The sequence below is a fragment of the Rickettsiales bacterium genome (genome assembly GCA_035765535.1).
Lineage (GTDB): Bacteria > Pseudomonadota > Alphaproteobacteria > Rickettsiales > JABCZZ01 > JABCZZ01.
The window spans coordinates 173014-288356 of record DASTXE010000004.1; the positions used below are offsets into that span (position 1 = coordinate 173014).

The following is a 115343-nucleotide window of genomic DNA, read 5'->3' on the forward strand; positions in this document are numbered from 1 at the left end:
CAGGAACTTGCCGTAGCTCAGCACGACAGCAGGTTTGCCGTCGGAAGCTGCTTTCAGCGTCAGCGCGAAATTGGAAAAATCAATCCCACCGATCAGCAGCCCGAGCGGCGGCATGATGACATCCCCCACCAGCGAGGATACGATCTTACCGAATGCCGCGCCGATAATAACACCGACTGCCAGATCAAGCGCGTTGCCTTTGACCGCGAACTCGCGAAACTCTTTCATAATGCTCATACATCTCTCCTCTCATGGGGTTATCGCAGGGGAGTATAAAGTATCTCAAGGCGAATGCAATGCGGTGAGTATTGGCATTAATCTGTGATAAGACGAATAACTTTTGCCGGGTTGCCTGCAACCATGGTATTCGCGGGAACGTCTTTGGTTACCACTGACCCGGCTGCAACGACTGCGTTCTCACCGATTGTGACCCCACCGATGATAATCGCACCGGTAGCTATCCAGACATTTCTCTCGATCACGATGGGCTTTGCAATTACATGAGAACGCCGCTTGGAAGGCTCAAGCGCATGACCGGCTGTGACGATACTGACGTTAGGCCCGATCATCACATCATCACCGATATCGAGCCCGCCAAAGTCACATACATTACAATTCTGGTTAATGAAAACATTACGCCCGATGCGAGTCTCTGCTCCACCTGCCATATAGAATGGGGGAGCCAGCAGGAAACTGTCATCCACCTGCTTGCCGATAAGCTCACTGAACAGGGCGCGGACTTCATCCGCATCATTGAACGTTAAACGATTGAGCTTAGCAGTGATCGCCATGGCATGTTTAACATTCGCCACCATCGCCGCGGATTCAGGCGTTTTGTGCACAATGACAATGGTCTGGTTGTCATTCGGCATGAGAACTTAACGAGCCTTGGCTGGCGCAGCAGGCTTTGGCGGAGGCGCTATGACACCATCCGTCGCTTTGGGAACGGTCAGCATATCCGGCGGTGCCGGTGTCTGTTCATCCAGCGTTTTAAGATAAGCCGCACGCAGCAGCACAATGGTGGTGCGGCGGTTGCGCGGCGAGGTGGGATGCTTGGGGTCCAGCAGCTCCTGGTCGGCACGCCCTACAACCTTGGCCACCCTGCCCGGTTCCATATTGGTCGTCATCAGGAAACGCCGCGCGGCATTGGCGCGGTCCGCCGTCAGCTCCCAGTTCGTATAGGCGCCGTAATTTTCCATGTAGTTCGTCGCTTCCGTATGCCCGGTGATGGAAATCTGGTTCGGCATCTGCATGATGATCTTGGACATCTCGCGCAGGATCTTTTCACCCGCCTGCGTCAGCTGGGCACCGCCCGGTTCGAACATGGGAAGCTTATCGTCGTCGATCAGCTCAATCTTCAAACCTTCCGGCGACTGCTCCACGATAACATTATCCTTAAAGTCCCTGAAGTTCGGGTCTTCTTCCATGGCCTGCTTGATATTCTTTTCCGCCTTATCGAAAAGATAAGCATCCTTAGTGGATTCCACAGGCGCCTGCTTATCCATTTTCTGCGAGGTCGGCCCCTGCGGCATTTTGCCTACGATGATACCCGGAGGGCTGCGTTCCGCCACCTTGCGCCCTTCATCATAACTCGTCTTGCCGCCTTTGAATCCGATGCCCGCCGCATCGCGTATGCCGATGGTCGGCGTAAAATATTCGGCAATACCTTCCTTCTGCGACTGTGCGGTTGCCTGTAGTAACCACAGCAGAAGGAAAAACGCCATCATCGCTGTTACGAAATCCGCATAGGCCACTTTCCATGCGCCGCCATGATGACCGCCATGACCGCCCTTCTTGACCTTTTTGATGATAATGGATGCTTCTTTATTATCCGCCATTGCCTGCCTGCCTCACTCACTCAGGCCAGTCTATCATTGTTTCGTGTAAAACGCCACGCTGCCAGTCTATCCTGCAGCGGGTGCTGCACTACCGATATTATTGACCGCTTCATCGATTTCCTGGAATGTCGGTCTTTCATGACTGTCAATGCTTGCGCGCGCAAACTCGATCGAAACGACCGGCGCATTGCCGTGCAGATGTGCAAGCAGCGCTACTTTGATACATTGCAGGTATTTGACATCATCCTCGTAGTAAGCCCCAATGAATTTCCCCATGGGGCTCAGAAAACCGTAGGAGATCAGAATACCGGAAAACGTACCGACCAGCGCCGCGCCGATAAGGCTGCCAAGAACCGCCGGCGGCTCGGTGATACTGCCCATCGTCGTAATCACGCCGAGCACTGCCGCTACAATACCGAGCGCCGGCATGGCGTCGCCCGTATTGACGATAGCCGTGGAAATACGTTCATGCTCATGGTGATGCGACTCCAGGTCGCGCTCCATCAGCTCCTCAATCTGGTAATGGTCTTCCACGCCCATCGTCATCACGCGGATATTGTCGCACAGGAAGGCAACCGCATGATGGTTATGCAGAAACTTGGGGTAAGAGGAAAATAACGAGCTTTCATGCGGGTTCTCGATATGGCTTTCCATCTCGAGCATGCCCTTGGTCTTCATGGTTTTGAAGGTAACGTAAAGCAGCAGCAAAAGCTCCGTATAATCCGCTTTCTTATACGGCGACCCCTTCATGAGGAACTTCATGCTCTTCCCGGCATCCTTCACCACCTTGATAGGATTGGCGATCAGAAACTGGCCAAGGGCCGCGCCGCAGATAATGATAAATTCGTTCGGCTGCCACAGCACCGCGAGATTGCCGTGATGCATGACATACCCGCCGACAACCGAGCCGAGAACTACAACGAATCCAACAATAAACAGCATAGACCTTACGCGTTAAGTTGACACAGGAAACCATCCCCGCCGGTATGAACAGTGTATAGTTTAACGTTTATGAAGAAAGAAAAAAAGGAAAGAATCGTTTTTTTATCCGTAATTGCGGCTTTTCGGACATACCGCACTAACCTGATTTGACACGGGGGGCCCGCGGAGCGCGATCGCCTTCGGCGATACGCAACTCCACGGGCTCCCACTGGGTCAGTGCAGCGTGTTGTTGGCCAGGATGCAGACCACCCTGTTCAGCGGCCTCTCATCCTGCGACGAGCAGGTCTGGCTCGGCGTCGGAACGGCCACCGTCTGTGCCGCAGTCGGAACCGGACGCGACGTGGGGGTGTACTGCGCCGACGGAGTCGTTCCGCTGTTGGTCACCACCAGCAGAAAGGTGAAAACGGTCGCCGACACTGCAGCACCAGCCGCAATCAGCCAGTTACGCATATCTTCTCCCTACGGAGCTCAAGGACCGAAGTCCTGTATCTTTCAATCGGTTCGGGCATGGTCTCTGGCATTCTCCACACCGCAATCGGCAGGGAGAATGACCACAAAATCACGATCAGACCACGCCGATGAATCGCGGGGATCATAACACAAGCACGTGCTCACCGATAATGAAGGTTTTATGACAACGTCATCCGGTTGGATAATTTAGGCTTTTCCCCTCATCAGGCTGCGCATGGTCAACGCGACGGCAGCATACGCCGTAAACAACATGACAAGCCCCATACGCATAGTTTCTATGCTTGCAAGTACTGCAAGGCTGATAAGCAGCAGATTCAGCAGCGAAATCTGCTCCACCACCTGACGATGGCTTAAACCAGCCCGCACAGCCTGCTGGTATGCATGCTGCGAGTGCGCCTCCCAGACTTTTTCACCGCGTAAGCCCCGCTTCACCAACGTGAATGTCGCATCGCCCAGATAATAGGCAGGCAGGATAAGCGCAGAAATCCATGCCCCCTGCAACGCGAGGCTGATGAGCAGATAGCCCATCAGGAACCCAAGCGGTATACTGCCCACATCGCCCATAAACAGCTTGGCGGGTGAACGATTGAACCAGTAAAACCCGAGCACCGCAGCCGCGATAATGCCGCAGGAACCGGCAAGCCACAACGGAAGCAAAGGCTTGATCGCCACGCAAACGCTGATACCTACCGCCATCATGACGACCTGCATGGAGGTAATGCCATCAATCCCATCCATGAAGTTTGTGAGATTAATGAACCACAGCCAGCACAGCGCAAGCCCAATCCATTCGAGCGCCTGAGGCACGGCATCCGGCAGCAGACGCCCATGCAGCACCGGAATGGCAATCATCACTGCGATCGCCTGCGCTAGGAACCGCACACGCGCAGGCAGCCCGCGCATATCATCCACGAAGGAAATCCCTGCAAGCAACAGCGCCGCCGCCACGATCCGCCAATCCATACCGTAAAGCGCAAGCAGCGGCAGGCTCACCGCCATCATCGCAATCCCGCCGCCGCGCGGTGTCACGGCTTTGTGGTTGCTGCGCGCATTGGGCGTATCCATTACGCGGTATTTGCGCAAAAGCCTGAGCGCAAGCCCCGTTCCCACCAGCGAAAGCACCAAAGCAGCAAGCATGTAGGGAAGAAATTCCATTGCCATATTCACCGCCTGCCGAATAGTTTTTCAATATCGCTGAGCTTGAGCTCCACATAGGTCGGGCGGCCGTGATTACACTGGCCGGAATGCGGCGTCGCCTCCATCTGGCGCAGCAGCGCGTTCATCTCATCGATGCGCAACGCCCTCCCCGCGCGCACGCTGCCATGGCACGCCATTGTCCCACAGATATGCTCAAGCTTATCCCGCAACGCCAGCGCCTCTCCGAACTCCCGCAAATCGTCCGCAAGACTGATCACCAGCGCCCGTACATCCGTATCCCCAAGCAGCGTCGGCACTTCGCGCACCACGACGGAGCCTTCCCCGAACCCTTCCAGCACTAGCCCCAGCGCCGCGAATTCATCCGCGCGTTTGGCGAGGTTGGAAGCGTCCGGCTCGCCCAGCTCTACCACTTCCGGAATCAAAAGCTTCTGCCGCGCAATGCCCGTCTCCGCGATGGATTCCTTCATGCGCTCATACACCAGTCGCTCATGCGCCGCATGCTGGTCAACGATCACCAGCCCATCCGCCGTCTGGCTCACAATATACGTGTTATGCACCTGTCCGCGCGCAGCACCGAGACGATAATTCTCATAGCCCTGCACCGCAGGCGCTTCCGGGGCGCGTGCCAGCGGCGCCTGCTGTATGGCGCTTGCAAAGAATTGCAGCGGAGCAGCTTCCGCCACCTGTCCACGCGGCGTAAAGGCCATATTCGGAGTGTAATAATAGGGTTGCTGCGCATTGGCCGCGATGAGCGATTGCGCCATATCCGCCACTGTCGTGGAAGCACGTTGCGCCCCTCCGGCAATCGCCTGCTTGAGCGCACTGATGATCGTGCCGCGCACAAGCCCCGTCTCGCGAAAACGCACTTCCGCTTTGGCCGGATGGACGTTCACATCCACATTATCCGGCGGCAGGTCGATAAACAGCGCCACAACCGGATGGCGGTTACGTTCCAGAAAATCCTGATAGGCAGCTTTTACCACCCCCAGCAGCAATTTATCACGCACGGGGCGGCCATTGACGAACAGATACTGTTCGGTCGAAGTACCACGGTTATAAGTCGGCAAGCTCGCAAAACCGGAAATACGGATGCCTTCGCGCTGTGCGTCAATCGGCAGCGCATTGGCGCGGAACTCACGCCCCAGAATCTCGGAAAGCCGCTCAATACGCGCATCCAGCAATTCCCCCTGCGCTCCGTCATAACGCGCGAGGCTGCGCTCATCGCTGGTCAGGGAAAAGCTGACGGAAGGATTCGCCATCGCCAGCCGCATGAGAATGTCTTTCGCCTGCTCTACCTCGGTGCGATCCGCCCGCAAGAACTTCAAACGTGCGGGTGTCGCATAAAATAAATCGCGCACTTCCACGGTCGTGCCATGCTTATGCGCCGCCGGAACGGGCTCGAACGCCTCCCCACCTTCCACCACCACCTGCCACGCATCTTCCGCGCCTTGCTTGCGGCTTGTGATGCTCAGGCGGCTGACCGAGCCGATGGACGGTAGCGCCTCTCCACGAAACCCCAGATGCCGCACATGCAGCAGGTCATCGTCAGGCAGTTTTGAGGTCGCATGACGTTCAATGCATAAGGAAAGCTCGTCACGCGTCATGCCGGAGCCGTTATCGCTTACACGGATAAGCGCCTTCCCGGCCAGTTGCAGCGTCACGTCAATCCGCGTCGCCCCAGCGTCAATGGCGTTTTCCACAAGCTCCTTCACAGCAGACGCCGGACGCTCGATTACCTCGCCTGCGGCGATGCGGTTAACGGTAGTAGGGGGAAGTATACGAATCATAGGGGTTGGGGTCCAAGCTTGCTCGCCCCAATACATACCTCAAAACGCCGTCCAAGGTAAAGCTTTTGCATTGCCCAGCCAATCTCTCGTGGATACGCGGAGGAGTTCTATACGACGACCCCGCGAAGCGAGGGGGTAAGCGTAAGCGAAGGGGGAATCCTTATTCCCCCTTACAACAATTACTCCCTAAGCCGCATGCGGAGCATGCTGCTTAGGGTGGTGAGATCCACTATGCCCAAACAATCTCATCAGCGTGAAAGTCACGATCAGCGTCACGGCATAAACCATCACCTGCAGCACCGTGGGGCGCTCATTATAACCGACCAGCGTATGCAGCGCCTTGCCCATGAGGCTCGTGTCCGAAAGCAGCCAGGACGTGTTCCACGCCGTCTGCCCGAACGCATTGACGGCCTGCGCCTGCTCGAGGAACGCCACCGCCTGCGCCGCCATGCCTGCAGCCAGCAACGCGAGCAGCCAGCCCGTCACGCGGAAGAGATGGCGGTTCGGGATATGCAGCAGGCCAAGATACGTCACCGCCGCCACACTTACGCCCATCACAAGGCCGAGCAGCCCGCCCATGACCATCGAGAAAGCGGAATCCGTGCCGGAAATCGCAATACTATAGAGGAACAGAACGATCTCGGAACCTTCGCGCAGCACTGCAATGCCCACCACAATCGCGAGCGCCATCAGCGTGCGTTGCCCATGCGCCACGGCTTCACCGATCGCCTTCATCTCCATCGCCATCTCGCGCCCGTGCCGCGCCATCCAGACATTGTGCCAGGTTAACATCCCCACCGCGACGGTCAGAATGCCTACGTTGAAATATTCCTGCCCGAAGCCGGAAAGCGCTTCGCTGATCGTGCGCGCAAACAGCGCCACGATGCATGCGCCGAGCACGCCCGCGCCGATGCCGTAAGCCACCCACAGGCCGCGCCGCGGAACCGAGCGGGTTGCCGCAAGCACAATGCCCACCACAATCCCTGCCTCAATGATCTCACGAAATACGATAATCAGCGCAGCCAGCATGGCTTTACTCCCTTAGAAGAACATTTCATATTCCAGCTTCAGACGCATCGCGCTGCTGGCCGAAGCCGTGGAAATCCCCGCGAAATAACCGGCTTCATATTTCAGGCCGGGAATGATCTGGCCGTATGCAATCGGCCCCAGATATTGTTCCTGCTGGTTATACGATGCACGGTCGCCCAGCTTGCCGTAACCGCTCTGCAATTCAAGCCCCGGCTGGAAATAATCCTTCCAGCGGTAGCGCGCGTTGATCGCACTGCTGATATCGTTACCCGCTTCCGCATGCGAGCCGACTTCACGCTCCGCGCCGATATTGGCAATCGCCGTGATCGGGCCGATGTCTTTCTGCAGCAGCAGCTTCAGCTCTACGCTGTCGGCCGCATCCGCCTTCGCCGCGAAGTGATAGCTCGCGAGGATACCCGCATCCAGCCAGTATTTGCCCTGCGGCGTCAGCTGGAAAATATTCTCGAATTCATTCGCCGTATAGTCGATTGGCTGGCCGGGGCCGCGCTCGAACGTCGCAAAATACACTTCCGTCGCCCAGAAATCGGTCGGCGCATAACCCACAGAGAACTGATGTTCCTGAATGGCGTTCTTGGACTTGTCGGAATCGAACGTATCGGTCCCGGCATATTCAATCTCTGCCTCCCCTTTCACAACGTCCGGTGAGTATACTTTGCCGTCAATAGCGTGGGCGGCGGCGGGAAGCATGAAGAATCCGGCAATCAGGCCTGCGATTCGTTTGTGAGAGAGCATCGGTAGTCTATCCTGTTACTAAAGTTACTAATCAAATTACTGCGCGACGAGCGTGCCGGTCGTGCTGCGGTGGAAATCGTCGAAGAACGTATATTTCCCCGGCTCCAGCGGACCGACATACACAGTCGCCTTACTGCCGGGAGTGATGATCTTCTCGCGGTTCAGATCGCTGCTTTCAAATTCCGCCACGCCCGTGTTTTCGTTCTTCACGGTGAGCTTCACCTTCTCATGCGCCGGAATCGAAAGTTCTTTCGGGGAAAACGCCTGGTCTTTAAGCGTGAGGGTAAAAACCTTTTCGCCATCAGCATGCGCGGCAACACCCCATGTGAGAGCGGCGATCAGCGCGGCGCAGGCAAGCCTGTTTGTGCGGTTCATTGCGGTCAATTCCTTGAATTACTAATAAGCGAATAATAATTATTCTTACTATACACTATTCGCAATTAATAATCATTCTTAAGGAAAAGGCAAGGAGTTTTTTGCTCCTTACTTTAGAAACAATGAATAGCTCTGAATTTACTTCTTACATTATTAGATAAAAAGAATGCCGCATAAGCAATTAAAATATAACATTATTTTATGAGGCGCAAAAGCGATTTATTATCCTGCAACCCGTAAAGAACCTGCAGATCATTGCGCTCACTATTTAATAAGCGCTGGAATTCATCCATACCATATTCAAGATCTTTAATGTGCAAATCTATTATTTTTGGAAATAACTGAGGCTCTTCATAAGCAAAATCTGTCTCTTCAGGCTCTCGTGTTCTCCAACCAAGGCTTGAAATTTGCTTCCAAAGATACTGGCTTTGATTTTTACTCAAATATCCCTTCTCTCCTGCTTGATAGAGTAAAGATTGCATTGATACTTTCCATCGAGCTTTTAATCGTGCAAGCCGCTCGAGTGTGATTCGTCCGCCAATAAGATCATTTCTCAATTCCTTCTCAGGAACTAAAAGCTCCGCTGCAAAAATATTAGCTTCATCCTCAATATTATCAGTAGGCACACGATGCATAATTATGTGTCCTAGTTCATGAGCCAATGAGAATCTCATTCTATCAGCAGTAATAGCTCTATTTAGAAATATACAAGGTGGTAAATCACGCAAACGCATTGTTACACCATCGATAGCCGCATCAAAATTACACCACACGACGTAAATCCCTGCCTGCTCAACACATTCTGTAAGATTACTAATAGGTCCGGGAGGAAGTAACCACGCATTTCGAATCTTCCTTGCAATTTCCTTGGGACCACCGCCTTCATCAACATCAATCCAAGGCAATGGCAGTACAGCCTTTGTTTCTACTGCTGCCAACATTTTACGAATATGAATAAGTCGCAGATTAAGCTCAGCATGAATTCGTTTTAGAGCACCTTCTCTAACACTCTCTTTTTTGCGATGCATTGGATGAACACTGAGAGGCAAACCAGCCATGTTGTCGGACTGGTAAAAAAATGGTACGGGGAACGCCAGCACCTCAGCAATACGGCTGACATTCTCATAAGAAGGCCCGTCGGGAAGTAAGCCATTTTCTATTCTTGAATAATGCCCCTGATTCAAGCCCGCAGACTCTGCAACTTCTGCCTGACTCTTATCCCGATACTGCCTCGCTAAAAGTAATAATGTGTGATTGAATTTTTCTTGCATTATTCCCCTTCCTTCGCGTTGGGCGTATCATCTTTTTTCTTGATGGTCTTGTCTTTTTTAACAGTAGCAAGATCGGCGACAGAAACTTTGGGTTTGCCCTTGAACTCCAGAATTTCCCCCTGCGCAACTTCGGTTACCTCATCGAACGAAAAGTGCCACAGATGAGTCTTTTTTTCCCTTGCAACAATGCCAGCCCAGGAAATTTCTGTTTCCAACGGATTAAGAACGTAACATGCCTCTACACGTTGATGCCCTTCGAATCCAAACAGATCAGATTCGTGTTCGTGAAACATATCTGCAAGGGCCGTCCGAATATTCCTAGAGCGGAGGCTAATGTCTGCTTTTTTAAACCGCATGAAGACCGTGTCATCGAATACAAACGACACCGTGTCAAAATGATGAAAAACCTTAGCGCCTTTATCATCCGCAAAAAGTTCTATTGCTTTCTGAACGGTCGCCTCCCATATCACATGAGCGCGTGTTGACTTACGACGCCAAATACCACTATCAGGATGAAGATCACGGGCATTCCATCCATAGTTGATAGCTTCCAGTATTTTTTTGCTGCGATTATTCTTAGCGAGAATCAGTTTAATATGGCTTTTAATCGGCTTCGGCATTTTTCGTTCCTTATTAAGATTAAGACTTAAATAAGGATATCAGGATTTTTTCCAAATTCAATACCAAATTATGCGTCATTATATGCGTCGCCATTTTATACAGATAGCATTGCCCCCATTACCGTCCCGCACCCATCGGGTTAGGATTAGACGGCGCCGTCCCCGCCTCATTCCCACGCGGCTGGTTCATGTTATTGGGCATAGGGTAAGGAACCGCCGGAGCATAGTAATAATACACATCATGCTTTTTATCCCCGCAGCCTTCCTTGCGGTGCGCGTAAGGCACATGCCGCAAATCGCCGTTACCGGCATCGCGCAGCTTTGCAATGGAATTGTCTTTCGGCTGGCAGTCATCACTGTCCAGATCGTTCGCCAGCGCCCCGCCCGCCAACGCCAGGCACGCCATCACAACTGGAATAAACGCCTTCATAACGCCCTCCCTCAAGACAGATCATCATACTGGAATCCCTGACATTATAGACCTTACAGCGTGAATGCCTAGCCAAAACATGCCGGAAACGCTATGATAGGCTGACCCAAAGGAGCCGGAAAAGACCGTACATGGATGAACCCACAGAGCTGACCCCGTTGCGCGAACAGATCGAAGGCTTTCGCGATGCTTTCAAAACCCTGACAAATACCAAGCAGGAAGAGGAATCCGGCATCCATCCGGTCATCATCAACGGCCAGTGCCGCGGTGTACGGCTCGGCAAATACACACCCTGCACGGAAGACTCCATCTGCCTCATGGCAGGCACACATCATTATGAAATCGCAGGCTGGCAGGGCATCAAAAACGTGCTGGACGCATGGCGGGCCGAAGGGCCCTATGAAGGCCGCAACCCTCTCTCGGCACGCCGTTTCATGCCTGACGCCAAAGGTGATATCTACCTGATGTTCGGCGGCGAGGAAGAACAGATGGACGCGTATTTCAAGCGCCTGCTGGATGAAAGCAAACCCTCCATCACCCCGGATGAAGCCGCGAGCTACCGCAACACGATCGAAGGTGTGAACCGCAACCGCGTCCCGGCAACGGTGAAAGGCACCCTGAAAACACGCTCGCATGAAATACTTGCTCACGATTACAAAGAGCTGGAGCGCGAGGTGTACAGCAAATGCAAAACCGTGATCGACTTCCACGGCATGTCGCAGCACTCCAGCCCGGTCGCCCTGCCCTATGCGGGCAAGCTCGATGAAAGCAATGAAGCCGTGGAAGCAGAGATGAAAGAGATCGGCCCGCTGCTGCTTTCCATGGGGGCTTCCACCGTCATTCCCGGCTCACATGCGGGCGACGATATGCGCGATACACGCTTTCTGGTCGAGCGCCCAACGGCAGGGGACGAAGACAAAGTCCGCATGACGTATGAATGCGGCGGCCCCAATCTCGACCCGAAAGTCTGGGAACATGCAGGCAAGGCCGGGCTCGCGGCGCTCGAATATTGCCTGGGCATTCCCGCCAAAGGCCCGCAAAGCCTGTTCTTTGAAGGCAACGAGCGCCCCGTTTCGGGTATGCTGCAGGTCTTTTCCGATATTATTCACTTCTACACGCCCGGTTCGCCGAAGGCAGCAAACAATCCACCCGGATATGTGCCGGAAAACCTGCCGCCGGGGGAATGGGGAGAAAAAGTCCGCCTGCTCAACGGCCATGTGATGGATGCGACCACGCAGGCCAGAGTCGCCGCAAAACTGGAAGAAGAAGGCGGCCTGCAACTAGCAGATATTCTGCCGGGACAGCTCGCCAATGGTGCGTTTGTCCGGCAGGGAACGCCGATCGCCTATACGGAAAAAGGCGGGGAAATCGTGATCCTGCGCGCGCCCTGCGACGGCAATACGTTTATGGCCCCGCTCGATGGGCAATATCCCCAGAACGACCCGACCTATCTGCTCTTCATGACACAGCAGCAGCATCTTGTAAAACCCGTTCCCGGACGCAAAGATGAAGTGCACGTGGTCGACCCTGAGGAAAAAACATTTATTATAGAGCCTAAAGCAACAACGCCGGATCTTGCGGAGTTGGCAAAGCTCACGCGACGAGCGGCGGCTGACCAAAATCCCTATTCCCGTTAGGCGGATGCCAGAATATCCTGTGCAATCGCTTCGGCGATCCTGATGCCGTCCACGCCAGCGGAAAGAATGCCGCCCGCATAGCCCGCCCCTTCCCCGGCAGGAAAGAGCCCCTTCGTGTTCAGGCTCTGGAAGCTGTCGTCGCGCTTGATGCGGATGGGCGACGAGGTACGCGTCTCCACGCCCGTCATCACGGCATCTGCCATGTCATAGCCTTTGATCTGCTTGCCGAACGCAGGCAGCGCCTCGCGGATCGCCTCGATGGCAAAATCCGGCAGGCACTGGGAAAGGTCCGTCGGCGTGACGCCCGGCTTATAGGAAGGAATCACTTCGCCGAGTTTGGTGGAAGGGCGCTTCGCCAGAAAATCCCCCACCAACTGCGCCGGAGCTTTATAATTGCTGCCCCCGGCCACAAACGCGGCCGACTCCCATTTGCGCTGGAAATCGATGCCTGCAAGCGGCCCGCCGGGATAGTCCACTTCCGGCGTGATGCTCACCACAATCCCTGAATTGGCATTGCGCTCCGCGCGCGAATACTGGCTCATCCCGTTCGTCACGACACGGTTTTCTTCCGAGGTCGCCGCCACCACCGTGCCGCCCGGGCACATGCAGAAACTATAGACCGCACGGCCATTGCCCGCATGATGCACGAGCTTATAATCCGCCGCGCCCAGAATCGGGTTGCCCGCGCAGGCGCCGAACCGCGCCACATCAATAATCGACTGCGGATGCTCGATGCGCACACCGATGGAAAACGGCTTCGCCTCCACATAGACACCGCGATCCAGCAGCATCTGGAATGTATCGCGCGAACTATGGCCCACCGCCAGCGCCACATGATCGGCTTCAATATACTCACCGTTCGCAAGCGTCACCCCGCACACGCGCCGCTCGCCGTTCTTATCCGTCTGGATATCGATATCCGTCACGCGCGACTGGAAGCGGTATTCCCCGCCGAGCGATTCAATCGTCGCGCGGATATTCTCCACCATCTTCACCAGGCGGAACGTACCGATATGCGGATGCGCTTCGGTCAGAATCTCCTCCGGCGCTTCCGCCTTCACGAATTCCGTCAATACCTTGCGGCCCAGATGGCGCGGGTCCTTGATCTGGCTGTAGAGCTTGCCGTCGGAAAACGTACCCGCTCCGCCCTCGCCGAACTGCACGTTGGACTCCGTCGTGAGAATCGACTGTCGCCACAGCCGCCATGTATCTTTTGTACGCTCACGCACGACCTTGCCGCGCTCAAGGATAATAGGCCTGAACCCCATCTGCGCGAGGATCAGCGCCACAAACAGCCCGCACGGCCCCGCGCCGATCACAAGCGGGCGCTTCGCCAGATTCGCCGGAGCCCTGCCCACAAACTTATATTCCAGATCCGGCGTAGGGTTGACATCCTTATCTTTGGCAAAACGCTTGAGAATGGAAGCTTCGTCCTTCACTTCCACATCGAGCGAATAGACGAGCAGAATCGAGGATTTCCGGCGCGCATCATGCGCCCGACGGAACACCGTGCAGGAAAGCAACTCCTGCGGTTTCAGGCCGAGCTTGGCACTCGCAGCTAAAGCAATCGCTTCCGGCGGATGGTCGAGCGGCAATCGTATTTCAGTCAGACGGATCATGCGACAGGCTTATATCGTAGAAACGGGGGGACAGGCAAGGAGGATAAAACCCTGTAATAATTTATGGTATTAACAATATATTAACCATAACGGCATAGAATGTACTCAACCTAAAATAGAAAGATAGTAAGATGACGGAATTAGTACAAATCACTGGCTTGGAAGGCGCTTCCGATTTTCCGAACATAACGGAACAGCAGAAAGCCAGAATCCTGAACAGGGCACTCTACTGGATGTCCGGAAAAGGCCCGACAGATGATTGTTCATTCCTACAAGCCAGATGGAGTGAATATGCAGATAAAAATAAGCTTACAGCAGAACAGAAAGCGGAAGACTTGCCGATCATGTTACAGCAACTGATAAACAGCGCCTACCAGCAACGAGGCAGACCAATAATTTCCGTATATCGCAATATACGAAGCTCAGCACCCAATGAAACAATTGACGATCCTGACGAAGCAAGGAGATTACGCGAGACTTTAGCCCCACAGCTTCTGCCTTTACTGGAAAGAATGGAACGCGGTGAAGTAGATCCGCGTGACGTGCTGGCAACCGCAATGGCCATAGGCACGCTTTCAAATGATACGAATTTCCGCATGGGTTCCGGTGACATTCTGACTCCGGCAGGTCAAGGTTATGCCGGAGCGGCAATAGCAGACGCATATAGTGTCATCGACAGAGGCGCCGCCATACCGGAAAGATTCAATCGCGATAAAACTGTTGCAGATATTTTAAGAGAAAAGGCGCAACGGGGGACACACACCGCGCGCGCAGCACTACCCCCATCCGACGAAGGACATCGCCGCTAAGTCAGATCAATCCCGCCCAAAATACCCCATCCACGCCATATCGAACATCTGCGGAGTAATCCGGGGCTCCTGCACCGTATGGGCGCAAATGTCGCGAATACGCTCGATCAGGTCGCGCGGCTCGCAGGCACGCATTTCCCTGCCCGTGGAGCGGTAACGCGTCAGCACATGCTCGAGCACTTCCGGCGGCGTCTCCAGACTATACTGGGCGGCATAACGCGTAAAAATATCCTTGTACTGAGCTTCGCTCGGCGGCTGGATAAAGGTGCGGTAGCCGAGGCGGCGCAGGAAGGCTGGGTCGGTCACCCTGTCCGTATCGAGATTCGTGGCGATGATCAGCCGCAGCAGGAACGGCACCTGTATCTTCTGGCCGGTATTGAGCGTCAGGAAATCCATCTGGTGTTCCAGCGGAATGATCCAGCGGTTCAGCAAAATATCCGGCGAAACGAGCTGGCGGCCGAAATCGTCGATCAGGAACGTGCCGCCATTCGCCTTCACATGCAGCGGCGCTTCATAATATTTGAGCGAGGGAAGATAGGAAAGATCGAGCGATGCCAGCGTCATTTCACCGCCCGCCACGATAAAGGGCCGTTTGATCTTGATCCAGCGCCTGTCCACGGTACGCAGTCTTGGTGTGGTGTATTCCACCGGCTCATGGCAATAACTGTCGAAAATGCGGATGATGGTATTTTCCACCGCGATGCAATGCGGAATCCAGATATCCCCCGTCAGCGCATTATGAAGCTTGCGGCCGATGGTGGTCTTGCCATTGCCCGGCGGACCTGAAAGAAACAGGCTGCGGCCTGAAGAAACGGCAAGCCCGGTCGTGTGCACCACTTCCTCCGGCAGCACGAGCTCGGCAAGCGCGTTCTGCACATGCTCCCGCGTCACCTGCGGAGCCTGCTCGTTCTGCCAGTAAAGCATGGCCTTGTAGCTTTCAAATGCCACGGGTGCCGGGCCGATATACCCGTTCGTCTCCAGCAGCCGCGCCGCCGTCTCACGACCGCGTTTGGAAATCGTGTAACGCAGGCCGAAAGCGGCATCCTGCCCCTGCGTTTCCAGAAGCGCATCCGTGCGCAGCTTCTCCAGCAGCTCACTCGTCAGTGTGCGCGGAAGCATCATGATATCGGCGACCGAGTTCGTTGAGATGTGTGAATTCACATTCGCGATTTTAAGTGCCAGATCCAGCAGGACGGAAATATCCAAGCCGGTGGCGGCAAGATTGGCGGGGGCTTCCGGCAGTGTTCCCTGCTCGCTCTGCATCATCTGCGGCAGATAGGACGGATTATAGGTTTCCACTTCGTATCCTTCCAGTAAATGGATCAATCATAACATGTTAACAATAAGAAGACGGAATGCAACAATTCAGGCAACTTCACATATCGACAATTTCAACGCAAAAGGATATAAGAACACGCCCATACAGGCCAAGAAGAGGTTTCCCGCATGCAAAATGACATCGCCATTTCCGTCAAGGGCTTGAACAAAATATACGATAACGGATTCCGCGCGCTCGACAATATCGACCTCGAGATCAAGCGCGGCGAAATTTTTGCCCTGCTCGGCCCCAACGGCGCAGGCAAAACGACGCTGATCAACGCGATCTGCGGCATCGTGCGCGTAAGCGGCGGCACGGTTGCCGTGGCGGGTTTCGATAATGCAGCACAGTACCGCGCAGCGCGTCAGGCAATCGGCCTCGTACCGCAGGAACTCACGACGGACGCGTTTGAAACCGTCTGGAACACGGTCACCTTCAGCCGCGGCCTGTTCGGCAAACCGAAAAACCCTGCCTATATCGAAACCACCCTCAAAAGCCTGTCGCTGTGGGATAAGAAGGACGAGCAGATCCGTCGCCTGTCCGGCGGCATGAAACGCCGCGTGATGATCGCCAAGGCGCTCTCGCATGAACCTGAAATCCTGTTTCTCGACGAACCCACCGCGGGCGTGGACGTAGACCTTCGCAAGTCCATGTGGGCACAGGTGCGCGCACTGCGCGAAACCGGCGTGACCGTGATCCTGACCACGCATTATATCGAGGAAGCGCAGGAAATGGCCGACCGCATCGGCGTCATCAATAAAGGCAAACTCATCCTGACAGAATCCAAGGCAACGCTTCTGCACAAGATGGGCAAGCGCATGATGAGTTTCACATTGCAGGAGAAGCTCTCTGCCATTCCCGCTGAACTCGCTTCCTACCCGCTTTCCCTCAGCAAAGATGGCGAAACGCTCACATTGACCTATAATGCACAGGATCATAGCGATATCTCCGACTTTCTTGACCGGCTGCGCCATAGCAACATCCGACCGACCGATATCCAGAGCCGCCAGAGCAGCCTGGAAGAGATCTTCATCCAACTCGTGGAGGCAAAATGAATTTGAGCGGCATATCTGCAATCTATAAGTTCGAAATGTCGCGCACATTGCGCACCATCGGCCAGAGCATTGCTTCGCCTGTCATTTCGACGGTACTGTATTTCATCGTGTTCGGCTCAGCCATCGGCTCGCGCATCCAGGCAGTGGACGGGGTGGCATACGGCGCGTTCATCGTACCCGGCCTCATCATGCTGACCGTGCTCGGCCAGAGCGTTTCCAACGCATCCTTCGGCATTTACTTCCCGCGCTTCACCGGCACGATTTATGAGATTCTCTCCGCCCCGCTTTCCGTCTTCGAGATCGTGATTGGATATGTCGGCGCAGCCGCAAGCAAATCCGTCCTCATCGGCTCCATTGTGCTCGCCACGGCAGGGTTATTTGTGCCGCTGCACATCATGCACCCGTTCTGGGTTATCTTCTTCCTCGTCATGACGAGTGTCACTTTCAGCCTGCTCGGCTTCATCATCGGCATCTGGGCAGACGGATTCGAGAAACTGCAGCTTATCCCGCTGCTGGTCATCACACCGCTGACCTTCCTTGGCGGCAGTTTCTATTCCATTAACATGCTACCGCCCTTCTGGCACAGCATCTCGCTACTCAACCCCGTGGTCTACCTGATCAGCGGCTTCCGCTGGAGTTTCTACGAGCACAGCGATGTCAGTGTGACCGTCAGCATCGCCATGATTGCAACGTTTACTATTGCAGCATTGAGCGTAATCGCCTGGATCTTCAAGACAGGATATCGCCTAAGAAAATAGATATTACAACAGGATAGAGCCGATAAATATTCTTAGCATAGAATTAACCTTTAAAGGTTAATATGGAGTGTCATTATTTTGCACTCCACGGGGAATATCCTGAATGGATATTAATAAATTCGGAGAAAATGTTAACCAGGCCGCACAACGCCTGGCCGAAACGCTTGTTCCCGAATTATCCTATCCGTATGAGGAATATTTCAATTCAGACCATTTTGCGCAGACTATTAGTTCTTCTCCCCCTTATGCGCTTCGCATCATAGCACAATCCACAAACGCGCTTGCAGATTTTGAGCCGGAACCGGGGAAGGAACGACGCCAAACCCGTAAAGATATCCAGACGGCACTGAATTACGCACACTCTTATTACAGGAATTATGCCAGCATAGGACAGGCAGCAAGAATGCTGCTTTATGTTGACGGAACGCTGCAGAATGCGGTTATCCCTGAACTTCCTTCCTCGATGCATGATTTTCTGCTGGAAGTGGCGAATGGAGGAGGCAATCCACAACGAGGAGAAAATATTTCCGCTTTGATGGAACGCTATCACGAAGCCGCTGCGGCCGCGCAATTGATCGCAAGCCGGAATCTTGAAGAATTGAGTAAGATTGCAGGCATACATCATGAAACCACTAGCTCAAGCAGCATCACCGAAGCTTATCTGGCAGACCCGTCACAGTACCTGCTCGCCGAATATGTAGATACACGCAATATTGCCGGTTTCAGATTGGCAAGGCAGCGGCTGGCAGACAACGGCACGCTCGCTGCCGATGAAGAGCTGAATGCCGCCTTCAATACACTGAATCGGTTTATCGACGATATAATAACCCCTAACGTCAGCCTCTATCGCAATCAGACATTTGATGAAAGAATTAGCGACGAACAACGCAATATTGAAGAAGTTGAAGCTGCTGAAGCCCTGGAAACACTGAACATCGCAGGCTGCCAGGGACTGCGCGCGGCGGTCGTGAAATCCATAAAAGAAAGTAGCATGGCAGGCAATGTTACCCACCGCCAATTAGTGGACTATCTCATTGCATTAAGCGACTACCAGACAGAAGATCCGCAGACACAAAACCAGCTTAAAACCGTCAACACATGGATTGTCCGAAGTTTTATTCATGGCGACAAGTATTCGATAGGTTTCGGTGTTGTAGATATAGAAGACAGGCTTCAGGAGGGGTCGCTTAGCCCGAACGCCGAGGAATCATTAAAACAACTTATTCACGATCTCGGTGCACATAGCATTTACATTAATAGCCAGCACGAGACCGGGCGCAGCATCCCTGAACCAAGGCGCACCGTAATTTACTGCCGTGCATGCAAAGCTTTAGAATCATTGCAGACTGTGGTTGGCCTGCAGGGGCTGGACAGGATGATGGGAGAAATGGAGAGAGCACAGAATGAAGCTCCCCCAGCAATGCATAATGATTTTGAACGCTGGTATCTGGAGCCTCCACAGGGACGGGAAGCACTCTGGCGCGCAGGCCATTATAAAGCTGTATTGCAGCATATCGTCGATACGACGGACCCGCAAGCCGAAGCCGCACGCCGCGTCATCGATTATATCAACACCTATTTCGGCCAGAGCGCTTCTCCTGCTGAGAATACCGTTGCCTACCTGGATTATTATTTTGAAGCTGCAGATCTGAAGACCCAGCTTCAGGGGACAGCCCGCGCGCTCATGCCCCTGTGGCATGAGGTCATAGCCCGTGGCGTGCAGGAGGAATTCATGCTGGCGCAGGAAGATCCTAATGCCGCCGCCCAGCTGATGAAGCAGGGGGATGGAGAAATATGGGATTACCTCTATACCCTCTATGAAATCAGAAATATTCGTGAACCTGGCATTCTTGCTCAAATCAGCGCTGCCCTGGTGATGGACGAAGAACCCACCCCGCCTCACACTATTGCCAATATTATTGCCCGGGAAAACAACCCTGATATAAATTGCATTCCTGATATTATTGCCCGGATCGAAGAAGATCCTAAAACTGTATTGTGGGATACGGCGAAATGGCTGCATGATGCAAATCGCCAATTGCCCTATGCAAGAAACCTTACCAAACCTCGCCTGAAAAGCATCAAAGAATATACAGGAAGAATGTTCGCCTTATACCAGGGCGGCAATGTCTTTGGCCTGGAAAAGGAAATGGAAGAGGCACTCGGAGCCATGCGGGAATTCGATATGAACAACCGTCTGCTTGAGACACTCTGCGCGGATTTTCCCAGAACAAAAGTGATGGGAGCAGGAGATTCCAATTCCTCCGACCCTATCTGCCCTAACTATGCCTGGCTCGTGCTGCGGCTTGAACAGGAAATAGAGGATGGCGGACCGAAAGCAGAAGCGGCGCAAAAAGCGCTGCCGTTCCTCCAGAAAGCAATCGTGCACGGGGATATCGATCCGGTGGTGGACGAAGAGAAGGAAACACTCCACCACCTGATGCAAACAGCCGCCAGTATAGGCGATACAGGCAATCCGGAAATTTCCGACAGAGCGAAATTATTGCAGCATCTCAGTTCCGGATACGATGCCGCTTATCTCATGGCTATTGTTAACGATCACCTTGCTGAAGCGAAAGACGGCACAACCTCACTGGATGCAGGACAGGTTGATAGATTGAGAGTATTCAAACAAGAACTGGCCGCTATGGTAAGCGACCATGATTATCAGCAGGAATTCGATAAAAATAAATTACTAGCCGATGCGCGTGTCGCTTTTCAGCATATCCGGGCCGCCGAGGAAAATATACCCGAACTGCGCAATATCCAGACCAGGGATGGGGAATCCGCGCCGCTGAAAAACTTTTTCGATATGACGCATGGGAGCTTTGACACAACAGTGCCACATATTCAGGAGCAGTTTTTTATTGCGATAGAAGACGCACTCGCAAGCGGACGTGAAATGCCGCCTGGTATGCAACGCTCGCTGGAAGCCATGCGAGACTATATGCAAGCTGAGTTCGACAAAAATGATGCTTTCTTTGAAGAGCATAACTACGAAACTTCACATGCCGCCACCATCGAAGCGATTCGCGCCCAGCAAAGGGGGCCGGATGATGGCAGGCCCTCAGCAGGAAGATAAATCTCCTACAGCCAACCCTTCTTGCGGAAAAACAAATAAGGCAGGAACGCGGAAAGAATCATGAAAACGACCGCCATTGGGTAGCCGAATTCCCAGTGCAGTTCCGGCATGGCGGAAAAGTTCATGCCGTAAATGCTCGCCACTAACGTAGGCGGCAGGAACACGACGGACACGACGGAGAAAATCTTGATAATCGTGTTCTGCTGAATGTTAACCATGCCGAGTGTGGCATCGAGCAGGAAGCTCACCTTGTTGGAAAGAAACCCTGCATGGTCGCTAAGCGCCGGCACATCATGACGCAGCGTTTCCATCTTTGCATGTTCCAGCGAACCCACATCGTAATACGTGGAAGAAGCAATGAAGCTTGCCAGGCGGGATACGCTGATGAGGCTCTCACGCACTTTGGAAATCAGATCGCCGTTCATGCCGATCATGCGCAGGAGTTCGGCGAAATCCGGTTCACTGCCGGAGGTAGACATTTTCTGCGGATCAGGGCGGAAGACGCTGCTGCCTATAGCGTCAATCTGATGGCCTATGGACTCCAGCACATCCGCGATACGGTTGACGATTGCTTCCATCAATCCTGCAAATACCATGCTTCCACGGCACTGCGGATAGCCGCCCTTCTGTATCCTTTCCCCGAACGCCTTGAAGAAAGAGGGAGTGCTATAACGCACCGTCACCAGACACTGGTCAACCAGCACGAAGGTGACAGCGTGAATCTCCGGCATATTCGTATCGGCCCCGCTGATAATGCTTGCCGTGGCATAAAGCGCGCCGTTCTCATGATAGAAGCGGTTGGAAAGCTCGATCTCGTGCATTTCCGCGCGCGTGGGAATATCGATTTTCAGCAGCCCCTCCACCCACAATTCCTCCTCTTCCGAAGGATTGAGCAGATCGATCCACACCAGCGCCACCTCTTCCTTCAGCGCATCGCGGGGAATAATGCACAGCCTGTCTTGTTCAGCGCGGTAAAGTGTCAGCATAAGTCAAGAAGCCATCATGAAAAGAACGCTATTGCCATTCCTAACAGATCACCCGGCAATTGGCCAGTTAAAGGAAGGGAAAGAAACAAATGCCAATATGACAGATATTCCAACGCGACTACTGACATACTTCAGAAACAGGGCTTTGCAATAACAAAGAAATATTGTAAAAGCCTTCTAATAGCACCTATTAGTTGATGCGATGCCTTTATTTAAACATTTTGCACCAAGACTTGTTTCCATAGCAGTAATGCTAATCGGCGCTTATTCCCCAAAAGCAACCGCAGATAATATCTCATTAACCAGTATCGGCACACTAGGCGGTACAAATTCTTTAGCGTATGGCATTTCTGGTGATGGCAATACAATAGTGGGCTACAGCTATACAGCTGGCGCACATGAGCATGCTTTTTACTGGACCCAGCCAACTGGCATAATTGATTTGGGCACTTTAGGTGGATTAAATTCAGTTGCAGAAGCCGTTTCAGGTGATGGGAGTGTTATCATTGGGAGGGCAGAAACGGCAGGTATTTCTACGTTTGCCTTTCGCTGGACGCAGGCGACAGGCATGGTGAGCTTGGGCACACTCGGTGGAGACCATTCCTATGCACATGGGGTCTCAGAGGATGGCAGTGTTGTAGTTGGGGAAGCAGACCTTCCAAGTAATTCAGGAAGAGATGCTTTCCGCTGGACGCAAGGTACAGGCATGGTAGATCTTGGAACCTTAGGCGGAGCTACATCTGTTGCTTCCGGAGTCTCAGCTAATGGAAACATCATAGCAGGCACCAGCCTAATATCAGGTAATGGCGCATCTAATGCATTCCGATGGACACAGAGCACAGGTATGGTCAGCCTGGGAACACTTGGCGGGGCAGGTTCCTTTGCATCCGGCATATCCGCAGATGGCAGTACAATAGTCGGCACTAGTTATGTTTCTGGCAACTCTGTTGGACATGCTTTTCGCTGGACCCAAAGCACGGGAATGGAAGATATAGGATCCCTTAACATGCAAAGTTCTTCAGCTAACGCAGTGTCGGCTAACGGAACGGTTATCGTTGGACATTCTTATGTCGATAATGGTGCAACTCCTCCACATGCTGTTCGCTGGACACAGAGCACAGGTATGCAGGATATCAATACATTGCTTTCAAATGCCGGCATTACTCCCCCGACACTTCTGGAAAATGCGGTTGGAATCTCTGCAAACGGCAATTACATCGCAGTATCTGATGTTAATAATAATGCATATCTCATGGTTTATGCGTTGGGATCTACAGGGATAACCACCGCTGAAGCCCAACAACAAGCGACACAGCAGCTGTCAAAGACGATGGAGTCCGGGCAAATCGGCGGGCATAGTATCGCTAATAATTTGCTGGGCATGACACAGCCGATTAATAATACGCAATACGTTTACAATGGCGCCATGTTTGGCAGCGCGCTCGGCTATGCAGGCGGACAATGCAGCCATAATGACATAACTATTCTAGGGGGGATCGCTTATGGCTCTCAGGAATATCAGAACGTTTCACAAAATGCTGCAACAACGCTAGCGCTCGGAATTCGCAAAGCATTCGAGCTGCCAGAAAAACCTGCCGTGAAACCCTATGCAGAACTTGGAAGTTGGGTAACGCCAGATGCAGGAATATCCATAAATCGTGATTATATGAATGGCACTGACACCGCTACAGGCAATGGTGATACCACCGCCACACAATGGGCAGGGTATGGCAAACTCGGCATAGCATGGAATATAAACAACGCTGATCAGTTAAATAGCTGGGGCAAACTTAGCCGAGAATATGTGCGTTTTGATGGCTACGATGAATCCGCAGTAAGCAGCAATCCTTTCCCCGCTTCCGTAGCGGGCGGCACCAGCCGTATGGATGTCGCAGAAATCGGCTTGTCATGGACTCACCAGATGGACAAACGTTTCTCTGTAACGACCGCGGCAGCATTCGCGCATTCTTTTGACGTACAGCCGGATCTTAATGTGACAGTAGCCCCCTTTGGAAGCACGCGCGCTTCCGGACAAGATTATACATGGGGGGAGTTTGTGCTGCAGCTTGAAACGAAATTAACCGATGATGTCTCGTTGAATCTGGCTGCAATCGGTACAGGCGGCGGTGGTATCGAAACTGCCGTACACGGACTTGCAGGCTTTAGCTATCATTTCTAAGGATGTCATAGCCCAAAAATGCGATCAATGAGTCCCTGATTTACGCAAATGTCCTGAGCCTTCCTGCTCCATGAGATTATCAAAATAGCTGGAAAGCGTGGTGGTGCCCCGCTGGGGATCACGCGGAACGTCATACTGCTTCTCAAGCGTAATCTCGGTCATCTTTGCATATGACCGCGCAGCCTCAGCGGAAAACCCCAGCGTTTTATAAGCTTCTTGCCATTTGGCGCGCGGAATTACGTCAACCTCTACTTTCACCCCGAAATGCCGGGACGCTTCATCCGCAACATCCTGAACCGTGTAGGGTTGAGGGCCTGATAAATCATAAATGCGAAAATCATCGAATGAACTGCTTAATTGATCCGCATTAAATTTCCCAAGATCCACAGGCGCAACCATCTCAAGCTGAAAATCCTTAGGATAGAAAGACGGTATCTTGCGAGTCTTCTGCGCATTCAGGAACAGCGCATCCCAGTTGGACATATAATAGGCCGCACGGGTTATCCGGCATGGCCCACCCCGTTGACGTAGTCGCTCTTCCATTTCGTAAAGAACACCGAGATCGCCGATTCCAACGCCTTTCTGCGCGCCTTGCGCTGACTCAGCGACAACCTGCCTGACACCCGAACTTTTAAGCGCGGATGTGAGTGAATGAACCGTATCCAGTTCAAGTGCAACGGAGTCTTGGGCGACGTCACCCGGCGGATTCAACATAAAAACGGATTCGCCCAGACGGAATATTTCTGTCAAACGGGCCGTATGGGAAATATCGCATACCGCAACATCCGCTCCTAACGACTCCAGCAGGGATTTATGCTGAACGGAATGCGTAAGCGCAGTCACCTGCTCTCCTTTGGCAAGCAGCGCCTTTACAACGTTTAATCCTACATGCCCCGTTGCGCCTGTGATAATATGTCGCATATCAAGTCCTCCCGTGAATTCAGAATAACAGGAAAAGCCTAGATACTTTCAGATCAGGAAAATAGGGGGAAAATGGGAAAGCTTCTAAAGAGAGCGTAGAATTGCCGCACATTCCGTCCCGAAATCGGCAGTTGCCATCAGAGAGCATGCCATAATTAGGCATGCAGGATTACTCATCACTCGCGCCTCGTGTCCGGTCAGCTGAGTCTAAATCAGGACTGCCCGGTTTTATGGATTTAGGTTCCACCGCCGCGCTGGGTGGTTTAGGAATTGTTAGCAGCAGGTGTTTATTGTCTCTGATTGTTTCAACAGCATCCACATGAATACAGAAAGTGCTGCCAAACGTTTTGCATTGATCGGTGCGCAGCCTGATGCCCGCTACTTCAAAATATTCATTATCTCCGGCAACCTCCCAAGCCGCCTGCACAGCCTTATAAAAACGGTCAATTACGGGATCACTTGATCCAATCGTTCTTCTCATCTCATTTTTAATCAGCCAGTCTGATGTTCTTTTTTCTGGGGAAGGACTTTTGAACTTATCGGCAGCATCCTTATGGATACAGAACGAGATATTCTTACCATTATTGGATTGAAACACCCCTGCCTGATCGGTGCGCAACCTGATTCCCATCGCTTCAAATTCATTATCTCCAGCTTCTTTAGCCGCTTTCCATGCCGTTTCCATGGCGTCATAAACAGCAGCGACTATAGTATATTTTCCTTTGGTCGCCGCCCTCATTTCCGCTTTATTTAACCATTCATCCGTTTTTTCCGGAAAATTACTACGGAACAAAGACGCAGCGTCCTGATGAACGCAGAAAGCAGGTACGGGACCTAATTTAAAAACCCCTGCCTGATTGGTGCGCAACCGAATCCCCTCCGCTTCGAAATACTCATTGTCTCCGGCTTTTTCCCATGCTTTCCGCAAGGCTGCATAAAGGCCGGAGATAGTCTCTGTAGCCCTGTTGCTGGCTGCAGCCATTTCTTTAATATTCAGCATTTTGGCGCTTTTGGGAGGGAAATTATGGGCGAATAAAGATGCTGCCTCTCCATCCACATAGAAAGTGCTTTCTCCGGTGGCGGATCGGAAGAACCCCACCTGATTCGTGCGCAACGTAATTCCTCTCGCTTCAAAAGTTTCTGCATCACCCGCTTCTGCCCAAGCAGCCTCCAGAGCGTTATAAAGGCCCGAAATGGTGCTAACTTTTCTTCCGGTTGCGGCTGCCATATTCGTTCTATGCAACCATCCGGCGGGAGGATCCGGTAAAATTGCGCGCCGCCTGTTAGCGTCAGCAAGCACAGCTGACATTTCTTCATAACCAAGGTGCAGTGTCATACCTTGCGGAAGTTGGGGGCGCTCTACGGGTTCGCCGCCGCCTTCTGCTCTTGAAGCCTTCACCCTGTCTTTTCGGCTATGAAGCGAGGGACCTTCCAGTACCTGCGCATACAGATAGGGATTCGTGCCGGCCGCGCGCACATTTATCGCTAACCCCACCTTGCTTTGCAATGTTGACTGATTCCGAAGATATTTCTCAAAATAATCTTCTTTTTCCTTTCGCCCTACACGGCCTAACTGCTGTTCCGCGACATAGGGCACATTGAGCTGCATGGAATAACAAACCGTGGCATTGGGTGCATCAAATCCCATACCCAGCAGTTTATCATTCCAGATAGCCTGGATTTCACCGTTCCTGAATCGCTTTAATATCTCATCGCGATCCGTAATGGTTATTTCACGTTTTTCAGCATTGTCGTAATAAGTGAACTCACTCTTTTCACCGCTTACCCATGCTGCTTTTACATCCAGACCGAGCGCGCGTGCCTGGCGATTGAACTCTTTGGCTCCGTCTGCTGCCGCTTTAACACCCTGCGTATAGAATATGGTAGGCAGACGGCTGATTTTTCCTAATTCCTTATCCACATGGTTGAGGTGGAAATTGACAACCTTTTCTATGACTGCAGATGCGCTGGTAAACTTTTCAATATCTTGCTGGGCATAATTTCTGCCTCTTGGGGTTCTATTGAAACTGGCGACCAGTTCTTGATCCGTCGCGATATCAATAACCCCTGTGCGTATGCCATCGCATAATATACCACCGCGTCTGATTGCCCCCACAAGAGGCAGATTATATATTGGTTTTTGTCCATTGAAGAGGGTTTGTGAAGCCCCTGCATCGGTGGCAGTAAAACCTGCCATTATCACCTGATCTTGATAGGCATTAAGCTGCCCGCTCGTTTCCGGGCCTTGCGCTTCATGCACCTCATCCAGAATCCATAAGGGGCGGTAGTGAGGATCGCCGGGAGTTGCAAGACCAAGTTTACCGGCCAGTGAAGGTAGCCCCTGGTAGCTGGCAATCACAAATTTAGGAGGGTTCTCACTGTCTAATATGCTGCGGATGGTATTGATACCCTGCTTGCTGTCGTAGATGGCAACGTCACTTTCGCTGATACCGACTTCCTGGCAAAGTTCATGCAGTGTCTGTGCGTTGAGTACGTTGCGCGGCGTGAGAATAAGGGCTGGCACGTCCATCGCTTTGGCCATAGTGCCAAACATGCGTGTTTTACCTGAACCGGTCGCGGAGACGACCTCAAAGAAATCCCCTTCTTTGGTTCCCGTTACCGGAGGTTGTTCTGAGGCTCCTTCTTCCGGCGGCTCCCTGCCGCCCTGGATAAATTCCGCCCCGTCTTCTAATCGCAGGAAATCTTCAACCGATTGAAGTGCTTCAAACTGGTGGGGACGCAATGCTTTCTTATCGTCAGAAGTTCTGGACTCTTTGACAAGAAAATTATGCAGATTGCCCAGTATCTTATCTTTATCCTGCTGGCGCACCCAAAATCCCTTTTAAATCCCTTTTCTCCTTATTTATAACACAGTTAGTATTAAGAAATGGTGAAGATGGATGAAATGGGGGAAAACGGGAAAGCTTCTAAAGAAAGCGTAGAATTGCTGCGTATTCTGCCCCAAATCGGTCACCACCGCCATAAGCTTCCGGGATCGCACAAGAATAAGTAAAACTCTTATCAACTTTTTGATACAAGTTCATTTTTCTCATTTGAGCTATTTTCAAAATGTTTAATATTTTCCAGATGTTTTAATACGCGGGTAACGGACTTTCCTCCGGGAACATTTTTACTAATCCCCAAAGATAGCAATAGGAAAATTCAAATGGTTCCTGATCAAAGTTTAATGCTCCACTGTGTCGTAAGTCGCTACTAGAAACCAGAAGAATATAACGTTTAAAAAGATTGAGACTTCGAACTTCTTTTAAAAGCTTTTCGTCACGAACGATGTCAAAGTTATCAAGTATTAGCACTTGATCATGATCATTATTAGAAAACGCTTCAAACTCTGTAGCTAGCTTTTTTCTATAATTAGGTAATTTACGAGCGTCTCTCAGATGTGCAGTTTGTTCTTTCTGATTATCAAATTCCCAGACAAGGCGACGACAAAGTGTCGTACCACCATATTCAGAACGAGCTTCTATGATAAAAGAGGATGACGAAGAAATTATTTCATCGATTTTGATAGGTTTGGCCGCAGGTTCTGCTTCATCATTAAGCTCCTGAGGAACATCCATAATACTAGGTTCAACATATAAAATTTCACCGCCAGGAGTTGAAAACAAGTCGCGCTCAAAATCGGCACGTGCTGCAGAAGTTGATATCACAACTTGTTTTTTAACATTACCCGACATCGTTGCGGAAAGAGCTGCGTCACCTGCTAGCAAATCAATTGGTAAAGATTTTTTATTTTCTTTCAATCTTGGTATTACGATCTTACCTTTGAATTCCTGTTCATCAGGATAGCATCTAATGCGGCTTTAACTGACCTTCTTCCAATCCATAATTTGCCATGATCATCATCTGCAACACTGAAAAGTGCCGTATTGATAGGCAATATACCAATACGAAATCCCTCGATATCAACAATTTGCTGCTTGCCACACGAACTATCTATACAAAAGGGATTGTTAGGAAAATAGGCATTATACCAATCTACAAATGCTTTCTGTTTTACGGAAATATGAAGTTTATCATTCTCTGGCGCAAAATAGTTGTCTGCATCTCCACCATGCTGAAGTGAGCGAATTAAAGACATCCCCTTCACTCGATCAACATCATGATTACCCGGAACTATTATCAATCGCTCCTTATTTAATCCTGTTACATCCAGTAGATCATCAAAGAAACGCGTAGCAGCGTCGTATTCTTGGGTCTTGCCACTAAAAGCAATATCACCAGTGGCAAAAATTAAATCTATTTTAGTGTGATTATTTAAGGAACTTTTAATACTCTTTATTAGAGCATTAAGCACCACATCTTGATCATAGTTATTTGTATTAAAATGAAAATCGGAAATATGAAGCCATGTTGCCTTCGGGACAGTCATAATTAAGACCATTTCTGTATATGTTTATATTCGGGACAGTAAATGATCTTGTCAGAATAAGAAAGAAATTCTGTATATTTATATCTGCAATTTTTATTTTATTAATTCGGGAAAGAATAAAATTAGTTGTTTTAGGTATAGCAATCACAGATGCAGAACTTAACAGGCGCCACTGCAGAAGGTGGCACAAATAGAGTCTGAAAGAAATGATGGCTTGGTGTTCAAAATGAATTTGTGATGGGGCAGAAATACGCTACGGCAAGAATGGTGGAGGGAGAAGGATTTGAACCTTCGAACTCTTACGAGGGCAGATTTACAGTCTGCTGCCATTGACCGCTCGGCCATCCCTCCACAAATAAAAGTCGTTCTCGTATAAAGGATAATGTATAAAAAACAATATTTATCTTTACGAAAGCACCAACATGCAGGCCATTATACTGGAAAACGGGCAATATAAACTGCAGGAATGCGGTATCCCTCAGCCCGGAAAAGGCGAGGTTCTGGTCAAGATCGCTTACGCGGGCGCGAACCGGGCGGATTTGTTTCAGGCTCAGGGGAAATACCCGCTGCCGGAGGGAAATCCCGCCATTCCCGGGCTGGAAATCAGCGGCGAGATCGTGGCGTGCGGCGAAGGCGTTAACCCTTCGCGTATCGGCGAAAAAGTCTGCGCATTGCTGAGCGAAGGTGCGTTCGCGGAATATGCCGTCGTACCGGAAGCACTTGCTTTGCCCGTGCCGGAAAACATGTCCCTTGAGGAAGCCGCTGCCCTGCCGGAAGCCGCTTTCACCGCATGGATAAGCCTCGTGTGGCAGGCGGAGCTGAAAAAAGGTGAAACCGTGCTGATCCATGGCGGCGCCAGTGGCGTCGGCTCGCTCGCCATTCAGATTGCAAAAGCGCTCGGCGCCACTGTGTTCACCACTGCCGGAACGGACGAAAAATGCGCTGCTTGCCTGAAGGCGGGGGCCTCCCATGCCATCAATTACCACACACAGGATTTTGCCGAACAAATCAAGCAGCTTACGGGCGGCAAAGGCGTGGATGTGATTCTGGATATCGTGGGCGGGGAGGACTTCGCCCGCAACCTGCAATCACTTGCGCATGGGGGCAGGCTCTGCATCATCGCTTTCCTGAAAGGCGCGAAGATCACAGCCAATCTCTCGCCCATCCTGCTCAAGCATCTGAAAGTCATGGGCTCCACGCTACGCTCCCGCCCCCTGTCCGAAAAAACACAAATTGCTGTTGAATTACGGGACAATCTGTGGCATATCATCGCCCAAGGGCAGATTAAGCCGGTCATTGACAGAATATTCCCGCTCAAAGACGCACAAAAAGCTCTGGACCGTATGGAACAGCGCTTGAACATCGGGAAGATTCTCATTAAGATGCAATCCTGATCATTCAAATGAGTATTGCGTAGAGCCTGCATAATCTGGCCAGATCGTGCAGCTTGACCGCTAATTAGCGTATGCCCCGAAAGGTTATTCTTATCGTGGTCAGCAGCCGCGATAAGAATAACGTAAGATAATAAAATAGAAGGTGCTGTTATGGCTTTACCATTGATGCCGAAAGCAACCGCTGTATGGCTGGTTGAAAACACGAAGCTCACATTTGAGCAGATTGGCGATTTCTGCGGCATGCATCCGCTGGAAGTACAGGGTATTGCCGACGGCGAAGTGGCAGTGGGCATCCGCGGTCATAACCCGATCAGCTCCGGCCAGCTGGGCGAAGAAGATATCCGCCATTGCGAAAACAATCCGGAACTGAAGCTGAGCCTCTCGGAAGACACCGAAAAGTTCATCCTCAGCAAAAAGAAAATCAAGGGCGGTCGCTATACCCCCGTCGCACGCCGTCAGGACAAGCCGGACGCCGTGGCATGGTTCCTGAAGTTCCACCCCTCCGTTCCCGACGCGCAGATTATCAAGCTCATCGGCACGACGAAGAACACCATCAACTCCGTGCGCAACCGCAGCCACTGGAACAGCGCGAACATCAAGCCGAAAGATCCGGTACTGCTTGGCCTTTGCACGCAGACCCGTCTGGACGAAGTCGTAACGAAATTCTCCAAACACCCGGTGACAGAGGATGACCAGAACGCAAAAGCCGTCTAACGGCTTTCGGTCATACTTTACCGCGCCGCTGATCGCCATCCTGCTGCTGGGCTTTTCCAGCGGCCTGCCTCTGGCATTAAGCGGCGCAACACTTGCCGCCTGGCTCACCGAATCCAAAGTAAATATTCACACGGTCGGCCTGTTTGCCGCCGTCGCCACTCCCTATACGCTGAAATTCTTCTGGGCACCGCTGATCGATAATTGGCATCTGCCATTTCTCTCTGCGCGCTTCGGACGCAGGCGCGGCTGGCTGCTCGCGGTGCAATTCCTCCTCATGTGCGCTATCGCGTTGCTGGGCTTTGCCAACCCCGGCATAAACCCGACCGTGACAGCACTCGGCGCATTGCTGGTGTCATTCCTTTCCGCCAGTCAGGATATCGTGATCGATGCGTACCGCGTGGAAATACTGAAGCCCGAAGAACAGGGCGAAGGCGCTGCAATGATCCAGCTCGGTTACCGCATCGGCATGATCGCCTCCGGCGCTGGCGCTTTGTATCTGGCTTCTTATGTCAGCTGGCAAATGACCTATCTCATGATGGCCGCGCTGATACTCCCCGGCATCCTCACCACCTTAGCTATAAAAGAGCCAAACAATATAACAACCGAAAGCAGCATGGATACGCGGAGGAGCGAAGCGACGACCACGCAGGGGAATCCCGACGGAGTCGGGATGGGGATGGGGGCGGCGCGCCCCCCATATAAAAATATTTTTAAACACGCCATCCTCGACCCGTTCACCGACTTCATGAAACGCGACAGCTGGTGGCTGATTCTGATTTTCATCATCGTCTATAAATTCGCCGACGCGTTTATCGGCTTCCTGACCAATCCGTTCCTCCTGAGCATCGGCTTCACGAAAATACAGATCGCCAACATCGTGAAAATTTACGGCACGGGCGCCACCATCGCCGGCACGTTCATCGGCGGCTCGCTCGTCGCACGTTACGGCGCGGTGCGCATTCTTTTTGTCGCTGGCTTCCTGCATGCCGTGACGAACCTGCTATACGCCGTGCAGGCCCATCTGGGCGCAGACGCACCGTTTCTTATGTTGTCAACAGTAGCGGAAAACATTACCGGCGGCATAAGCGCAGCGGCATTCGTCGCGTTCTTAAGCAAACTCTGCAATCGCCATTATACCGCTACGCAATACGCGCTGCTAAGTTCGCTCGCGGCACTGGGCCGCACCTGGCTTTCCACCTCCGCCGGATACGCCGTGCAGTTGCTCGGTTGGGAATGGTTCTTCATGCTCGCTACGCTTCTTGCTCTGCCCGGCCTGTTGGTGCTATGGTGCCTGCGCAAGAAGGTAGAATTATGACATCCCCCGCCATCGCCATCAAAGACCTCCGCAAGACTTATAAAGACGGCAAAACCAACCAGCATAAAGAAGCCTTGAAAGGCATCACGCTCGAGATTCCGCGCGGTGCATTCTTCGGCCTGCTTGGCCCTAACGGCGCAGGCAAATCCACGCTCATCAACATCATGGCCGGGCTCACGAATAAGACCAGCGGCACGGTGGAAATCTGCGGGCACGACATCGTAAAAAATATGCGTGCCGCGCGCAGCTCCATCGGCGTAGTACCGCAGGAGCTGGTGCTGGACACTTTCTTCACCGTACGCCAGGCGCTGGAAATCACCGCGGGCTATTACGACGTTCCGGCTGCACAGCGCCGCACATCCGAAATCATCGAAGCGATGGGCCTGAGCGATAAAGCCGATATGCATCCGCGCAGGCTTTCCGGCGGCATGCGCCGCAGGCTGCTTATCGCCAAAGCGCTCGTGCATAGCCCGCAAGTGCTCGTGCTGGATGAACCGACTGCAGGCGTGGACGTGGAACTGCGCACGCAGCTCTGGGAGTATGTCAGGCAGCTTAACAAGCAGGGCACGACGATCCTGCTCACCACGCACTATCTCGAAGAAGCCGAAGAGCTGTGCGACCAGATCGCCATCATCAATCACGGCGAAGTCATCGCCTGCGACCGCAAGCAGAAACTCATGAGCCAGTTTGACAGCAAACAGCTCACGCTGAAACTGACCACACCGCTCACAGCCATACCGGATGTGTTTGCGGATCTGAACGCGGCACTCAGTGAGGAAGGTGATCTCACGCTGCAATACCGCCCGAGCGAAGCCAATATCGAGGATATTCTGGGCCGCGTGCGCGCGTCCGGCTTAAGCATCCGCGACCTCGCCACGACCGAAGCCGACCTGCAGGATGTGTTCCAGCATCTGACACGCAAAAAGGTGGCCTAAATTGACGGAGGTTCGTTGGCAGGAACGCGTCAGCATAAAACCACGCCATATGTTAATTCTCGATTCCGGCCAAGGCGAGATGACGGAAATCGCGCTGCATCGTGCGTTTACCGAGCGTGGACACACAGTAACCTATGCACACTGGGACAGCGGCAGATTATCCCTTGTTCGGGAAAGAGGGGTTACCTATCTCACACAAGATGCGTACGAAACCAAAGTACACGATTATTCCGCCTCATTATCCGGGATCTCAGATACCGCCAGACAATCCAAAGCCGCCTTACTATTGAAGGTGGAAGCTGAAATAGATAACCCAACAGAAGATTTCACCGTAACGCGGCGCGGGGACGGGCTTTATGTCAGGTATCCGTCTTTTAAGATAGATGTCCGCGACATTGATGGCTTTATGCATGTCGCATCAGGCCATGAAAACGGCGCCACCATTAATCAGGTACTGGACTTTCGGGAAAAGCTGGAAGGGGCCGGTATCATCCCTCTCAATAAGGCTGCTGATTCACGTGTTGCAGAAAGCAAATTGCAAACACAGGAATTGTTTGAAGCTAATGGCATTCCCACGCCCAAAAGCCTTTGCTTTCGTCAGGAAGGTAAAGTGTTTCCGAAAGAACCGTACAGAAAACAGCTGGAAGGAATGGGAGCACATGAATGGGTGGTGAAAGCCGAATACGCCTCTCATGGGGAAGGAAATTTTTATACCTCTTCCGTCGATGAAGCATTGGAGCATATGCAACGCCTGATGGCGGAAGGCAACAACGTCGTGGTACAGGAAAAAATACCGGGCAGAACCGGAGACTCGAAATCACCCAACTTCCGTCTTGCCGTGATAAAGGGAGAAAAAGAAGGGGATGAGAAAGTGATAGGCGGATACTACACTGTTTTTCCTGAAGGCAGTCAGTATATTCCTACGCATGAAATGGACTTCTCGCAGGCGCAATACGATCTTGCCATACGCATTGCACGACTGTCCAAGTTGGATCATGTAGCGGTAGATATGGGCGGCCGGGGAGAAACCATGGAAGAAATTAAGGCAAATCCCGTAGCATTTGAAATGAACCCTGCGGGAGCCTTATGGGTACATCAATTTCATGGACAAAATTCCATGTTGAAAACGATTAAGCACTTTGAACAGAAGATTGAGAAGCAAAGAATACACGCGCTGTCATAATAAATTTCACCGCCCCGCCTGCCGATACTGAGACCGGGAAAGCCTGGCTGCCCATTGCTGCCGCTCTATAATCCCCAACCGCTCCGCCACGTCTGGCGGCATACGGCAGACACCCTGCCCTATCAGGCCTTTGGCACCGCGCGGCGGCTCCATGATATCACCCGCAGGCACGATCGTCACTTTCTGATCGCCCAGCGCAATTACCCGGGCACTGCTGATCACACGGTCCCGCCATTTCTTCCATCTGCCATATTCCACTTCGCCTTTGCGAGCCATTGCCTCTAATCCATCGCGCCGGTATTCATCCACCAATGCAGAAAAACTATAGATATTTTCCTGCTGGTCCGGTGAATTAATATATCCGTCAATATAACAGCAGGCCTTGTGTTCCTTATCATTCTCGAATGCAAGCAAATCTATCTTCTCGACAAGTTTCAGAAGTTCTGGGGCTTCCTCTTCGGGATGCAGCGTATCCCATGTAATTCTGGCACCCGACTTATACCGGTCGAACACAACACTGAAATCGGCATTATCCTCATGCTCGCGCAGTAATGCCGTAAGATTGGAATGCGCCGTATCATGATGGTCGAATATCCGTACTTTGTGGCCCTGCTCTAATAACTCCCCTATGATGGCCGTATCGTTAGGCACATAGTCGATAAAATAGATTTCCTTGCTACCCTGTACGCTTTCAAGCGTCCGCTCAATAACCTGCCTATCGTTCCCCTTCTCCGTTCCAAAACGCTCATAACCGCCCGGACGATAGATAAAATTATTGGCAGGATTATGGTCAATCCCCTGGCAATGCACTTCGGAATTGGGAAACGCTTCCTGCACGGCCCACGCGCTGGCTGCCCCATCAATGCAAGGGTAATGGCAAAATACGATTTTAGAGGCAAGCATAAGCTACTTCAGCACGCATAGCAGACTCTATTACATGCCGGAGTAAACCGGACCGCCACCGCCCTCAGGCGGAGTCCAGACGATATTGCGCTCAGGGTCCTTGATATCGCAGGTCTTGCAATGCACGCAATTCTGCGCGTTGATCTGCAGGCGCGTTTTATCCCCTTCCGTCACGATCTCATAGACACCTGCCGGGCAATAACGCTGCGCAGGCTCGGCATAGACCGGAAGATTAACCCCCACCGGAATACTCGCATCTTTCAGCCACAGATGCACAGGCTGGTTTTCTTCATGATTCGTGTTGGAAAGATAGACGGATGACATACGATCGAACGTCAGCACGCCATCCGGTTTAGGGTAATGAATGGGCTTGCACTGCGCAGCAGGTTTAAGCGCGGAATAATCCGGCTTATGGTGCAATGTCCACGGTGCTTTCCCGCCCAGCAGATACGTATCGAGCGCCGAATAGAGCAGCCCGCGCAACAGTCCTTTATGGAAGGAAGGACGGATATTGCGCACCTTGTAGAGCTCCTCGAACACCCAGGAAGCCTTCAGCTTCGCTTCATAGTCCGCGAGCGGCGCATTCACCGCCAGATGCGCAAACACCGCTTCCGCCGCGCACATGGCCGATTTCATGGCTGTATGCGTTCCCTTGACTTTCGGCACATTCATAAAGCCCGCCGCACAGCCAATCAGTGCACCGCCCGGAAATGCAAGCCCCGGTACGGATTGGTAACCGCCCTCGTTCAGCGCACGTGCACCGTAAGCGATGCGTTTGCCGCCTTCCAGCAGGCGTTCCACGAACGGATGCGTTTTGAAACGCTGGAACTCCTGGAACGGATCGAGATATGGATTACTGTAATCAAGCCCTGTCACCAGCCCGATAGCAATGCGGTTCCCGGCAGCATGATAGATAAACGATCCGCCATATGTATCGTGCGATAACGGCCAGCCCACTGTATGAATTACTTTGCCCGCTCTATGTTTGGCAGGATCGATTTCCCATAATTCCTTGATGCCGATCGCATAAGTCTGCGGGTCGCAATCTTTACGCAATGCAAATTGCTTCATAATACGCTCTGACAGCGAACCGCGGCATCCTTCCGCAAGCAACGTCACACGCCCGCGTATTTCCATGGCTGGCTGGTAAGACGGTTTATGGCTGCCATCTTTCGCCACACCGAATTCACCTGTCAGCACCCCCGCCAGCGCACCTTTTTCGATCAGCAGATCCGCTGCCGTGAAACCGGGGAAAATCTGGACGCCAAGCGCTTCCGCCTCTTTGCCAAGCCAGCGGCAGAAATCACTGAGACTTACAACATAATTGCCCTTGTTATGCATTTGCGGCGGGGTTGGCATGCGCCATGCATGATCTTCCGTAAGAAAGCGGAATTCATCTTTGGTAACAGGGGTGGAAAGCGGATGATCGCGGTTTTTCCAGTCGGGCATTAATTCATCGAGCGCTCTCGTTTCAAGCACCGCCCCGGCAAGAATATGCGCCCCCACTTCAGCGCCCTTTTCCAGTACGCAGACCGAAATATCTCTCCCCCCATGGGCGGCCAGTTGGCGCAATTTGATCGCAGCGGAAAGCCCGGCAGGTCCCGCGCCGACAATAACTACATCGAATTCCATCCGTTCACGTGCCGTCATTTTCGCGCCCCCCCTTGTTATTGCCCACTGTTTGATCCTATATTATACGGTAGAGTTTTCAATCTATAGGTGCATGAAAAAGAAAGAAAAAAGGAAAAAAAGCACCGGAGTAACGAATTATCAAGCTTTGGTTAGTAGTTTGTTAATCATTGAATGGCATAATCAGTCTTAAGACGAATAAAGCCTTAATAAATTAAAAAAGACTGTAATCGCCAGAGGAGAATAGACCGATGCTGTCCAAGAATCTTGAATCAACGCTGCATAACGCCATCAACGTGGCCAAGGGATACAGGCATGAATATGCCACCCTGGAACACTTGCTGTTTGCGCTGACCGAAGATCAGGATGCCCTCTCCGTAATGCGCGGTTGCGGGATCAATATCACGGATCTGCGCAAATCGCTGACCGATTTCCTGGAAAACGACCTGACCTCGCTGATCGTTGAGGATCTGGATGAAGCACAGCCGACCGCTGGCTTCCAACGTGTGGTTCATCGTGCAGCCATTCATGTACAGTCCGCTGGCAAGAGTGAAGTAACCGGCGCCAACGTGCTGGTGGCTATTTTCTCCGAACGCGAATCCCATGCAGTATATTTCCTGCAGGAGCATGACATCAACCGCCTCGACGTGGTGAATTATATCTCGCACGGCATCGTCAAATACGGCGACTTTCAGCGCACCGGCGTGCCTTCCGTCAGCCATAAGCATTTGAGCGAAGAAGAACAGGAAGAGCATATTGCAAGCGCTTCCATCGGTGGCAAGGAAAAGGAAACCGCAGGCGACGCGATCAGCCAGTACTGTGTGAACCTGAACAAGAAAGCCGCTTCCGGCAAAATCGACATTCTGGTCGGCCGCGAAGAGGAAATCGAACGCACGATCCAGGTGCTCTGCCGCCGCACGAAGAACAACCCGCTTTACGTCGGTGAAGCAGGCGTGGGCAAAACCGCCATCGCCGAAGGCCTCGCACTGCGCATCGTCCGCAACGAAGTGCCGGATGTACTGAAAAACGCCGTCATCTTTGCACTCGATATGGGCAACCTGCTCGCAGGCACCCGTTACCGCGGCGATTTTGAAGAACGCATGAAAGGCGTAATCAAGGAAATCGAAAAACTGCCGGGCGCAATCCTGTTCATCGACGAAATGCATGGCATCGTCGGCGCGGGCTCCACCAGCGGCGGCGCGCTCGATGCGTGCAACCTGCTGAAACCGGCTCTGGCCCGCAGCGCCTTCCGCTGCATCGGCTCCACGACGCATAAGGAATACCGCAACTATATCGAAAAAGACCGCGCCCTCGCTCGTCGCTTCCAGAAGATCGACGTGGCAGAACCGACCGTCGACAATACGATCAAGATTCTGCGCGGCCTGAAACCGTACTACGAAGCGCATCACCATGTGCGTTACACCGGAAGCGCCATCAAGGCGGCTGTGGAACTGTCGCATCGCTATATCCACGACCGCAAGCTGCCGGACAAAGCTATCGACGTGCTTGACGAAGCAGGCGCAGCCCAGATGCTGCTGCCGGAAGCCAAGCGCCGCAAGACCATCACGGCCCGCGAAGTCGAAGAAATCGTCGCCAAGGTGGCACGCATGCCCGCCAAGTCCATCAGCCTGGACGATGCCGAAATGCTGCGCACGCTGGAGAAGAAACTAAAACTCACCGTATTCGGCCAGGACAAGGCGATCGAAGCCCTCTCCAGCGCTATCAAAATGGCCCGTGCGGGACTGCGCGAAGAAGGCAAGCCTATCGGTAACTACCTCTTCACCGGCCCGACCGGTGTGGGCAAGACCGAAGTGGCCCAGCAGCTCGCTGTCGCCATGGGCATGGAGCTGATCCGCTTCGATATGTCCGAATATATGGAAAAACATGCTGTCTCCCGTTTGATCGGCGCTCCTCCGGGCTATGTCGGTTACGAACAGGGCGGCCTGTTGACCGATGCAATCGACAAGACGCCTTACGCTGTCGTGCTGCTCGACGAAATCGAAAAAGCACATCAGGATATCTATAACCTGCTGCTGCAGGTCATGGATTACGGCAAACTGACGGATAATAACGGCAAGACTGTGGACTTCCGCAACGTAGTGCTCATCATGACGAGCAACGCAGGCGCATTCGACATGAGCAAACCCGCCATGGGCTTTGGCCGCGAAGAACGCGAAGGCGAAGACAAGGAAGCGATCAACCGCATGTTCATGCCGGAATTCCGCAACCGTCTGGACGCAATCATCGGCTTCGACCACCTGACGCCGGAAGTGATCCAGAATGTCGTCAACAAGTTCATCTTCAGGCTGGAATCGCAGCTTGCAGACCGCAACGTAACCATCGTGCTCTCCGACGCAGCCCGCGCATGGCTTGCCGAAAAAGGTTACGACAAGCAGAACGGCGCAAGACCTCTTGGCCGCCTGATTGCGGAAAAGATCAAGAAGCCGATGGCGGACGAAGTGCTGTTCGGCAAGCTTGCCAAAGGCGGCGAAGCCCGCATCGACGTCGACGAGAGTGGCGAGTTGACATTTGAATATAAGAAAGCGACCGGTGCCGCATCCCGCGATGCAGCTCAGGACGAAGACGAACTGGTCTGATCCGCTTTCAATGAGTTCCTTTTTGGGGAAAGGCCTTGCTCACGCAGGGCCTTTTTTCTTACACAACAAGCTGAATTGTAATGATATTTTCACAAATTTTCTTGTGCATATTTGTGCCTTAATGATACAATAGAAATGCTAGCCCAAATCTTTTGGATCACCCCTAACAATCCTTAAGAGATGGCTGCGCCACGCTATGCAAGTTGCGTGGAGTTTCACCAGTTCAATGTGTGGACCGCAAGGTCCGGGCAGAAAGTTGGTACAGTTGAACCCCTCGTTCGACGAACATCCTCTCAGCGCGTTATTCTGCTATGAGGATGGACCGGAGCATCTCATGAAGCTCCTGGATTCTCCGGAAGCAACGGAGTCAATGGAACTGGCATGCCGCGCCTACCTCAGGCGTGACATCACCAGCACCCGCGAGCACTTAGTATCAGCGCACGGATGCGTTGGTATGGCTGTCACGGATGACCTGCTCTCGATCCTTCGCCCTCTTCTGGACGAGTTCGCTGATGACCACGACATGGACCACGACGATCCAGTCACCAGCGTTACCAACTCGTTCGCAGAGGACGCGAGGAACAGTTCCGTTCTCTGATGCGGAAGGAACCATAGCGACCGCATGAATTAAGGCGGCCGTGCACCAAGCCGGAGCTGCTACTGACTTCCCTCGGGAAGCGCAGGGCAGCTTCGGTACCGCAATACATAAAGCTATTTCATCTCGCGCATGCTATAGTGATCTTCATACGATATGAATCATCCTTATGCAGATCGAACGATTCTCCCCCAGTGCCAGACTTGCCCCTTTCGTAAAAGCTTTTATCCATGTGCAAAGTCTAAATGGCATGGAAAACCGCATCCTGCCCGATACTTCGCTCATCCTGGCCTTCCGGCTCAAAGGCGCCGTACATCACCTGCATCAAAATTCCGCTGAACTTATCCCTGCAAGCGTCGTCAGCGGCTTGCGCTCAGCCGCGCGCCTGATAGGCTACGCACCGGGAAGCAACATGCTGCTTGTGATGTTTCGCGAAGGCGGCGCGGCAGCTTTCTTTAAGGAACCATTGCACCGCTTCTTTGCATCTTCGATAGCACTGCAGGATATTTCAGGTATCCCGGCAGGCGAAATGGAAGCAAGACTCGCGGAAGCCAAAACCGCCCGTAGTGCTGTTGCCATCATTGAACATTTCCTGTTCACTCTCCTGAAAGAAAATACGCCCGATAAACTCGTTCATGAAGCCATGCGCCGCATTCGGGAAGCAGGCGGCATCATTCGCATCCGCGACCTCGCAGCCTCTCTCAATATCAGCCTTGATCCATTCGAGAAACGTTTTCGCCAAACCGTCGGAAGTTCTCCCAAGCAATTTGCCGAAACCGTCCGCCTGCGAAAGCTGATCGAAAATCGCACGGAAGCCCAGACCTTGACCGAAATAGCCTATGAGGCGGGTTATTTTGACCAGTCCCACTTCACCCGGCGCTTTAAAACCTTTACGGGCCAAACGCCCACAGAATTTTTCCAGTCCCCACCGCATTGGTAGTATATCCGTCATCACGAGCCGTCAAAATCAATGATTTTATACAATCGCACAAAGCGAGCCACGCCTAATTTGTAAGTACCACCATCTTTAAAGGAACTTACTTATGACGACGAAAAATATCGCCACCGCACTGCAATTCTGGGACTTCATCAATACAAGGCAGTTTGATAGACTCGAAGCCCTGCTCTCCCGTTCCCTGATCAGCGAAAAGGATAAAACCTATGAAACGATCCTGAACGATTTGCGCATGTTCAGCGGAGGATTCGCCGATCTGCATTTTCGCATCGACCACACTTTCTGCGAAGGACAGGAAGTCGCCGTGCGCTGGACCATGACCGGCACGCACACTGCTCCTTTCGGCCCCTACAAACAAGCCACCGGCAATAAGGTCGACCATCAAGGCATCTCACTATTCAAAGTAGAAAACGGCAAAATCACCGAATTCTGGCCCGGCTCCGACCGTCTGCGTGTCTCACAGCAGCTCGGCGGCGTTCCGCAGTGACAAGCAGACTTAAAACTTTCAGAGCGTTGCGAAAACGCCGGAACATGAGAACCGGAGCGGAGCGTACATCAGTACGTGAGCACCGGAAGCGCTATGTTCCGGTGTTTGCAGCACGCTATCAAAGTTTTACTAAGGCCATTTCACTTCGGGGGGAAGCGACATCAAAATCGCCTCCGTATTACCGCCCGTCATAATGCCAAAGCGCGTGCCGCGATCATACAGCAGATTGAACTCCACATAACGCCCGCGACGCACGAGTTGGTGCTCGCGCTGCTCCTTCGTCCACACCTTGTTCATATGGCGGTATACGAGCTGCGGATAGATGCTATGGAACGCTTCACCGACACTGCGCGTGAAAGCGAAATCTTTTTCGAATTTACCCGTGTTCAGATAATCATAGAAAATACCGCCGACACCGCGCGGTTCACCCCGGTGCTTGAGAAAGAAATATTCATCGCACCATTTCTTATACTTTTCGTAGTAATCCGGCGAAGCCGCATCGCACGCAGCCTTAAATGCCGCGTGGAAATCATGTGTATCCTGCTCGTCCGGGAACATGGGGGTCAGGTCAGCCCCGCCGCCGAACCAGAAGGAAGATGCTCCTAAGCATCCTTCTCTCTCGCTCACCACAATCATACGCGTATTCATATGTACCGCAGGCACAAGCGGCGACTGCTGATGCGCCACGAGTGAAATGCCGCTCGCCCAGAAATACGGCTTCTCGGATGCCCCGGGAACTTCCTTGCGCATGGTTTCGGAAAATTCGCCATGCACGGTGGAGATATTCACGCCGACCTTCTCGAACACGCGCCCGCGCATGATGGACATTTCCCCGCCACCACCGCCTTCACGCTGCCATGGCGTGCGCTCGAACTTGCCAGCAACACGATCGCTATACGGTCCACTCAGTTCCCCCTCAATCGCTTCGAACGTACCGCATATCCGGTCGCGCAATGCGCGGAACCATGCGGTAGCCTGTTCTTGCTGAGAGCGAATATCCATGCTTAGTGCCTGAAGTGCCTGACACCCGTCAGTACCATCGCCATACCGTAGCCGTCTGCCGCTTTGATCACTTCATTGTCACGGATGGAACCGCCCGGATGGATCATTGCCACGATACCGGCCTTCGCAGCATTATGGACGTTATCGTCGAACGGGAAAAATGCGTCCGAAGCAAGCACGGCACCCTTGGTGGAGAGTTTAGCTTCCTCCGCTTTCCAGCATGCGATGCGCACGCTGTCTACACGGCTCATTTGGCCCGCGCCGATACCGACTGTCGCCATATCCTTGGCAATCACGATGGCATTGGATTTCACATGCTTCGCCACGGTGAAAGCGAAGATCATATCACGCAGTTCCGCTTCGGTGGGTTTACGAGCACTCGCGAGCTTCACGCTCTGCTCGGTTACTTTCGCATTGTCGAATTCCTGGAACAGGAAGCCGCCCGAGACCTGCTTCACCATGAAATTACCGGGCTTCTCGGGCATGCCGCCGGTCAGCAGCAGGCGCAGGTTCTTCTTGCTCTCTAGCATTTTGATCGCTTCCGGTTCCGCATCCGGCGCGATGATCACTTCCGCGAACAGATTGCCAATCGCCTGCACCGTTGCCACGTCCAGCACGCGATTAGCTGCAATGATGCCGCCATACGCGCTCACCGGATCGCAGGCCAATGCCTTCTTATACGCTTCCTCGATGCTTGCGCCCACTGCCACGCCGCAAGGATTCGCGTGCTTGATGATAGCAATGGCCGGTTCGCTGAATTCGCTGACCAGCCCGAATGCCGCATCTGTGTCGTTGATGTTATTGTAGCTGAGTTCCTTGCCGCCGATCTGACGCGCCGTGGAAACCCCCAGAGGCGCATGGTCATACGTATAGAACGCTGCTTCCTGATGAGGATTTTCACCGTAACGCAGCACCTGCTTAAGCTTCCCTGCATTCATATATTCGGGGAAAGCATGCAGCGTCTTGGCAAACCAGATGCTGATAGCCGAATCATACGCCGCTGTGCGCGAAAATGCTTTGGCCGCAAGCTTCTTGCGCGTCTCGAGCGTCACCGCACCACTTTCCTCAATCTCACGGCTTACCGCAGCATAATCGGCCGGATCGATGATGACGGTCACGCTTTCATGATTCTTGGCCGCAGAACGGATCATCGCCGGACCGCCAATATCGATATTCTCGACGCAAGTATCGTAATCCGCGCCTTTGGCAACGGTTTCCTCGAATGGATAGAGATTGATGATGACCAGATCGATCGGCTCAATGTTATGCGCAAGCATCGCCGCTTCATGCTCGTCAACCCCGCGCCTGCCGAGCAACCCGCCATGGATTTTGGGATGCAGTGTCTTCACGCGCCCGTCGAGCATTTCCGGGAAATCCGTATGTTCGGAAACTTCCTTCACCGGAATCCCTGCCAGGTTCAGCGCCTTAGCCGTGCCGCCAGTGGAAAGGATCTCGATATTGCGGGACTGCAGAAATTTGGCAAACTCGATGATACCGGTCTTATCGGAAACGGAAATCAGGGCGCGGGTGATTTTGGACATAGCACTTTCAATAGGTTGGTTACTTATCCGCCCTAATTACGCCGGAAATGGCATTTTTGCAACGATGTTTTCAAGATTTAGCGGCTCTGCGCATGCACATTGCGGGTAGCGCTGCCTGCTGCGCTGGGGGAAGTGCCCGTGCCGGTCTGCTCTAAACCGACATTCTCAAACTCAATCCGCTGGGCATTAGGCACATTGTCCGCAACATTACCGTATTTGGCTGTACTACGGTCAAAATTTGCAGCAATCGCCTCGAATTTAGCCTTTTCATCCGGTGACAGCGAACTACCCAGATCCGGTGCTTTATGGCTCTGACCGGCTTCCATACCGTGCTGTTTCTGTCTTTCCGTCTGCGGTTTTTCAATCTTCTGACCGGGTGTGGCCTTGGGAGAAACCTGATCCTTAAGTGCCGTACCAAAATTACGGATACCGCTTCCCATCTGGCTGGCAGTTTCCTTGGCAGCATTGCCTACCGCACCGAGCAACTGGCCAAAACGCTCGCCTATAGCCTCGATAGCCGCATTACAGGCAGCATCAAAACGCTCGCGCACGGCCTCCGCAAAAGGCCGTAATGCCTCGTCAATCTTTTGTACAGTGCTTTGGCCGGAGTCCATAATAACCCATTATTAGAATTACTAATTCTACCATGCCCGCATGAATATATACATGAATTATTTATGACAGAATGGCTTACTTCTGGCATTTTGCGCAGAAGAATGTGCTTCTGCCGGACTGGCGAAGAATAGAAACAGGGGTTTTACAAACCACGCAGGGTTCGCCTTTGCGCCCATAAACGCTGAAATGATGCTGGAAATATCCCGCATCACCGGAAGAGCGCACATAATCCCGCAAAGTAGAACCACCGGATTCTATGGCTTCTTCAAGCACCTGCCGGATACTGGTCAATAGCAGCCCAGCTTCTTTCTTCGTAACCGTATGCGCCGGTCGTTCCGGATGGATATGCGAACGGAACAATGCCTCACAGGCATAGATATTCCCCACCCCGACAATTTTGCGTTGATCCATGATGACTGATTTTATGGGCGCTTTGGAGCCCTGCAATATTTCGTAAAACTCCTTATCCAGCACCGGATCGAATGGCTCCGGTCCGAGTCCCGCAAATAATTTATGGCTCTCAAGCGTCTTTTCCGTCGCAAGCTCCATGAGCCCGAAACGCCTTGCATCGTTGAAAACCATGAGTTTAAACGGCTTGAACATCACCAGCACATGGTCATGCTTGCGCAGCGGCTCTGGCATGCGGTCATAGAGAATGAGATTACCGCTCATCCCCAGATGAACGATCAGCACTTCTCCGCCCTGCAGATGGATAAGCACATATTTCGCGCGGCGATCAATCTTCAACACCTTCTTACCGGTAATCGCCTTCTCCAGCCTGTCCGGCAGCTTTGTGCGCAAATCCCGCCGCCGCACATCAACATGTGTGATTGTGCTGCCGGTAATATGCGCCGCCAATCCGCGGCACACTGTTTCCACTTCAGGCAATTCAGGCATATTCTTTCTTAAACATTATTTGATATAGGTACCGCTCACGCAAACACGTACAAATCCGGTGCTTTCTTCAACACCGCTGACACTAACCATATCCCCGGGCTTGGCACCCGGAATCGCAATAGCCTCGCGGTCACAATCCGATTCCCCCGATGTGAGATGGACGGTGATAGTTTGACCATCTGTTTGCACTTTAAATATTCCGTCTCCATCACGCGCCATAGCAGCAAGGTCTGCAGAAATCAGCCTGCCTGAATATTGCACTAGCTTGCCGCCTGCAAATGCCTGCTGCTGCACCAGTAGCAACGATAATGACAATGCCAGAAGAAAGAAATAATTCGGATACCAAAACACCTTACAACCTATCCGTAAGGTCAATCGTGCTGATCAACTCCTGCAGGTCGATCTGGCCTGCCAGCACCTTGTCGATCCCGTCCAGAGCCATGGGGATAAAGCCGTTATCCATCGCATAATCCTGTATCTGGTTACGCGTCGCACGGGTCGAAATCAGCTCGTCCATGCCTTCGTCGATACGCAGGATTTCCGTAATCGCAACACGGCCTTTATACCCCTTGCGCTTACATTTGTCGCAGCCGACCGGATCATACACCGTCGGCGGATTTTCAGGATCGAAATCCATGATATTGCATTCTTCGCGCGTGGCAAGGCGCGGCCTGCGGCAATGCACACACAGCTTGCGTGCAAGGCGCTGGGCAAGCGAGCAGATCAGCGAACCTGCCAGCAGATGCGGCGGCACACCGATATCGCTCAGACGTGGGATCGCGCCGATAGCATCGTTCGTATGCAGCGTGGTGTAAACCTGGTGACCCGTCAACGCCGCGCGCACGGCCATGATGGCCGTTTCCTCGTCGCGCACTTCGCCCACGAAGATGATGTCCGGGTCCTGGCGCATCAGCGATTTAATGCCGTGCAGGAAGTCGAGCGACCCTTCGCGGATGCTGCTCTGGCGGATGAGCGGCAGCTGGTATTCCACCGGATCTTCCAGCGTCATGATATTGACATCGATGGAGTTGATGTAACTGAGCACCGAATAAAGCGTCGTCGTTTTACCGCTGCCCGTCGGACCGGTCACGATAATGATGCCTTCCGGACGCTTGAGCATCTTCTTCAGCAGCTTGATGTTGTGGTCGCTGAACCCGAGATTTTCCAGCGGCACGAGCGAGTTCGCCTTGTCGAGCAGACGCATCACGATGTTTTCCCCGTGCACGGTCGGCTGCGTCGCCACACGGAAATCCACATCGCGACCCATAACATTATAGGAAATACGACCGTCCTGAGGATTACGCGTTTCGGCGATGTTCATGCCCGCCATGATCTTGATGCGCACGACCATCGCGTTCCAGTAATCGCGGTGCAGGCTTCGGATCTGGGTCATCTGTCCGTCGATACGGTAACGCAAACGCAGGAATGCACCTTCCGGCTCGAAATGGATGTCGGACGCGTTATTCTTAATCGCGTCGATCAGCAGCGAATTCACCAGACGCACCGTCGGGTTGACATAGCCTTCCTGCCTGCCGTCCAGCTGGCGCGTATTTTCGCGGATGCCGGTTTCGATTTCGCGTAAGATACCGTCGATCGACATTTCATATTCGTAATACTGGTCGATCAGTTCCAGGATTTCCGTTTCCGTACAGAATACCGGAACGATCTTCGTTCCCTTGGGGAAGTTGCGGCGCACCTGGTCGATCGCGAGAATGTTGTACACATCCGCCATCGCAAGGTTGACTTCCCCATTCTCGAACGACACCGGAATAATTTTATGGCGCAGCGCCAGTTCCTTGGGGATCTGCTTGATAACGCTCGAATCGAGCATCGTCGATTTCGGATCGAATTTCTGCGCGCCGGCAGACTCTGCCAGCACTTCGCCGAGCGCGGATTCCGTCACGAATCCCATTTCGATCAGGATACCGCCCAGCAGCTTCTTGGAAGTCTTCTGCTCCAGCAGCGCGATCTGCAATTGGTCCTTGGAAATCAGGCCGAGTTCGATCAGCTTATCGCCCAGGCGCATCGGCTTCTTGGCCGCACCCGATTCCTGCGCGGACGACGCACCGGCACCCCCAACTGGGGGTTGTGCCATCGGATTCGAGGCATCGCCTGGCAGATTCGGATCCTGGTTACTCATTTAAGCCTGAATATTACTAATTACTGTTCCAACGCGTTCTAAAAAACTACACGCGGCAGAACCTGCACTATCCCACCAAGTCAAGCTGGCCGCGGGTTAGGCGGTCTATCCAGGCTGCGGTCAGCTTTTCATGCAGAGAGTTCTGCCTCAGGCGTTCATTAAGGAACGGAAACGACACATTGTCAAGTGCCTGATCCTGATTAAAGCAGGAATATATGTAGCTTGTTGCACCGGTTACAGGATCGACATGTTGCTGGATACATTGCGCGCAGATCTCTTTCATCATGCATTGCATCGGTGAGTTGATGCTGCCGATAGCGACATGTCCCGGTTTGAGATACGGTTTCAATATGCCGCGGCGCGCCGCACCCACTGCCGCCATCATGCGGTCCGAACCGATAGCGATGATATGATCGACAGCTTGCGTTTTGATGGCCGTTTCGCCGAGCCTGCCTTCCGCATAGGCCGCTATTGCCTGCACGATATTGCCGTAGAACACCTTGTCGTTCGGCCTGTCCGGCGTGAAATCCGCCTGCTCGTCACATGCCCAGACAATCACGTCGGACGCTTTCTCGATTTCTTCAATCTTGTAACGGTCGGTGGATTTGCGGTATCCGGCGAAGTAAAGCACCTTGCAGCCATTCTCACGCGCTGCACGGCCGATGGAGAACAGCACCGCGTTACCCAATCCGCCGCCCACCAGCATGACGGTTTCGTTTTTCGGAATCTCCGTCGGCGCGCCCGTCGGCCCCATCAGCACGACCGGTTCACCCTTTTTGAGATACGCACAGAGATTGGAAGAACCGCCCATTTCCAGCACAATAGCGGAAAGTAGCCCCTGCCCTTTATCCACCCATGCTCCCGTGAGCGCCAGCCCTTCCATTAGCAATGTGGTATCATATGAAGGTGTGTGGGTGCGCGGAGGAGCACTTTGCGACGACCCCGCAGGGGAATCCGAACGGAGTTCGGATGGGGGCAGCGTGCCCCCCTTAACTTTTAGCGCATTCATTTCAAAATTTTGCAACCGGTAGAACTGCCCCGGCTCGAATTGCTTCGCAGCCTGTGGCGCCTTCACGATCACTTCCACTATATTATGCGTCAAGCGCACCACATCATGCACCGTCGCACGCAACTGCAGGTTCATGAAGGCAAGGAAAGCTGCATCGGAATGCGGCTCCGCCACTTTTCCCCTTCTTTTCAATATTCTCGAAACGACCGGATATCCCTGCTTCGCGCTGCCCATCGCCTTCACGACATTGCCTGCGAAAGAAGGATGCAAATCACCAAAGAAACTGAGCGCCCTGCCATCCGCTTCCACTGCCATCAGCACCTGCGGTGTTTCAGGTTTGGCAACACGTTCCGGCAAAACCGGCTTGCCTTCATCATCCACTGCCTGAAAATACTTGCCATGCAAGGTAAGTTTCTCCGGCACTTCACGTTGCAACACGGTATTCGGACTTGTCCCTGCTGCCATCAAGACAGTCCTTGCAGGAATCGTTAGGGTGCCATCTTGACTCTTAAATTTCACAGCCGCCGCATGGCCATATTTATCGACTTCCACACCCACCGGCTCAAGATTCTCAACGATACCGATGCTTTCTTCCAACGCTTTTTCCACTTCTTCGTGGTTCAGGCGGTAAGACGGCGCATCGATCAAACGCTTGCGATATACCATCTTCACGCCGCCCCAGCTCTCCAGCAGCCCGGCGACATTGGGATTCGGTTTCTTGCGTTCTTCACGGATGGCCTTCGCATGGGCAATGAACTCTTCGGCAATCTCCGTATCTTCCGCACCCCAGCCAAGCCTTGCGCCCTGCTCACCGCGGTCTTTCACGAGCACTTCGTAGCGAGACAGGAATTTCTCCACCTGTATAGGATAATAAGCGAGCGATTCCGTCGCTGTATCAATCGCCGTCAACCCTCCGCCAATCACCACGATCGGCAGGCGTACCTGCAAATTCGCAATGGAATCCATCTTTGCCGCGCCCGAAAGCTGCAGCGCCATCAGGAAATCCGAAGCCGTGCGCACACCGCGCGCCAGACCGTTCGGCATATCGATCACGGTCGGCCTGCCCGCACCCATGCACAGTGCAATATGGTCAAACCCAAGTTCCCATGCGGAATCGATCGTAATCGTACCGCCAAAACGCACACCGCCGATCAATGCGAACGATGCACGCCGCTCCAGCAACAGACGGATTACTTTCAAGAAATTCTTATCCCAGCGTACCGTGATGCCATATTCCGCCACGCCACCAAAGCCGTACAATGTACGTTCATCGAGGCGCTCGAATAATTCTCTGATATCGCGCACCGGCGCAAAAGCCACACGTTCGCCTGTCTGTGTGACGCCAGAAATTTCCGGCGGCAACGGCTCGATCTTGAGCCCGTCAATCCCAACAACCGTATGCCCGTCATTGAGCAAATGATGCGCAAGTGTATAGCCAGCAGGCCCCATGCCCGCCACCAGCACCTTGGAACCGGTTTCAGGCCTCGGCAACGGACGCTCCAGATTCAGCGGGTTCCAGCGCGTGAGCAGCGAGTAAATCTCAAACCCGTAAGGCAGCTCCAGCACATCCATCAGCGTGCGCGTTTCGGACTGCGGAATATTGACCGGCTCCTGCTTCTGGTAGATACAGGCTTTCATGCAGTCATTGCAGATGCGGTGCCCCGTGCCCGCGCACATCGGATTGTCGATCACGACTGTTGCCAACGCGCCGAGCGGAATACCTTCGCTTTTCAGGAAGTTCATCTCGGAAATCTTCTCTTCCAACGGACAGCCGGCGAGCGTAATCTCCAGAGAGTTTTTCTTAAAGGAAGTCGTATTGGTTTCCTTATTCGTCTCTTTCATTCCTTTGGAACAGGAATCCTTGCCCTGGTTATGGCACCAGATGCAGTAATTGGCTTCGTCTAAGCCCTTGGCCAATGTGACACCGTCATCCGTCAGCGCGAATCCTTCGCGCGCACGGCGATGGTGTGGATCGAGCTTGATGACCGTGACGCCGTCCACCACTTCCGTCTCATACGCCACAAGATTAAGCGGATCGAGCTTGCGCGGCGTCTTAAACAGAATACCTGCCTTATGCTTCTCTTGCCCTTGCGGCGTGAGTAGGGCCCAGGCGGCGTATTCGGTTGCAATACGGATCGCATCTGCATGCTGTTCCGCTTTATCCAACCACGCCATAACGTTACGTGAGAACGTCAGCTCAAACACCGTCTCCACCATATGGCCTTCAGGGTGCACCGTATGAGAATCCGAAGGCAGGTCAAATGCTGGCAGGGCGTCCTGCTTCTTAAACAAGCTTTCAAGCTGCGCACGTAAAGCAGCACCATCTAATTTTGCAGCCTCATCCGGCTTAACGGATTTTGCAGCCTTGCGCTGTACGAACAGGCGTTTGCAGCTGTAAAGCGGCGCGAGCGTAAAATGCCGCTCCTTGAGCGCAGTCACTTCCGAGCGGATGCCGAACAGTTCTGCAATAAACTCTTCCAGATGCGGCGCAAGATCGATGATTAATTGGGACTCTTCCTTCAGCACAGGCTTAACGGCACGCGCCGATACCAGCCGATTATGCAGCGCCACATCTCGCTGTTTCAGCTCTTCGATAAATTTTGTATCCAGTGTTACCAGTCCAGCACGCGTATATAGCTGATCGAAAGTCGCCTCAAATCCGAGTTTCATATCCCACCTGAAATCACGTCGCGCAGGTCTTTTACCGGCTCGACAAACTGTTTCTGCACATATTCCATGAGCATTGTAACGCTTTCTTCCACGGAAAGCTGTGCTGTGTCAATAATCAGTTCGGGATTTTCCGGTTCTTCATAGGGAGCGGAGACACCTGTGAATTCAGGAATCTCGCCTGTCAGCGCCTTTCGGTAGAGTCCTTTAGGGTCGCGCGCAATGCAGGTATTGATATCCGTCTTCACGTAAACCATGTTGAAATAATCACCCCCGGCAGCACGCGCGCGGCGGCGGTCATCGCGATAAGGCGAGATAAAGGACGCGATCACAATCATGCCAGCTTGCGCAAACAAGGTAGCCACCTCGCCGATGCGGCGGATATTTTCAGTGCGGTCTTTCGCCGAAAACCCAAGATCTTTATTGAGCCCGCTGCGCACATTATCCCCGTCCAGCACATAAGTCTGGTAGCCCTTGGCAAACAGGCGTTGCTGCAATTCCTGCGCAATCGTGGACTTGCCGGAGCCCGAAAGGCCCGTAAACCATAAGATGCCGCCCTGATGGCCGTTGGCGAGCGACCGTTGCACAGGCGTAATGCGGGAATCCACCGCCGTGATATTCTGCGACTTCACGCGCTCTGCACTTACGCGCTGGTCGTGGAACCCTTCCAGGTCGATGATACCGCCGCCGCAAACGTCATAATCCTCTAGGATCACGAAACGCCCAAGCTTCGGATTATGCTCGAATGCGTCCAGCGCCACCACACCGCGCGTATGGAACACGACTTCCGCGACCGCACCGCGTTCGACCGATGCCTGCTGCGCACGGCCGAGATTGTTGGTGTCCACCACCTGCTCGATCTCACGCACTTCCGCCGTAACTTCAGTGGTAGCGATCTTGAGTTTATAGCGCTTACCCTGCGTGAGCGGCTTATGGCCGAGCCAGAACAGCTTTGCCCGGAACATATTGGTAATGAAAGGCGCATGCTTCGTGTGGCTTGCCACTGCGCCGCGTTCCACGAATATCTGTTCGCTGAGCGTAATGCCGACCGACTGGCCTGCTGTCGCAGAAATCGGCAGGATAGAGCTACCCCATTCCTCAATGCTCGCCACTTTCACCGTGCGATTGACGGGAGAAAATACGAGTTCATCCCCTACTTTCAGCGAACCGCTTTCAATGCGCCCAACAATAATGCGACGCTCATCGAATTTATACACATCCTGCACAGGGAAACGCAGCGGCAGCTGGTTCAGCGGCAACGTCGCGGAAAAACCGTCCAGCGCTTCCAGAACGGAAGGGCCTTTATACCACCCCATCTGCGGGGAACGCGCTGCGATATTATCCCCTTCACGCGCCGAAACAGGGATTACAAATGCCGGTGTTACACCGATTTCCTTAAGATATGTGCGGTATTCATCCTCGATTTTACGGAATGCCTGCTCGTCATACCCGACCATATCCATTTTGTTGACGAGCACCGCAATCTGGCGCACGCCCAGCAGGTGCAACAGGTAGCCGTGGCGCTTGGATTGCTCCTTTACACCTTCCTTTGCGTCGATGATCAGCAGCGCCGCTTCGCTTTGAGCTGCACCAGAAATCATGTTCTTCAGGAACTCTTTATGCCCCGGCGCATCGATCACAACGTAATTGCGCGCCTGTGTCTTGAACCATATCTGGGTCGTATCGATCGTGATGCCCTGGTCGCGCTCAGCCTGCAGCGCATCCATCAGGAACGACCACTCAAAAGGCATGCCGCGCTTTTTGCAGGATTGCTGGATCTGTTCGAACTTACCATCCGGCAGCGAACCGGTATCATGCAGGAGCCGCCCGACAAACGTGGATTTGCCATGATCGACATGCCCCACAATCACAATCTTCAAAGCGGAATCGGTGGCAGCCTGCTGCACCTGAACAGCAAATTCCGGCTCTTTACGTGCAAGATTGTAACTCATGCGCAGACAGCAACCCCTTAAGTTAATAACATTTTATTGTGTGGAATATACATTATTCCCATAATTTATGGGGAATTTATAAAAAGGTCAATAAATATTCTATGTGAAATTAAATATTCTTCACATTTTCAGTGTAATTAAGAGGCAATCACAATTAGGAGATCCAATACGAATCCCATAATAAACTACTGCTATAAAAGATAATAAACGGATCAGCAGCGAGAGATATCGCTACATATACCCGGCTTCGCGCAGGCGCTCGAAGCTCGATTCATCTTCATCGGCGCCCATCGGGCGGCCGGAACGCTCCGGTACTTTGGTCGTGCGTAATTCTTCAATGATCTCATCGATCGTAGCGGCCGTGCTTTCGACCGGGAAAGTAATTCCCTTTTCACCCAGCGAACGGAAGCGCATCATCTTGCCGCCGAAATCCTTGCCGAAGCAATCATGCCACGGGCGTGCATAGTAAAGCGGAACGATGGGGATATTTTCGCGCTTGATATACTGCCAGATATCCAGCTCCGTCCAGTGCAGCAGCGGGTGGATACGTAAAGATGTGCCCGGAGCGAAATCCGTCTTGAACTGGTCCCAGAATTCCGGCGGCTGGTCTTTCACATCCCAGTTACCTTCCTGCCCGCGCGGGCTGAAATAGCGCTCCTTGGCGCGTGTGCCTTCTTCATCGCGGCGGATACCCGCGATGATGCCTGTAAACCCATTCTTCTCAATGACTTCCTTAAGGCCGAGCGTCTTGCGTGACGCCACACGAGCCGCATGCGGCAAAGTCGCATCTGTCTGTTCGATCGGCGGGCATTCATGCGAGATCAGATTGACGTCCCATTCCTTCACATAACGGTCACGAAATGCATAGACTTCGTCCATTTCCAGCCCGGTATCGCAATGGATAAGCGGAAACGGCACGCGCCCAAAAAATGCCTTGCGCGCAAGATGGACCATCACGTTGCTGTCCTTGCCGAAGGACCACAGCATGGCGATTTTGTCTATTTTGTTGAATGCTTCACGGAAAATATAGATCGACTGGGATTCCAGGGTCGAAAGATGATCGGGCGTGTTTTCCATGGGAGTGCCTCAAATTGTCAGGTTTCGGCTGCCAGGCTCACAAGGTACGCTGACACCCGATCCCTGACAACAGAAAGCCGTATGCGTTTAGTCTTCTACGTCGATATTGTCGCCTTCAAACGACAGTCCCGACTTGCCCTGTACGGCAACGGTAAGATGCTCTTCAGCGTCATCTTCCACTGCGCCGCCTTCTTCAGCAAGCATTTCCTGAACTTCTTCGCTGCTCTTGCTCGGGCGGGACATGTATTCGACCACCTGCTTTTTGCGGAAAGACTGGATGATGTCCTCGCTAACCTGTTCCAGGTCGATTGTCTTATCACCAATTTCGCGCAGTGAAATCACCGCGTCTTTATCGTTATCACGGTCAACGGTCAGCGCCGAACCGGAAGCAATCTGCTTCGCGCGATGCGCGGCAATCACCACGAGTTCAAAACGGTTGGGAACGTGCATGATGCAATCTTCTACGGTAACGCGTGCCATTGAATACTCCTAAAAAACCTAGTGTCCGGGGGCGGGATTATAGGCATTGCTTAAAAATTTGCAACCTTTAATCTGCCGAAACCACTGTGGCCCGCAGTTTAGGATAGATAACCGCCGTCACCGCAACAACAATCAGTGTCCCTATGCCTCCAAGCACAATGGAAGGGGTAAGCCCCAGGAAATGTGCCGCCAAGCCGGATTCAAACGCACCTATCTCATTGGAAGATATGATGAACATTGTGCTGACAGCGGAAACCCGCCCGCGCATGCCCTCAGGTGTCAGCCACTGCACCAGCGTATGGCGGATCAGCATGCTCACACTATCGAACGCGCCGCTAGCTGCCAGACAGAGCATCGATACCCAGAACCACTGACTGAAGCCAAATACGATAATCGAAACTCCAAATCCGGCGACAGCTGCAAGCAATAATGCACCGCGCATGACTTTCAGCGGCTTGACGGCGAACCACAGCGTCACCGCCACCGCCCCCATTGCAGGAGCGGCGCGCAAAAGTCCCAGCCCTTGCGAGCCCACATGCAACACCTGATCCGCCACTGCAGGCAGCATGGAAACCGCCCCGCCGAACAGCACCGCAAACATATCCAGCGCCATCACGCATAACAGCAGGTGGTTGGTTATCAGGAAACGTGCTCCTTCGCGTATGCTGACAAAACTGGGCTCACGCTTTTCCTGCCCTCGGAACTCGCGATGCTCCTGACTGATGCCGAATAAAATAACCAGCTCCACGCACATGAGCGAAACGGGCATGAGCCATGCGACAGGAGGCCCATAGCCGCCATAAATGATCCCGGCAATCGCAGGGCCGGCGATGATCCCCGTCTGGAATGCACTGGTAAGCCAGGCGGACGCGGAAGGTATCTGCTGGCGCGGTACGATCCTGGGCTGCAATGCGAAGCTGGACGGACTCAGGAAACTGCGTGCAATACCGGAAAAGAATACGCCCGCGAATATGCAGACAACACGGACATCATCCGGCAGGGCAATCATTCCGCTTGCTACCAGATAGAGAAAACACATATTGCAGACCAGCGCGGCGATACAGGCCAGAAATATGCGATAGGGACGGCTGATATCCACGATATGCCCGGCAATCAGCGAACAGCTGATCGCAGGCACAGCCTCTGCCAGGCCGACAAGGCCGAGCTTGAACGTGCTATGCGTCAGTGAGTAAATCTGCCAGCCGACAATTACGGCCTGCGCCTGCAGCGCCATGGTGCCGAACAGGCGCGTCGCGCACAGAATCCTGAAATCGCGGTTTTTAAGTACTTCGAATGAATAGGAGGCCATAGGATGTGCATAGTCGGGTTAGGCGGACTTTGCAACTACAGAGCAATATCGGCATTGGCATAATAACCGTTAAGATTTTTTGCTTGCACCGGATTAGTACATCCATAATCATACAGAAATAACATTGCATCTAAAGAATATTTAATGTCAGAGCCCCCCCTTGATCCCGCTGATGCAGGCCAAATGCTTTATGATCTGGCGCTCGCTATTTATACAGACGAGAGAAACTATAATCCCCTGTATACCCGCGAAAGCCGTCTCGCTATGCTGGCAGACCTGATAGAAATAACGCCATATTCAGAATTGCAACGCACCCGAAGAGCCATTCCGCTCTATGATACGGTAAAAAACACTCTCGAATATCTGGGACAGGAAACAGAAGATCCTCAAGAGTTACAAACACTGGCATCGCTGCACGCTCTCTTGGGGGCGAAACGCATCGGCTCCAGCAATCCGACGCGAAGCCGCTAAACCCGCAGAATTTCGCCGCACTGCACAATGTTTTTTGCTTGCGAAAAGACCCTATCCTTTATAGGTCTAAAAGGGTAAGTAGCATCATCATAAGCACATGTCGATTTTCCTAAGCACCATTGCCTTCATCCTCGCACTGGTACATTATTATTGCTACGACCGCCTGTGTTTTTATTTCGACCTGAACGGCGCCGCGCGCATAGTAGCAGCCGGCATCGCAACGCTCCTGTGGTTCTTCAGCTTCACTTCGCTGCCGCTGATGTGGGCGTTGCCGTTGAAACAGGAAAAGCGCGTAGCATGGATCGTGTTTCCATGGCTGGGGATATTATTACTGTTGTTCACGACACTGCTCGCAGGCGACGTGCTCACGGGCACACTCTTTTTGTCGGTGGGATGGCGGGAGCCTCCGGATGCATGGCAGGCCACCAAAGAGATGACCGGCGTTGCCATCGTAGCTGTTGCGGGAACATTGTCGCTCATCGCTTTATACAAGGGATTGCGCCCCGTTCCGGTAAAGCGCGTCGATGTGACGCTGCGTCGTCTTCCGGAGGCATTCGATGGTTTTCATATCGTCCAGTTAACCGACCTGCATATCGGCCCGATGATCGGCGGCCGCTGGCTTGCGCGTGTTGTGGAACAGACCAACGCCCTCAAGCCTGATCTCATCGCTATCACCGGCGACCTGGTGGACGGCAGCGTGGACGATCTCGCCGAAGCTGCAAGTGCGCTCAAAGATCTGCGTGCGAAACACGGCGTTTATTTTGTCACCGGCAATCATGAACATTATTCCGGCGCCGCCGCATGGACGGCGTATCTGCAATCGCTCGGCATCCGCGTGCTGACGAATGAGCGTGTTACGCTTACTAAAAATAGCGCGGCACTCGATCTTGCAGGAGTTGAGGATTTTGACAGTCACCGCTTCCCCGGTCACGGCCCGGATCTGGGCACTGCGCTGGAAGGACGCGACCCCGAAACTCCGGTCGTCCTGCTTGCGCATCAGCCCGCCGCCGTGGCAGAAGCCGCAGAAATGGGCGTAGACTTGCAGCTTGCCGGTCATACGCATGGGGGCCAGATCCGTCCGTTCGATCTTGCCGTCAAATTACGCCAGCCTTATGTGAAAGGTCTGCACCATATTACAGGCAGTAATACGAAAATCTATATCAGTAGCGGCACGGGCTATTGGGGCCCGCCGATGCGGCTTGGCACCACATCTGAAATCACTTCGCTGCGCCTGCTCAAAGAAGTGCAGAACTAGAACCTGACGGAAATCCCCGTATACGGATTCAGATCCGGTGAAGCCCTGTTAAGGCCGATATACATCCCGATATCCAGCTGCAGATTTGGTGTTACGAGCCACTGCAGCGAAGGGTCAAGCGTATATTGATTGGGGATATCATGCTCACCGGAATGGTCTGCATAAAACTCCAGCGCGGCAATGACTTCTTTAGTAAAGACCGGACGGTTCAGATTGACTGCGAAATTATAATCACCGTGGCTGTTGCTGTCGCTCCTATTCGCAAATACACCGAACCCCGGCTCCAGCGTAACCGACCAGGTTTCATCCAATGTCAGGGTATACGGGATATTCAGCGTATATTCTGCCACGCCATTGCCAATCCCACTGGCCGCTGTGGGCAACTTGACGAACGGCAGCACGGCAAGCGCCTGCTTGCCTCCGTCATTGCCGAACAGATTGATCTTACTGCCCAGCCATATATCGCCGAACCCTCGTGAAGTCTGCGTCGTATTCGCTGCAAGATCCTTATCATGCACGATGTTCAATGGCATAAACAATGCTTCCACATCCACATCGTGGCTGACACCCGCCTTGACAAGCGGCGCCATGAAACTGGTGGCATGGATAAAATGACCGTCTGTCCTGTAGCGGTCATACGTATGGTTGATAAAATCCGCTTCGATCTGAAAATGCCCCGCATCCACTGTGTTGGAACTATGGGTTTTGCCAGGGCGGTCGGTGCTGAAATCACGCATCTGGTCGTCAGGCACCGGGTTAAGCAGCCAGTAGGATGAAGTGCTGGAATCAGCCCAGCCGCTAGCGCAGAAGCCGCTCAGCAATAATGCGGCCACTCCGCCCTTCAGAATATCCCTGCTTGCTCGCCGCATATAAGCCCCCTCATGTGACGGCGGCAAAATACTATAGCAGCAGGCAGGTGACAAGATTTAAGAGACTGTTCAAAAGCCGTCGGCATTGAACATCAGCATGCAGGTGATGCCAGGCACTGTAACCGTGTATTTTGCTGTGCTGACAACAGTAGTCGTCGTGCATGAATTGCCGTAAGCTCCGCCGGTTGGCGTTGTCGTGACCGTTCCGGTAGCAGGTAGCCCATTATCGAGCTTGCTGTCGATCCTCTGCGCATCCAATGCGGAAAGCGCGGGATAGAATGCAAGCCCCATCCAGTTGCTGTTCGTGCCGGAGTCCTGTGCGCCGTAAAAGAAGGTATGTGCGCAATGCCCGTTTGCGAAATATTCATTGCCGAGACTGCCTGTCAGGCAATGATAGAAAATCGAAAACCCGGCATTGGCACGTACTTTGGAGACAGGGATATTTAAACCTACCACTTCATAAGAACCACCGGTAGGAGCAGTGATCGGCGTATAAGTCCCCTCGATCAATCCGGCATTGGCCAGTTGCTGCCAGGCCATCACCCCCTCCGTGCACAGAAACGACCAGTAATCAGCGCCGCCGCAAATATATCCGTTACCATCACCATTGCAGGTGAGCGGGCTGCTTGCACTGCCGCTTCCCTGACAACTGGCGACATAATTATCCGCCGCACTGCCTGCTGCAGCTCCCCAATACTGGGTTGCATTGCTCATATCGCCGGGTAATGCATTATACTTAGTGCGAAATGTGTTGAACGCCACAGAGTATTTAGTTTTCTGCGTGATGATAGTATTGAGTTCCGCCGTGCGGATAAGATCGCTTCCCGCCAATATACCGCCCACCACCAGGCCGATGATCACCAGCACGATCGACAGTTCAATTAGCGTAAATCCGGCATGTTTGTGGCTCATCTCCCTATGATACCGACTTTAGATGCCGTTAAGCAACCGCTATCGCCACAGCAGCCACAACCCGCTGTAACATTAAGATAAAGCGAGAAGATCCTGCCGCAATTTATCCGCCTCGCCTTGCGGCAGCAGATTCTCCATCTCTGCATGGGTGCGCTGCCACACGGGAAAAGCCTGGGCAAGAAGCTCGCTGCCTGCCGGAGTCAGGCTCAGCAGTTTGCTGCGCTTGTCGTTCGGATCCGGAGCAATATGCACAAGCCCTCTGCGTTCAAGCGGCTTAAGCGCGGCAGTTAGCGTCGTGCGGTCCATCGCCAGCACATACGCAACGTCTTTCATTGCAGGGGGGGCAGGTCTGTTCAATGACATCAATAATGAAAACTGTCCGCTCGTGAGCCCCAGCGGACGCAAAACATCGTCAAATGTCCTTGCCAGTTTACGCGCTGCACGCTGCATATGCAGGCATAAACAATGGTCTCTGACCAGAAGCGTTATTGCGAACGGAACATTTTTATTTGACATATTCTAATTATGTTGATATCAACGCAATTGTCAAGCACACATTAACGACCACCCCCAATAAATCAGAATAAATACGGAGCAAGCTTATGAAGCCCAAAAACACCGTCTGCCTGTGGTTCGATCACGACGCGCACGAAGCAGCTAAATTCTACGCCGCTACTTTTCCGGACAGCAAAGTAACGGCAACTCACAAAGCCCCCGGCGACTATCCGAACGGCAAGGAAGGAAATATACTGACGGTCGAGTTTACGGTTTTGGGTATTCCCTGCCTCGGCATTAACGGTGGCCCCATGTTCAGGCACAGCGAAGCATTCTCCTTCCAGATTGCAACGGACAATCAGGAAGAGACAGATCGCTACTGGGATGCTATCATCCGCAATGGCGGAGAAGAAAGCGAGTGCGGCTGGTGCAAAGACCGCTGGGGCCTCTCCTGGCAAATCACTCCGCGAGCACTGACCGATGCGATTGCTGCCGGCGGCGATGAAGCAAAGCGCGCCTTTGCAGCAATGATGACAATGAAGAAGATTGATATCGCCACTATTGAGGCAGCACGGTACGGCAAAAACCGAGCGGCACGTTAACCTCTTTTTATCGGAAGGAAAATCATATGACCAACTTGCACGGAGCCTTTGTCTGGTACGACATCATGACCAGCGACGCTGAAGCCGCCAGGGTTTTCTACAGCCAAGTCATCGGCTGGAAAATGGAGCCCTCCCAAAAGACGGATCTGGATTACACCATCCTCTTTAACGGCAAGGACCGTATAGGCGGCCTCATGCCGTTGCCGGAAGAACTGAAGACAAAAAACGTGCCGCCGCACTGGCAGGGCTATATCGCCGTTGACGATGTGGACGCTTACGTAAAACGTATCAAGGAAGCCGGCGGCTCCGTTTGCAAGGAACCGTGGGATATTCCGAACCTGGGCCGCTTTGCCGCCGTTGCCGACCCGCATGGCGCAACATTCATCATCACGCACGGCACTGGTGACGAGACTCCGGTCTGCGTGCCGTCTGCTCCAGCAACCCCGGGCTATGTCGGCTGGAACGAGCTGCATGCAGGCGAAGGCGCTGCCGCATTCGCGTTCTACGAAAAACTGTTCGGCTGGACGAAGGAGCGTGCGCTCGATATGGATGAGATGGGTGTGTACCAGACCTTCAAGACCAATGGAGTGCAGGGTGGCGGCATGATGACCAAGCAGCCGCAATGCCCCCGTCCCTTCTGGCTGTTCTATTTCAATGTTGACGGCATCGATGACGCCATTGCCCGCGCGGAAAAGAATGGCGGCAAACTGCTCATGGGCCCGCATCAGGTGCCGACCGGCCAGTGGGTAGCACAATTTTTCGATCCGCAGGGCGCCATGTTCGCCATGCTTTCCGACAAACGCTAATATTTTACTTAACCAAGAAAGAGAGGATTTTATGAATAAGATATCACCATTCCTGTGGTTCGACACACAGGCAGAAGAAGCGGCCAAATTCTATACGTCGGTCTTCAAGAATGCCAAAATCACCAAAACCACCTATTATCCGAAATCGATCCAGCCGGAGACAAACTATACACCCGGCAAGGTGATGACTGTCTGCTTTGAAATCAACGGCCAGGAATTTGTAGCGCTCAATGGCGGCCCGAATTTCTCTTTCACGCCCGCCATCTCGCTCGTCGTCTATTGCGATACGCAGGCCGAACTGGATCAGCTCTGGGAAAAACTCTCCGAAGGCGGCGACCAGTCCGCACAGCAATGCGGCTGGCTCAAAGATAAATACGGTCTCTCATGGCAGCTGGTGCCGAGCGGCCTGTTTGAACTGCTGAGCGATCCAAAGCGTGCAGAACGCGTCATGCCGGAAGTCATGCAGATGAAGAAACTCGACATCGAAAAACTGAAAGCTGCGTAAAGTTACTTGTCGCCCGGCCGGAATACGACATCATCCGGCCGGGCCAATTACTTATATCCTTCCGAAGTCCGCTTGCAGAATCACTCCTCCAGAGTTATGTTCTGCATTGCCATGCAAGATCATGAATCCGGCTTCACGCTGATAGAACTCAGTATCGTACTTGTTATTATCGGCCTCATTGTTGGTGGCATACTGACAGGCCGCGACCTTATCGATATTGTGTTCCAGCGCGCGCAAATTTCACAGATAGAAAAATATAATACGGCAGTGCATACGTTCCGGAATAAGTACGGCTATCTCCCGGGAGACATTCCGGGCACACCGGCAGCGCAATTCGGTTTTCAGCCGCGAGGCTCACTGGCCGGAGAGGGTGATGGCAACGGCATCATAGAAGGTAACGGGGCCAACATGGTAGGGCAGAATAAAGGTGCAGATACCGGTGACGGCGAGCCCGCTCTCTTCTGGGTGGATCTGACCAATGCGAACCTGATCGATCAGGCCATTACGGTCATCAATGGCTATCCCAGCGCCAACACTCCCTACGCATCTCCCGGCATAACTTCCACTACAAGCCCAACGATAAGTCAGTTTCTTCCCATTGCAAAATTAGGCAATAATAACTTTGTCTATATCTTCTCTGCAAACGGCACGAATTATTTCGGCGTTTCATCCGTTACCAACATAACCTACGATGTCGCTTCCACTGCCAACCCCGGCATCACCGTTCAGCAGGCATATAATATTGACAGCAAGATCGATGACGGTATGCCGCAATTGGGAGGTATTACAGCCTGCTACGTGAACTCTAATGTCACTGCAGGATTAACCTCCTGGGCGGCAGGTGGAAATGTATCGGGCGCGGGCAGCCCTAACTGCGCATCCGGCACGGGCGCTGTCAGTTATGCCGCCACGAACTGCTACGATAACAACGGTGTTGCAGGCAATAGAAAATATTCGCTGACGCAAAATGCAACGGTGCAGAATTGCGCTTTATCTTTCAAGTTTCGGTAACCCACCTTGGAGACGATCAATGAAAAATAACCTGCTTCTTGTCCTGATGCTTGCATTGCTCCCCACGCTGGCAAACGCCACCCCGCCTGCTAATTACAAGCTTGTCTGGCAGGATGAATTTACGGAAAAAAACCTGGATGCCTCAAAGTGGAAGCCCGAAACCTATAAACGCGATGCCGCACGCCTGAGCGCTAACGCTGCAACCATCGGCAATGACGGCCTGCGCATCACGACTTACACGCAAGACGGTGTTCATCATACTGGCTTCCTGACCAGCAAAGGACTTTTTTCCACGACTTACGGCTATTTCGAATCCATGATCCGCTTTCACGGAGCAAGCGGACAGCATTGCGCTTTCTGGCTGCAATCCCCGCAGATGGGAAAAATTATCGGCAATCCGGCGGAGGGCGGCGTGGAAACCGATATTATCGAACATCGCCTCACAGATGGCCACGACAAGGATATCAGCAACCTCGCCGCATTCAACCTGCACTGGGATGGCTACGGCGCATATCACAAACATGCAGGCTCACAATGGCTGGCACCTTCGTCCTTAAACAATAGCTGGCATACATATGCCGTCCTGTGGACTCCCGCCGAATATATTTTCTATGTCGATGATGTCGAGCGCTGGCGCACGAATATCGCTGTCTCACATACGCCGCAAGAGTTGCGCCTGACCTGTGAAGTGAAAGGCCCGCATTCCTGGTCCGGAACCATTCCTGAAGGCGGATACGGTTCAGAGCAAACCAGCCCTTATGGCATGGATGTGCGCTGGGTCAGGATATGGCAGAAAGAGAATTCATTCTCCCATTAGGACTTGATGCAGCAGGAAGTTCTCTGCCCGGTACCTCGGTTCCACGGCATTTTCGCCATGACCATGGCCAGCCCGCAGAATCCGCTCAGCCCCGCGAAAGTAAGTCCCGCTCCGAAGAACCCAGTCAGCAGCACGAACAGAGGATTCACGAAATATGTAAGCAGACTGCCCAACAATACGCAAAGCCCGATGGTAAGCTGCACCTGACGATCCAATGGCAGGAAGAATTTTCCGGAGCGCTTCACCTCAAATCCTGCCTGCTCCCAGGCGGAGAGTCCGCCTTCCAGATGGTAAATCTCCAGCGCCGGATCTTCCGCCAGTAATTTCTCGCATGCGCTTGCGCCACGTTTGCCCGAGCGGCAATGCACCACAAGCTTCTTTCCGCTGGCGATGGGAAGCCTCTGTTTGCAGATCGTTGCGAGCGGCACGAGCGCCGCGCCTTCAATACATTCGGCCTCATACTCTCCCGGCTCGCGCACATCAACCACCACGGCTTCGCCGCTTTCCAGCCAGCGCTTCAATGTTGCAGCATCGATTGACATAATAGGCATAACGTCTCCTATAATTTAGATAATGCTAATATCATGGCACCCCTACCGGCAATAGATCAGATATAATGTCGACAGGATCGCCTCCACTTCCGGGTTGCAGATCCGGTAAAAAACCATCTGTCCCTGCTTATCGGCTTCCACCAGCCCCTGATCGCGCATCCTGGCCAAATGCTGCGAAAGCGCAGATTGCGACAATCCTATGATTTCCACCAACTGGCCGACCGATTTCTCTCCTTTCACCAGATGGCACAGGATCATCAGGCGCTTCGCATTAGCCAAAAGCTTGAGCATCGCCTCCGCTTTCGCGGCATTGCGCTGCATCGCCTCCATGCCGACCGGTTTCTTCTGCTTCTTTCCCTGTTTCATATTGACATTATATATTAGTATTTGCTAATATGTCAATGACAATCATCTCGCGAAGGAGAAAGTTATGAGCAAATCTTATCCTGAAATCACCAAACGTATCAGCAGCAACATGAAGGTGCTGCGCAAGGATATCGAGAATACCATGCAGGGCTTTTCTGCCATGGCACAGGCCGCCACGCGCGACGGCGCACTGGACAAGAAAACCAAGGAACTGATCGCGCTCGCCATTGGCGTTTCCACGCGCTGCGACGGCTGCATCGGCTTTCATACCGAAGCTTTGGTCAAACTCGGCACCACGCGCGAAGAGTTTGAAGAAGTGCTCGGTATGGCGATCTATATGGGCGGCGGCCCTTCGCTGATGTACGCAGCCGATGCCATGCTCGCCTACGAACAGTTCAAGGAACAGCAGCCAGCCTCCTAGCCCATCGCCCCTTCAGTTTTGGATATTGCGGAAGCGCCAAATAAGCTTTAGGTTGTATAAAGCAACTGCTTAAGGGGGATTTATGCGCCGTACACTCTCAGCCGCGCTTTTGGCACTGGCATGCTGCCTGCCGCATAGCGGGTTGGCTCAGACTTTTACGGACGCGCAGGTGCCTGCCCCTCTCCGCCCCTGGATCTCCTGGTCGAAATACGGTATCGATAACAACACCTGCCCTTTTTATTACAGCGATGTGAGCCGTAAAATCTGCGCCTGGCAGACAAAGCTTGATCTCGACCTGAATGCAGGCGGCGGTTCATTCACCTATAACGTCACGATCTACGATACGCCGGATCAGAAACCGCAATGGCTGGTATTACCCGGCAATGCGGCAGCCTGGCCACAGGATGTGCAGTTAGATGGGAAACAGGCTGTCGTGCTGACCGCCGATGGCGCTTCACCCGCAATATTGCTGAATCAGGGGCATTATGAAATCACCGGCCGCTTTCACTGGGAAAGCATGCCCGAAAGCCTGAAGATTCCCGAAACCGTCGCGTTGGTACAATTGAGCGTAGAAGGTCATGAAATCGCCACGCCGGATATTCGCAACGGCTATGCGCTGATTGCCGCAGGGGAAAAGCCCGCCAAGGCCGTACAGGAAAATCATCTCGAAGCAAAACTATTCCGTAAACTCACGGACGGAATTCCTGCGATGCTCGAGACGGACATAGAACTGCAGGTCTCCGGCAAACAACGGGAGGAAGAACTGGGCAAGATACTCCCCGCAAATTTTATCCCGACGAATGTGGAAAGCAATCTGCCGGTAAGGCTGGAACAGGATGGAACCCTGCGTGCTCGTCTGAACCCCGGCACATGGTATATCAACATCGCCGCCCGCGCACAGAATGCGGTCACCTCCATAGATCTGCCGCCGCAAAACGGTATCCTGCCGCAACAGGAAATCTGGTCGTTTCAGGAAAATAACCGGTTGCGCCTAGTGGATGTCAAAGGCGTGACGCTGATCGACCCGTCCCAAACGGATCTGCCGCCGCAATGGTCGAACCTGCCCGCCTATCTCATGACACGCACAAGCCATCTCACCCTTGCGGAAAAGAAACGCGGCGTCTCGGAAGATACTCCTGACCGGTTAAGCCTCTCGCGTGATATCTGGCTCGATTTCAACGGACAGGGATATACATTTCGCGACAGCATCAACGGCGAAATCCGCAAAAGCTCACGTCTGGAAGTGGAAAACGGCGTCACGCTCGGCGATGCGACCATTAACGGCAAACAGCAATACATCACCACGCTGGACGGCAAAGGCAATTCCGGTCTGGAAGTACGCGAGGGTTACATTAACATGCAGGCCGGGGGGCGCATTGCTCCGGCAAGGACGGATCTGCCGGCAACAGGCTGGAAGAACAGTTTCGACAATGTAAGCGAACGCCTTTATTTACCACCGGGCTGGACGCTGTTTGATTACAGTGGCGCTGACAAAGCCTATCCCACCTGGATAGGCCGCTGGTCCTTGCTGGATATTTTCCTCGTCATGATCGCCACGGTCTCCGTCTACAAACTATTCGGCTTCCGGCGCGCCCTGCTTGCAGGCACGAGCTTCGTGCTGATGCAGCATGAACTGCCCGGTTTCATTCCGCTGATACTGGCCGTGCTCGCGGCCACAGCGATTCTGCGTCACATTCCTCAAGGCAGGTTCCATCTGCTAGTCAGCTGGAGTCAGGCACTGGTTTACCTTTCTATCATATGCCTCGTGCTGCCCTTTGCCGTACAACATTTGCGCGAAGCCATCTACCCGCAGCTTCACACTGCCCCGGCAAGCTACAACGGGGGCTATGCAATGCAGAATGAAACTGCGCCTATGAGTGGAATAGCAGAAGCAAATAAGCCTGTTGTGCCGCAGGAAACAGAGATGCTTGATGCCGCTGCCGTTGCACCTGTTGCTCCGCCACCCGCGCCGATGCTGGCCGCACCGAAACAGCTTTCCATATCCGGTGGCGTTAATGGTCAGTTAAAGACACGGCGCCATAATGCCTTTGCCAAAATGGAAGCCGGTGCCGGATTGGGTTCATCAGGATACGGCACGCAACCGCAGAACTATGAAACCTATGCTCCGGACACCAAAGTCCAGACCGGGTTCGGCGAAACGACATGGCGCAATAACGCTGTCACTCTGACGTGGAACGGCAATGTGGATCCTTCCACGCACGTTTCGCTGCTTCTGATCTCAGCCAAGCAGAACCTGCTGATCGCGTTTGTGCGCGTGATTGCAACGCTGGCGTTTATAGCCCTGCTCTGCCCGCTCGCAAAACTCTGCAATCTGCGTGGAACGGCTGCCAGCACAGCTGCGCTCATGCTTGCCTGCGGCTTGAGCTTCATGGCGCCTGATACGGCACGGGCGGATACCGCACACACATCCGCATCAGACACAGCCTTTCCGCCCTCAGAACTGCTGGAAGAAATGAAGAAGCGGTTCACGGAGTCGCTCAACACGCCACCCGCCTGCGCGCCGAATTGCGCAACCATTGCGCATACGCAGATCACGGTCACAAACGATCTGCTGACCATCTTCCAGGAAGTGCACGCGCAGGAAAATATCGCCCTGCCGCTGCCTGGCGGAACACGCAACTGGCGTCCCTCTGCTGTGATGGTGGATGACAAACCGGCAAAAAGCCTGACCGAAAGCAACGGCTATCTTTTCGTGAACCTCACTCGCGGCGTCTATCAGGTAAAGCTGGTCGGCGCGCTTCCGCACGGGCAGGATTCGATAGGCATCAGCCTGCCGGTCGCACCGCATTATACTTCTGCCGAAGCGCAAGGGTGGAATGTGCAGGGCATACATGAAAATGGGGCGGCGGATAATTCTATCCAGCTCACCCGTACGGAAAAACAGGTCACGGACAATGCTGCCGCACCGGAAAAATCTTTCCAGCGCACGAGCATCACGCCTTTCTTCCAGCTGGAGCGTCGCCTTGTGCTCGGCACGCAGTGGCAGGTGCTGACAACAATCCGCCGCCTCACGCCGGATGACGAGCCCGCCGCGGTGGAGATTCCCCTGCTGCCGGGTGAAACCGTCACCACTGCAACACTGAAGGTGAAAGACGAACTGGCCTTTGCAAGCTTTGACCCTAGTGTGGCACAGGTAAGCTGGCAATCCGTTATCAAGCCATCCTCCGCCATCGCACTTACAGCCGCTAAAGACAAGCCCTGGGCAGAGCTCTGGCAGTTGAGCACCAGCAATCTGTGGCATGTGAAACTGGAAGGCATTCCACGCGTCTACCTGCAGAATGCAAATGCAAACGGTCTGTGGCAGTGGCAACCCTGGCCCGGCGAGACACTAAACATCGCTGTTACTCGCCCTGTCGGCGTGGAAGGTGATACGAGCACGATCGACAGTACGACACTGGATGTCACACCGGAACAGCGTTCGCAGGAAAGCTCACTGGCGATCAGCATGCGCAGCAGCCTCGGCGGACAGCAGGAAGTGACACTGCCTGCACACGCGGTGCTGCTGGAAGTCCGTAAGAATTATCAGATACTGCCGCTGCAACTCAAAGACGGCGTGCTAACGCTGCCGCTTGCGCCGGGAGAGAACCGGTTCACCATTCGCTGGAAAGAGGAAGGCAACCTGCCCGTCCACCTGAAAACACCGGAAGTGAAACTCGGCAAATCCCGCTCGGTCAATGCCACCATCAATATGCAGATGCCGCAGGAACGCTGGATATTATTCGCCTCCGGTCCGCTTATGGGCCCGGCGGTTTTGTTCTGGAGCTGGCTGCCGGTGATCGTCATTCTCGCGCTGGGACTTGGCAGGATACCGTTCACGCCACTGCGCACGCGCCACTGGTTCCTGCTTCTGCTAGGGCTGAGCCAGGCCGCCATCAGTTCGGATATTCTGATTATTGCATGGCTGCTGGCGCTGGGCGGGCGCGCGTATCTTGGCGACAGGACAGACCTGCGCAGCTGGCAGTTCAACCTGATCCAGATCGGCCTACTGGTGCTGACATGTATCGGCATTCATGAACTGTTCATCAATATCTGCTCGGGCCTCCTTGGCACACCGGATATGCGCATCACCGGAAACGGCTCTTACGGCAGTAGCCTGCATTGGTATCAGGATATCACCGGTGCACAATTGCCGCGTGCCTGCGTGATTTCCGTATCGCTGTGGGTATACCGCGTGCTGATGCTGGTCTGGTCGCTGTGGCTCGCTTTCGCACTGATCCGCTGGCTGCGCTGGGGCTGGGGTAACTTCACCCAGGGCGGCTACTGGCGTAAAGCTTAACGCTTTTTATCAGTTTTTGATTTGACGGGACGCGTGCCATCATTGCACAGTAGCGGGTTAGAGGTTGTTTCAAAAGTCGCTAGGCCGTCTGCGAGAATGGTAATTTTCCTGGAACCGCAGCGCAGCGTACATAAAAGTACGTGAGCAGCGGAAGACAGGAAAATCACCATTTGCAGCAAGGCATAGCAGACTTTTGGAATAACTTCTTAGCAAATTGTCAAATGAGGTCAGCCATGTCCGCCGCCTGCCCATCCTGCAATACGATTATCCCCTGGTATCAGCAACGTCCGCACCTGGCGTGCCCACTATGCGGTTCCGCCCTGTCGTCCAACATTCAGACACTCCTGCTGGTCTCTGTCATGGCGTGGGTTCTGGCAAACGTTCCGCTGCTGTTTCTGGATGACAATACACCGCTCGGCTTCTGGATGACGCTTCTGTCCTCCATTGTGCTGGGAGCAGGCATATTTTACGTGATCATCGAAAGATACAACCGGCTTTTGCTGAGGGGAACGGTTTAGACCGATTCCTGCGGGAATATCGTATGTAAAGACTGGACAACTTAACGCGATTAATTAATAAATTTCAGCCTGCAACCTCAGGCAAGGCAATTCATTGAATAATCCGGAACAGTCCCACACATTGTCCTCACCGCTCACCAGCAATAGCCTGCGTGCCTCAGGTATATTCTATTTATTAGCCGACGTCATCAGCATGACATCCGGCTTTCGTCGCCACGACAAAGCCCAGATAGGTACGGGGCTCGCATTCGGCACAGGCGATGCGCTACTCATAGCATTTGGCGGCAAAAATGAACGCCGCCAGCTCGATGCCTATATAAAGGAATTAAAAGCACATCTGGAGACCAAAGGCATTGCTATCCCGCGCGAGAGCACAATGGGCGTTGAAGACATGGCAAAGCCCGAAGGCCTGCTCGAGAATATCTATGATTTCCTGCAAAACCATTTTAATGCCGTTAAGATTACACTGGAAGTTATCGGAGGCATCAGCGCTTTTAAAGCAGGACTCAATCAGAAAAATCCGAGGAAACAAGCCGCAGCAGCCGTTCTTATAGCGGGCTGGACCGCAGCAGAGCTCGTCCGGGAAAAAGAGATCGATCATGAAGAATACCGGCAAGCCGGTCCTCTCAAGAAGTTTTTCATGCATATACAGGAAAAACCCCTGCGTCTTGCAGGATGGTCCGGCAATATTGCTAACGTTCTAGGTCTTGTGGGAACCTTCGAAGAACGAAGCAAGTATCGCAAAGGCCTCGAAGGAGGAACGCCTCATTACCGATGGGACTTGGTGAGCAAAGCTGTCACATTCATAGCCAATTCCCTTTATTCCATCTCTACGAAGCCTGACGTAACGACGGAAAATGACGCACTGGCAAATGAAATATATAGCTTCGCAACGCATATTGTGCGGCAACAGCCTGAAACCATTCGCAAAGGGGTTATAGAACAGGTTGCGGAATTTATAGAAAAAGAAGGCCTTATAAAAGATACAAGGGAACAGGCAATCATACGTATTAATCAGGCGCTGGAAAATACGAAGAATGTCTCGCAGCTTTCAGATAAGAAACCGATTCCCGACATCCCGTTACAGGGAAAGCGCTTCTATCTTTCCGGCCTTGCCGAAGAAGATTACGAAAGCCTGCTGCAAATCGCACAGACGGAGGATTTTCATTTTGCGCCGCTAAATGCCCGCAAGGATGCCAGCGGCCACAAAATGCCCCTGCAGGATAGCGCACAGCAAATAGGAAGCGTCGATCAATATATGCGCGAGGCCTTTGAACAAGATAATTACATCTTCGCCATACGCAATGAACAGGGTGAACTGGTGGGCGCAGTCGAACTTCTGGGCCTGAGACAGGAAGGAGAAAAGCATGAGGCAGAAATTGGCATCTTCATAGACAAGCATTACCAGCATGATGTGCCTGTAAAGGACGCACTGACAAAGGCGCTGGAATGGGCGCATGACGAATTAAGGTTGAATGCGTTGCGCGCGATGGTGGACCCGGAAAACAAAGCCAGAAATATTCTGCTGCAGAGGTTCGTCAGGAATCCGGGGCCTGTTGACTCTATTCCTGCAGCACAATCTCCCTACACAGATATAAATGGAACGCCAAGGCAGCGTAACTTATACAATATTGGCTCGGATGAACTGGAAGCTATATTATATCCGGATAAGGCCCCGCAAAAACTTAAGGCAGTACTCTAGTTTCTGCTTGCAGGATAGGCCCAGGAAAGTCTTATGGAAAACTGACTACTGAAATCAATCCAAGAGAAATCATCTGCCAGAACAACATATTCTAACCATAGACGAAATAAAGCAGCTTCCTGATCATCTGCATAACATGCCGGAAGAAGCACTCGATCGCTTATCGTTTGCAAACGCCCCCCAAATCCCTACGCCTGAATTATTGACGATCGTCGATAATTTATGCCGTGGCAGTATCACCCATCCGGAGAACAGCGCCAAATGGCAAAAAGTAATTGACCGCATTAATGAAACGCTCGGCCCCGAGAAGTCGATTACCGTTTTAACACCGGATGCGATCGGGCATTTGCCCGCCAGAGAGAATCTGCGCTTTTCCGATCTGGGAAGAATATGCGTGGAAGCAGCCAGTGAATTGTCGCCGGAAGCTATGCATAAACTGATGTTAGGGATTCATGGCAGGGTTTCCGATGCTGGAGAGACAAACGAAGCGCTGGCTTGGGGAAATCTGCTCAATATGATCAGCTCTGTTATAGACCGCCACTGGGCACCGGAGAAACATTCAGCTCTGATAGAATTGGAACGAGTAAATTCTCCCTCCCAAAGCAGCGCGTGGTTACAGCGCGCCAATACAGGGCTTATCTACTGCGAAAATAAGAAAGAAATTATTGATTTTATTACATCCCTCTCCCCCCAGGAACGCCAGAGGATGGAAGGAACCCGCGACACGCGGATCATAGGACTGGATAAGGGCCATACTGTAACATTTCCTCTAATTGGCAAAGCCGGAGTAGTGGAAAGATTAGAAAAGAACTGGAATAAGGTTCACCCACGCGACCAGAATCTGCCGGATACACAGCTTCTTTACGAGGGTATCTACAAACTGGTCAAAGCGGCCAAGGAAAAGGCGGATAAAGAACACAAGCCTTTGCGTATTATTATCGGAGAAACTCATCTGGACAGGACAGCCCTGCTGCCCATGGCAATGCTGACCCTTGCATGTAAACGGGCAGGTATTCATACCGTCGGCGTTGAATTGTTTCCCCGCCTGCCAGATACAGAGGAGCAGGCAGGCAAACAGTCTTCCCCCTTACAGCAGACCAATCCGCCTGAAGTCCCTACCCAACGGACAGACAGCGAGAAAGATTGGCCGCAGAGCCGGCTGGATCATGCAACTATATTGGATTTTGAAACTACGCTGGAAAATATCAGGCAATGCGGCGAGAAATATCTATCCGAAAAAGACGATGCGCATTCTTTCTGCCCCGGCGCGGCACGCAAGAATTTTGAATTTATCATGCAGCTGGCATATCGTGAGAATATGCAATCCCTGCCTAACGACCCGCTGGGCCAGCTGGCCTATAGAGCCGAGACAACCAAAGAGGAAATGACGACTACCCGTGAAGGGGCGATGAAGACATGGATAACAGATACAAAAGGCAGTTATGCAGCCATGTATGGCAGCTATCATCTGGGAAACCTGCTGCAACAGGGAGTGTATAACGATCCGGATGCCGTATATTTACCCCTCAATCTTTCACAAAGCATCGACATCGCACGCGAGTCTTTTGAAAGCGGTACCCAGGAAGGCATAGCCCAGCCAAATTTCCTGTTTGCGGCAGACCTGCAACGAGGCGGGTTAGAGAAAATACAATTCGGACAAATCAATCATCTTGTGGTGGAAGGTTATTGCCGCACAGCAGAAATTGCCCTGAACGCTGCAATTGCAGCGGACCGTGCTTTCGAACGAAAGGAATTCTGCCGGAAAATGGGTATTCCGACAATGAGTGAGGGCAGAAGCCGGTGATTATATAGCGTATAACTGATACGTGAGCTTCGAGCACAAAAGCAACGCAATGGGGGGTAATCGTAGCAGAAGTTTGATAAGGAGAATGGAGCGGGTGATGGGAATCGAACCCACGTATTCAGCTTGGAAGGCTGATGTTCTACCATTGAACTACACCCGCGCGGGGGAAATAGGGTTATAAGTACCGGGCAGGGAAATTGCAAGGTTTACTTTAGCGCCTGCGCTCAATCCGTTCACCAAGCGCCAGTTTTATCAGGTGGTTAAGCTCCGCTCCGTAGATAAAAATGATATTGCTGACATAGAAAAACAGCAGCGCCGCAATAATGCCGCCGAGCGATCCGTAAATCAGGTTCACCTGCCGGAACTGCGAGATATAGAGCGACAGCAGCCGCGCGGAAAGCAACCACAGAAACGTCACCACAAAAGCGCCGGGCACTACGGATTGCAGGCTCTGCTTAATATTGGGCAGGAAATAATACGCGGCCGCCACCACCAGGAAAATCGCAAGCAGCGATGCATGCGTGAGCTGGTCACCGAGTGCGGTATCCATCTGTATATGCTTGGCCAGAAACGGCAGTTTCTCCCACGCAAGCGGTACGCCCACCAACACCAGCATGAACACCACCAGCACGAAAGACAGGATCAGCGTCTGCGCAATGGAAAGCAGCCGCCGCCATATGTAAGCAGGCGGTGAAGTGACATCGTAAGCCCGGTTCAACACCGTGCGGTAGCCTTCCAGCTCGGAGGAAGACGTCCAGATTGCTCCCACGATCGAAATGGTCAGAAGCCCTTGGGGCGGGCCGGAAATAATCTCGGCAATGCGGGGTTTAAGCGCCTGCACCATATCGTGCGGCAAATAGCTGAAAAACAGCCGGATAAACTCATTCCCCGCCTGCCCTTCCCCAAAAAAGCCCGCAAGCGCCACAATGAACACCAGGAACGGGAACAGCGCCAGCAGCCCCAGAAACGCCAGATATCCGGCATGTTCGATGCCGTCATGGCGCACGGTATTGACTGCGGCCTTACCCAGCAAACCCAACAATGTTTTTGCTGACAGTATGGGGGTTCCTTGATATTTTTGCATACGCCCCTATATATAAGTCGTTATGTACACAAAAACCACAAAAGATATCAAGGTAACGGTCTCTCCGCACTACCTCGACAACCAATCGGAACCCGATGAGGATCTGTATGTATGGGCTTACACCATCCATCTGGAAAATCACGGGAAAGACACCGTCAAACTGCTGAACCGCTACTGGCGCATCACCGATAGTTTCGGCCGTGTGCAGGAAGTGCGCGGTGCGGGCGTGGTCGGCGAAAATCCCGTGCTTGCGCCGGGTGAAGCTTTCGAGTATACCAGCGGCGTACCGCTGAAAACCCCCTCCGGCATCATGATGGGCACCTACGAAATGGCATTGGAAAACGGCGAGAAAATCGAGATCGACGTTCCCGCCTTTTCACTCGACAGCCCGTTCGTCATGGGTAAACCGAATTAGAGATCATAAAAGGATTGGTAATGGCAAAGAAGAAGTCTCCGCCTGTTGCGATTATTATGGGCAGCCAGTCCGACTGGGAAACCATGATCCACGCTTCGGAAAAATTGGACGAACTGGGCGTGGACCATGCCTGCCATATCATCTCCGCACACCGCACGCCAGACAGGCTTTACAGCTTCGCCAAATCCGCCAAAGATGAAGGCATTAAAGTAATCATCGCCGGTGCTGGCGGTGCGGCGCATCTGCCGGGCATGGCTGCTTCCATGACGCCGCTGCCCGTGCTGGGCGTGCCGGTGGAAAGCAAAACCCTCAAAGGCATGGATAGCCTTCTCTCCATCGCTCAGATGCCTGCAGGCATACCGGTCGGCACGCTGGCCATCGGCAAGGCAGGCGCGGTCAACGCAGCCTTGATGGCGGTGGCTATTCTTGCCCTTTCCGACGAAGGGCTCGCGAAGAAGCTCGCCGCTTTCCGCGACAAGCAAACCAAATCCGTCAAGCAGGCCCCGCAATGATCCGCCCCGGCGCAACCATAGGCATTATCGGCGGCGGCCAGCTCGGCCGCATGACAGCCATGGCGGCGGCGGAACTGGGTTATCTCGCGCATATCTACACGCCGGAAACGGACTCTCCCGCCTCACAGGTTGCCCACAAAACCACCGTGGCCGCCTATGACGACCAGGAAGCCCTGCGGGTCTTCGCAAGCGATGTGGATGTGGTGACATTCGAGTTCGAAAACGTGCCGCATGAATGCCTGGAATTACTGGAACAGCAAAAGCCGGTCTTCCCGAATGCGAATGTGCTGAAAGTCGGGCGTAACCGCATACGCGAGAAAAGTTTCATCAATGCGCTTGGCATTGGAACGGCCAAATTCCGCACCGTCACCTCGCTTGAGGAACTGAAGCAGGTCGCAACAGAAATCGGTTTTCCGTCTATCCTGAAAACGGCGGAACTGGGTTATGACGGCAAGGGACAGGTTACGATAAAAGATGAAGGAATGCTGGAAAGCGCGTGGAAGGCACTTCATACGCATGAGGCCATTCTGGAAGGTTTTGTCGACTTCCGCATGGAAATATCCGTGATCGTAGCGCGCGGGGAAGATGGTGAAACCAGCGTCTATACGCCAGTGCAGAACAATCATAAAAACCACATTCTCAGCCAGACCATCGCTCCCGCCCCGCTGGAAAAGGAATTACTGGATAAGGCAGAGGAAATCGCCCTCGCCATCACCAATGCGCTCGATGTGCGCGGACTTCTGGCCGTGGAAATGTTCGTCACGAAAACCGGAGAAGTGCTGGTGAATGAAATTGCTCCGCGCCCGCACAATTCCGGCCACTGGACAATGGACGCCTGCGCGACCAGCCAGTTCGAGCAGCTCGTGCGCGCCGTATGCGGCCTGCCGCTGGGCAGCACGCAGCCTCTTTGCGCAGCAGAGATGCTTAACCTGATCGGCGACGATGTACTCGGAATCGAAAAATACCTCGCCAACAAATACGCGAAGCTTCACCTGTACGGCAAAAAAGAAAGCCGCCCCGGCCGCAAAATGGGCCATGTCAACATACTACATCTGACCAGAGAATAAGTTTAGAACGCCTCCGCGTATCCTCTCGCTAGGGTGATAAGCATTATTTATGGCATGGAGGAGCGTAGCGACGACCTCTTTAGAGGGGTAGCGTAAGCGAAGGGGCGATCTATGCTCGCCCCTTATAATAAACCACTACCCATAGATCATTTCGCCGTGCTGGCTCTGGTCGAGCCCGATACGCTGATCCGTATCGGACATCGCAAGCCCCATGACGGCTTTCACGATGCGCAACAGAATATAGCTCACAATCGCGCAATAGCCGATAGTGATGCCGACGGAAAGGCACTGGGCCAGCACCTGCTTCATATTGCCTTCCAGCGCGCCTTTGACGCCGCCAATGGCTTCCACGGCAAAGACCCCGGTCAGGATCGCACCGATGATACCGCCCACGCAATGCACGGCGAACACATCCAGCGTATCGTCGAATCCAAGCTTATATTTGATCTGCGTGCAGGAATAGCAGCATACCCCGGCAATCACACCAATCCAAAGCGCACCGCCTACATCCACAAACCCGCAGGCTGGTGTAATCGCCACAAGCCCGGCAACCGCGCCGGAAATAATGCCGAGCACGGTCGGCTTCTTGAAATGCAGCCATTCCACCACCATCCAGCCGATGGCCGCAGCCGCGGTCGCCACATGCGTCACCAGCATCGCCATGCCTGCGCGATCGCCGGAAGTCACGGCAGAGCCGGCATTGAAGCCGAACCAGCCGACCCACAGCATCGCCGCGCCCACAAGGCTCCAGCCGATATTATAAGGTGGCGTATTGCGGCGGCGGTTCTTGAAGTCGTATCCTTTGCCGAGCACAATGGCAGCCATCAGACCTGCGATACCGGCATTAATATGCACAACCGTGCCGCCCGCATAATCCAGTGTCGCTCCAAGGCCTAGAAGCCCCTGATAGCCGTCGATTCCCACGCCCCCAAGCCAGCCATGATCGCCCCAGACCCAGTGCGCAATCGGGATATAGACGAACGTGAACCACAGCACGATGAACAACAGCATCGATGCGAATTTGATGCGCGTCGCCACCGCGCCCAGAATCAGCGCGCAGGTAATGGCGGCAAAGGTAAGCTGGAACATGATATAGACCGACTCAGGAATTGTGCCCGCCAGCCCGGAAACAGATTTCAGCGTGAGCCCATGCAGCAGCAGGCGGCTGTCACCTCCCAGAAACGCCGTTTTTCCCGCCGTGAATGCAAAGCTGTAACCGTAAGCCACCCACAGCACGCTCACCACACAACAGATGATAAAGCTCTGCGCCAGAACGCCCAGCACGTTTTCCTTGCTGACCATGCCGCCGTAAAACAAGGCTAGGCCAGGAATCAGCATCATCAGCACGAACGCCGTGGAAACAAGCATCCATGCCGTATCACCGGCATCGATTTTGACAGGAGCCGCATCGGCAAAACCGATTTGCGGCAGCAGACACGCGGCAAGGCACAGCAGGAATGACAGTTTTTTCATACAATACAGAAGAGTGGTTGGAATGGGCTTATTTAACACAAAGAAGGGGATGCTGTCACGGCAATTTATGGTAGTGCAGCGCACCTGGTTAACCATTGCGTAACTTTTACATGATAACGTATTGCAAAATCAATCTATAGCAAGGCCATCGACCATGAGCTTTACCGGCAAAGCCGCTGAAAATCGTATTCGCAATAATCTGCGCTCAAGTTTTGTTGAAGAACCTGCAAGATCCGTCTTTGAAGCCGTCTTTAGCGGAGTAACACCGCAGGAGATTATCATCAGGGCTGAAAAGCTATACCAAGATGCTTTTTCTCTCGCAAGGAAAGGAGCGCCGGATGAAAAACATATAACATACTGGCCAGCAGATGTATTGGAACCTCCAATCAGAGCGTTCCTTGACACTTTGGATCAGCTCGAGAATATCGCTGATAAGAACGATCTGGCCACATTCTGCCGTGCCGTCAAAGAACTATACCCCCCTGATGACGATAATCGAAGGGAAGAAGGCCGCGTTTTCAGCGAGGCATCTACTGAATTGAGGAAAGAAAAAGAACAGGGGAACACAAGATCTCGCTAAACTGTCACAAAAACTTCACAATCCCCGGATTGTCGCAATTTTATATATCCTTTAAAATAGGAAGGTTAGGCTGTTGTTAACGTCATGCGTGTCTTTGCAAGAAGTTCACAAACCGTTAGCACGGCATAAGTAGGAAGACCTACCCGAGGGGGAAAAGGTTGTCCATGCTCGACGGGCCGTTCGAGGGATTCATCCAGCAGCTCAACACGGATGATGTTCCGCCGACGGCGAGGGAGATTGAGTGCCTTCGTGTCGCCTACCGGATCTTCACTCCGGCAATCAGCATCCGAAACGCGGAATCAATCGCCGCAATCGGGCGCTACAGGAGTGAAACCTCGAACTACTCGCACACGGAACGGGCCGCAGGCATCCGTCTTCTGGTGCTGTTCCTGACCCTGCGGGCGCTCGCTGTCTGAGTGACCTGCCCCTTCTGACGCGCTGGCTCTCATAGCAACGCGCCCCGGCGGCCCTCCCCTTGTCTCTTCGGAGCGGGGGAGGTGTCCGTCATATTTTCTACTTCTTCTTTCCTGCTGGCTTCTTTGGCTTCTCCGCAGCTTTCTGCAGCTTGTCGATCTCATCGCGCAGGTGAGCCGCTTCTTCAAATTCCAGATTCGCCGCCGCCGCCAACATCTGCGTGCGCAGCCGCTCGATATGCGCCGCCAGATCCTTGCCGGAGAATTCAGGGATGGAATGATCCCTGTTGATATCCACCGTATAATGATCCTGCTCGTAAACGCTCTGCATCACGTCATGGATCGTTTTCTTCACCGAAGCCGGGGTGATACCGTGCTCGCGGTTATATTCAGACTGCAGCTTACGCCTGCGTTCGGTTTCATCGAGCGCCGCCTTCATCGAACGTGTGATCTTGTCTGCGTAAAGAATCACCTTGCTGTCCACATTGCGTGCCGCGCGGCCGATCGTCTGGATCAGCGAGGTTTCCGAACGCAGGAACCCTTCCTTATCCGCATCCAGAATCGCCACCAGTCCGCACTCGGGAATATCGAGACCTTCGCGCAACAGATTCACGCCGATCAGCACGTCAAACTGGCCAAGACGCAGGTTACGGATGATTTCAATACGCTCCAGCGTATCCACGTCTGAATGCAAGTAACTGACTTTGAGCGCCGCCTCCTGCATATATTCAGTCAGCTCCTCCGCCATGCGCTTTGTCAGCGTCGTCACCAGCACACGGTAGCCCTTCTTCACCTGCTCATGGCATTCGGCCATCAGATCATCCACCTGCGAAGCCACAGGCTTAATGATGCACGGCGGATCGATCAGCCCGGTTGGGCGGATGATCTGCTCCACGACCTTGCCCTTCGTCTGTTCTATCTCATATTTACCGGGCGTCGCGGAAACGAAAACCGTCTGCGGACGCATTCTATCCCATTCCTCAAATTTCAGTGGACGGTTATCAAGGCACGAAGGCAGGCGGAACCCATGATCGCGCAGTACGGTTTTGCGCGCATAGTCGCCATTATACATGCCGCCGATCTGCGGCACGGTGACATGGCTTTCATCGATGAACAAAAGCGCGTTCTTCGGCAGGTACTGAAATAATGTCGGCGGCGGATCGCCCGGCCTGCTGCCGGTCAGGTGGCGCGAATAATTCTCGATCCCCTTGCAGGTGCCCGTCTCCATGAGCATTTCAAGGTCGAACATCGTGCGCTGTTCCAATCGCTGCGCTTCCAGTACGCGGCCGATGGAATGGTAATATTCCAGCCGCTCTTTCAATTCTTCCTTGATCGAGACAATGGCACGCTCGAGCGTCGGACGCGGCGTAACATAATGGCTGTTGGCATAGACATTCACCGCATCGAATGTGTGCGTCTTGTTCCCCGTCAGCGCATCGAACGCGGTAATCGACTCCACTTCATCGCCGAACAGCGAAACCCGCCATGCCTGGTCTTCCAAATGCGCCGGAAAGATATCCACCGAGTCGCCACGCACGCGAAACGTGCCGCGGTGGAAATCCAGATCGTTGCGCTCATATTGCAGCTCGATAAGCTTCTTGAGCAGCAGCGTACGGTCGATTATCCCACCCTTTTTCAGCGTCAGCGTCATATCCGAATAAGTCTCCGCCGAACCGATACCGTAGATGCAGGAAACCGAGGAGACCACGATTACGTTATTCGGATTTTCCAGCAGGCTGCGCGTGGCCGAATGGCGCATGCGGTCGATCTGTTCGTTGATCGAAGAGTCTTTTTCGATGAATGTATCACTCTTGGCGATATAGGCTTCCGGCTGGTAATAATCGTAATAGGAAACGAAATATTCCACGGCGCTGTCCGGGAAGAAGGATTTCATCTCGCTGTAAAGCTGCGCGGCCAGCGTCTTGTTGTGCGCCATGATCATGGCCGGGCGCTGGGTCTGCTCGATCACGTGCGCCATCGTAAATGTCTTGCCCGATCCGGTTACACCAAGCAATACCTGGTCACGCGCATGCGCGTTCGCGCCCTCCACGAGCTTGGCAATAGCCTGCGGCTGGTCTCCTGCGGGAGTATAGCTGGAACTGATCTTGAACATAAGAGAGGTAGAATACCGCCGAAAGCCTTACTTTGCAAGCGGGAGAGGTTTAGGGACACCCAGACTGCCGAAGCAGAAGATAGTATCCTGGAACGGTCGCCAGCCGTTCATCTTTTTTTAACGCAAGTCAGCGTGCGAGAATTTTGGAGAGCAGCACCTCAGTAATCCTGAAGTACGAAGCATCCTCCATCCTGCAGCGCTCAAGGAATCCCTGTCCCTGAAGGCGCCCAAGCTCTCGCAAGAGACGCTCAGGGTGAGAAAGGTAGGCAATAGCAAAATACTCGTATGCCGGCACCTTGCTCACGTCTTGGTACTTGTTCCGGGGAAAGTGCTCTCCAACCCAGGAGAAAAACTTCTCCTCGTTGAGAAGCTCTTTCTCTTCGATCTTGTTACCCTCCTGCCGGATGAACAACTCGATCAGCCAGAGAAGACTATCCAGAGCAAGTACGCGAAGATAGGGACGGAACTCGACAGGGAATCGTTCGCCGGTCACGTGGTTCCTTTTCTTCCAGCACCGAAATGGTGCATTGGGCATTGTCTTGCCGCGACCGCAAATTCGCGCAGCCGCAAAACCGGATGCAGAAAACCTATTGGTTTGCCGCAAACGGGTGTATCTCGGTTATTGTATCACATTGACTCGTCTTTTTTCTATTACCCACTGCAACTGTCACAAAAACTTCATAATTTCCTGTCTAGAAGACAACCTCATAAATTTGTTAAAATAAAAACGGTTTCGCTGTTTTCAGCCTGTTTTTCCAACCCGAAGGGAGATTTCACAGGACTGACCTCAGCGTGCCGGAAAGCAATTTCCGCAATCCGAAGGGAATCAGAACCATGTCCGACCAGGACACGACCGAGCAGGACTTCGAGATCAAGGTGACGGGACGTACCGAAGGTGCCCTGTCCGAGAATGCCCGCGCCGCGCTCACTGCGCGTCGGGAGCGGCTCGCGGCAGACGCCAAGAACCGCACCACGGCCACGGAGCTGCGCGGCTACGCCGGCAGCCTCCGCAGTCAGGCCGACGAGGCGGAGCAAACGGCGAACGAGATCGACCCGACCAGCGCTGTCACCAAGACGGAGTCGACCACGATCGACCCGCAGACCGTCACCGCCGCCATCACCTTCGCGGCGGAGATCGTCGCCATCGTGGGCTTCATCGTCCGCAACCGGCGGCGGCAGCGGTACCTGCACATCTGATCCCTGCGGGGCGCTGTGACAACGTCGTCCAGCGCCCCCCAGTGACGGCCACCTCCCCGAAACCCCTCCGGGTTCTCGGGGAGGTGTTCCGTTATGATTAATTCTACTATGTTTGGAAATAGAGGGTTGATGCCTGAAGAAGATCGCGATCATCTGTTAGATGCGGCGAAGGCTAGACTTGCTGCACTCGCTGCGGCAGGCGCCGCTCTGGTTATCGCAGGTATGAAGCGAGACAAGGGTGAGGTCGACGAGGTAACGGGAGAGCTTCCGAAGAAGAAGAAGCTTTTCTCACCCCCTCGCCAGCTCAACTTCTTCATTCCATGCGACGTGATGCCCGAGGAACCATTCGTTAGCAAGTTAACGATCACGCCAACTGGAGAACCGATCATCATCAACTACATCTACATACAGATGCCACGCCGCTTCCTAGACAGGAAGTTCTGGATGTGACCATCTGTTGAACCTTGCGGCGCCTGAAAACGACATCAGTCGCCGCGTAACGAGCCCTCCCCGAAGCCCTCCGGGTTCTCGGGGAGGTGCTCCGTTATGATTGATCCCACTATGTTTGAGAATAGAGGATTAATGCCTGAAGAAGATGCTCAGGAACGCCCGACTAAAGATCTGGTTCGCGGCATCGCCATAGCAATCGTCAGCGCCGTGTTCATCCTCATATTCCCCAAACGCGCTCTTCGTCGCCTCCTGCGCAACAAGCAGCAGTCGCGTTGATCGCTGCGGCGCCTGACAACGATATTAGGCGCCCGTGACAGACACCTCCCCGAAGCCCTCCGGGTTCTCGGGGAGGTGTTCCGCCACAACGCAATACTTATACTTTATTGCTTGTCATTCCTGCAGACGCAGGAATCCAGCCATCTTGTTGCTCTGGATGCCAGCTTCCGCTGGCATGACACTCTAAGAAAATATGGAACAAAAGCGAAGCCAGTAGGCTGAGCCCTTTAGTCGCCGAAGGCGTCAGGCTCATTGCGAAGGCCAGCAGGCCGAAGCAGGAGTGAAACAACTTATCCTCTACTTAAACGCCGCCACAATACCGATAACAGCCGGCCCCAGAATAATCAGGAACAATGCAGGCAGCAGGAACACGATCAGCGGCACGGTGATGAGCGCGGGCAGACGTCCGGCTTTTTCTTCCGCGCGCATGAGACGCTGGGTACGGTAATCTTCCGACATCACACGCAGCGTATCGGTCAGGCTGGTACCGAACTTTTCCGACTGCAGCAGCGCCGTGACGAGCGCCCGGAAAGCCGGAAGGCCGTTGCGTTCCGCAAGGTTATTCAACGCCTGGGCACGGTCGTTAAGCAAGCTGAGTTCAACGCGGGTGCGGTTCAATTCCTGGGTAATATCCGGATGGGCACGCCCCAGCTCTTTACATACACGTAAGAGCGCACCGTCCAGTGCAAGGCCGGATTCCACGCAGGCCAGCAGCAGGTCGAGCGCGTCAGGAAATGAACGCTGCAGCATCTGCTTGCGCTTTTCCTGTTTATTCTTGATCAGCAGATCCGCACCGAAAAGCCCGCCCATCGCAATCAGAAGTGCGATGATATAATCCAGCATTGCAGCATCGTCGCGTGTCGCAATCAGAATCGCCACCAATACAAACACCACCGACAGCACACGCGTAAAGAACAGATAATAGATTGGTGCGTCGGGCGATTGAATACCGGCCTGGTAGAAACGCAGCTGGTTATTGACGCGGAATGCCTCCACATCCATGCCGATGGCCTTGAACATGGAAGCCAGAAACACCGCGAGCGCCGCAGGTTCTCTTTCCGAACGCAGCGATTCAAGAAAATAATCGTTATCCGTATCATTGCCGCCACCGCCTGTATCGCGGTCTTCGCGGAGCTTCTTAAGACGCTCGGACGTTTTGGCTTTTCCCGAAAACAGCACTGCCCCCAGAATGGACAGCAGGAATACAACCGCAGCAACGACGACAGGAAGCAAGGTGTTATTTTCCATTACATCCTCTCCCGCACCGTTAAGCTATAGCTATGTTTGCGATCCATGTGCAGCCTGCCTATATGTCAATGTCGATCATCGCGCGGATCACGATCTGCGAGATAACGATGAGTGTGCATGCCGCCCCAAGGATAATATTTCCCGTCAGCGTCGTGAAAAGCGGATCGAGATAGGAGGGCGTGATATAATAAAGCGCGCAGAATTCCACGACCGGAATACCGCCAAGAATATAAGAAGTCGCGCGGCCTTCCGAAGTCATAGCCCGGATTTTTGCACGCAGCTGTTTACGCTTACGGATAATGGAGGAAAGGTTCGTCAATACTTCCGTAAGGCTGCCGCCAGTCTCCTGTTGCACGGAAAGCACAACCACGAAGAAATCCACGTCCTGCAATCCCAGACGAGACGACATGCGCTTCAGTGCTTCCGGCAGCGTACGTCCGTAAGATACCTCGTCCGTCACCTGCTTGAACTCGTCGCGGATCGGACTGTCCATATTCTCGGTAATCATGCGCATCGCGGTGTTGATAGGGTGACCGGAACGCACGCTGCGTACGATCAGATCCACCGCATCGGGGAACATGTCGAGAAATTTCTGGTTACGTTTATTGATCCTGCTGTTCAAATATTTGCGGGGCACGAGATACGCCAGGATCAGGCCAATCAGAATGGCAATCGCTCCGAGATTATGCAGGGCGAAAATAGTTCCGAAAAATAACGCTATCGTAAAAAAGATAACCAGCGCGCGCTGTTCCCACATGCCCGAACGCACGAGCAGGTCGCGCGTCTGGCGGACACCCGGCAGATTATAGGGGAACGAAGCGGCATCGCCCGGACTGTATTTCAGAAGCTGGTCATAGCTGACTTCCTGTCCGACCGTCGACGCACTGTCCCGGCTATCCTGCATGATGCGGCCGAGCAGCGCCTGTTTGCGCTGGGACTCATCGCTCGAAAGCAGCTTCAGCGCAGCCACGAGGCAGATCACGAATACCGATCCCGCCGCTGCCGCCGGAAGCAATATGTTATCCATGATGCCGGCCCCAAGGATTATTGATATGTTTAGTGTTCATAATTAACGATATATTAAGCACTTGCAACGTGAAATATACCAAACCCCCGTTAAGATTTCGTTAATGGCGCCGCTGCTTCTAGTCTTGTATGGCACGGCATCGGAGCGAGGAGAGATATTTCTATGGTAGTGCGACTTTTTTGCCGCAAACTACACGAGGATCAGCCGCACGTAATTAATAGCTTATACGTAGTATCCTTGCTGCCCAGATACACCTCGTTATCGCCTTTCTGCAGTGGCGCGCTGTATACGCCACGACCCCGGCCGATCATAAGACCATTGACAATCGTGCAGAAACGACTGCCCAGATCGGAAACAACGATATTATCCTTATCATCCACGGTGATTTCACAATGCTGGCGTGAAACTATCATCGGGTTTTTATGCGATGCGATGGCCAGATGCAATTGGTCTTTGCGGTTACGCTCTCCGTCTTCCGGATAACCTCCGATGCGGAATGGCAACGCGCTCGCCGGTATTTCCACGGGCTTGAACTGTGCCCGCAGCACATCCGTACCCGGTGCAATGGTGATGGTCGCAATGTCGCCCCTGGGTACCAGCGTTACCGGAGCCTGTACTTTGGTGCGGGTAGGAAGGATCTTTTCAAACGCAAGCAGCAGCAAGGGTTTGATGATGTCCGGACAGGCTGCGAATAATTTCTGGAATTCTTCCAGCGAGACCGGTTGTAATGTTGTGTCTTCCAGCGCTACCGCCGTATAGGGCCTGAGCGCATCCGGATCGAAAATGGCCAGTTCGCCGAATGCCCTACCCGCTTCGACTTTCCCCAGACTGACCTGCGTTGCATTCTGAGCATAAGCAAGCTCTATGCTGCCCGAAGTCACTACATAAGCTACGTCGGCCACATCCCCTTCATTGAACAGGACTTCACCAGCGTTTATTTTGATCTCCGCCATACGGTTTTTCATCGCCAGATTTTATACGCGATCACCTTATTCTACCCACGCGAAATTGGCAAGGTTTCTCACAGGAGAGTACACATGCAAACATGCCTGACGAGCAGACCATCCCAACACCAAAGCACTATTATGTATATGTTTCGTGGAGGAGCGAAGCGACGACCCCGCGAGGCGAGGGGGTAAGCGTAAGCGAAGGGGGCGACGTACTCGCCCCCTTACAACAACAAAAACTATTCCACCGTAACCGACTTCGCGAGGTTTCGCGGCTGGTCCACGTCCGTGCCCTTCTGCACCGCCACATGGTATGCCAGCAGCTGGATAGGCAGTGCATAGAGAATCGGCGCAGCGAATGCATCGACCGCCGGCATCTCAATGACGGCGCTTGCGATATCCGCCAGCTCCTTGCAGCCTTTTGCGTCGCTGATCGCGATCACTTTGCCGCCACGCGCAGCCACTTCCTGCGCGTTGGAAACGGTCTTCTCGAACAGGTGATCATGCGGCGCAATGACGATCACGGGCACATGCTCGTCGATCAGTGCGATCGGACCGTGCTTGAGTTCACCGGCCGCATAGCCTTCCGCGTGAATGTAAGAGATTTCCTTGAGCTTCAACGCACCTTCAAGCGCAATCGCATGGCTCCCGCCACGGCCGATATAGAGAATATCGCGCGCGGAGGAAATGCCTGCGGCAACCTGTGCGATACGCTCTTCATTATGCAGCACTTCCACAATGCGCGAGGGCACTTCCGCCAGCGCATGGATCAGGCGCGCAGCTTCTTCATGCTTGATCGCGCCGCGTGCTTCACCGATGGCAATGGCGACGCAAGCCAGCGTAACGAGCTGCGTGGTGAAGGCCTTGGTGGAAGCCACGCCGATTTCAATACCGGCATAGGTCGGAACAACGACATCCGCTTCATGCGCCATGGTGCTTTCCTGCGCGTTCACAATCGCCATGGAATGCTGGCCAGCCGCTTTGGTGGCACGCAGTGCCGCAAGCGTATCCGCCGTTTCACCGGACTGGGAGACGAAAATAGCCAGCGTTCCGGGCACGGTCGCCACATTGCGGTAACGGTATTCGGAAGCGATATCCACTTCCACCGGCAGGCGCGTAATATCTTCCAGCCAGTAACGCGCAACCAGCGCCGCGTAATAAGACGTGCCGCAGGCTACCAGCGTAATCTTGTTGATCTTGCCAAGGTCGAACGGCATTTTCGCAAGCTCGATCTTGCCGCTCGTGAAATCGCAGAACACGCTCATCGTTTCCCCGATCACGGTCGGCTGCTCGTAGATTTCCTTGAGCATGAAGTGACGGAATTCGCCCTTGCCGACAGCGGCACCGGTCAGGCTCGTCGTCTTGACGGGGCGGGTTACTTCTTTATTGTCACGGTCATAGAACACCGCGCTCTTCGTCGTCAGCACGACCATGTCACCATCTTCAAGGTAAGCAATTTTGGAAGTATAGGGCGCGAGCGCAGTCGCATCCGACCCCATAAACATTTCGTCCTTGCCGTAACCGATTGCAAGCGGCGAGCCTTTACGCGCGGCAATCAGCAGGTCCGGCTGCGAAGCAAACACGATACCAAGCGCAAACGCGCCTTCCAGCTGTTTAAGCGTCAATGCAACGGCTTCCTTGGGAGCCTTTCCGGCTTTCAGCTGCTGGTCGATCAGATGCACGACAACTTCCGTATCCGTCTGCGAGGAAAATACGACACCCTTGTTCTGCAGTTCCTGCTTCAGTTCACGGAAGTTCTCGATAATGCCGTTATGCACGAGCGCCACGCGCTCGGTTGCATGCGGATGGGCGTTGGCTTCAGTCGGCAGGCCGTGCGTTGCCCAGCGCGTATGGCCGACACCGGTATTACCTTCCAGGCCCTTCGCATGGACAGCCTTCTCCAGGTTTACAAGCTTGCCTTCCGCACGGATACGGGCCAAACCCTGCGCGCTTGAAGTCGCAATCCCCGACGAGTCGTACCCGCGATATTCAAGCTGACGCAATCCCTGCAAAAGCCTGACCGCGACCGGTTCGTTGCTGATAATGCCTACAATGCCACACATGGTAATAATTCCTGCAAATAGTGATTAAAAAAAGAGGTGCGGATACTAGGGACAAATCAACCGTTTGACAAGTAAAGCTTTGTTACGGAATGTTACATCCGCGGCTTACATCCCGGCTTGTAAAGATATACATTAAGCAACGGGAAAAGCTCACTTTTTGAATGGGTCTTTGCCACATCCTCCGCAGGATACACAACCCGGATGCCGTTTTGAGCCAGTATCTGCTCAAAATGGAAACCTTGCGTATCGGAGATTTCATACTCGCCTTTGCCGCAAACTGCAAGCACATGGCTGATCTGGCGCTTAATCTGGCTGTTTTCCAAGGCCGCCTCGTCCGTATTGGGACCGACAATCAGCGCCGAATTGGCAAATAGCAACAGGCATACGACTCCCGCGGCGATACGGTGACGCCCGATGCGGGAAGCCAGCGCGGGAATAACCATTACGAGCGGAATCAGGGCAATCTGCGGTGCGTAACGCGCCCACCAGCTCCCGGGATTAATCAGTACGGAGATCAGGATCATGACAAGGATGGCATTCATTTCCGCATCCTTGCGGGCAGGTGTCAGCGCATAAATAAGCAATGCGCAGCAGAATATTCCCGAAAACAGCACACCCCATCCGCCAATGCGGATGTCGTTATACGCATAGAGGTCCAGCTCTTCCATATTCACGGAGAACGGAAGTTTCAGCCGCGGCTCTGCCGTTCCGCCGACACGATAGATGATGTTACCGGCACGGCTGAAAATAGATTTGACCACCCGCACCGGCGTCGAGGTATGATTCTCATTGAACGATTTCGGGCTCTGCGCTGCCACTACATCCGTCTTCTGCGCGCCGAACAATGGGTAGAGCGGGTTGCCCTCCTCCAGCATATTGCGTATATACGGATCATATCCCATGAACACGCCGCCCAAAAGCCCAGCCAGCACCATCACGTAAACAAGCTTCACACCGCCTCGAAAATCCTCTTTCGCACGGCTCCGGTACCAGCGTGAAAGCCATATGATACCATCGACCATGGCGATAATCCCAACCATGGCCGCCCCCGTGAACTTGATATTGATCAGCAGGCAGGCGGAACTGACGAAGACAAACAGGTCGATATGCCGCAACGGCGGTCTTACGCACGCTTCGGGCTCGCTGTCGGCTGCTTGGCAACGCGTGCGCCCAAGCAGCGCTACACCGGAAAACAGGGCAAGCGTCGTCAGCGATGCAAGCGCACCGTCCACATAAAATGTGTGGATCTGGGAGATGACGACCGGGTTGACACTTGCTGCCGCAGCCGCAAGCAATGCACTGCCCGCGCTGAATCCGCGCACCCTGAGAAAGCTGTAGAGATAGGCCAGCACCGCCGTCATCAGCATCACGTTGTCGATCTTGCCAAAATTGTAATTGCCCGTCCAGTGCGTCACCAGCGCCGCGAAATACCAGGTAATCTTGGGATAATGATTCACCCAAAGATCGTCAAATCCGTGCATCCACTGATAGATCGTATTGACGCCCGCCAGCAGCTGCAGAATGGCGTCCGCATGATAGGTCATGCTGTCATTGCTGGTATCGTAGAACAAATGCGCGAGCCAGAAGGCTTTCGCCAGCACCAGAACAAGCAGCGCCACAGCGGCAAGTTTTATGCACAAACGCTGTCCGCGCAGGAAAATAAGGCAGAATACCGGAACAAACGCTGCACCGCCCACCGGAATAGACCACCGCCATGCCTGCAGGTCCGCGTACAAAGACGCGATAAACAGCACACACGGAATAAACATCAGCCCCAGCAGCGAGGCAGCGATATAATCCGCTACTGCGCCGGAACGGCCATGATTACCTTCAGGAATAAAATCGCGCATAGGTAGAACTTACCCCGGCCTTAGTGACGCGTCAAATTACGCTTTTGTAAACTTATTATCCGTAATCGGTCCATGCGCGCGTCCGTGCACGAACTGATCCACATACGGATTCTTGCTGTGATATATCTCCTGCGCACGACCGATCCAGATGATCTTACCCTCATAAAGCATCGCCACGTTATTAGCGATTTTGCAGGCGCTGGCCATGTCATGCGTAATGGAAAGCGTTGTAAGCCCGAGTTCTTTCGTGCACTGGATGATAAGCTCGTTGATTACGTCCGCCATGATCGGATCAAGTCCGGTTGTCGGCTCATCAAAGAAGATAATATCCGGATTAGCGCAGATCGCGCGCGCAAGCGCCACGCGCTTCTGCATGCCGCCGGAAAGCTCAGCCGGGCGCTGCAGCGCCACTTCCGGCGTAAGCCCCACCGATTTCAGTTTCTGCACGGCCAGTTCCTTCGCCTGCGCCACGGTCATGGACTGGTTCTGGCGCACAGCAAACGTGATATTTTCCCAGACTGTTAAGCTGTCGAACAACGCACCGCCCTGAAACAGCATGCCGAATTTACGCATCAAATCTTCACGTGCGCGACCGCGTAATTGTGTCACTTCCTCGCCGTCAATCTTGATGCTGCCGGAATCGGGTTTCAAAAGCCCAAGAATGCATTTGAGCAGGACGGATTTGCCCGTGCCCGAACCACCGATGACTACCAGCGATTCGCCCTTGGGAATCGTAAGCGAAATTCCGTCCAGCACGACCTTGCTGCCGAATTTCTTATGCACGTTTTTCAATTCGATTTTGGGAGTGTCTGCCATATGCTACGACCCGAAAAACAATGCAGTGAGGAAATAATTGGCGAAGAAGATTAGGATCGAGGCCGAGACCACCGCATTCGTGGTCGCCGTACCCACGCCCTGCGCGCCGCCTTTGGAATGATAGCCGTGATAGCAGCCCATGAGCGCAATAATGAAACCGAACGCCGCCGCTTTCACAAGGCCGGAAACAACGTCAATACGCTTCAAAAAGTCGAACGTGCTGATGAGGTACGGCACCGGCGAAAAGCCAAGCTTATGAATGCTCACCAGATAGCCGCCGAACACGCCGATAATATCCGCAATCACCACCAGGCAAGGCAGCATGAGCACACCGGCCAGCAGGCGCGGAAACACCAGGTATTTCTGCGGGCTGGTGGAAAGCGTCGTGAGCGCGTCAATCTGCTCGGTCACGCGCATCGTGCCGATCTCGGCAGCGAACGCTGCGCCGATACGCCCTGCCACCATCAGGCCCGAAAGCACCGGACCGAGTTCACGCGTAATGGAAAGCACGACGACCGTCGCAATGGAGCTTTCCGCATTGAATCGGGAAAAACCGGAATAGCTTTGCAGCGCCAGCACGGCCCCCGTAAACACGGCGGTCAGACCGATAACGGGCAGCGAGAAATAGCCTATATCAATCATCTGGCGCAGAATCTGGCGCGGGTAATAAGGTGGACGGATACCGGTGATAATCGCTTCGATGGCAAAAATGGCAAGCCTTCCGACGGAAGCGAGGAAAGCAAGAAACACCCTTCCTATGCTGGCAAGAAAATTCATATAAAACCTTTGAAATGCTCGGGAAAGATTACCGATTGCACGCACCGGGTCAAGAGGAAAAGGGCCTAAAGCTTAAAGCCCTTTACAAACCAGTGCAGGCAACGAAGCCAGCAGGCTGAGCACTTTAGTCGCCGAAGACGTCAGACTCATTGCGAAGGCCAGAAGGCCGAAACAGGAGCGATTCAACCTAATCCTATCATGGGTACGCGGAGGAGTCCTATACGACGACCCCGCGAAGCGAGGGGGAGCATAAGCGTGGGGGAGAATCCCCCACATAATAATTACTCTACATCAGTAGTCGTAATCTCCGGCTTTTTGAAAATTCGCACCATCTTGATCATGCGCGGGTCGGCGGAAAGAATCTCGAAACGCACCCCGTCGCGGTATTCGATGACTTCCCCGTCAATCGGCACATGCGCAAGCTTATAGAAAATCAGACCGCCCAGCGTGTCGTAATCCGCATTTTCGTCTTCCTCATGCAAAGAAAGGCCAAGCGCCTGCTCCAGCGCCTCGATACGCGCGCGCGCATCGACATCGCAGAAACCTTCCGCATTCCAGGTCAGTTGCGCCAGCACATCATCTTCATCGTGCTCGTCCTGAATGTCCCCGACAATCTCTTCGAAAATATCCTCGAGCGTCACAAGCCCGTCCGTGCCGCCATATTCATCCACAACAATCGCAATATGTACGCTTTCCGCACGCATCTTGAGCAACAGGTCGGTGAGCTTCATCGAGGGCGGTACGAACAGCACGTCACGCAGCACGAACGCCATATTGAATACGCCGTCACCCGCAAATAACGGGATCAGGTCCTTCACATGGATGAAGCCCTTAATATTGTCGAGCGTGTCGTTATAAACCGGCACGCGCGTATGAAAGTTCTGGACCAGATGTTCTTTCAGGTCCGCAAGCGAAATATTGCATTCCACAGCTTTAATATCGGAACGCGGGGTCATGATGTCGCTGACTTCCAGCACGCCGAAATTCAGCACTTTCTTAAGCATTTTCTGCTCTTCGTCGCGCAGTTCTTCCACGCCTTCTTCTTCATGCTCCTCGAGGACTTCCTCGATCGCTTCCTTCAGCGATGCGTCCGCATTCCTTCCGCTGATGTTGGCGCGCAGCCACAGCCGGAAACGCCTGCTGAGACTTTCCTGGTCGGGTTCGGAATGCCGGGGTTTACGTGCTTCCTGTGCCATAGGATTATGCTACCTCATAAGGGTTGGAAAAACCAAGTTTTGCGAGCATGGCAATCTCTTGTGCCTCCATACGCGCGGCGTCTTTGTCATTTTCGTGGTCATGGCCGAGCAGATGCAGCACCCCATGCACAACCAGATGCGCGCAATGCGCGCGGAAACTCTTCTTCTGTTCTTTCGCTTCGCGCTTGAGCGTTTCAAACGCAAGCACGATATCGCCCAACTCTTCACCCTCGCCGGGGAAAGACAATACATTCGTCGGCTTGTCCTTACCGCGATACTGATGATTCAGTCCCTGTACGAATGCATCATCCGCCAGAACGACTGAAAGCACGCCGCTTTTTTTGCCCAACGCTTCACGGCACCACAACTCGATCTGCCACTTATAACCCGGCACCGCGCGCGACCACTCACCGCTTATGCGCTGGATATTAATCTCAGCAGCAGGTGAAGTTGCTTGCCTGCGTCCCGCAGGCTTCTTACTACTACCGTCAGGCATGGCCGTTACGCTTTTTCTTTTCCCACTCGTCATAGGCCTGCACAATCTTGGCGGCCAGCGTGTGGCGCACAACATCGCCCTCGCCGAAGCGGATGCATTTGATGCCCTCGATATGCTCGACCTTCTTGACTGCATCTGCGAGGCCGGATTTCACATCCCTCGGCAGGTCGGTCTGGGAAAGGTCGCCCGTGATGATCATGCGGGAGTTTTCGCCAAGACGGGTCAGGAACATTTTCATCTGGGTCGGCGTGGTGTTCTGTGCTTCGTCCAGGATGATGCAGGCATTGGCGAGCGTACGGCCACGCATAAAGGCAAGCGGCGCGATTTCGATTTCGCCGTTTTCCACATGGCGCGCCACACGTTCTGCAGGCATTGTGTCATACAGTGCATCGTAAAGCGGACGCAGATACGGGTCGATCTTTTCTTTCAGGTCACCGGGCAGGAAGCCAAGTTTTTCCCCCGCTTCCACCGCCGGCCGCGAAAGAATGATGCGGTCGATGCGGTTATTGAGAAACAGCGACACGGCATGCGCCACCGCCAGATACGTCTTGCCCGTGCCTGCAGGCCCAAGCGCGAAGACCATGTCATGCTTCTGCAGCGCGTCAATATATTCGACCTGCTTCTGCGAGTAAGGGTTGATCGTCTTTTTCTGCGTCTTGATGAAAATATCCGTACTGATTGGCACACGCTTGCTGTTTTTTGCAGGAACCGACATGCGGATGGCGGCATCCACTTCAGCCGAACCTACTTCCAGCCCGTTCTCAAGTTTGCTGTAGATGGACATAATTACATCCTGCGCTTTCTGGACGGCAGCGGGAGCGCCGGAGAAAGAAAGCATATTGCCGCGCGATGTTGCCACAACGCCGAAGCTTTTTTCGAGCTTTACCAGGTTCTTATCGTCTTCACCGTACAGGGTCGGCAACAAAGCGTTGTTAGCGAACTGCATGCTGACGGTTTCGGTTTTACTATTATTATCCAACGCGTTGCCTTTCTTCTGGGTTTCCGATAATGCCGGTCAGGCTGTTCTGATGCCCTTCCGTGATAGTCACTTCTACGATACTGTCCACATGTACTTCCGCATCCTGTACATGGACGGACTGCATATAAGGGCTTTTGCCAAGCAGCTGCCCTTCAAACTTACCCTTGCGGTCGAGCAGCACTTTCATGCTCTTGCCGACACTCGCCTTGTTAAAAGCCGTCTGCTGGCGAACAAGCAGTGCCTGCAATTGCTGGAGGCGCTCATTCTTCACTTCCTGCGGCACCTGATTCTCATCGGCGGCAGCGGGCGTGCCGGGGCGTGGGCTATACGCAAAGGAATAGGCCTGTGCATAACCGACCGTTTCCACAAGCCGCAGCGTCGCCGCGAAATCCAGATCAGTTTCACCCGGGAAACCGACAATGAAATCCGACGAAAGCGCAATATCAGGGCGCACCTTACGCAGTTTCTCTATGATATTCAGGTAAAAATCCGCCTGATGCCTGCGGTTCATCTTGGAAAGGGTATTGTTGGAACCGGACTGGATCGGCAGATGCAGATACGGCATGAGCTCTTCCACTTCACCATGCGCGGCAATCAACTCATCATCCATGTCACGCGGATGCGAGGTCGTGTAACGGATGCGCTCGATACCGTCCACATTTGCAATTTCGCGGATAAGCTTCGCAAGCGTCCAGTCGCTGCCATCCGGGCCAGTACCATGGTAAGCATTTACATTCTGACCGAGCAGCGTCACTTCCATCACACCGCGCTCGGCAAGATTGCGAACTTCCGTCATCACATCGCCCGCCTTGCGGGAGAGCTCCGCCCCGCGTGTATACGGCACCACGCAGAATGTGCAGAATTTATCGCAGCCTTCCTGCACCGTCACAAACTCGGCTTTGCCGAAGGTGCTACCGGGGGCAGAAGATTGCTCCAGCAGAAAATCGAATTTTGGCTCGGGAGAAAAATCAAGGCTCGCTTCGGGACGCTCTCCGCGCAATGCCCTTGTGACCAGATCCGGCAGTGTATGATAGCTCTGCGAGCCGAACACCATATCCACATACGGCGCACGGCGCGTGATTTCATCGCCTTCCGCCTGGCCGACACAGCCGCCCACCGCGATCAGCATCTTGCCACCACCCGCTTTTTCCTTTTCTGCCCGCAACTTACGCATACGCCCAAGGTCGGAATACACCTTGTCTTCAGCTTTTTCGCGAATATGGCAGGTATTAAGCACCACCAGATCGGCCTCATCCGGCGTATCGCACGCCGTATAGCCGTGCGGGGCCATCAAATCCGCCATACGATCGGAATCGTAGACGTTCATTTGACAACCATAGGTTTTAATGTAAAGCTTCTTACTCATATATTTACGCGTATAATATAGTGTTTCCTATAGAATTTACAGTATTTTTTACGATCCTGCAGAAATCGCCCAGATTTAGCAGGTCGCTCATAATCTTAATTGCCTTGGGCTGCAATGCATTTATATTTTGATTACTATGGATAACCCTTAATATGATACAATTGCAGGCAAAGAACTATATATTCACCCTCTGCTAGAAGATGAGTCTCGATTTATGACAACCCTTATAGAAAAGCCTATTCCCATTAATAGCCAGTTTATCCTGACAGAGTTTGCGGCAAGGGATGAAGCGGAACTCCTGAGGATTGCAAAAATGCCGGGTTTTGTTTACTCCGGGCTTAACGCGTATTCCGCAGCAGATGGCAGCAGGATGTCGGTTGAAGATAATGTACATACATATTTGCATGATGAAGCTCTGCTGGCCCAAACACAGGAACCTCGGCGTACAATGTATCTGGCGATTCGCGAGCGGGCTTCCGGAAAAGTTGTAGGAGCTATTGAGTTTATGGGAGGAGAGCATGAAAGAGATGGCCAGGCAGAATTGGCCTATTTTATTTCCCCGGAACATCAGGGAAAAGGATTGGCCACTCTTGCAGGCGCCATTGCTATAGAAAAAGCGCTTAAGATGGGTATAAAGCCCTTATGGTCCGAAGCGCATCCGGATAATATCGCCAGCCGCAAGGTACTGGAGAAACTCGGATATGAGCTAAAAGAAGATGCTCAGTTAGGGCGAGGAGGCATTATTGGCGCAGACGGGCAATTGCGCGGTTATACAGAAGCGGATGGTTCACCCGGCAGGCGCGTGCAATACGTCACAACGGAAGAAAGGCTGCTACAGCATATTCAGGCAATACAACAGGAAGCTGCTGCAAAAGGCCGGAGTGGCAGATAATTTTATTCTATTGGTGTTTCGCCAATAATAGAATAACGATTACTCTTTTGCTCCTTCAGAAACAGCACGCACCTCGGTAATCACCTTCCACATGGCGCGCAGTAATTCCTCAACGCCCATGCCCGCCGCAGCAGAAATCGCATGGACAGGTTTGCCGCTCGCCTTCTTCAGCGCTTTAACCTTCTCTTTAATATCTTCCGGCGTCAGGGCGTCGCATTTATTAAGCGCGACAATCTCCTGTTTTCCCGCAAGCTTATCACTATATTCACTGATTTCATTGCGGATCGTCTCGTAAGCTTCCACCACATCATCCCGTGTGCCGTCGATCAGGTGCAGCAACACGCCGCAGCGTTCCACATGCGCCAAGAACTTGAGCCCCAGCCCCACGCCCATATGCGCGCCTTCGATCAGCCCCGGAATATCCGCGAGCACGAACTCGTGCCCGTCAATATAGACAACGCCAAGCTGCGGCGTGAGCGTGGTGAACGGGTAATCTGCAATCTTCGGCTTCGCGCGCGAAACCGCGGCAAGAAACGTGGATTTTCCGGCGTTGGGCATGCCCAGCAACCCGGCATCGGAAAAGAGCTTAAGGCGCAACCAGATCCACATTTCTTCACCCGGCTCTCCCGGCTGTGCATGCTTAGGTGCCTGATTTATCGAGCTTTTGAAATGCGCATTACCCATACCGCCGCGCCCGCCCTTGAGCAGCACCATACGCTGCCCCACCTGGGTCATATCCGCAAGCACGGTTTCCTTGTCGTCCGCCAGTATTTCCGTGCCCGCTGGCACTTTCAGCACCAGATCCTCTGACGCCTGCCCGCTACGCTGTGCGCCTTTGCCCTGCTCGCCTTTCTTGGCCTTGAAATGCTGCTGGTAGCGGTAGTCGATCAGCGTGTTAAGCGCATCGGCAACCTCAATAATAATACTTCCGCCACGCCCGCCATTGCCGCCGTCCGGCCCGCCATATTCGATAAATTTCTCACGCCGGAAGCTGACGGCTCCCGCCCCGCCATCACCGCTGCGAACATAAATCTTGGCTTCATCGAGAAATTTCATACAAATTCATTAATAATCTTAAGGATTGTGGCGTTATATACACATAATTGCGTTTATTCAAAAACTTTAATTTGCAAACAGCGGCCTAAACCCCACGTTGCGGAAAAGGATCTGCAGGTGATACGCGCACCGAAGAATATCCAAGGGCTTGTTTCAACTCGTATAATTTTTCTTTCAGTGTCGCCTCATCGACGCGCATATTTTGCCGCAGCCGTTGCCCTCCTTCCAGATCCGTATAACTGGTACTGGGATAAGGAGTCCCTTCCTGTGTAAAACCAAAGCGGTCCAGCATTCTGATGCTGGGAGCATTATCCGGGTCAACCGTTGCCCTCAACGTTTTAACACCCAGCTTCGTCATGGCATAGTCTACTGCTTTCACCACACCACGTAGCGCGGCGCCTGTCCCCTGAAGCTCTGTTGCCACCCCATAACCAAGCTCCGCATCTCCGTCTTTATTAAGATCGACCACTTCAACCATACCCATAAAACGTTTTTCGCCTCTTTGCTCGCGAACCGCAAAAATATAACCGGTGCGGGGAGTAATCTGCTGATTCCGAACCACCTCATCCCGAAGAAATTCATCGATGCTTTCTTCTGCGGGCATACGTCTTCCATCCGCGCCCAATTTGCCATTTAATATAGGGTATAAATAGCCCGGCGCATTGACTATCTCAAGGATTCTGCCCTTATCTGAGGGATAGACCTCCGTTAATTCCAGCTCGTCATTAAGGGGGATAGAGGGAATTTTCATAAGATTATTTTCTTTTTGATTATAAAAATTATCCCCTTATATAGTAATTCGCTGTATTTAGGTAGTGTATTGGGACAGGAAGCGAGCCAGTAGGCAAGCCTCTTCAGTCGCCGAAGGCGTTAGGTTCATCGCGAAGGCCAGTAGGCCGGAACGGAAATGATTAAAGGAAATGGGGGCAAAGAAGCGAGCCAGTAGGCGAGCCTCTTCAGTCACCGAAGTGTCAGGCTCATCGCGCAGGCCAGCAGGCCGAAGCGGGAGCAATTAAAAAAAGGAACAAAAAATGAGCGACAATAGCTTTGACGTAGTGATTATCGGCGGCGGGCCGGGTGGTTATGTAGCGGCGATCCGTTCGGCGCAGCTCGGCATGAAGACGGCCGTAGTGGAACGCGAGCATCTGGGCGGCATCTGCCTTAACTGGGGCTGCATCCCAACCAAGGCGCTGCTACGCTCTTCGGAAGTCGGCCACCTGCTGAATCACGCCGCAGATTACGGCTTCAGCGTCGGCAAAGTGTCGTTCGACCTCGAAGCGGTGGTCAAGCGCTCCCGCGGAGTTGCCGCTCAATTATCGAACGGTGTCAAAGGCTTGCTCAAGAAGAACAAAGTTACCGTATTCGACGCTTACGGCAAACTCGCCGGCAAAGGCAAAGTGGCGCTGGAGAAAGACGGCAACAAAACCGGCGAACTGACTGCAAAGCACATTATTCTGGCAACCGGCGCACGCGCACGCACCCTGCCGGGCTTAGAGCCGGACGGCAAGCTCGTCTGGACCTATAAAGAAGCCATGGTGCCGGATGTGATGCCGAAATCCCTGCTCGTGGTCGGCTCCGGCGCGATCGGTATCGAGTTCGCCAGCTTCTATCGTAACATGGGCGCGGAAGTGACCGTTGTGGAAGTGATGGACCGCATCCTGCCCGTGGAAGATGAAGATATTTCCAAGATCGCCCACAAGCAGTTCGAAAAGCAGGGCATGAAGATCATGACCAAAGCGACCGTAAAGGCGCTGAAGAAGGGCAAGAACAATGTCACCGCTACGGTGGAAGTGGACGGCAAGAGCTCCGACATCACTGTAGACCGCGTGATCCTAGCGGTCGGCATCGTGGGCAACACGGAAAATCTCGGGCTGGAAGGCACGAAGGTAAAAGTGGAAAAGACGCATATCGTGGTCGATAAATGGTGCGCGACCGGTGAGCCGGGCGTGTACGCAATCGGTGACCTCGTCGGTGCGCCATGGCTTGCACACAAGGCGTCGCATGAAGGCGTGATCTGCGTGGAAAAGATCGCAGGCCAGAAAGATGTCCATCCGCTCAACACGAAAAACATCCCGGGCTGCACTTACTGCATGCCGCAGGTGGCAAGTGTCGGCCTGACCGAAAAAGCCGCCAAGGACGCTGGTTATCAGGTGAAAGTGGGTAAGTTCCCGTTCATCGGCAACGGCAAGGCAATCGCACTGGGCGAACCGGATGGGCTTGTCAAAACCGTATTCGATGCGAAAACAGGCGAACTGCTCGGTGCGCATATGGTCGGCGCGGAAGTGACGGAAATGATTCAGGGCTACGTGGTCGCCAAGACCATGGAAGGCACGGAAGCCGATCTCATGCACACAGTCTTCCCGCACCCGACCATCTCCGAAGCAATGCACGAATCCGTGCTGGACGCTTACGGCAAAGTGATCCACATGTAATCAAAGAGGAGCCTCGTGAAAGCGAGGCTCCTTTCTTTTCCTCCTCATACGATTTTAAGAAAAACCACTTGTTGTTACAGGTGGTTTTTTACTGGCAATTTCATATAACTGGTCCATAATGCGGGGTGAATCCCGAAGCCTGCGAACATTAGCAGCGCGCATCAGGCAATATAATGCAAACATCCGATACAGATTCTCATCACGATGCCGCCTCCCGTGAAACCGCTCCTACACGCGGCAAGCTGAAGATATTCTTCGGTGCTTGTGCGGGCGTGGGCAAGACTTATGCCATGCTATCCGCGGGCCATCAGCGCCTGCGCGAAGGGGTGGACGTGCTGGCAAGCATGGTTGAGACGCACGGTCGCCCGGAACTCATCAAGCTGCTCGAAGGCATGCCGATGATTCCGTCGCTGGAACGCGAATATATGAACGTGACGCAACAGGAGTTCGACCTGGACGTGGCGCTGCTGCGCAAACCCGCCGTTCTGCTGCTGGATGAGCTGGCGCATGCGAATATGTATGGCGCGCGCCACCTGAAGCGCTGGAGCGATATTGAAGAATTACTGGATGCCGGTATCGACGTTTACAGCACCCTGAGCGTTCAGCATCTGGAAAGCCTGAACGATCTGGTGGCAAGCACCACAGGCGTATGGGAAAAGGAAACCGTACCGGATTCCATCTTCGATAAGGCGGAAGATATCGTCCTGATCGATATCAATGCGGATGAGCTTCTGAAGCGGTTGGAGGAAGGCAAGGTGCATGTGAGTGCGCTTGCAGCCAAGAATAACTTCTTCAAGAAGAGCAATGTCATCGCGCTGCGCGAACTGGCCCTGCACCGCACCGCAGAGCGTGTGGATGCGCAGATGGATGCCTATAAGAGCCGCGAGGGGCTGAAAGACATCGTTCCCGTGGCCGACAAAGTCATCGTCTGCATTGGCCACGACCACCTCTCGGAAAAGCTGATTCGTTCCGCCAAGCGCATGGCGGCATCGCTCCGCGCCCCCTGGACAGCCGTTTATGTGGAAAATGCCCGCCATTACCGTCTGAGCGACGAAGGCAAAAAAGCCGTGGAAAACCACCTTCGCATGGCGGAACGCCTGGGCGGTAAGACGCTGATCCTGCAAGGCACGAACGCCGTGGATGAAATCATTACCTATGCGCTTGAGAATGGCATTACGAAAATCGTGATCGGCAAGACGGGACGCTCGCGCTGGCATGACTTCATCGTCGGCTCGCTTGCCGACAAGGTGATCCAGCGCAGCGGCTATATCGACGTCTATGTCGTGACAGGTGAAGCGCCGGAAGAAAGCGGACTGCGCAGCACGAGCGACCTGCTGGAATTCAAGCCCAAGCTCTATACGCAGAGCCTGGCGATCTTTGCCGCCTGCACGGCACTGGGCATTCTCCTGCGCCCCTATATTCCCCTCGAAGACCAGATGGTCATTTATCTGATCGGCAATATATTGGTTTCGGCAGGGCTGGGGCGCGGCCCCTCTATTTTATATGCTATCTTAAGCGCATTTTTCTTCGATTTCTTTTTCACGCGCTCTTTCGAGATAGACCTCACAAGCCAGACCCTGTGGATGACCATGATCGTCATGCTGGTCACAAGCCTTGTCATCAACTCTTATGCTTCCCGCCTGCGCCTGCAGGCTAAATTTGCGCGCAAACGTGAGCGTAACACGCAGCTTCTTTATGCCTTTGCGCGTGAAATTGCCGTAACGCGCGGTTATGAAGGCATCAGCGAAGTCACCGCAAGGCATATCGACGATATGATCGGCGCGGAGATTCTCGTGGCGCTGCCCGACAGGGACCGCCATCTCCAGCTTATCCGCGGTGAGTTGCAGCAGCGTGACGAGATCAAGGAAGCCGGATTGATGCAATGGTGTTTCGACAACGCCAAAATCGCAGGACTGGGAACGGATACGATGCCGAGCGCTGAAACGCTCTACGTTCCGCTATTCACCTCTGAAAAGAAACTTGGCGTACTGGGCCTTACCCCTAAGGGAGCGGATAAGAAATTCACCCCTGAACAGGTTTCGCTGGCGGAAACCTTTGCAAGCCTGCTTGCTTCAGCCGTCGAGCGCGTGAATACCTCTGTGGAAGCAGAGCGCCTGAGTGTGGATGCTGAAAGCGAAAAATTGCGCAATATGCTGCTGAACTCCGTTTCGCACGATCTGCGCTCTCCGCTGGCTTCTATCACGGAAGCCTCCGGCGCCATTATCATGGATGAGGGCAAGCTTGCGCGCGAGGAAATACGCGACCTTGCAGGCTCCATCAATCAGGAGGCAAGCCGCCTTTCACGCATCATTACAAACCTACTGGACGTCATGAGCCTGGAATCCGGCTCACTGCATCTGGACAAACAGCCCCACTCGGTTGAGGCCATGGTAAAGGCAACGCTGGAACGCCTTGCCAGCGTGCTTACGCAGCATCAGGTCGAACTCCATGCCGATCCGGATCTCCCGATGGTGGTGGTCGATGCCGGAATGATCGAACAGGTGATAGGCAACCTGCTCGAGAACGCCGTGAAATATACACCGCTGGAGAGCAAAATCGAAATCAGGATCGGTAAAGTCGAAAACGATATTCTGGTGAGTATTGAGGATAACGGCCCCGGCATTCCGCTCAATGATGAGAGACGCATCTTTGATAAATTCTACACGGCAAGCCGCACGAGTGCTGGAAAGGGTACAGGGCTCGGCCTGGCCATCTGCCAGGGTATCATCGCCGCCCATAAAGGCCGCATCTGGGCCGAAAATCGCTCCGAAGGCGGCGCCGTCTTCAACTTTACATTGCCCATCCCGCGTTAACTAAAACTCCAAGAATATAAAATTGCGAATCCCTCAACATGCCCCCCGGAGGAGCGTAAGCGACGACTAGCCGCATTGGGCGGTGCAGCCCGCGCGGCGCCAAGGCGCGAAAGCGCCTGAACGCAATTAAATAAACTCTTCAAACATAAAGGGCGGAAGAATGCTCCCGCCCTTTACTGTAATTCACAACCAACAATGATAATATTAATCCTGTATCTGCACCTCCCTTATTCTGGGTTTCTGGGGTTGAACACTCCGACGGACCGGTGCAGGGCGGAAACTGCGGGGCCGCAGCAATGCTTTCGCCGGCACAATCGTTTGGCCGGGTTCGTCACCGATATAGCCGGACACTTCCTGGATATTCTCTGCCATAAGCTTCTCCTAGAAATCGATTTTGCCTATGCGCCCGTTGAAGCGCAGCGTGACTATTGCGCGCCTTAACATAAGAAAGCCATTGTTCGATAAGGATAAAGCGTAATGAGGATATAAGTCTTAAGATTTCTCAATAATATATAGAAACAGCATTCCGCTAATGCGGTGATATTCCGAAGATCTTTTCCACCCACAAAAAGGGAAGCGTTGCTAATACATGGAATTTCTATGGGAGCAAGACATAGTGGGCGTTAGTGTCTAATGTGTATATTTCCATGAAGAAAGTGCGGTCAGGAAGATAGATAATGCAGTCCATAAGGCAGCTTTTCTATTAAGTTCACACACCTCCTTTGAGGCCACAATAATAGATTCAATATCCACCTGATTTCTCATTGTATGTAATTCATGCGCATCGGAGATGGAAGCTGTTGTAGGAATTGATGGTTTTATCTTAATACGGCTGGCTTTTAGCCACAGCCAGGCAGCCCATATGCCGAAAATCGCAGCCAATATAGAAACTATATTCGAAATTATATTCATATTTTCCCCTATAATCGCCGCTCGCGTTCGCCTTTATAAGACACTATGGACAACTCCCGCAACTGCCGGACTCTAGTAGCATTGGAGTATGGGGATTTACTGCGGCAACGGCAAATTTAGGGGCGCTACCCGGACGTTTTAGAAATTTATGACGCTGATATATTCAAGCCGGTACCAATCCACATACGGCTTAACGGTGACCTTGTCTTTGGAAATAGCAGTCACGATACCGATGGGAAGCCCCGGAGCCAGCAACGCGCCGTCGCTGGAAGTGACGATCTTCTCGCCCACTTTAAGCTTGCTGTTTTCCGGCAGGTAAAGCAGGGAGAGCGTGTCGCTGTCGTCCCCTGCCACGATAGCATGTTCGCGCGAGCCTTCCGCCATGACCGGGATACGTGAGTTGATATCCGTCAGCAGCAGCACACGGGAGGTTTTATCCCCGGCTTCGATCACGCGGCCCACCATACCTTTGTCATTGATGACAGCGGAATCCTGCTGCACGCCGTTATCCGTACCGGAAGTAATAAGCACGGAGCGGGAATAAAGTCCGCCCGCATCCACTGCCACCCGGGCGGAGGTATAAGTCTGCTTGCCTACAGGAGCAAATTTGAGCAATGCTCTCAGGCGTTCATTTTCCGTCTTGATCTGCAATGCGGAAGAATAAGCTTCGCGCAGGCGGGCATTTTCATAACGCAGCGTAGCGTTCTCATCCCGCAAGTGAATCGTTTCCTGCACCCATGCCCCCGCAGCCGCCATGGTATCCAGCGGCTTGGCCAGCACGTTGACCGCAGGCGCAAGCACGTCGGCCAGCCCCATGCGGACATGGCGCTCGAAATCACTGTGATTCTTGCTCTGGGAAACCAGCCAGATGGAAGCGATAAGCATCGACATAACCGCCAGACGGGCAATGATAGGCCGGTAATTTATCGTCAGTACGCTGGTCTGGAAATAGTTATGCTTCACGTATCAAATCCTGCCTTTTAGATGGTGCTTTACACAACAAGAATAGTATAGAATTTTTATAAGCTGAAAACAAGAGCAACTATCACGCAAATCGTTGGCGGGCGAAGATTTTTCTGTCAACACCCTTTTGTGTAGTAACCCTGCAACTAGAATAGGGCAAAAAGGTTAAACTTCCCTTAACCATTGGCGGCTTTTTCGACTTTTTTCTCTCCTTTCACGCACAATCGCGGTCATTAATTGATTCGCCCCCTTGTAAAACGATATTTGCTACCTATATTCCTACTCAAGCTGAGCGATTCGGCATAGAAACATTTTGTCCAACGGAGAAAAAATATGAGCAAAGTCATAGGGATAGATCTTGGAACCACGAACTCGTGCGTCGCCATCATGGAAGGCAAGAACGTGCGCGTGATCGAAAATTCGGATGACGGGCTGCGCACCACCCCGTCCATCGTTGCCTTTACCGAAGGCGGCGAAATGCTGGTCGGCAACACGGCAAAACGCCAGGCCGTGACCAATTCCGGCGATACGATTTTCGCGGTAAAGCGCCTGATCGGCCGCACGTTCGACGATCCGACCACGCAGAAAGACATCAAACTCGTTCCTTATAAGATTACCAAAGCCGACAATGGCGACGCCTGGGTGGAAGCTAAAGGCAAGAAATACAGCCCCAGCCAGATCAGCGCCTTCATCCTCACCAAGATGAAGGAAACCGCTGAAAGCTACCTCGGCGAAAAAGTGACGCAGGCCGTCATCACGGTTCCCGCTTACTTCAACGACGCCCAGCGTCAGGCCACCAAGGACGCAGGCAAGATCGCAGGGCTTGACGTGCTGCGTATCATCAACGAGCCGACCGCTGCCGCGCTTGCTTACGGTCTCGACAAGGTAGACGGTAAAGCCAAGAACATCGCCGTATATGACTTGGGCGGCGGTACGTTCGACGTATCCATCCTTGAAATCGGCGACGGCGTATTCGAAGTGAAAGCCACCAACGGTGACACATTCCTGGGCGGTGAAGACTTCGACATGCGCATCCTGGATTTCCTCGCTGACGAATTCAAAAAGGAATCCGGCATCGACCTGCGCAAGGACAAGCTCGCACTGCAGCGCCTGAAAGAAGCTGCGGAAAAAGCGAAGATCGAACTCTCCGCCACCACACAGACTGAAGTGAACCTGCCCTTCATCACGGCGGATGCAAGCGGTCCGAAGCACTTGAACGTGAAGCTGAACCGCGCGAAGCTGGAAGCCCTCGTAGACGATCTGGTCCAGAAGACCGTCGGTCCCTGCAAAGCCGCACTGAAAGATGCCGGCCTTTCCACTTCGGAAATCGACGAAGTGATCCTGGTAGGCGGTATGACCCGTATGCCCAAGATCACGGAAGTCGTGAAGTCGCTCTTCGGCCGCGATCCGCATAAAGGTGTGAACCCGGACGAAGTTGTGGCCATGGGCGCTGCGATCCAGGCTGGCGTACTTAAAGGCGAAGTGAAAGACGTGCTGCTGCTCGACGTGACCCCGCTGTCGCTCGGCATCGAAACGATGGGCGGTATCTTCACGCGCATCATCGACCGCAACACCACCATCCCGACCAAAAAGAGCCAGGTCTTCTCGACCGCGGACGACAACCAGACCGCCGTTACCATCCGCGTTTCGCAGGGTGAGCGCGAGCTGGCTGCCGACAATAAAATGCTCGGCCAGTTCGACCTCGTAGGCATTCCGCCCGCTCCGCGCGGCATGCCGCAGATCGAAGTGACCTTCGATATCGATGCGAACGGCATCGTCAACGTATCCGCGAAGGATAAGGCAACCGGTAAGGAACAGCAGATCCGTATCCAGGCTTCCGGCGGTCTGTCCGAAGCAGACATCCAGAAAATGGTGAAAGACGCTGAGGCGAATGCTGAAGAAGATAAGAAGCGCCGCGCCAATATCGAAGCCAAGAACCACGCTGAAAGCATGGTGCACTCGGTGGAGAAGAACCTTAAGGAACATGGCGACAAAATCCCGTCTTCCGACAAGGAGCAGATCGAACGTGATGTAGAAGCGCTGAAGAAAGCCCTCGAAAGCGAAGACACGGACGAGATCAACACGAAGCTCCAGACGCTCACGGAATCTTCCATGAAGCTCGGCGAAGCGCTCTACAAAGCGCAGCAGGCTGAAGGGGCAGCAGCTCCGGGCGGACAGGCTGGCACCGAAGATGCGACCGCGACCGGCGGCAGCAACGAAGGGGTTGTCGATGCTGAGTTCGAAGAAATCGACGAGAACAAGAAAAAATAAGACGTGACAAGTGGCAGGGGATAAGTGACAAGTGTCGCTTTGAACCTGCCATTTGCCATATTAAGGACTCTCTACGGTTTATGTCACAAAAGCGCGACTATTACGAAGTATTAGGTGTTTCTCGCAACGCGGATGCGGATGCCCTGAAAAAAGCATACCGCAAGCTTGCCATGCAGTTTCACCCGGATAAGAATCCCGGCGACAAGCAGGCGGAGCAGAAATTCAAGGAACTTAACGAAGCTTATGACGTCCTGCGTGACGATCAGAAACGCGCGGCTTACGATCGCTTCGGTCATCAGGCTTTTGAAAACGGCATGGGCGGCGGACGCGGCGGCGGTCATCCGGGCGCTGGCGCAGCCGGATTCGATTTCTCTTCCAGCTTCGCCGATATCTTTGAGGATTTCTTCGGCGGCGGTAGCGGTATGGGCGGTGGCGCACGCAGCGGCGCAGGCAGTCAGGCACGCGGTTCCGACCTGCGCTATAACCTGACCATCTCGCTGGAAGACGCCTTCAAAGGTAAGCAGGAAAATATCAAAATCACGACCTCTGTCGGTTGCGACGCCTGCCAGGGCAGCGGCGCGGAAGCAGGCAGCAAGCCCATCACCTGCCCCACCTGTAACGGTGCGGGCCGCGTGCGCGCAAGCCAGGGCTTCTTCACGATCGAACGTTCCTGCGCATCTTGCCAGGGAGCAGGCAAGATCATCAAGGACCCGTGCCGCAAATGCGCAGGCTCAGGTCGTATGCGTAAAGAAAAAACGCTGCTGGTCAATATCCCCGCCGGTGTCGAGGAAGGCACGCGCATTCGCCTGGCCGGTGAAGGCGAGGCAGGATTCCGCAGCGGCGAAGCAGGCGACCTCTATATCTTCCTGTCTATCCGCCAGCATCCGTTCTTCGTGCGCGATGGCAGCAACCTGCTGTGCAAGATCCCCATTCCCGTCACAACGGCAGCGCTCGGCGGCAGCATTGAAGCCCCGACGATTGACGGCGGCAAAGTCAAGGTAACCATTCCCGAAGGCACGCAAAGCGGCCACCAGTTCCGCCTCAAAGGCAAGGGCATGTCGTCCATGCGCGGCCCGCGCGGCGATATGTATATCGAAGTCAGCGTGGAAACCCCGGTCAATCTCAATAAAAAGCAGAAAGACTTGCTGAAGGAATTCGAGAAAACCGGCGGCCATACCAATCCGGCTTCGGAAGGGTTCTTCAGCAAGGCAAAGGAATTCTGGAGCTCCATGGAGTAATATGAAAGCGCTTTACGCGGTTATCATATCCCTGTTTCTTCCATTAGCGGCCTTTGCTGCCGCTCCTGACACTACTGCTGACTCTTATATCGCCTGTGGCTGCGGGTGCTGCCTGCTCGACCGGAGTCCAATGCCCGAGACTTGCGTAAAAGATGCCGAAGCCCTGCAGCAGGTCATCCAGCAAGACAAGGAAAAAGCCCACTCACCTGATTGCCCTGTAGCGGGCTGCACCTACGGCACGAAATACACCATCTGCCACTCACAGGAACCGCGGGCACTTCCCGGAACCCGATGACGCGGAACATCATCTGAAACTGGTGAGAATACTTCGCCTAACGCCTCATAGTTCCCGGACGCCTTTGTCCTCTCGCTTCCCAAGAAGATTGCTCTACCTGTGCTGCCTGCTTGTGCTGCATGGCTAATTGCAAAAACCGGGCAGCAAACTGGCTGCCGTCTTCATAGTCAATTTCATGCGTAGGTTTTACTTGCGTTGCTTCAAGCAGCTTTCCGGCTAATTTTCCTGCACCGTCTGAACCTTCCAGTTCCGCTTCGGTTATCATAGCAGCAATACCATGCTCCGAGAAAAACCGGGCACGATTTTCATTCTCATAAGACCATCCCCGGAGTGTGCGTGGAATAACAACAAAAGGCTTATGCTGCGAGGCAAGTTCCAGCGTGGCGTTATAACTTCCCCTTACAATAGCGGCTTTGCAATTGGCTATATCATAGGAGAAGTCTTCATTATTATAACTACGCATAACCGTTATTTTTCCACTGCCTTCTATCCGTGCTTTTTCCTCAAACGCTCTGAACACCTCATCCGGACAATCATTGGAAAGTACGATCTTCCACGGCTGATCCGCAAAGAGGCTCTGCTTACTCGCTTCTATAGCCTTATCAAAGAATAATTGATCGCTGGGCTTATAGCCGCCGCTGGAAAACACCATGACTGGCTGTTTCTCAGAAGGCAACGGATGATCATTCGGTGGTCGGTCTGCAAGAATATGCCCCAGCTGCTCCGGTTCCGGAACTATACCTGGTGTGGGCGTATTTTCTTTATAACCCTCCACCAAAAGATGATCGAAAGGTTTAAGCCGCTCCCGCCTCTGTTCTGTAAATTCAAGAGTAGCACAATCGTCCCGCGCAATCGTTACAATGGGAAGCGGTGCGCCTGACTCCCGGCGGTATTGCGCGACTGCATCCACATCAGGGACGCGAGACGCGTTATAAGAGAGAGGATGAAATTCAAATACGGCGATATCCGGTTTGAAATCACGCGCGATTTCCATCACCTTGTCAGTACGCAGTTTCTGATAATCAGGCCGGTCTTCATAAAGACTTCCATCAGGGGTATAATTGCCTTCCGTGGCACGATCGATCCTTGGCAATTTCCTCAATGTTCCTTCGAAATCAAATATCTGTTCATCAATATCACCAGAGACGACTATAACCTCTCCTCCCATCTCCCGGATACGTTTTGCAAGAGTGCTGGCAATTCTTGCATGCCCAAATGTTCTCTCTGTTTCAACAAACAGCATTACACGCGGTGGATGGCCATATTGTTCTGTAAACGCATCGACCTGACGTTGTATTTCGCGATACCGTGCAGATTTGTGCATAAGGAAACATACCCTGATAAGACGAGGAAGCAATGAGGATGCACACTTTATCCTCTAATACTTAACAATGGGTTAACGCGTCAGGAGATAGGAAGAGCTATTAATACTCCACCGCAACAGGATCAAGACTCCGCCACAGATACCATGTCGCCACGGTGCGATAAGGCCGCCATTTCTCCGATCGCTTGCGTATATCCGCCAGCGTCAGTTTCTTGCCCTTGCCGTAATGCAGCTCGACCGCTTTTTGCAGCCCGATATCCGCCAGCGGAAACACATCCGGCCGCATGAGGTGGAAAATCAGGAACATCTCCGCCGACCATTTGCCGATCCCCTTGATCGAAACCAGTGTCTCTATTACCTCTTCATCGTTCTTCGCGTGCCAGTCATTGCCGGGGTTATTCAGGAAAAATTGCGAAAGCTCTTTCAGGTAAAGCACCTTCGAGCGTGAAAGCCCGAACGAACGCAACGTTTCATCATCCCGCTTGAGCACAAGCTCCGGCGTCACCGCGCCCCCAAGCCCTGTTTCGAGCTTCTTCCACACGCTTTCCGCCGCCTTGACGGAAATCTGCTGGCCGACAATCGCCCGCGCCAGCGAGAAGAACGCGCTGCCGCGGCTGGCAAGCGCCTCCCCTTCATATTGCGCCATGATTCCCGCCAGCACCTTGTCTTTCTTGGCAAGGAATGCCTTCGCTTCATCCCAGTAGTCAGGAATGGGGGCGCTTAATGACTTGTTATTCGTGCTCATCGTGCTACTAACAACTAAACAACCCAAAGGTTATATTTCCATGACCCATACTATTTACGATATTTGCGGCATCGGCAATGCTATTGTGGACATTCTTGCTCATGCGGATGAAGAGTTCATCCGCGAGCAGAACCTGCTCAAGGGCGCCATGACCATGATCGACGAAGAACGCGCCGAAGAGCTTTACGGCCTGATGGAAGGCACCGCCAAGGAATGTTCCGGCGGTTCCGCTGCCAATACGATGGCGGGCATTGCCTCGCTCGGTGGCATGCCGGCCTTCATCGGCAAGGTCAAGCAGGATGGTCCCGGCGAATCCTTCCGCTACGATATGCGCACCATCGGCGTGCATTTCGACACGCCCGCCCAGGCGGACGGTAAGGCAACCGCGCGCTGCTATATCTTCGTCACGCCGGATGCCCAGCGCACCATGAACACCTATATCGGTGCCTGCGCGGAACTGACCGAGGACGACATTAACGACGCGCTTGTCGCGCATTCCAAGATCACCTATATCGAAGGCTATCTCTGGGATACGCCCAACGCCAAGGCCGCGATCCGCAAGGCGTTGAAAGTAGCACATGATTACGATCGCACGGTCGCCTTCACCCTGTCGGATATATTCTGCGTCGACCGCCACCGTCAGGATTTCATCGAATTGATCGGCTCGCATATCAACATCCTGTTCGCCAACGAAAACGAGCTGAAATCCCTTTACCAGACCGACAATTTCGACCGTGCAGCAGAAATGGTGCGCGGCAAATGCGACATCGCAGTGTTAACCCGCAGCGAAAAAGGCTCTCTCATCGTAACGAAGGACAATACAATCCATATCGAAGCCGGAAAAGATCTGGATGTGGTGGACAGCACCGGCGCGGGGGATCTCTATGCAAGCGGCTTCCTGCACGGCTTTGCACAGGGCATGGATCTGAAAGCCTGCGGAGAAATTGCCACGCTGTGCGCATCCGAAATTATCCAGCAGATCGGCGCCCGCCCTCAACGTCCCTTAAATCAATTGATTCAGCATAAAAATAAGGTGAAGGCATAATAACGCCTTCACCTTCAAGTCTGGGCTGCAAACCTTTACTTCTGCTTACCTTCGGATTCCTGCCGTTTGCCTTCCGGCGCCTTTTCGGCAAGATGTTTCCAGTGCGCATCCATATGCTGGGCGACGATCTCGCGTTCATCCGGCGAAAGCTGTGGTGCAACTTCCGCAAAGCCTGCGCACATATTGTCATGGATCGCCATCTTCAGCCGCACGAGCTCTTTATGGCGTGAGAGGAATTTCTCTTTATCGAACTTCGGTGCAGTCAGCACGGCGCGCATCTGCTGGTAGACATCCTTTTCCTTCAATATAAGCGGCTCGTTCTGCTTGCGCACCTGCTCCATGGTCTTGTGCAGCAATTCGCGTTTGTTATCAGGCAATGCTTTGTCCCAATCAACATCCTCATGCGCATACGCGCTGACGGCGCCCGTGATAAGCCATAAAGCCGTTCCTAAAGCCAGCATCGTGCTTTTCATACATTCTCCTTTTTGAAAGACCGCGCCCTGAAATCGCCCGGATGAACGTGATACGGGTGAATAAAGGAAACTACTCGCTGCGCTGGAAAAAATAATCGCTGTTATTTGTCGGCAGCGTGGCAAACCGCTGTGACTTCCTGCTTGTCCAGCCTGCCGTTATGGTCACGGTCGAGTTCGTCGAAATTCTTCTGCACCTGGGTCAGGAATTCATCCTGCGTCACCTTGAAATCAAGGTTAGTATCCGCAGACATAACCGGATCTATCAGCAGCATGGATTCCGAGCCGCTTTCGCTGTCATGCCGTATAGAGGGCTTACGGCTCCGCTTGCTTTCGCGCCGTTCGGCGCGTTGTTCCGCAAGCTGAAGACTGCGCCAGTACGGCGCGCGGTAACGGTCCAGTTCTTCCGATACAAGGTAACCGTTATGATCGATATCCATGCGCTTGAACTGGGCCTTCGCATCCGCCAAGAATTCTTCCCGGTCAAGCACGCCGTCATGATTTGTGTCGGCCTGCGCAAGCCAGTTGGAAAATGCCTGTTCGCAAGGAGGATTGCCAAGGCTTCCGCCATTCAGCGGTTCACCGTTCGGACTGTAAAGCACCTTGATAACATGCTTGTGCGGCTCATCGTCGGAACATGCAGCCAGCAGCAGCGGAAGCAGCAGAAGGCTTGCAAAGCACCGCATGAAGCTAGCCATTTACCATCGCCTCGATCGCCATGATATAACCGAACGCGCCAAAGCCCGAAACGACTCCGCGCACAGCGCGTGAAGTGTAGGTATGATGGCGGAATTGCTCGCGGCGGCAGATATTGGAAAGATGCACCTCAATCGCCGGAACATCCACAGACAGCAGCGCATCCATCAGCGCCACTGAAGTGTGACCGAACCCGGCCGGGTTGATGATGATGCCCGCCCCTGCTTTGCCCGCTTCCTGAACCCAGGTGATCAGTTCCCCCTCATGATTGCTCTGACGGAAATCGACCGTGACGGAAAGCGTGCGCGCCTTGTCCTCGCACAGCTTGCGGATGTCGTCCAGCGTCTGCTTTCCGTAAACCGTGGGCTCTCGCGTCCCCAGCATATTCAGGTTAGGACCGTTGATGATGAAAATCTGTTTCATACGCTTTATCTGGTTTGTGCCGCAGCCGGGGCTGTTTGAGGCATCTGGTTATCCGAACCATCGGTATTGAAATCGATTGTAGATTTTTTATACGCCCTGCTCAAAGCAAAAATGGTTTTGTTATCCGTTAATTCGCATGCCTGCGTGTTTTTAGCAATACAGGAAAATTCAAAAACGGTGGGGCGCTTGTCACCGACGAGGAAATACACATAGTACAATCGGTGGGCGGGGTTACTGACGCTATCCTTGAACACGAGCTTCGGCATTCCCAGCGCATATTCCACCATTTCCGCCGTCGCGCCGATGAAAACCATATGCTTGAGAAGGATTTCTTTTTCCGTCACGCCAATGCCCGTAAGCCGCTTGATACGGTCCTGGCGGTAATGCTCGTATTTGGATAAGCCAGTGATTCCGAAGACGTCGACCTTCACGATGAGGTCGTTCAGTTCCTCCGGTTGGTACTCCTGCATGTAGCTGAGCCCTATGTAAACCATAAGGACAGCCACGATATATGGCAGTACACGCAGCATGATAAAAACAGGTCACCCTTCTAGCTAAATACCATAGAATTAAAGGTAAATTATAGGGGTTATTTATTAATTTAATATTAAGTGGAGGTTTGTTTTTGGTTAAGAAATTGGATATTCCGGGCATTACGCAATTTGATGTGCACTGTCGCAATCTTGCATCATGCCTCCTGTTAAGAGACTACATCCGGCATCAACACAACCAAAAGAGGCCATTACAGAATGCTTATATGAAGAATTTGTTTCAAAACACCACGCGTTCAAATCGTCACGAAAACTTCTGTACCTCTATGCGCCAATCTGTGTTAGGCTATATGTATGATGTGCAAGACTTATATCAGGTCATTATTCAGCTTGCGCCACGCTATTTTCGGCGCCGTGCTGACACTCATGCTCGCGTTGGCCCCGGCGATACAGGCCATGCAGCCTGCACTGCCGGTCAACTGGCCGCAAAACAGCATCAGCTGGAACCAGTTACAGGCGCTGATGGCTGGAAATCCGGGATATAATCAGTTCAACATCCGTTTTCCCAATGGCTTTGTCTGGAATGCAGATGCCGGAACCGTCCAAAACCTTTATAACGCCTATACCCAGCACGCCCAGACTTTAGGCTACGCCGGCAACAACATCCCTGCACTGGTGTTTTCCTCCCTGAATAATGCATCGCGCC

105 protein-coding genes, 2 tRNA genes and 1 pseudogene (2 of these 108 only partly in view) are annotated in these 115343 nt (G+C 53.2%); 41 read left to right on the top strand and 67 right to left on the bottom strand.

Annotation, left to right across the window (positions count from 1 at the left end):
- The 13 genes from mscL to VFT64_06795 all read right to left on the bottom strand — a co-directional run.
- Nucleotides 1-237, bottom strand: the 5' portion of a protein-coding gene (gene mscL, locus VFT64_06735; protein HEU5047521.1) for a large-conductance mechanosensitive channel protein MscL. It extends 150 nt beyond the left edge of the window; the window shows 237 of its 387 coding nt (coding positions 1-237); it begins with the start codon at nt 235-237; its stop codon lies beyond the left edge, outside the window.
- Between the two features lie 77 nt (nt 238-314).
- Nucleotides 315-872 carry a sugar O-acetyltransferase gene (locus tag VFT64_06740; GenBank protein ID HEU5047522.1) on the bottom strand — a complete coding sequence of 186 codons (558 nt, stop codon included), beginning with the start codon at nt 870-872 and terminating at the stop codon, nt 315-317.
- A gap of 6 nt (nt 873-878) precedes the next feature.
- Entirely contained in the window at nt 879-1838 is a 960-nt protein-coding gene (locus VFT64_06745; protein HEU5047523.1) for a flagellar motor protein MotB, read from the bottom strand.
- 66 nt (nt 1839-1904) lie between these two features.
- On the bottom strand, nt 1905-2780 hold the full coding sequence (motA, locus tag VFT64_06750; protein ID HEU5047524.1) for a flagellar motor stator protein MotA: 876 nt from the start codon (nt 2778-2780) through the stop codon (nt 1905-1907).
- A gap of 213 nt (nt 2781-2993) precedes the next feature.
- Nucleotides 2994-3230 (bottom strand): hypothetical protein, encoded by a 237-nt coding sequence (locus VFT64_06755; GenBank protein HEU5047525.1) that lies wholly within the window; start codon nt 3228-3230, stop codon nt 2994-2996.
- A gap of 207 nt (nt 3231-3437) precedes the next feature.
- Nucleotides 3438-4412, bottom strand: a complete 975-nt coding sequence (locus VFT64_06760) for a glycosyltransferase family 4 protein (protein HEU5047526.1) — start codon at nt 4410-4412, stop codon at nt 3438-3440.
- Between the two features lie 2 nt (nt 4413-4414).
- Entirely contained in the window at nt 4415-6196 is a 1782-nt protein-coding gene (gene mutL, locus VFT64_06765) for a DNA mismatch repair endonuclease MutL (GenBank protein ID HEU5047527.1), read from the bottom strand.
- Between the two features lie 186 nt (nt 6197-6382).
- Nucleotides 6383-7225, bottom strand: a complete 843-nt coding sequence (locus VFT64_06770; protein ID HEU5047528.1) for an FTR1 family protein — start codon at nt 7223-7225, stop codon at nt 6383-6385.
- Between the two features lie 12 nt (nt 7226-7237).
- Nucleotides 7238-7978: a hypothetical protein gene (locus VFT64_06775; protein ID HEU5047529.1), complete on the bottom strand. Its 741-nt coding sequence runs from the start codon at nt 7976-7978 to the stop codon at nt 7238-7240.
- A 36-nt stretch (nt 7979-8014) separates the two neighbouring features.
- Entirely contained in the window at nt 8015-8353 is a 339-nt protein-coding gene (locus tag VFT64_06780; GenBank protein ID HEU5047530.1) for a cupredoxin domain-containing protein, read from the bottom strand.
- Between the two features lie 194 nt (nt 8354-8547).
- Complete coding sequence (locus VFT64_06785; protein ID HEU5047531.1) at nt 8548-9624, bottom strand: ImmA/IrrE family metallo-endopeptidase; 1077 nt, start codon at nt 9622-9624, stop codon at nt 8548-8550.
- Complete coding sequence (locus VFT64_06790; GenBank protein ID HEU5047532.1) at nt 9624-10244, bottom strand: hypothetical protein; 621 nt, start codon at nt 10242-10244, stop codon at nt 9624-9626. Before VFT64_06790 ends, VFT64_06785 begins: the two co-directional genes overlap by 1 nt.
- A gap of 118 nt (nt 10245-10362) precedes the next feature.
- Complete coding sequence (locus VFT64_06795; GenBank protein ID HEU5047533.1) at nt 10363-10674, bottom strand: hypothetical protein; 312 nt, start codon at nt 10672-10674, stop codon at nt 10363-10365.
- Between the two features lie 131 nt (nt 10675-10805).
- Between VFT64_06795 and VFT64_06800 the strand changes: the two genes are divergently transcribed.
- The gene (locus VFT64_06800; protein HEU5047534.1) at nt 10806-12311 is read left to right on the top strand and encodes a hypothetical protein; all 1506 of its coding nucleotides are present in this window, start codon (nt 10806-10808) and stop codon (nt 12309-12311) included.
- On the opposite strand, the gene VFT64_06805 is transcribed toward VFT64_06800, so the two are convergent.
- Nucleotides 12308-13930, bottom strand: a complete 1623-nt coding sequence (locus VFT64_06805) for an NAD(P)/FAD-dependent oxidoreductase (GenBank protein ID HEU5047535.1) — start codon at nt 13928-13930, stop codon at nt 12308-12310. The genes VFT64_06800 and VFT64_06805 overlap by 4 nt on opposite strands.
- Before the next feature lie 131 nt (nt 13931-14061).
- Between VFT64_06805 and VFT64_06810 the strand changes: the two genes are divergently transcribed.
- Nucleotides 14062-14739 carry a hypothetical protein gene (locus tag VFT64_06810; protein ID HEU5047536.1) on the top strand — a complete coding sequence of 226 codons (678 nt, stop codon included), beginning with the start codon at nt 14062-14064 and terminating at the stop codon, nt 14737-14739.
- A gap of 6 nt (nt 14740-14745) precedes the next feature.
- On the opposite strand, the gene VFT64_06815 is transcribed toward VFT64_06810, so the two are convergent.
- Nucleotides 14746-16038, bottom strand: coding sequence for a hypothetical protein (locus tag VFT64_06815; protein ID HEU5047537.1), 1293 nt, complete (start codon nt 16036-16038; stop codon nt 14746-14748).
- 147 nt (nt 16039-16185) lie between these two features.
- Between VFT64_06815 and VFT64_06820 the strand changes: the two genes are divergently transcribed.
- From VFT64_06820 to VFT64_06830, 3 genes are all read left to right on the top strand, one after another.
- Nucleotides 16186-17112, top strand: a complete 927-nt coding sequence (locus VFT64_06820) for an ABC transporter ATP-binding protein (GenBank protein HEU5047538.1) — start codon at nt 16186-16188, stop codon at nt 17110-17112.
- Between the two features lie 2 nt (nt 17113-17114).
- Complete coding sequence (locus tag VFT64_06825) at nt 17115-17870, top strand: ABC transporter permease (GenBank protein ID HEU5047539.1); 756 nt, start codon at nt 17115-17117, stop codon at nt 17868-17870.
- 103 nt (nt 17871-17973) lie between these two features.
- Nucleotides 17974-20952 carry a hypothetical protein gene (locus VFT64_06830; protein ID HEU5047540.1) on the top strand — a complete coding sequence of 993 codons (2979 nt, stop codon included), beginning with the start codon at nt 17974-17976 and terminating at the stop codon, nt 20950-20952.
- A 5-nt stretch (nt 20953-20957) separates the two neighbouring features.
- Here VFT64_06830 and VFT64_06835 read toward each other — a convergent pair whose 3' ends face one another.
- On the bottom strand, nt 20958-21938 hold the full coding sequence (locus VFT64_06835) for a magnesium transporter CorA family protein (protein ID HEU5047541.1): 981 nt from the start codon (nt 21936-21938) through the stop codon (nt 20958-20960).
- 202 nt (nt 21939-22140) lie between these two features.
- On the opposite strand from VFT64_06835, the gene VFT64_06840 reads away from it, so the two are divergent.
- Complete coding sequence (locus VFT64_06840; GenBank protein ID HEU5047542.1) at nt 22141-24117, top strand: hypothetical protein; 1977 nt, start codon at nt 22141-22143, stop codon at nt 24115-24117.
- Nucleotides 24118-24141: 24 nt separating this feature from the next.
- Here the strand turns inward: VFT64_06840 and VFT64_06845 are convergent, their stop codons facing one another.
- The 5 genes from VFT64_06845 to VFT64_06865 all read right to left on the bottom strand — a co-directional run bounded on the left by VFT64_06845 (nt 24142) and on the right by VFT64_06865 (nt 29779).
- Nucleotides 24142-25038: an NmrA family NAD(P)-binding protein gene (locus VFT64_06845; protein HEU5047543.1), complete on the bottom strand. Its 897-nt coding sequence runs from the start codon at nt 25036-25038 to the stop codon at nt 24142-24144.
- Nucleotides 25039-25207: 169 nt separating this feature from the next.
- Nucleotides 25208-27868 (bottom strand): DEAD/DEAH box helicase family protein, encoded by a 2661-nt coding sequence (locus VFT64_06850; GenBank protein ID HEU5047544.1) that lies wholly within the window; start codon nt 27866-27868, stop codon nt 25208-25210.
- Between the two features lie 262 nt (nt 27869-28130).
- Entirely contained in the window at nt 28131-28799 is a 669-nt protein-coding gene (locus VFT64_06855; protein HEU5047545.1) for a hypothetical protein, read from the bottom strand.
- 8 nt (nt 28800-28807) lie between these two features.
- Nucleotides 28808-29428, bottom strand: coding sequence for a metallophosphoesterase (locus VFT64_06860; protein HEU5047546.1), 621 nt, complete (start codon nt 29426-29428; stop codon nt 28808-28810).
- A gap of 265 nt (nt 29429-29693) precedes the next feature.
- Nucleotides 29694-29779, bottom strand: a tRNA-Tyr gene (locus tag VFT64_06865).
- A gap of 71 nt (nt 29780-29850) precedes the next feature.
- On the opposite strand from VFT64_06865, the gene VFT64_06870 reads away from it, so the two are divergent.
- The 5 genes from VFT64_06870 to VFT64_06890 all read left to right on the top strand — a co-directional run bounded on the left by VFT64_06870 (nt 29851) and on the right by VFT64_06890 (nt 34969).
- A complete protein-coding gene (locus tag VFT64_06870; protein ID HEU5047547.1) occupies nt 29851-30822 on the top strand; it encodes an NAD(P)H-quinone oxidoreductase in 972 nt (323 codons plus the stop codon).
- 150 nt (nt 30823-30972) lie between these two features.
- A complete protein-coding gene (locus tag VFT64_06875; GenBank protein HEU5047548.1) occupies nt 30973-31536 on the top strand; it encodes a cell cycle transcriptional regulator TrcR in 564 nt (187 codons plus the stop codon).
- Nucleotides 31511-32851 (top strand): AmpG family muropeptide MFS transporter, encoded by a 1341-nt coding sequence (locus VFT64_06880; GenBank protein ID HEU5047549.1) that lies wholly within the window; start codon nt 31511-31513, stop codon nt 32849-32851. Before VFT64_06875 ends, VFT64_06880 begins: the two co-directional genes overlap by 26 nt.
- Complete coding sequence (locus VFT64_06885) at nt 32848-33786, top strand: ABC transporter ATP-binding protein (GenBank protein HEU5047550.1); 939 nt, start codon at nt 32848-32850, stop codon at nt 33784-33786. Before VFT64_06880 ends, VFT64_06885 begins: the two co-directional genes overlap by 4 nt.
- Before the next feature lie 79 nt (nt 33787-33865).
- Nucleotides 33866-34969, top strand: a complete 1104-nt coding sequence (locus VFT64_06890; GenBank protein HEU5047551.1) for a hypothetical protein — start codon at nt 33866-33868, stop codon at nt 34967-34969.
- A 6-nt stretch (nt 34970-34975) separates the two neighbouring features.
- Here the strand turns inward: VFT64_06890 and VFT64_06895 are convergent, their stop codons facing one another.
- Both VFT64_06895 and VFT64_06900 read right to left on the bottom strand, forming a co-directional pair.
- Entirely contained in the window at nt 34976-35872 is an 897-nt protein-coding gene (locus VFT64_06895; protein ID HEU5047552.1) for a hypothetical protein, read from the bottom strand.
- Nucleotides 35873-35902: 30 nt separating this feature from the next.
- On the bottom strand, nt 35903-37522 hold the full coding sequence (locus VFT64_06900; GenBank protein ID HEU5047553.1) for an electron transfer flavoprotein-ubiquinone oxidoreductase: 1620 nt from the start codon (nt 37520-37522) through the stop codon (nt 35903-35905).
- A gap of 230 nt (nt 37523-37752) precedes the next feature.
- Between VFT64_06900 and clpA the strand changes: the two genes are divergently transcribed.
- The 3 genes from clpA (at nt 37753) to VFT64_06915 (ending at nt 42135) form a co-directional block, all read left to right on the top strand.
- Nucleotides 37753-40098 carry an ATP-dependent Clp protease ATP-binding subunit ClpA gene (gene clpA / locus VFT64_06905; GenBank protein ID HEU5047554.1) on the top strand — a complete coding sequence of 782 codons (2346 nt, stop codon included), beginning with the start codon at nt 37753-37755 and terminating at the stop codon, nt 40096-40098.
- A 764-nt stretch (nt 40099-40862) separates the two neighbouring features.
- Complete coding sequence (locus VFT64_06910; protein HEU5047555.1) at nt 40863-41633, top strand: helix-turn-helix transcriptional regulator; 771 nt, start codon at nt 40863-40865, stop codon at nt 41631-41633.
- Nucleotides 41634-41736: 103 nt separating this feature from the next.
- Nucleotides 41737-42135, top strand: a complete 399-nt coding sequence (locus tag VFT64_06915) for an ester cyclase (GenBank protein HEU5047556.1) — start codon at nt 41737-41739, stop codon at nt 42133-42135.
- A 129-nt stretch (nt 42136-42264) separates the two neighbouring features.
- Here VFT64_06915 and hemF read toward each other — a convergent pair whose 3' ends face one another.
- The 11 genes and pseudogenes from hemF to VFT64_06970 all read right to left on the bottom strand — a co-directional run bounded on the left by hemF (nt 42265) and on the right by VFT64_06970 (nt 56824).
- A complete protein-coding gene (gene hemF, locus VFT64_06920) occupies nt 42265-43137 on the bottom strand; it encodes an oxygen-dependent coproporphyrinogen oxidase (GenBank protein ID HEU5047557.1) in 873 nt (290 codons plus the stop codon).
- 2 nt (nt 43138-43139) lie between these two features.
- Nucleotides 43140-44678, bottom strand: coding sequence for a bifunctional phosphoribosylaminoimidazolecarboxamide formyltransferase/IMP cyclohydrolase (gene purH, locus VFT64_06925; GenBank protein ID HEU5047558.1), 1539 nt, complete (start codon nt 44676-44678; stop codon nt 43140-43142).
- A gap of 77 nt (nt 44679-44755) precedes the next feature.
- Nucleotides 44756-45292, bottom strand: a complete 537-nt coding sequence (locus VFT64_06930) for a hypothetical protein (protein HEU5047559.1) — start codon at nt 45290-45292, stop codon at nt 44756-44758.
- Between the two features lie 76 nt (nt 45293-45368).
- A complete protein-coding gene (mutM, locus tag VFT64_06935) occupies nt 45369-46190 on the bottom strand; it encodes a bifunctional DNA-formamidopyrimidine glycosylase/DNA-(apurinic or apyrimidinic site) lyase (protein HEU5047560.1) in 822 nt (273 codons plus the stop codon).
- 15 nt (nt 46191-46205) lie between these two features.
- Nucleotides 46206-46541 carry a hypothetical protein gene (locus VFT64_06940; protein HEU5047561.1) on the bottom strand — a complete coding sequence of 112 codons (336 nt, stop codon included), beginning with the start codon at nt 46539-46541 and terminating at the stop codon, nt 46206-46208.
- A 1-nt stretch (nt 46542) separates the two neighbouring features.
- Nucleotides 46543-48330 carry an ATPase, T2SS/T4P/T4SS family gene (locus VFT64_06945; protein HEU5047562.1) on the bottom strand — a complete coding sequence of 596 codons (1788 nt, stop codon included), beginning with the start codon at nt 48328-48330 and terminating at the stop codon, nt 46543-46545.
- 67 nt (nt 48331-48397) lie between these two features.
- Nucleotides 48398-52009 carry an FAD-dependent oxidoreductase gene (locus VFT64_06950; protein HEU5047563.1) on the bottom strand — a complete coding sequence of 1204 codons (3612 nt, stop codon included), beginning with the start codon at nt 52007-52009 and terminating at the stop codon, nt 48398-48400.
- Nucleotides 52006-53958 (bottom strand): adenylyl-sulfate kinase, encoded by a 1953-nt coding sequence (gene cysC, locus VFT64_06955; protein ID HEU5047564.1) that lies wholly within the window; start codon nt 53956-53958, stop codon nt 52006-52008. The genes VFT64_06950 and cysC overlap by 4 nt, the downstream gene beginning before the upstream one ends.
- A gap of 231 nt (nt 53959-54189) precedes the next feature.
- Nucleotides 54190-55035 carry a sulfate adenylyltransferase subunit CysD gene (gene cysD / locus VFT64_06960; protein ID HEU5047565.1) on the bottom strand — a complete coding sequence of 282 codons (846 nt, stop codon included), beginning with the start codon at nt 55033-55035 and terminating at the stop codon, nt 54190-54192.
- Between the two features lie 315 nt (nt 55036-55350).
- A pseudogene (rpoZ, locus tag VFT64_06965) lies at nt 55351-55515 on the bottom strand (DNA-directed RNA polymerase subunit omega).
- A gap of 67 nt (nt 55516-55582) precedes the next feature.
- Nucleotides 55583-56824, bottom strand: coding sequence for an MFS transporter (locus VFT64_06970; GenBank protein HEU5047566.1), 1242 nt, complete (start codon nt 56822-56824; stop codon nt 55583-55585).
- 144 nt (nt 56825-56968) lie between these two features.
- Between VFT64_06970 and VFT64_06975 the strand changes: the two genes are divergently transcribed.
- On the top strand, nt 56969-57295 hold the full coding sequence (locus VFT64_06975; protein ID HEU5047567.1) for a hypothetical protein: 327 nt from the start codon (nt 56969-56971) through the stop codon (nt 57293-57295).
- Nucleotides 57296-57392: 97 nt separating this feature from the next.
- Entirely contained in the window at nt 57393-58550 is a 1158-nt protein-coding gene (locus tag VFT64_06980) for a metallophosphoesterase (protein ID HEU5047568.1), read from the top strand.
- Here the strand turns inward: VFT64_06980 and VFT64_06985 are convergent.
- From VFT64_06985 to VFT64_06995, 3 genes are all read right to left on the bottom strand, one after another.
- Nucleotides 58547-59419, bottom strand: a complete 873-nt coding sequence (locus VFT64_06985; GenBank protein HEU5047569.1) for a transporter — start codon at nt 59417-59419, stop codon at nt 58547-58549. The two genes, VFT64_06980 and VFT64_06985, sit on opposite strands and share 4 nt — an antisense overlap.
- A gap of 69 nt (nt 59420-59488) precedes the next feature.
- Nucleotides 59489-60331 (bottom strand): prepilin-type N-terminal cleavage/methylation domain-containing protein, encoded by an 843-nt coding sequence (locus VFT64_06990; GenBank protein HEU5047570.1) that lies wholly within the window; start codon nt 60329-60331, stop codon nt 59489-59491.
- A gap of 72 nt (nt 60332-60403) precedes the next feature.
- Entirely contained in the window at nt 60404-60847 is a 444-nt protein-coding gene (locus VFT64_06995; protein HEU5047571.1) for a MarR family transcriptional regulator, read from the bottom strand.
- 86 nt (nt 60848-60933) lie between these two features.
- Between VFT64_06995 and VFT64_07000 the strand changes: the two genes are divergently transcribed.
- The 5 genes from VFT64_07000 (at nt 60934) to VFT64_07020 (ending at nt 64567) form a co-directional block, all read left to right on the top strand.
- Nucleotides 60934-61428, top strand: a complete 495-nt coding sequence (locus VFT64_07000; protein ID HEU5047572.1) for a VOC family protein — start codon at nt 60934-60936, stop codon at nt 61426-61428.
- A gap of 26 nt (nt 61429-61454) precedes the next feature.
- On the top strand, nt 61455-62234 hold the full coding sequence (locus VFT64_07005) for a VOC family protein (GenBank protein HEU5047573.1): 780 nt from the start codon (nt 61455-61457) through the stop codon (nt 62232-62234).
- 31 nt (nt 62235-62265) lie between these two features.
- Entirely contained in the window at nt 62266-62739 is a 474-nt protein-coding gene (locus VFT64_07010) for a VOC family protein (GenBank protein HEU5047574.1), read from the top strand.
- Between the two features lie 111 nt (nt 62740-62850).
- A complete protein-coding gene (locus tag VFT64_07015) occupies nt 62851-63750 on the top strand; it encodes a prepilin-type N-terminal cleavage/methylation domain-containing protein (GenBank protein HEU5047575.1) in 900 nt (299 codons plus the stop codon).
- Nucleotides 63751-63769: 19 nt separating this feature from the next.
- Entirely contained in the window at nt 63770-64567 is a 798-nt protein-coding gene (locus tag VFT64_07020) for a glycoside hydrolase family 16 protein (GenBank protein ID HEU5047576.1), read from the top strand.
- Here the strand turns inward: VFT64_07020 and VFT64_07025 are convergent.
- Both VFT64_07025 and VFT64_07030 read right to left on the bottom strand, forming a co-directional pair.
- Entirely contained in the window at nt 64564-65118 is a 555-nt protein-coding gene (locus VFT64_07025; protein ID HEU5047577.1) for a rhodanese-like domain-containing protein, read from the bottom strand. The genes VFT64_07020 and VFT64_07025 overlap by 4 nt on opposite strands.
- Before the next feature lie 42 nt (nt 65119-65160).
- Nucleotides 65161-65484, bottom strand: a complete 324-nt coding sequence (locus VFT64_07030) for a metalloregulator ArsR/SmtB family transcription factor (GenBank protein ID HEU5047578.1) — start codon at nt 65482-65484, stop codon at nt 65161-65163.
- Nucleotides 65485-65548: 64 nt separating this feature from the next.
- Here VFT64_07030 and VFT64_07035 point away from each other — a divergent pair, with 64 nt between their 5' ends.
- The 5 genes from VFT64_07035 (at nt 65549) to VFT64_07055 (ending at nt 74226) form a co-directional block, all read left to right on the top strand.
- Nucleotides 65549-65905 carry a carboxymuconolactone decarboxylase family protein gene (locus tag VFT64_07035; protein HEU5047579.1) on the top strand — a complete coding sequence of 119 codons (357 nt, stop codon included), beginning with the start codon at nt 65549-65551 and terminating at the stop codon, nt 65903-65905.
- Nucleotides 65906-65987: 82 nt separating this feature from the next.
- Complete coding sequence (locus VFT64_07040; GenBank protein ID HEU5047580.1) at nt 65988-70202, top strand: hypothetical protein; 4215 nt, start codon at nt 65988-65990, stop codon at nt 70200-70202.
- Between the two features lie 233 nt (nt 70203-70435).
- Entirely contained in the window at nt 70436-70720 is a 285-nt protein-coding gene (locus VFT64_07045; GenBank protein HEU5047581.1) for a hypothetical protein, read from the top strand.
- 94 nt (nt 70721-70814) lie between these two features.
- Nucleotides 70815-72422, top strand: a complete 1608-nt coding sequence (locus tag VFT64_07050; GenBank protein ID HEU5047582.1) for a GNAT family N-acetyltransferase — start codon at nt 70815-70817, stop codon at nt 72420-72422.
- 136 nt (nt 72423-72558) lie between these two features.
- Nucleotides 72559-74226, top strand: coding sequence for a hypothetical protein (locus VFT64_07055; GenBank protein ID HEU5047583.1), 1668 nt, complete (start codon nt 72559-72561; stop codon nt 74224-74226).
- 86 nt (nt 74227-74312) lie between these two features.
- On the opposite strand, the gene VFT64_07060 is transcribed toward VFT64_07055, so the two are convergent.
- Nucleotides 74313-74386, bottom strand: a tRNA-Gly gene (locus VFT64_07060).
- A gap of 51 nt (nt 74387-74437) precedes the next feature.
- Nucleotides 74438-75310 (bottom strand): YihY/virulence factor BrkB family protein, encoded by an 873-nt coding sequence (locus tag VFT64_07065; protein ID HEU5047584.1) that lies wholly within the window; start codon nt 75308-75310, stop codon nt 74438-74440.
- Between the two features lie 22 nt (nt 75311-75332).
- On the opposite strand from VFT64_07065, the gene apaG reads away from it, so the two are divergent.
- The 3 genes from apaG to VFT64_07080 are packed head-to-tail and all read left to right on the top strand — an operon-like array spanning nt 75333 to nt 77304.
- Nucleotides 75333-75725, top strand: coding sequence for a Co2+/Mg2+ efflux protein ApaG (apaG, locus tag VFT64_07070; GenBank protein ID HEU5047585.1), 393 nt, complete (start codon nt 75333-75335; stop codon nt 75723-75725).
- A 20-nt stretch (nt 75726-75745) separates the two neighbouring features.
- Nucleotides 75746-76237 carry a 5-(carboxyamino)imidazole ribonucleotide mutase gene (purE, locus tag VFT64_07075; protein HEU5047586.1) on the top strand — a complete coding sequence of 164 codons (492 nt, stop codon included), beginning with the start codon at nt 75746-75748 and terminating at the stop codon, nt 76235-76237.
- The gene (locus tag VFT64_07080) at nt 76234-77304 is read left to right on the top strand and encodes a 5-(carboxyamino)imidazole ribonucleotide synthase (protein HEU5047587.1); all 1071 of its coding nucleotides are present in this window, start codon (nt 76234-76236) and stop codon (nt 77302-77304) included. The genes purE and VFT64_07080 overlap by 4 nt, the downstream gene beginning before the upstream one ends.
- Before the next feature lie 135 nt (nt 77305-77439).
- Here the strand turns inward: VFT64_07080 and VFT64_07085 are convergent, their stop codons facing one another.
- Nucleotides 77440-78777, bottom strand: a complete 1338-nt coding sequence (locus tag VFT64_07085) for an ammonium transporter (GenBank protein HEU5047588.1) — start codon at nt 78775-78777, stop codon at nt 77440-77442.
- Between the two features lie 154 nt (nt 78778-78931).
- Between VFT64_07085 and VFT64_07090 the strand changes: the two genes are divergently transcribed.
- Both VFT64_07090 and VFT64_07095 read left to right on the top strand, forming a co-directional pair.
- Complete coding sequence (locus VFT64_07090) at nt 78932-79357, top strand: hypothetical protein (GenBank protein HEU5047589.1); 426 nt, start codon at nt 78932-78934, stop codon at nt 79355-79357.
- A 158-nt stretch (nt 79358-79515) separates the two neighbouring features.
- Nucleotides 79516-79773, top strand: coding sequence for a hypothetical protein (locus tag VFT64_07095; GenBank protein HEU5047590.1), 258 nt, complete (start codon nt 79516-79518; stop codon nt 79771-79773).
- Nucleotides 79774-79870: 97 nt separating this feature from the next.
- Here VFT64_07095 and uvrB read toward each other — a convergent pair whose 3' ends face one another.
- Both uvrB and VFT64_07105 read right to left on the bottom strand, forming a co-directional pair.
- Entirely contained in the window at nt 79871-81883 is a 2013-nt protein-coding gene (uvrB, locus tag VFT64_07100) for an excinuclease ABC subunit UvrB (protein ID HEU5047591.1), read from the bottom strand.
- 127 nt (nt 81884-82010) lie between these two features.
- Nucleotides 82011-82376, bottom strand: a complete 366-nt coding sequence (locus tag VFT64_07105; protein ID HEU5047592.1) for a hypothetical protein — start codon at nt 82374-82376, stop codon at nt 82011-82013.
- 341 nt (nt 82377-82717) lie between these two features.
- Here VFT64_07105 and VFT64_07110 point away from each other — a divergent pair, with 341 nt between their 5' ends.
- The 3 genes from VFT64_07110 to VFT64_07120 all read left to right on the top strand — a co-directional run bounded on the left by VFT64_07110 (nt 82718) and on the right by VFT64_07120 (nt 83806).
- Nucleotides 82718-83080 (top strand): hypothetical protein, encoded by a 363-nt coding sequence (locus VFT64_07110; protein HEU5047593.1) that lies wholly within the window; start codon nt 82718-82720, stop codon nt 83078-83080.
- A gap of 129 nt (nt 83081-83209) precedes the next feature.
- A complete protein-coding gene (locus tag VFT64_07115) occupies nt 83210-83530 on the top strand; it encodes a hypothetical protein (protein HEU5047594.1) in 321 nt (106 codons plus the stop codon).
- Between the two features lie 96 nt (nt 83531-83626).
- On the top strand, nt 83627-83806 hold the full coding sequence (locus VFT64_07120; protein ID HEU5047595.1) for a hypothetical protein: 180 nt from the start codon (nt 83627-83629) through the stop codon (nt 83804-83806).
- Nucleotides 83807-84103: 297 nt separating this feature from the next.
- Here the strand turns inward: VFT64_07120 and VFT64_07125 are convergent, their stop codons facing one another.
- The 11 genes from VFT64_07125 to miaB form a co-directional block, all read right to left on the bottom strand.
- A complete protein-coding gene (locus VFT64_07125; GenBank protein ID HEU5047596.1) occupies nt 84104-85054 on the bottom strand; it encodes a type II secretion system F family protein in 951 nt (316 codons plus the stop codon).
- Nucleotides 85055-85112: 58 nt separating this feature from the next.
- The gene (locus tag VFT64_07130; protein ID HEU5047597.1) at nt 85113-86081 is read right to left on the bottom strand and encodes a type II secretion system F family protein; all 969 of its coding nucleotides are present in this window, start codon (nt 86079-86081) and stop codon (nt 85113-85115) included.
- Nucleotides 86082-86281: 200 nt separating this feature from the next.
- Entirely contained in the window at nt 86282-87034 is a 753-nt protein-coding gene (locus VFT64_07135; GenBank protein ID HEU5047598.1) for a cyclic nucleotide-binding domain-containing protein, read from the bottom strand.
- Between the two features lie 233 nt (nt 87035-87267).
- Nucleotides 87268-89091 (bottom strand): glutamine--fructose-6-phosphate transaminase (isomerizing), encoded by a 1824-nt coding sequence (gene glmS / locus VFT64_07140; protein ID HEU5047599.1) that lies wholly within the window; start codon nt 89089-89091, stop codon nt 87268-87270.
- Between the two features lie 92 nt (nt 89092-89183).
- On the bottom strand, nt 89184-90941 hold the full coding sequence (locus VFT64_07145; protein ID HEU5047600.1) for a hypothetical protein: 1758 nt from the start codon (nt 90939-90941) through the stop codon (nt 89184-89186).
- Between the two features lie 36 nt (nt 90942-90977).
- Nucleotides 90978-91757 (bottom strand): ABC transporter ATP-binding protein, encoded by a 780-nt coding sequence (locus VFT64_07150; GenBank protein HEU5047601.1) that lies wholly within the window; start codon nt 91755-91757, stop codon nt 90978-90980.
- A gap of 3 nt (nt 91758-91760) precedes the next feature.
- A complete protein-coding gene (locus tag VFT64_07155) occupies nt 91761-92534 on the bottom strand; it encodes an ABC transporter permease (protein ID HEU5047602.1) in 774 nt (257 codons plus the stop codon).
- 281 nt (nt 92535-92815) lie between these two features.
- Nucleotides 92816-93730, bottom strand: coding sequence for a hemolysin family protein (locus VFT64_07160; GenBank protein HEU5047603.1), 915 nt, complete (start codon nt 93728-93730; stop codon nt 92816-92818).
- Between the two features lie 4 nt (nt 93731-93734).
- Nucleotides 93735-94226: an rRNA maturation RNase YbeY gene (gene ybeY, locus VFT64_07165; GenBank protein ID HEU5047604.1), complete on the bottom strand. Its 492-nt coding sequence runs from the start codon at nt 94224-94226 to the stop codon at nt 93735-93737.
- Nucleotides 94219-95205, bottom strand: coding sequence for a PhoH family protein (locus VFT64_07170; GenBank protein ID HEU5047605.1), 987 nt, complete (start codon nt 95203-95205; stop codon nt 94219-94221). Before VFT64_07170 ends, ybeY begins: the two co-directional genes overlap by 8 nt.
- Entirely contained in the window at nt 95198-96571 is a 1374-nt protein-coding gene (gene miaB / locus VFT64_07175; GenBank protein HEU5047606.1) for a tRNA (N6-isopentenyl adenosine(37)-C2)-methylthiotransferase MiaB, read from the bottom strand. The genes VFT64_07170 and miaB overlap by 8 nt, the downstream gene beginning before the upstream one ends.
- Before the next feature lie 214 nt (nt 96572-96785).
- Between miaB and VFT64_07180 the strand changes: the two genes are divergently transcribed.
- Nucleotides 96786-97463, top strand: coding sequence for a GNAT family N-acetyltransferase (locus tag VFT64_07180; protein HEU5047607.1), 678 nt, complete (start codon nt 96786-96788; stop codon nt 97461-97463).
- Nucleotides 97464-97502: 39 nt separating this feature from the next.
- On the opposite strand, the gene obgE is transcribed toward VFT64_07180, so the two are convergent.
- Complete coding sequence (gene obgE, locus VFT64_07185) at nt 97503-98519, bottom strand: GTPase ObgE (protein ID HEU5047608.1); 1017 nt, start codon at nt 98517-98519, stop codon at nt 97503-97505.
- An 85-nt stretch (nt 98520-98604) separates the two neighbouring features.
- Nucleotides 98605-99270: a GNAT family N-acetyltransferase gene (locus tag VFT64_07190; protein HEU5047609.1), complete on the bottom strand. Its 666-nt coding sequence runs from the start codon at nt 99268-99270 to the stop codon at nt 98605-98607.
- A gap of 280 nt (nt 99271-99550) precedes the next feature.
- Between VFT64_07190 and lpdA the strand changes: the two genes are divergently transcribed.
- Together lpdA and VFT64_07200 are read left to right on the top strand one after the other, a co-directional pair.
- Nucleotides 99551-100951: a dihydrolipoyl dehydrogenase gene (gene lpdA / locus VFT64_07195; GenBank protein ID HEU5047610.1), complete on the top strand. Its 1401-nt coding sequence runs from the start codon at nt 99551-99553 to the stop codon at nt 100949-100951.
- A gap of 173 nt (nt 100952-101124) precedes the next feature.
- Entirely contained in the window at nt 101125-103764 is a 2640-nt protein-coding gene (locus VFT64_07200; protein HEU5047611.1) for a sensor histidine kinase KdpD, read from the top strand.
- A 204-nt stretch (nt 103765-103968) separates the two neighbouring features.
- On the opposite strand, the gene VFT64_07205 is transcribed toward VFT64_07200, so the two are convergent.
- The 3 genes from VFT64_07205 to mreC form a co-directional block, all read right to left on the bottom strand.
- Nucleotides 103969-104136 carry a hypothetical protein gene (locus VFT64_07205; GenBank protein ID HEU5047612.1) on the bottom strand — a complete coding sequence of 56 codons (168 nt, stop codon included), beginning with the start codon at nt 104134-104136 and terminating at the stop codon, nt 103969-103971.
- A gap of 258 nt (nt 104137-104394) precedes the next feature.
- Complete coding sequence (locus VFT64_07210) at nt 104395-104676, bottom strand: hypothetical protein (GenBank protein ID HEU5047613.1); 282 nt, start codon at nt 104674-104676, stop codon at nt 104395-104397.
- A 138-nt stretch (nt 104677-104814) separates the two neighbouring features.
- Complete coding sequence (gene mreC / locus VFT64_07215; protein HEU5047614.1) at nt 104815-105639, bottom strand: rod shape-determining protein MreC; 825 nt, start codon at nt 105637-105639, stop codon at nt 104815-104817.
- Between the two features lie 333 nt (nt 105640-105972).
- On the opposite strand from mreC, the gene dnaK reads away from it, so the two are divergent.
- Both dnaK and dnaJ read left to right on the top strand, forming a co-directional pair.
- On the top strand, nt 105973-107910 hold the full coding sequence (gene dnaK / locus VFT64_07220; GenBank protein ID HEU5047615.1) for a molecular chaperone DnaK: 1938 nt from the start codon (nt 105973-105975) through the stop codon (nt 107908-107910).
- 80 nt (nt 107911-107990) lie between these two features.
- The gene (gene dnaJ, locus VFT64_07225) at nt 107991-109148 is read left to right on the top strand and encodes a molecular chaperone DnaJ (protein ID HEU5047616.1); all 1158 of its coding nucleotides are present in this window, start codon (nt 107991-107993) and stop codon (nt 109146-109148) included.
- 43 nt (nt 109149-109191) lie between these two features.
- On the opposite strand, the gene VFT64_07230 is transcribed toward dnaJ, so the two are convergent.
- The 3 genes from VFT64_07230 to VFT64_07240 all read right to left on the bottom strand — a co-directional run bounded on the left by VFT64_07230 (nt 109192) and on the right by VFT64_07240 (nt 111512).
- On the bottom strand, nt 109192-109350 hold the full coding sequence (locus VFT64_07230; protein HEU5047617.1) for a hypothetical protein: 159 nt from the start codon (nt 109348-109350) through the stop codon (nt 109192-109194).
- 130 nt (nt 109351-109480) lie between these two features.
- Nucleotides 109481-110767 carry a hypothetical protein gene (locus tag VFT64_07235; GenBank protein HEU5047618.1) on the bottom strand — a complete coding sequence of 429 codons (1287 nt, stop codon included), beginning with the start codon at nt 110765-110767 and terminating at the stop codon, nt 109481-109483.
- 100 nt (nt 110768-110867) lie between these two features.
- A complete protein-coding gene (locus VFT64_07240) occupies nt 110868-111512 on the bottom strand; it encodes a hypothetical protein (GenBank protein ID HEU5047619.1) in 645 nt (214 codons plus the stop codon).
- A 40-nt stretch (nt 111513-111552) separates the two neighbouring features.
- Here VFT64_07240 and VFT64_07245 point away from each other — a divergent pair, with 40 nt between their 5' ends.
- Entirely contained in the window at nt 111553-112557 is a 1005-nt protein-coding gene (locus VFT64_07245) for an adenosine kinase (GenBank protein ID HEU5047620.1), read from the top strand.
- A gap of 35 nt (nt 112558-112592) precedes the next feature.
- On the opposite strand, the gene VFT64_07250 is transcribed toward VFT64_07245, so the two are convergent.
- The 4 genes from VFT64_07250 to VFT64_07265 form a co-directional block, all read right to left on the bottom strand.
- Nucleotides 112593-113030 carry a periplasmic heavy metal sensor gene (locus VFT64_07250; GenBank protein ID HEU5047621.1) on the bottom strand — a complete coding sequence of 146 codons (438 nt, stop codon included), beginning with the start codon at nt 113028-113030 and terminating at the stop codon, nt 112593-112595.
- Between the two features lie 101 nt (nt 113031-113131).
- Nucleotides 113132-113725 carry a hypothetical protein gene (locus VFT64_07255; GenBank protein ID HEU5047622.1) on the bottom strand — a complete coding sequence of 198 codons (594 nt, stop codon included), beginning with the start codon at nt 113723-113725 and terminating at the stop codon, nt 113132-113134.
- Nucleotides 113718-114146 carry a type II 3-dehydroquinate dehydratase gene (aroQ, locus tag VFT64_07260; protein ID HEU5047623.1) on the bottom strand — a complete coding sequence of 143 codons (429 nt, stop codon included), beginning with the start codon at nt 114144-114146 and terminating at the stop codon, nt 113718-113720. The genes VFT64_07255 and aroQ overlap by 8 nt, the downstream gene beginning before the upstream one ends.
- 5 nt (nt 114147-114151) lie before the next feature.
- A complete protein-coding gene (locus tag VFT64_07265; GenBank protein HEU5047624.1) occupies nt 114152-114616 on the bottom strand; it encodes a hypothetical protein in 465 nt (154 codons plus the stop codon).
- A gap of 375 nt (nt 114617-114991) precedes the next feature.
- On the opposite strand from VFT64_07265, the gene VFT64_07270 reads away from it, so the two are divergent.
- Nucleotides 114992-115343 carry the 5' portion of a hypothetical protein gene (locus tag VFT64_07270; GenBank protein HEU5047625.1) on the top strand. It continues 212 nt past the right edge of the window, so only the first 352 of its 564 coding nucleotides appear in the window; its start codon is at nt 114992-114994; the stop codon falls past the right edge of the window.

Excerpts from the sequence above, each read along its gene's own strand:
- VFT64_06740 (HEU5047522.1), bottom strand. The coding sequence starts at position 872 with ATGCCGAATGACAACCAGACCATTGTCATTGTGCACAAAACGCCTGAA.
- VFT64_06745 (HEU5047523.1), bottom strand. The coding sequence starts at position 1,838 with ATGGCGGATAATAAAGAAGCATCCATTATCATCAAAAAGGTCAAGAAG.
- motA (HEU5047524.1), bottom strand. The coding sequence starts at position 2,780 with ATGCTGTTTATTGTTGGATTCGTTGTAGTTCTCGGCTCGGTTGTCGGC.
- VFT64_06755 (HEU5047525.1), bottom strand. The coding sequence starts at position 3,230 with ATGCGTAACTGGCTGATTGCGGCTGGTGCTGCAGTGTCGGCGACCGTT.
- VFT64_06760 (HEU5047526.1), bottom strand. The coding sequence starts at position 4,412 with ATGGCAATGGAATTTCTTCCCTACATGCTTGCTGCTTTGGTGCTTTCG.
- mutL (HEU5047527.1), bottom strand. The coding sequence starts at position 6,196 with ATGATTCGTATACTTCCCCCTACTACCGTTAACCGCATCGCCGCAGGC.
- VFT64_06770 (HEU5047528.1), bottom strand. The coding sequence starts at position 7,225 with ATGCTGGCTGCGCTGATTATCGTATTTCGTGAGATCATTGAGGCAGGG.
- VFT64_06775 (HEU5047529.1), bottom strand. The coding sequence starts at position 7,978 with ATGCTCTCTCACAAACGAATCGCAGGCCTGATTGCCGGATTCTTCATG.
- VFT64_06780 (HEU5047530.1), bottom strand. The coding sequence starts at position 8,353 with ATGAACCGCACAAACAGGCTTGCCTGCGCCGCGCTGATCGCCGCTCTC.
- VFT64_06785 (HEU5047531.1), bottom strand. The coding sequence starts at position 9,624 with ATGCAAGAAAAATTCAATCACACATTATTACTTTTAGCGAGGCAGTAT.
- VFT64_06790 (HEU5047532.1), bottom strand. The coding sequence starts at position 10,244 with ATGCCGAAGCCGATTAAAAGCCATATTAAACTGATTCTCGCTAAGAAT.
- VFT64_06795 (HEU5047533.1), bottom strand. The coding sequence starts at position 10,674 with ATGAAGGCGTTTATTCCAGTTGTGATGGCGTGCCTGGCGTTGGCGGGC.
- VFT64_06800 (HEU5047534.1), top strand. The coding sequence starts at position 10,806 with ATGGATGAACCCACAGAGCTGACCCCGTTGCGCGAACAGATCGAAGGC.
- VFT64_06805 (HEU5047535.1), bottom strand. The coding sequence starts at position 13,930 with ATGATCCGTCTGACTGAAATACGATTGCCGCTCGACCATCCGCCGGAA.
- VFT64_06810 (HEU5047536.1), top strand. The coding sequence starts at position 14,062 with ATGACGGAATTAGTACAAATCACTGGCTTGGAAGGCGCTTCCGATTTT.
- VFT64_06820 (HEU5047538.1), top strand. The coding sequence starts at position 16,186 with ATGCAAAATGACATCGCCATTTCCGTCAAGGGCTTGAACAAAATATAC.
- VFT64_06830 (HEU5047540.1), top strand. The coding sequence starts at position 17,974 with ATGGATATTAATAAATTCGGAGAAAATGTTAACCAGGCCGCACAACGC.
- VFT64_06835 (HEU5047541.1), bottom strand. The coding sequence starts at position 21,938 with ATGCTGACACTTTACCGCGCTGAACAAGACAGGCTGTGCATTATTCCC.
- VFT64_06840 (HEU5047542.1), top strand. The coding sequence starts at position 22,141 with ATGCCTTTATTTAAACATTTTGCACCAAGACTTGTTTCCATAGCAGTA.
- VFT64_06845 (HEU5047543.1), bottom strand. The coding sequence starts at position 25,038 with ATGCGACATATTATCACAGGCGCAACGGGGCATGTAGGATTAAACGTT.
- VFT64_06860 (HEU5047546.1), bottom strand. The coding sequence starts at position 29,428 with ATGACTGTCCCGAAGGCAACATGGCTTCATATTTCCGATTTTCATTTT.
- VFT64_06870 (HEU5047547.1), top strand. The coding sequence starts at position 29,851 with ATGCAGGCCATTATACTGGAAAACGGGCAATATAAACTGCAGGAATGC.
- VFT64_06875 (HEU5047548.1), top strand. The coding sequence starts at position 30,973 with ATGGCTTTACCATTGATGCCGAAAGCAACCGCTGTATGGCTGGTTGAA.
- VFT64_06880 (HEU5047549.1), top strand. The coding sequence starts at position 31,511 with ATGACCAGAACGCAAAAGCCGTCTAACGGCTTTCGGTCATACTTTACC.
- VFT64_06885 (HEU5047550.1), top strand. The coding sequence starts at position 32,848 with ATGACATCCCCCGCCATCGCCATCAAAGACCTCCGCAAGACTTATAAA.
- VFT64_06890 (HEU5047551.1), top strand. The coding sequence starts at position 33,866 with ATGACGGAAATCGCGCTGCATCGTGCGTTTACCGAGCGTGGACACACA.
- VFT64_06895 (HEU5047552.1), bottom strand. The coding sequence starts at position 35,872 with ATGCTTGCCTCTAAAATCGTATTTTGCCATTACCCTTGCATTGATGGG.
- VFT64_06900 (HEU5047553.1), bottom strand. The coding sequence starts at position 37,522 with ATGACGGCACGTGAACGGATGGAATTCGATGTAGTTATTGTCGGCGCG.
- clpA (HEU5047554.1), top strand. The coding sequence starts at position 37,753 with ATGCTGTCCAAGAATCTTGAATCAACGCTGCATAACGCCATCAACGTG.
- VFT64_06910 (HEU5047555.1), top strand. The coding sequence starts at position 40,863 with ATGCAGATCGAACGATTCTCCCCCAGTGCCAGACTTGCCCCTTTCGTA.
- VFT64_06915 (HEU5047556.1), top strand. The coding sequence starts at position 41,737 with ATGACGACGAAAAATATCGCCACCGCACTGCAATTCTGGGACTTCATC.
- hemF (HEU5047557.1), bottom strand. The coding sequence starts at position 43,137 with ATGGATATTCGCTCTCAGCAAGAACAGGCTACCGCATGGTTCCGCGCA.
- purH (HEU5047558.1), bottom strand. The coding sequence starts at position 44,678 with ATGTCCAAAATCACCCGCGCCCTGATTTCCGTTTCCGATAAGACCGGT.
- VFT64_06930 (HEU5047559.1), bottom strand. The coding sequence starts at position 45,292 with ATGGACTCCGGCCAAAGCACTGTACAAAAGATTGACGAGGCATTACGG.
- mutM (HEU5047560.1), bottom strand. The coding sequence starts at position 46,190 with ATGCCTGAATTGCCTGAAGTGGAAACAGTGTGCCGCGGATTGGCGGCG.
- VFT64_06945 (HEU5047562.1), bottom strand. The coding sequence starts at position 48,330 with ATGAGTAACCAGGATCCGAATCTGCCAGGCGATGCCTCGAATCCGATG.
- VFT64_06950 (HEU5047563.1), bottom strand. The coding sequence starts at position 52,009 with ATGAAACTCGGATTTGAGGCGACTTTCGATCAGCTATATACGCGTGCT.
- cysC (HEU5047564.1), bottom strand. The coding sequence starts at position 53,958 with ATGAGTTACAATCTTGCACGTAAAGAGCCGGAATTTGCTGTTCAGGTG.
- cysD (HEU5047565.1), bottom strand. The coding sequence starts at position 55,035 with ATGGAAAACACGCCCGATCATCTTTCGACCCTGGAATCCCAGTCGATC.
- VFT64_06970 (HEU5047566.1), bottom strand. The coding sequence starts at position 56,824 with ATGGCCTCCTATTCATTCGAAGTACTTAAAAACCGCGATTTCAGGATT.
- VFT64_06975 (HEU5047567.1), top strand. The coding sequence starts at position 56,969 with ATGTCAGAGCCCCCCCTTGATCCCGCTGATGCAGGCCAAATGCTTTAT.
- VFT64_06980 (HEU5047568.1), top strand. The coding sequence starts at position 57,393 with ATGTCGATTTTCCTAAGCACCATTGCCTTCATCCTCGCACTGGTACAT.
- VFT64_06985 (HEU5047569.1), bottom strand. The coding sequence starts at position 59,419 with ATGCGGCGAGCAAGCAGGGATATTCTGAAGGGCGGAGTGGCCGCATTA.
- VFT64_06990 (HEU5047570.1), bottom strand. The coding sequence starts at position 60,331 with ATGAGCCACAAACATGCCGGATTTACGCTAATTGAACTGTCGATCGTG.
- VFT64_06995 (HEU5047571.1), bottom strand. The coding sequence starts at position 60,847 with ATGTCAAATAAAAATGTTCCGTTCGCAATAACGCTTCTGGTCAGAGAC.
- VFT64_07000 (HEU5047572.1), top strand. The coding sequence starts at position 60,934 with ATGAAGCCCAAAAACACCGTCTGCCTGTGGTTCGATCACGACGCGCAC.
- VFT64_07005 (HEU5047573.1), top strand. The coding sequence starts at position 61,455 with ATGACCAACTTGCACGGAGCCTTTGTCTGGTACGACATCATGACCAGC.
- VFT64_07010 (HEU5047574.1), top strand. The coding sequence starts at position 62,266 with ATGAATAAGATATCACCATTCCTGTGGTTCGACACACAGGCAGAAGAA.
- VFT64_07015 (HEU5047575.1), top strand. The coding sequence starts at position 62,851 with ATGCAAGATCATGAATCCGGCTTCACGCTGATAGAACTCAGTATCGTA.
- VFT64_07020 (HEU5047576.1), top strand. The coding sequence starts at position 63,770 with ATGAAAAATAACCTGCTTCTTGTCCTGATGCTTGCATTGCTCCCCACG.
- VFT64_07025 (HEU5047577.1), bottom strand. The coding sequence starts at position 65,118 with ATGCCTATTATGTCAATCGATGCTGCAACATTGAAGCGCTGGCTGGAA.
- VFT64_07030 (HEU5047578.1), bottom strand. The coding sequence starts at position 65,484 with ATGAAACAGGGAAAGAAGCAGAAGAAACCGGTCGGCATGGAGGCGATG.
- VFT64_07035 (HEU5047579.1), top strand. The coding sequence starts at position 65,549 with ATGAGCAAATCTTATCCTGAAATCACCAAACGTATCAGCAGCAACATG.
- VFT64_07040 (HEU5047580.1), top strand. The coding sequence starts at position 65,988 with ATGCGCCGTACACTCTCAGCCGCGCTTTTGGCACTGGCATGCTGCCTG.
- VFT64_07045 (HEU5047581.1), top strand. The coding sequence starts at position 70,436 with ATGTCCGCCGCCTGCCCATCCTGCAATACGATTATCCCCTGGTATCAG.
- VFT64_07055 (HEU5047583.1), top strand. The coding sequence starts at position 72,559 with ATGCCGGAAGAAGCACTCGATCGCTTATCGTTTGCAAACGCCCCCCAA.
- VFT64_07065 (HEU5047584.1), bottom strand. The coding sequence starts at position 75,310 with ATGCAAAAATATCAAGGAACCCCCATACTGTCAGCAAAAACATTGTTG.
- apaG (HEU5047585.1), top strand. The coding sequence starts at position 75,333 with ATGTACACAAAAACCACAAAAGATATCAAGGTAACGGTCTCTCCGCAC.
- purE (HEU5047586.1), top strand. The coding sequence starts at position 75,746 with ATGGCAAAGAAGAAGTCTCCGCCTGTTGCGATTATTATGGGCAGCCAG.
- VFT64_07080 (HEU5047587.1), top strand. The coding sequence starts at position 76,234 with ATGATCCGCCCCGGCGCAACCATAGGCATTATCGGCGGCGGCCAGCTC.
- VFT64_07085 (HEU5047588.1), bottom strand. The coding sequence starts at position 78,777 with ATGAAAAAACTGTCATTCCTGCTGTGCCTTGCCGCGTGTCTGCTGCCG.
- VFT64_07090 (HEU5047589.1), top strand. The coding sequence starts at position 78,932 with ATGAGCTTTACCGGCAAAGCCGCTGAAAATCGTATTCGCAATAATCTG.
- uvrB (HEU5047591.1), bottom strand. The coding sequence starts at position 81,883 with ATGTTCAAGATCAGTTCCAGCTATACTCCCGCAGGAGACCAGCCGCAG.
- VFT64_07110 (HEU5047593.1), top strand. The coding sequence starts at position 82,718 with ATGTCCGACCAGGACACGACCGAGCAGGACTTCGAGATCAAGGTGACG.
- VFT64_07115 (HEU5047594.1), top strand. The coding sequence starts at position 83,210 with ATGCCTGAAGAAGATCGCGATCATCTGTTAGATGCGGCGAAGGCTAGA.
- VFT64_07120 (HEU5047595.1), top strand. The coding sequence starts at position 83,627 with ATGATTGATCCCACTATGTTTGAGAATAGAGGATTAATGCCTGAAGAA.
- VFT64_07125 (HEU5047596.1), bottom strand. The coding sequence starts at position 85,054 with ATGGAAAATAACACCTTGCTTCCTGTCGTCGTTGCTGCGGTTGTATTC.
- VFT64_07130 (HEU5047597.1), bottom strand. The coding sequence starts at position 86,081 with ATGGATAACATATTGCTTCCGGCGGCAGCGGCGGGATCGGTATTCGTG.
- VFT64_07135 (HEU5047598.1), bottom strand. The coding sequence starts at position 87,034 with ATGGCGGAGATCAAAATAAACGCTGGTGAAGTCCTGTTCAATGAAGGG.
- glmS (HEU5047599.1), bottom strand. The coding sequence starts at position 89,091 with ATGTGTGGCATTGTAGGCATTATCAGCAACGAACCGGTCGCGGTCAGG.
- VFT64_07145 (HEU5047600.1), bottom strand. The coding sequence starts at position 90,941 with ATGCGCGATTTTATTCCTGAAGGTAATCATGGCCGTTCCGGCGCAGTA.
- VFT64_07150 (HEU5047601.1), bottom strand. The coding sequence starts at position 91,757 with ATGGCAGACACTCCCAAAATCGAATTGAAAAACGTGCATAAGAAATTC.
- VFT64_07155 (HEU5047602.1), bottom strand. The coding sequence starts at position 92,534 with ATGAATTTTCTTGCCAGCATAGGAAGGGTGTTTCTTGCTTTCCTCGCT.
- VFT64_07160 (HEU5047603.1), bottom strand. The coding sequence starts at position 93,730 with ATGGCACAGGAAGCACGTAAACCCCGGCATTCCGAACCCGACCAGGAA.
- ybeY (HEU5047604.1), bottom strand. The coding sequence starts at position 94,226 with ATGCCTGACGGTAGTAGTAAGAAGCCTGCGGGACGCAGGCAAGCAACT.
- miaB (HEU5047606.1), bottom strand. The coding sequence starts at position 96,571 with ATGAGTAAGAAGCTTTACATTAAAACCTATGGTTGTCAAATGAACGTC.
- VFT64_07180 (HEU5047607.1), top strand. The coding sequence starts at position 96,786 with ATGACAACCCTTATAGAAAAGCCTATTCCCATTAATAGCCAGTTTATC.
- obgE (HEU5047608.1), bottom strand. The coding sequence starts at position 98,519 with ATGAAATTTCTCGATGAAGCCAAGATTTATGTTCGCAGCGGTGATGGC.
- VFT64_07190 (HEU5047609.1), bottom strand. The coding sequence starts at position 99,270 with ATGAAAATTCCCTCTATCCCCCTTAATGACGAGCTGGAATTAACGGAG.
- lpdA (HEU5047610.1), top strand. The coding sequence starts at position 99,551 with ATGAGCGACAATAGCTTTGACGTAGTGATTATCGGCGGCGGGCCGGGT.
- VFT64_07200 (HEU5047611.1), top strand. The coding sequence starts at position 101,125 with ATGCAAACATCCGATACAGATTCTCATCACGATGCCGCCTCCCGTGAA.
- VFT64_07205 (HEU5047612.1), bottom strand. The coding sequence starts at position 104,136 with ATGGCAGAGAATATCCAGGAAGTGTCCGGCTATATCGGTGACGAACCC.
- VFT64_07210 (HEU5047613.1), bottom strand. The coding sequence starts at position 104,676 with ATGAATATAATTTCGAATATAGTTTCTATATTGGCTGCGATTTTCGGC.
- dnaK (HEU5047615.1), top strand. The coding sequence starts at position 105,973 with ATGAGCAAAGTCATAGGGATAGATCTTGGAACCACGAACTCGTGCGTC.
- dnaJ (HEU5047616.1), top strand. The coding sequence starts at position 107,991 with ATGTCACAAAAGCGCGACTATTACGAAGTATTAGGTGTTTCTCGCAAC.
- VFT64_07235 (HEU5047618.1), bottom strand. The coding sequence starts at position 110,767 with ATGCACAAATCTGCACGGTATCGCGAAATACAACGTCAGGTCGATGCG.
- VFT64_07240 (HEU5047619.1), bottom strand. The coding sequence starts at position 111,512 with ATGAGCACGAATAACAAGTCATTAAGCGCCCCCATTCCTGACTACTGG.
- VFT64_07245 (HEU5047620.1), top strand. The coding sequence starts at position 111,553 with ATGACCCATACTATTTACGATATTTGCGGCATCGGCAATGCTATTGTG.
- VFT64_07250 (HEU5047621.1), bottom strand. The coding sequence starts at position 113,030 with ATGAAAAGCACGATGCTGGCTTTAGGAACGGCTTTATGGCTTATCACG.
- VFT64_07255 (HEU5047622.1), bottom strand. The coding sequence starts at position 113,725 with ATGGCTAGCTTCATGCGGTGCTTTGCAAGCCTTCTGCTGCTTCCGCTG.
- aroQ (HEU5047623.1), bottom strand. The coding sequence starts at position 114,146 with ATGAAACAGATTTTCATCATCAACGGTCCTAACCTGAATATGCTGGGG.
- VFT64_07265 (HEU5047624.1), bottom strand. The coding sequence starts at position 114,616 with ATGCAGGAGTACCAACCGGAGGAACTGAACGACCTCATCGTGAAGGTC.